The following is a 115,343-nucleotide window of genomic DNA, read 5'->3' as shown; positions in this document are numbered from 1 at the left end:
GCCGGGACGGGCTCGTCCAGCCGCCCACGGATCAATTCCAGAGCGGGCCGTAGCTCCGACTCCGGCAACTGGTCCACGAGATAGTGCAGTTCCTCGCGCATGACACTCATGCCGCCAGTTTAGGTCAGGGGCCTGACGAGGGCACAGGGCTTCGGAGACAGCCCAGTCCCGTGCAACGTGGATGTCGGCAACCTCGGGATTGGGGATCGCGCGACCCCTTGAGCGGGGCGAAGAATCAAGGGAAGAAGGAAATTCGCAGGTGGGCGGTACTGGGTTCGAACCAGTGACCCCTCGCTTGTAAGGCGAGTGCTCTACCGCTGAGCTAACCGCCCCTGATCGGCACTACACCTTACGACACCAACGGCGCCGCTCGCACATCCACGTCCCAGCTCGCCCCCAGGTCGGGCCGACCGGCCGCGCGCCAGCCCAGGAGGGCCGCGCCCAGCATGCCCGCGTCCACCCCCAGGGCGGCCGGCAGCAGCGGCGGGGCCTCCCTGAAGGACAGCCGCTTGACGAGGCGGGTCCGTACGGGGTCGAAGAGCGCGGGCCCGGCCTGGGAGAGACCGCCGCCCAGCACGATCATGGCCGGGTCCAGCAGCAGCGTGTAGGTGGCCAGCGCCAGCGACAGCGCTTCCACGGCCTCGTCCCACACCTCGATGGCGATCGGGTCGTCGGAGACGACGACCTGTTCGGCCTTGGCGCTCTCCAAGCCGGCCCGCTGGGCGTAGCGCCTGCCGACGGAGGCGGCGGAGGCGTACGTCTCCAGGCAGCCGTACTGGCCGCAGGCGCACTGCTCGCCGTCGGGGAAGACGGGGATGTGCCCGATCTCGCCGCTCCAGCCCGCCGCTCCCCCGTACGGGGCGCCGTCGACGATCATGGCGCCGGCGATGCCGGTGCCGATGGGCAGGAACAGGAAGTCGGCGGCACCGCGCCCGGCGCCGAGCACGCTCTCGGCGAGGCCCCCGGTGCGGACGTCGTGGCCCAGGATGACGGGCACGCCGAGGTCGGTGAAGTCCTGGGCGGGGATGTCGCGCCAGCCGAGGTTGGCGGCGTAGAGGGCGGTGTCGTCCGACACCAGCCCGGGAACGGCCAGGCCGACCCCTGCCGGGCTGCCGTCGCCGGTCTCGGCCAGGTGGCCGATGAAGTCGCGGATCGCGGTCACGACCGCCTCCGGGCCGTCGGCGCGCGGGGTGGGGCGCCGCTCGGAGAGCAGGACGACGCCGTTCTCGCTGACCAGGCCGCCCTTCATGGACGTGCCGCCGACGTCGAGCGCGACGACGTACGCAGGGGTGTGGGACACGGAAGGAGACGATAGCGCAGCTCAGCGTTTGTCTGGAAAAGTCCCCTGCGTTTCAGGTACGGCCGAGCACGCGGTCGAGCGCGGCCTCCACCTCGGCCGAGAGGCCCGGCGGCGAGCCCGAGGCGAGCAGCGCGCCCGAGTCGACCGGGGTGGTGGTCCTGGCGACCCGCACGGCGCCGCAGGAGCGGCATTCCACCTCTCCGAGCCGGCAGATCAGCGCCGCCGACCCGCATCCCGCACACGTGTCGAGGTCGAGGTCGTGCGACCGTTGACAGTCCGGGCAGACCAGCACCTGGGTCTCGCGGTGGACCCCGCGTCTCCACGGGCTGACGCCCCGGACCGGGTCGGTCTGCCGGGCCCCGCAGCGGTAGCAGGGCATGGTTTCCTCCGTTTAGGCGATGTCGGCGAGTGCCTTGAGGTAGTCGGCGACGTCACGCGCCTCACCGATCGGCTTGACCACCGACCAGCGGATCACGCCCTCGCCGTCGATGATGAAGGTCCCCCGGCGCGCGAAGCCCTTCCCCTCATCGAACACACCGTACGCCCGCGCGACCTGTCCATGTGGCCAGAAATCGGAGAGAAGCGGGAAAGCGTAACCCTCCTGGTCCGCCCAGGCGCGGTGGGCGAAGACGGAGTCGACGGAGACGGTGAGCAGGTGCGCGTCGGCCGGGAAAGCGCGCAGCGCCGAGAGCTCACCGTGACACACCCCGCTGAAGGCCAGCGGGTAGAAGACCAGCACGACACGCGTGCCCCTGAACTCGGACAGCCGCACCGGGCTGCCGTGCTGGTCCTGGAGCTCGAAATCCGGAGCGGTGGCGCCGACCTCGACAGGATGTCCGTTCACACGCCTCATCCTGCCGTACGGGCTGGCGCTCTCGCTCTCCTACCGCCTGCCTTTGGGCGTGACGAGCCGGGTCCCCGACCAGTCGGGTGCGGCGGAGATGCTGCTGGTCTGCGAGAGACCCGCGGTAACGGCGTCCTCACCTATGTCGCTCGGCTCCACGTGGCCGTCGCGCCCGGCCTTGGGCGTGAGAAGCCAGATCTGACCGCCTTCGGCGAGAGATCGCATGGCGTTGGTCAGGGCGTCGAACAGATCCCCGTCACCGTCGCGCCACCACAGCAGCGCCACGTCGACGACGTCGTCGGTGTCCTCGTCGAGCAGTTCGTTGCCGGTCAGGTCCTCGATGGACTCGCGAAGCTTCTCGTCGACGTCCTCGTCCCAGCCGATCTCCTGCACCACCTGACCCGGCTTGAGGCCGAGTCGTTCGGCCAGGCCGCGCTCGCCCTGCGCCTGACCCGCGGTCGCGCTCACGTTTATCCCTCCTGCTTGAGTGGCCCCGCATATGCGGTTTATCGCTTCGGGACAGTCCACACGCTGTGACCCTCAGTCGTCAACGGTCGCCACGGGTACGGCCGTACTCGGCCAGGTTCAACCGGGCAGAAACGACAGCCGAACCTGACGTTGCGTATTGTCGACATTCAGGTCGACCAGGGCGACGGACTGCCAGGTGCCGAGCGCCATCCTGCCGCCCAGCACGGGGATCGTGGCGTACGGCGGCACGATCGCCGGCATGACATGTGACCTGCCGTGACCCGGCGAACCGTGCCGATGGCGCCAGCGGTCGTCGGCCGGCAGCAGATCTCCCAGCGCCGCCAGCAGGTCGTCGTCGCTGCCCGAGCCCAGCTCCAGCAGGGCGACGCCCGCCGTCGCGTGCGGGACGAAGACGTGCAGCAGCCCGTCTTCACCCTGCTCGCGGACGAAAACGGCGCATTCGGCGGTGATGTCGTGCACCGTCTCTCGTGATCCCGTGGCCACGGAGATGAGTTCGGATCTCACCCGTGAATCCTACTGAGGCACGATGACGGAATCGGGGCCCGGAAACACCAGCGCCGTGTGGCCGTCATCGAACCGCACGATGTACGGAGGCCCCCCATTGGGCCCCCGGACCTCGATGATGACGCCGGTTCGGTCCCTTTCGCCGACCGTGCTGCCGTGCACGAGAAGCCGGTCGCCTGCCGTCGCATTCATAGGTCCAGATTCGTACGGGGAAGGCCTGGCGAAAAGAGGGGAATCGTCCACGCTTCCCCAAGTGTGGGTAAGAGAGGCCCGAAACACCCTCCCGCGGGCGGGCGCAACGGAGGCCCGCCGGGGGCATGATCGACGCGAAGCTGAGACTTTCCTGGCAATCTTCCCGGGGACCGCGCGGGGGCGAGCCAGTTCGGGCGGACCGCCGGACGGGTAGGGGGCGTTGGGGCGACCCGGGAGGTGACGCCACCCCCCGGCGGGGGGATACTCGACCATGTGAGGCAAAATTTCGTAGGTTTTCCGGTCTTGTTAAATTGAACTGCCGTTGTAACCTTGGCCGGTAATTCGTCCTACCATCGGTGGTCTAGGCCACCGATGGCGGCCCTGCCAGCAGGGATGTCCTGGTTACTCATCGGTAGAGATGCACTTTCGACCGTGAGCGACCAGGATGGAAAGCGACCCCAGACCAGACATCAGTCAACCTCGGAAGGCGAGACCCAGTGGCTTCCGGACGCCAGCGTTTCTCGATCATCAGCGACGGCCTACCCAGCCAGTTGCCTGATGTCGATCCCAGTGAGACCAACGAGTGGCTCGAGTCCCTCGACAACGTCGTCAAGACGGAGGGCCGCACGAGAGCCCGCTATCTGATGCTCCGCATTCTGGAGCGGGCGCGCGAGCACCAGGTCGGCGTGCCGGGCCTGCGCAGCACCGACTACATCAACACCATCCCGCCGGAGCGCGAGCCCTGGTTCCCCGGCGACGAGCACGTCGAGCGGCGGATCCGCGCCTACATCCGCTGGAACGCCGCGGTCATGGTGTCGCGGGCCAACGCCCGCACCAACGTGGGCGGCCACATCGCCACCTACGCCTCCGCCGCGTCGCTCTACGAGGTGGGCTTCAACCACTTCTTCCGCGGCAAGGACCACGGCGAGTCGGGCGACCAGGTGTTCTTCCAGGGCCACGCGGCGCCCGGCATCTACGCCCGCGCCTTCCTGGAGGGGCGGCTCAACGAGAGCCAGCTCGACGCGTTCCGTCAGGAGCTGTCGCACGGCTTCCACGGCCTGCCCTCCTACCCGCACCCGCGGCTCATGCCCGACTTCTGGGAGTTCCCGACCGTCTCCATGGGTCTGGGCCCGATCAACGCGATCTACCAGGCGCGGTTCAACCGCTACCTGCTCAACCGCGAGATCAAGGACACCAGCCGCAGCCACGTGTGGGCGTTCCTGGGCGACGGCGAGATGGACGAGCCCGAGTCGCTGGGCGCGATCGGCGTCGCCGCCCGCGAGGAGCTCGACAACCTCACGTTCGTGATCAACTGCAACCTGCAGCGGCTCGACGGTCCGGTACGCGGCAACGGCAAGATCATCCAGGAGCTGGAGGCCTACTTCCGCGGCGCCGGCTGGAACGTCATCAAGGTCGTCTGGGGCCGCGACTGGGACCCGCTGCTGGCAGCCGACGTCGACGGCGTGCTCGTCAACCAGATGAACACGACTCCCGACGGCCAGTTCCAGACCTACTCGGTCGAGTCGGGCGCCTACATCCGCGACCACTTCTTCGGCACCGACCCCCGGCTGCGCAAGATGGCCGAGCACCTCAGCGACGACGACATCCGCAAGCTGTCGCGCGGCGGCCACGACTACCGCAAGGTCTACGCGGCCTTCAAGGCGGCCCGCGAGCACGTCGGCCAGCCGACGGTCATCCTGGCCCAGACCATCAAGGGCTGGACGCTCGGCAAGGACTTCGAGGCGCGCAACGCCACCCACCAGATGAAGAAGCTCACCAAGGCCGAGCTGAAGGAGTTCCGCGACCGGCTCTACCTGCCGATCCCGGACTCCGCCCTGGAGGGTGAGCTCCCGCCGTACTTCCACCCGGGCGAGAACGACCCGGAGATCGAGTACATGAAGGAGCGCCGCGCGGCGCTCGGCGGCGTGCTGCCCAAGCGGGTCAACCGCGCCAAGCCGGTCAAGCTGCCCGGCGACGAGGTCTACAAGGGCTTCACCAAGGGCTCGGGCAAGCAGCAGGTCGCCACCACGATGGCGTTCGTGCGGCTGCTCAAGGACCTCATGCGCGACAAGGAGATCGGCCACCGGTTCGTGCCGGTCATCCCCGACGAGGCGCGCACGTTCGGCCTGGACGCGATGTTCCCGACGGCGAAGATCTACTCGCCGCACGGCCAGATGTACGAGGCCGTCGACCGCGAGCTGCTGCTGTCGTACAAGGAGGCCGTGCAGGGGCAGATCCTGCACGAGGGCATCAGCGAGTCGGGGTCGATGGCGTCGGCGATCGCGGCCGGCACGTCCTACTCCACGCACGGCGAGCCCATGATCCCGATCTACATCTTCTACTCGATGTTCGGGTTCCAGCGCACCGGCGACCAGATGTGGGCCATGGGCGACCAGATGGGCCGGGGCTTCCTGCTCGGCGCCACGGCCGGCCGCACCACGCTCAACGGCGAGGGCCTGCAGCACGAAGACGGGCACTCGCCGCTCATCGCCTCCACCAACCCGGCGGCGATCGTCTACGACCCGTCGTGGGCGTTCGAGGTGGCCCACATCGTCAAGGACGGCCTGCGCCGCATGTACGGCGACAAGCCCGAGGACGTGTTCTACTACCTGACCGTCTACAACGAGCCCTACCTGCAGCCGGCCCAGCCCGACGGCGTCGACGTCGACGGCCTGCTGAAGGGCCTCTACAAGTACGCCGACGGGCCGGAGACGCAGGGGCCGAAGGCCAACATCCTGTCCTCCGGCGTGGCCGGGCCGTGGGCGATGGAGGCCCAGCGGATGCTGGCCGACGACTGGGGCGTGTCGGCCTCCGTCTGGTCGGCCACCTCCTGGACCGAGCTCCGCCGCGAGGCGCTGACCTGCGACGAGCACAACCTGCTCAACCCCGACGCCGAGCAGCGCGTGCCGTACGTGACCCGCGCGCTGTCGCAGGCGGAGGGCCCGTTCGTGGGCGTCAGCGACTACATGAAGGCCGTGCAGGACCAGATCGCGCAGTGGGTCCCGGGCGACTGGTCCTCGCTGGGCACCGACGGGTTCGGCCTGTCCGACACCCGCTCGGCGCTGCGCCGCCACTTCCACGTCGACGCCGCCTCCATCACGCTGGCGGTGCTCACGTCCCTCGTACGCAGGGGCGAGCTCGACGGCGAGGTGCTGCGCGAGGCGATCGCCCGCTACCACCTGAAGAACGGCGTCACCGAGGCCGGCGGCCCGGAGACCAACGACACCCAGTCGATGGGCGTCTGACACATCCGTGAGGCGCGCCCCCGCGAAGAACATGCGCGGGGGCGCCTTCCGTTCCGGGGGCGCCCGTCCCGGGAAGGCGGCGCGCGTGCGGAGGGGTGGCGCGCCGCCCGATCCCGCGCGCGGTCCCGTATTGTGGGCAGGGCTTCCCCCGGAGTCGACAAGGGGGAGACTGTTCGTGATGCGCCGCGTCCTTGCCGCCGCACTCGTGGCCGCCACAGCCGCCATGACGGCCGGCTGTGTCGACACCGCCGAGCCCGCCAGCGACGGATCGCCCGTGGAGCCGACCGGGGGGCAGATCGCGTGGGGCCCGTGCACCGACATCAAGCGTGCCGACGGGGAGCCACCCGCCCGCCAGGACAAGAACGTACGCTGCGGGAAGCTGGCGGTGCCGCTCGACTACTCCGACCCTGAGGGCGAGAAGATCGAGCTGGCCATGATCAAGATCCCGGCGGTCGACCAGGGCAACCGGATCGGCTCGTTGCTGTTCAACTTCGGCGGTCCCGGCGCGTCCGGCGTCGACACGCTCGACCAGGCGGCCAAGGCCCTGTCGTCGCTGCGCGCCCGCTACGACCTGATCAGCTTCGACCCGCGGGGCGTCGAGCGCAGCTCGGGGGTGCGCTGCGGCACGGGGGCCGACCTGGACGAGTTCACCGCGTTGAACACCCTGCCGCCCGGCGAGGAGACCCGCCGCAGGATCAACGAGGCCAACCGGAAGTTCGCCGACTTGTGCGGCCAGGACTCGGGCAAGATCCTGCCGTACGTCGGCACGGTCAACGCCGCCCGCGACATGGACCGGATGCGGACCGCGCTGGGCGACGAGAAGCTCCACTACGTCGGCATGTCGTACGGCACCCAGCTCGGCGCCGTCTACGCGACCCTGTTCCCCGGCAACGTCGGCCGCATGGTGCTGGACGCGCCGCTGGACCCGACGGTCAGCTTCGAGGAGCGCACGCTGGCCCAGACCCGCGGCTTCCAGCACGTCTACCGGAACTTCCTGAAGGCGTGCGTCAAGGAGCGGTGCGAGGTCGGCGCGAGCGTGGAGGCCGCCAACGCGAACGTGGAGAAGCTGCTCAACGACCTGGCGGCGCGGCCGCTCAAGGTCGGCACCCGCGAGCTGACCCAGGGGCTGGCGGCCACCGGGGTGGCGTCGGCGCTCTATTCGGAGCTGAGCTGGCCGTTCCTGGAGACCGCGCTCGGGCAGGCGCTCAAGGGCCAGGGCGGCGCGCTGCTGTATCTGGCCGACACCTACACCGGCCGCAACGAGGACGGCACCTACTCCACCCAGATGACCAGCTTCCCGGCCATCACCTGCGTCGACACGGCCGAGCGGCCCGACGCGCGGACGCTGCGCCGCACGGAAGAGGCCGCGCTGAAGATTTCGCCGCTGTTCGGCAGCGAGGGCTCGGGCGGGATCTGCAGCGTCTGGCCGGCCGCGGGCGGCGACGAGGCCAAGCGGGTGGACGCCACCGGCTCGGCCCCCATCATGGTGATCGGGGGCAAGAACGACCCGGCGACCCCGTACGAGTGGGCGCCCAAGCTGACCGCCCAGCTCAAGACCGCCACGCTGGTCACGTACGAGGGCGAGGGGCACGGCGCCTACCTGTCGGGCAGCCAGTGCGTCGCCAAGCTGGTCGACTCCTATCTGCTCGACGGCAAGCTGCCCCGGCGCGGCGCGACCTGCCCGGCGGCCTAGGCTCTGACATGTGACGGACTACTGCTCCCTGGTGGCGGACGAGACGGCGCGGGTGGCCCGGCTGGCCTCCGCGCCGGCTGACACGCCGGTGCCCGCGTGCCCGGGCTGGGCTCTCGGCGACCTCATCACGCATCTGGGCACCATGCACCGGTGGGTCACCCACATGGTGTCGACCCGCAACCAGGACCGGCTCTGGTCCCGCGAGGTGCCCAACGGCCTGGACGAGGGCGCGCACGGCGACGCCGCGTGGCTGGCGGAGGGGTCCGCCGAGATGGTGCGGACGCTGCGCGCCACCGACCCGGCGACGCCGCTGTGGACGTGGGGGCCCGGCGGCACCGCGGGCTGGTGGGCCAGGCGGATGGCGTTCGAGCTGGTCGTGCACCGGGTGGACGCCGAGCAGGCGCTCGGCGTGGAGCCCGAGGTGGCCGCAGAGGTGGCGGCCGACGGCGTCGAGGAACTGCTCGGCAACCTGCCTGGCGCCCGGTGGGTGAGCAGGCGGCTGGCGGAGCTGGGCCTGGAGGGCTCGACGTTCCACCTGCACGCGACCGACCTGCCCGGCGAGTGGACGTTCACGCAGGGGCCCGAAGGCGCGGTGACGTGGGAGCGCGGGCACGCCAAGGGCGACGCTGCGGTGCGGGCGCCGGCCCGCGACCTGCTGCTGCTGATGTACGGCAGGCGCTCGTGCGACGGGCTGGAGGTGTTCGGCGACCGGGCGCTGCTGGAGAGGTGGCTCTCGGCCGGCGGGCTGTGAGCCCCGGACGCGCCGCCACTCGGCGGTCGGCGGCGTGTCCGGGGCGGGGGCGCCGCCACTGAGGGCGGCCGGACGCGGGCCCGGGCTTCGCGGGGAAGGCGTACGCCGGGCCCACGACGATCAGTTTCGCCGGTGGAAGACGCCGAACAGGTTGCCCGAGGTGTTGTCGCTCATCCCATCTCCTCATGTCGCTTTCCGGACGAGAACAAGAATGTGGCGCTCGGGCGACAACCCTATGTCGGTGTTTTCGAACTCCTAATCGAGAAGAGTGCCGTGGACGATCATCTCCGGCACGTCGGCGGCGAAGCCCTCCAGCGGCCGGTCGGGGCAGCGCTCGGCCGAGACGGCGGCGCCGACGATGCGGTCGAGGCGGAAGACGCGCACGTCGTCGCGGAGCCGGCACCACGCCACGAGATACCAGAACCCGCCGCGACCGCCGAGGAAGACGCCCGGCTCCACGTCGCGGGAGGTCAGCGCGCCCTTGGCGTCGGCGTAGTCGAGGCGCAGCACCCTGCGGCGCAGCAGGGCCTCCTCGATGGCGCGGGAGACGCCCTCGGCGCCGAGAGGGCGGGCCGGGCCGCCGGGCTCCGGCGGCTCGGCGACGTGCATGACGCGGCGGGCCAGCTCCCGGGCCAGCTCGCCCTCGCGGCCCGGCATGGCGGCCACGACCTTGCGTAACGCGCTGCGGGCCTGGCGGCCGAACGGCTGGTCACCGGCCCGGCTGAGGGCCACCGCGATGGCCACCGCCTCTGCGGGGGTGAAGTTGAGCGGGGGCAGGGACATCTTCTTGTCGATCGCGTAGCCGCCCCTGCGGCCCGCCTCGGCGTAGATGGGCACCCCGGACTGCTGCAGCGCGGTGATGTCGCGCTCGATGGTGCGCACGCTCACCTCGAACCGCGCGGCGAGCTCGCGGGCCGAACGCGAGCGCGGCGAGATGGCGCGCAGGTCCTCGACGAGCGCGTAGAGCCGGTCGGTGCGGTTCACCCTTGTGACGGTACGCTCCGGCACCGACAATCCCTTGCCCGCCGGGGTTTCCGCGTCAGCGGGCCCACTCCAGGAGCTCGTCGGCGGGCCAGGTGTTGACGATCCGGTCCGGCCCGACACCGCACTGCGCGGCCCGCTCGCAGCCGAACCGCTGCCAGTCGAGCTGGCCGGGCGCGTGCGCGTCGGAGTCGATCGCGAACACGCAGCCCTGCTCGTACGCCTGGCGCAGCAGCCGCTTGGGCGGGTCGAGCCGGTCGGGCCTGGAGTTGATCTCGACGGCCACGCCGAACCGGCGGCACGCCTCGAAGACCAGCTCGGCGTCGAACTCCGACTCGGGCCTGCGCGCGCCGCGCTCCCCGCCCGCGCGCACGACCCGGCCGGTGCAGTGGCCGAGCACGTCGACGTGCGGGTTCGCGATCGCGCTGACCATCCTGCGGGTCATCTCCTCACGATCCATGCGGAGCTTGGAGTGGACGCTCGCGACCACCACGTCGAGCCGGCCGAGCAGCTCGGGCTCCTGGTCGAGGCTGCCGTCGAGGTTGATGTCGACCTCGATGCCGGTGAGGATCCTGAACGGGGAGAGCCGGCGGTTGAGCTCGGCGACCACGTCGAGCTGCTCGCGCAGCCGGGCCGGCGGCAGGCCTCGGGCGATGGTCAGGCGCGGCGAGTGGTCGGTCAGCGCCAGATAGTCGTGGCCGAGCGCGCGGGCCGCCTCGGCTATCTCCTCGATGGGCGAGCCGCCGTCGGACCAGTCGGAATGGCTGTGCAGGTCGCCCTTGAGCGCGGCGCGCAGCCCGGCGGCCTCCTCCCCCAGGTCGGCGCCCTCCGTCGCGCGCAGCCTGCGCAGGTAGGTCGGGACCTGCCCGTCGAGCGCCTCACTGATGACCAGGGCGGTCACCTTGCCGATGCCGGGCAGCTCGGCCAGGCCGCCGGACCGCGCGCGCCGTACCAGCTCCTCGCGCGGCAGCTCCGTGACGACGGAGGCGGCGCGGCGGAAGGCGCGCACCCGGTAGGCGGGCTCACCAGCGCGTTCCAGGAGAAAGGCGATCTCCCGGAACGCCTCGACCGGTTCCATACGTTCATCCCTACCAGAAGCGGCCCGACGGGGAATTGTACGGCCGGGCGCGGCCCCGCTAGGCTTTCCGACCGCAAGAGAGCAGGAGCTAGATGGCCCAGACGCCGCACCACGCCGCCACCCCCGGCAAGCCGCCCCCCAAGAAGAAGTCGTCCAACGTCGTGACACTCACCGTCATCGGGGTCGTGTCGGTGATGGTGGTCGGCTACTGCGCGGCCACCTCCAACGCCGAGGACGTCACCGCCGACTGCGTCGACACCAGCCAGCGGGCCGACGACGGCTCCTACATGGTGGTCGAGGACTACTACTGCGACGACGACGACAACGGCGGCACCCACTACTACGGCGGCTCCCGCGCGGCCTATCACTGGTACTACGGCGGCACCAGGGTGGGGCAGCGAGTGCGCAGCGGCACGACGCTCCGCCCCGCCGACGCCACCATCACCAGCCGCGACGGGCGCTCGATCCAGCGGGGCGGCTTCGGCAGCTCCCGCACCGGCGGGGGCTGAGTGGTGCGGCGCGAGCACGGCGCCCCCCGCGAGGGCTGGGAGAAGACCATCGAGGGCCAGGGCCTGGCCTACCACCGGGCGGCCCACCCCGAGGGCCTCAGCAGGCCCTACTGGGACGAGTCGGTCCACTACGTCTTCTCCATGGCGGAGGTGGAGTCGCTGGAGGAGCAGGTCGAGGAGCTGCACGAGATGTGCCTGCGTGCCGCCGGGCACGTGGTCGAGACCGGGCGCTTCGCCGACTTCGCCATCCCCGAGTGGGCCGCCGACGACGTGGCCCGGTCGTGGGAGCGGCGCGATGCCCACCTGTACGCCCGGTTCGACCTGCGCTACGACGGCGCCGGCCCGGCCAAGCTGCTGGAGTACAACGCCGACACGCCGACCTCGCTGCTGGAGTCGTCGGTGATCCAGTGGTTCTGGCTGAAGGACGCCCACCCCGGCGACGACCAGTGGAACTCCATCCACGAGCGGCTCATCGACCGGTGGCGCGAGATGCCGCTGCCGGCCGGCGCCACCCACTTCGCCTGGACCAACATGGACGAGACGGGAGAGGAGGCCATGACCCTGGCCTACCTCCAGGAGACCGCCGAACAGGCGGGCCTGCGCACGGTCGCCGTCGCCATGGAGGACATCGGCTGGGACGCGCTCAACCGGCGCTTCGTCGACATGGACGAGGAGATGATCCGCTCCGTCTTCAAGCTCTACCCGTGGGAGTGGATGCTGTCGGAGCCGTTCGGCCGCCACGCGGTGCGCCACTCGACCTGGATCGAGCCGCTGTGGAAGGCGCTGCTGTCCAACAAGGCGCTGCTGGCCGTGCTGTGGGAGCTGTACCCCGGTCACCCCAGCCTGCTGCCCGCCTACCTCGACGGCCCGCGCGAGCTGGAGTCCTACATCGCCAAGCCGCTGCTCGGCCGTGAGGGCGCATCGATGCGGATAGTCACCCCGGCCCACACCCAGGAGACAGCGGGCTCCTACGGCCGGGAGGGATACGTCTTCCAGGGCTTCGAGGCCCTGCCCGACTTCGGCGGCCAGCGTCCGGTGCTCGGCGCCTGGGTGATCGGCGACGAGGCGGCCGGGCTGGGCATCCGGGAGACCACCGGCCTGATCACCGACGACACCTCGTCCTTCGTACCTCACCGAATCGAGCTCACATGACTCTGCTGGAGACCCTTCTGCGTGGCGCGGGCGCCATCGCCTCCTACGCTGCCGTCGGCGTCATCCTGATGATCGTCGGCTTCTACGTGATCGACCTGGCGACCCCGGGCCGGCTGAGCGAGGTCATCCGCAGCCAGCGCAACCCGAACGCCACGCTGCTGGCCTCCTCGGCGATGGCCGCCGTGGGGCTCATCGTCGCGGCCTCGATCTGGTCGTCCGGCGGGCGGCTGGCCGAGGGGCTGGCGGGCACCGCCGTGTTCGGCCTGGTCGGCATCGTGGTGCAGACGCTGGCGATGCTGCTGTTCGACCGGGTGGCGGGCATCTCGGTGCGCGATCTGGTCAAGGAGCCGGAGCTGCAGCCGGGCGCCAGGCTGCTGGCGGTCACGCACGTCGCGATCGGCCTGATCACCGCCGTCGCGGTCATCTGACGGGACCTGGCACTCTAGGAGCGTGACAGACCGGACCCGGGAGGACACCACTCGCAGGCTTGAGCGGGCCATGGGCGCGCTCGGCACGGCCGCCATGGCCCGCATGGACGAGCAGCTGCCCTGGTTCCGGGCGCTCAGCGCCGAGGACCGCTCGTGGGTGGGGCTGGTGGCCCAGGCGGGCATCGCCGCGTTCGTGGAGTGGTTCCAGTACGCCGGCGAGGACCGCCCGACACCCAGCATCGAGTTCTTCGGCACCGCTCCGCGCGAGCTGAAGCGCTCGATCTCGCTGCAGCAGACCGTCGACATCGTCCGGGTCGTGGTGGAGGTGGTGGAGGCACAGGTCGACCAGCTGGCCGCGCCCGGCGGCGAGGAGCAGCTGGAGCAGGCCATGCTCCGCTACACCCGCGACGTGGCGTTCGCGGCGGCGCACGTCTACGCCCGCGAGGCCGAGGCCAGGGGGGCGTGGGACGCCCGGCTGGAAGCGCTGATCGTGGACGCCCTGGTGCGCGGCGAGGTCGACGACGGACTCCACTCGTGGGCCGCCGCGCTCGGCTGGACGTCCTCCCCCGTGGTCGTGATCGCCGGTCACGCGCCCGACGGCGACCCGCGCGAGGTGATCGACGGACTGCGCGAGCGGGGCCGCCGCATCGGCATGGAGCTGCTCGCCGGGGTTCAGGCCGACCGGCTGATCGTGATCGTGGGCGGCGCGGGCAGCGTCAACGACGCGGCCCGCCAGGTCGTGGCCCGCTTCGGCCAGGGCCCGATCGTCATCGGGCCCGAGGTGACCGACCTGCACGCCGCCGCCAACTCGGCCAGGGCCGCGCTGGCCGGGCTGAAGGCGAGCTCCGGCTGGCCCGACGCGCCCCGCCCGGTGCACGCCGAGGACCTGCTCGCCGAGCGGGCGCTCGACGGCGACGAGGCCGCCAGGGAGCAGCTCGTGGAGAACGTCTACCTGCCGCTGGCCGGCACCCCGCTGCTCGACACGCTCGCGACGTACCTGGAGCAGGGCACCTCGCTGGAGGCGACCGCGCGGCTGCTGTTCGTGCACCCGAACACGGTGCGCTACCGGCTCAAGAAGATCACCGAACTGACCGGATACCAGCCGACCGAGGGCCGTTCGGCCTTCACGCTGCAGGTCGGGCTCATCCTCGGCCGGCTCGCGGAAAGCGCCGTAACCTGGCGGCCTTAACGTAACCGGAGCGAAACCCGAACTGTGGGGTTCCTACAAAGCACCCCGGACAAAGTGTGTGCAGATCTTCATCAGCGTGTCGGACTTCTACAGGGCATGGTTGACTTCGTGCTTGTACTCGTCGCGCCGGGCCAAGGCGCCCAAACACCAGGTTTCCTCACTCCGTGGCTCGAGCTTCCCGGCGTGGCGGACCGGCTGGCCGCCTGGTCCGACGTGGCCGGCATCGACCTGATCGCCTGCGGCACCGTCGCGGGAGCCGACGAGATCCGCGACACCGCCATCGCCCAGCCGCTGCTCGTGGCCGCGGCCCTGGCCTCCGCCGAGGTGCTCGGCGCGGCGCCCGACGTGCTGGCCGGCCACAGCGTCGGCGAGTTCGCCACCGCGGCGCTGGCCGGCGTGCTGACCCCGGAGCAGGCGCTCGCCCTGGTCAGCGAGCGCGGGCAGGCCATGGCGAAGGCGGCGGCGACCGCCGAGACCGGCATGACCGCGGTGCTCGGCGGCGCCGAGGACGACGTGCTGGCCGCGCTCGACAAGCACGGCCTGACGCCCGCCAACATCAACGGCGCCGGTCAGATCGTCGCCGGCGGCACCGTCGAGCAGCTCGCCGCGCTGAAGGCCGAGCCTCCGGCGCGCGCCCGGCTGATCCCGCTGTCGGTCGCGGGCGCCTTCCACACCGTCCACATGGCCCCCGCCGTCGAGCAGCTGCGCGAGGCCGCCGCCCAGATCGAGCCCGGCGACCCCGAGGTCACGCTGCTGTCCAACGCCGACGGCGCCGCCGTCGCGAGCGGCGGCGAGCTCATGCGCCGCCTCGTCGACCAGGTGAGCAACCCCGTGCGCTGGGACGCCTGCATGGCCACGATGGCCGAGCTGGGCGTCACCCGGATGATCGAGCTGCTGCCCGGCGGCACGCTGACCGGCCTGGCCAGGCGCGGGCTGCGCGGCGTCGAGACCGTGGCGCTCAAGACCCCCGACGACCTCGACGCAGCCAGGGAGCTGATGAAGTGAGGATCCTCGAAACCGCGCCGGGGGCGAAGCTGCTGGCGCTCGGCCACTACCAGCCTTCCACCATCGTCTCCAACGAGCAGCTGGCCAAGACCATGGACACCAGCGACGAGTGGATCCAGTCCCGCGTCGGCATCAAGGAGCGCCGGGTCGCCGGCGACGCGGAGAGCCTGGAAGACATGGCCGCCCAGGCGGGCGGCAAGGCTCTGGCGGCGAGCGGCCTGGCCGCCTCCGACGTCGACCTGGTGATCGTGGCCACCTGCACGCTGGAGAGCCAGATCCCCAACGCCGCCGCCGTGGTGGCGCACCGCCTGGGCATCGACGCGCCCGGCGCGTTCGACGTCAACGCCGCGTGCGCGGGCTTCTGCTACGCGCTCGCCACCGCCGACAACGCCATCCGCGCGGGCTCGGCCAGGCACGTGCTGGTCATCGGCGCGGAGAAGCTGTCGCAGTGGATCGACTGGACCGACCGGTCCACCGCGGTGATCTTCGCCGACGGGGCGGGCGCGGCCGTGGTCGGCCCGTCCGACGCCCCGGGCATCGGCCCGGTGGTCTGGGGCAGCTCGGGCGACAGGTCCGACGCCATCATGATCCCCGACCGCCACGGCTCCCTCCGCCAGGAGGGTCAGACCGTGTTCCGGTGGGCGACCACCGCCCTCCACCCGGTCGCCAAGCAGGCGTGCGAGCGCGCGGGCGTCGACCCGTCCGAGCTGTCCGCCTTCATCCCCCATCAGGCCAACCTGCGCATCATCGAGGCCATCGCCCGCAAGCTGGGCGCCGACAAGGCCGTCGTCGCCCGTGACATCGTGCACGCTGGCAACACCTCGGCCGCTTCGATCCCGCTGGCGCTCTCGCGCATGCTGGAGCGCGGCGAGGTCCGCTCGGGCGAGCTCGCGCTCGTCCTCGGCTTCGGCGCCGGCCTCACGTACGCGGGCCAGGTCATCGAGATCCCCTAGTCCCCCGTACGATCTCTCAGAGCTTGCACGGCCAGTCCGTGCAGAACCCAGGAAACCAAAGGAGAACCAACGACATGGCTGCCACCGAGCAGGAGATCCTCGAGGGCCTCGGCAAGATCATCAACGAGATCACCGGGATCCCGGCCTCTGAGGTGACCCCCGAGAAGAGCTTCGTGGACGACCTCGACATCGACTCCCTGTCCATGGTCGAGATCGCCGTGGCCGCCCAGGACGAGTTCGGCGTCGAGATTCCCGACGACCAGCTCAAGAACCTGAAGACGGTCAAGGACGTCCTCACCTTCATCCAGAACTGAAGTCCGGCAATACCAGCTGATCGACAAGGAGTGCGGAACGTGAGTGCAAACCGGGTACGTGTCGTCGTCACCGGGCTCGGCGCGACGACGCCCGTCGGTGGAGACGCCACTTCCTCCTGGTCGGCGCTCCTCGCCGGTCAGTCGGGCGTCGCGACGCTCACCGAAGACTGGGTCGACACCGTCCCCGTGACGTTCGCGGGGACGGCCGCCGTCGACCCGGCCGAGGTCCTGCCCCGGCCCGAGGCCCGCAGGCTCGACCGCAGCGAGCAGTTCGCCATGGTCGCCGCCCGCGAGGCCTGGCAGGACGCCGGCGCCCCCGAGGTGGCGCCGGAGCGGCTCGGCGTGGTCGTGTCCAGCGGCATCGGCGGCATCAACACCACCCTGTCCGCCTACGACACCTACAAGGAGCGCGGCTGGAACCGGCTGTCGCCCTTCACGGTGCCGATGCTCATGCCCAACGGGCCGGCCGCCTGGATCGGCCTCGACCGGGGCGCCCAGGCCGGGGTGCACGCCACCGTGTCCGCCTGCGCCTCCGGCGCCGAGGCCATCGGCTACGCGATGGACATGATCAGGGCCGGCCGGGCCGACGTGGTGATCGCCGGCGGCACCGAAGCCGCCATCCACGGCCTCAACATCGCGGCGTTCGCCGCCGCCAGGGCCATGTCCACGCGCAACGACGACCCGCAGGGGGCGTCGCGGCCGTGGGACCGCGAGCGCGACGGGTTCGTGCTCGGCGAGGGCGCGGGCATCCTGGTGCTGGAGAGCGAGGAGTTCGCCAGGGCGCGGGGCGCGCGCATCTACGCCTACGCGGCCGGTGTCGGCTACTCGGCCGACTCCCACCACATCACCCAGCCCGAGCCCGAGGGCCGCGGCATCATCATGGCGATGACCCAGGCTCTCACCGACGGCGACCTGACGGGCCAGGACGTCAAGCACGTCAACGCGCACGCCACCGCCACCCCCGCCGGGGACGTCATCGAGGTGCAGGCCGTCGCCAAGGCCATCGGCACCCACCCGCTGGTCACCTCGACCAAGTCCATGACGGGTCACCTCCTGGGCGGCGCGGGCGGCATCGAGTCCGTCTTCACCGTCAAGGCGCTCCACGAGCGGATCGTCCCCGCCACCATCAACCTCAACGACATCGACGACGGCATCGAGGTGGATCTCGTCCACGGCGAGAACCGCACCCTGCCGGAAGGCGACATCGCCGCGGTCAACAACTCGTTCGGTTTCGGCGGCCACAACGTGACCGTCGTGTTCAAGGGGGCTTAAATGACCGTGCTCGACAACCGTGTGCCCACCGAAGGCGCCGACCAGGAGCCTGCTGATCCCCGAGACCCCGTCGTACGCCTCGCCGCGCTCCTCGACGAGGGTTCGCTGCGGCTGATCACTCCCCAGGACAAGAGCGGCGTGCTCGCCGCCATGGGCCGCGTCGAGGGTGTTCCCGTCGTCGCCTTCTGCAGTGACGCCCGCTTCCAGGGCGGCGCGATGGGCAGCGAGGGCTGCGAGCACATCGTGCACGCCTACGACGTGGCCGTCCGTGAGCGGGTGCCGATCCTCGGGATCTGGCATTCCGGCGGTGCGCGACTCGCCGAAGGCGCCGAGTCGCTGCACGCCGTCGGCCGCGTGTTCGCGGCCATGACGAAGGCGTCCGGCATCGTGCCGCAGATCTCGGTCGTGGTCGGCGCGGCCGCCGGCGGCGCCGCCTACGGGCCGGCACTCACCGACCTGGTGATCCTCGCCGACTCGGGCCGCATCTTCGTCACCGGCCCCGACGTCGTACGCAGCGTCACCGGCGAGAACGTCGACAGCGCCGCGCTGGGCGGTGTCGAGCCCCACAGCAAGCGCAGCGGCGTCGTCCACGTCATCACCAAGACCGAGACCGAGGCGCTGCTCAAGGCGCGCCAGCTGGCCATGCTCCTCGGCCACCAGGGCCGGGTCCGGCCCGCCGGCATCGAGGAGGTCGACTTCTCCAGCCTGCTGCCGGAGTCGGCGCGCCGCGCCTACGACGTCAAGCCGCTGGTCAACGGCCTGCTGGACGAGCCGGGCATCGAGCTCCACCCGAAGTGGGCGCCCAACGTCGTCACGTCGCTGGGCCGGCTCGGCGGCCGCACCGTCGGCGTGATCGCCAACAACCCGATGCGGCTGGGCGGCTGCCTCGACGCCACCTCCGCCGAGAAGGCGGCGCGGTTCGTCCGCATGTGCGACGCCTTCGGGGTGCCGCTGGTCGTGGTCGTGGACGTGCCCGGCTACCTGCCCGGCGTCGGCCAGGAGCATGACGGCGTGGTGCGCCGCGGCGCCAAGCTGCTGCACGCGTTCGCCGAGGCGTCGGTGCCGCGGGTCACGCTGGTCACGCGCAAGGCCTACGGCGGCGCGTACATCGCGATGAACTCCCGCTCGCTGGGCGCCACCAAGGTGTTCGCCTGGCCGACGGCCGAGATCGCGGTCATGGGCCCGGTGGCGGCGGTGCGGATCCTCAAGCGGCGCGAGCTGGCGGCGGCGCCGGAGGAGGAGCGGGCCGACCTGGAGCACCGGCTGGCCGCGGAGCACGAGAAGCTCGCGGGCGGGCTCACCCGCGCGCAGGAGCTGGGCGTCATCGACGAGGTGATCAAGCCGGAGGAGACCCGCGGCGCGATCGCCAAGGTCCTCGCCCAGGCCACTCCCGCCAGGGGCGCGCACGGGAACATCCCGCTGTAGTCCAAGCACGAAAAAGGGCCCCGCACCGTGACCGGTGCGGGGCCCTTTCGCGTCGCAGGCGCGGGGACGGGTCACACGGCGGCGTGCAGCCAGCGGACGGGCGCGCCGTCGCCGGCGTAGCGGAACGGCTCCAGCTCCTCGTCCCAGGGCTTGCCGAGCAGCCTGTCGAGCTCCTCCTCCAGCACGCACCGCCCCTGGGAGGCCATGAGCATGGCGGCGCGCAGCCGGTCTTCGGGGATCATGATGTCGCCGGAGGCGCCGATGACCGCGCTGAACGGGCCGAGTGTCGGCGTGTAGGCGTGACGGGTCCCGTCGACGCCCTGCGAGGCGTCCTCGGTGATCTCGAACCGCAGGCGCTGCCACCCCATGAGAGAGGAGGCGATGGCGGCCGCTATGCCGGAGCGGCCCTCCCATTCCGCCTGCGCCCGCACGACGTTGGGCGCGGCAGGTTGCGGTGTCCACGTCAAGTCCACGGGCACGCCAAGGACACCCGCGACTGCCCATTCGATATGCGGGCACAGCGCGGGCTGAGCCGAGTGGACGTACAGCACGCCACGAGCAGACACCGGACCTCCCGATTCGGTACGAGGTGCGCCTTCCCCAACGGCCTCGTCCAACGGGATGATCACATGTGACTAGGGAGAGACTACCGTCGGTCGCAATCGGACACCAGAGGGGGGCCATACCAAGTTGGTGCGCGTGTGGCACGTGACAGTCGCTCCATCGGGGATAGATACCCGCTCATGGACATCGAATCGGCAGGCCACGCGCTCATCCGACCGGGTCAGCTGCTGACCGACCGCGGCGCGCTGTCGACGGCCGCCCGCTGGACGCAGGCCGTGTCCGAGGGCGACGGCGTCTGCATGGTGCATCTCTCGCAGGGCGTCGACCCGTGCGAGCTGACCGCCGAGTTGCGCGAGCACGGGTTCCGCGCCTCGCCCAACCACGTTCTCACCGGGCAGCCGCTGTTCTTCGGCGGCCCCGCGTCGCGCCCGTTCCCGGCCGAACCGGTCCATTACCGGCCGGGGCGGTCCCGGTCGGAGGTGACTGTGGGCCTGCTCGACACCGGCGTGGCCGGTCACCGCTGGTGGGCCGACGCCGACTGGTACGAGCAGGCCGCCGAGGACGCGCCGGACGCCGTCGAGGGCGCCCAGGCGGGTCACGGCACGTTCATCGCCGGGGTGCTGGCCCGCCAGGCGCCCGGCGCGTCGCTCCAGGTGGCCCGGGTGCTCGACGGCGAGGGGGTGGGCGACGAGGCGGCCGTGATCAGGGCGCTGCACCGCATGCGCGGGCGTCCGCCGCAGGTGCTCAACCTCTCCTTCGGCGGCCACACCTTCGACGACCGGCCGCCGCCCCTGCTGGCCGACGCGCTGGCCGAGCTGTCCGACACCGTGGTGGTGGCGTGCGCCGGCAACACCGCGTCCGACCGCCCGTTCTACCCCGCCGCGCTGGGCAGCGTGATCGCCGTCGGCGCCGTCGACTCCAGCGAGCGCCGGCGCGCTCCCTACTCGGCCCACGGGAGCTGGGTCGACGCGTGCGCCCGCGGCGACTGGGTGACCAGCAGTTTCCTGGAGCAGGGCGAGTTCGCCGGTTACGCGACCTGGAGCGGCACGTCCTTCGCCACCGCCGTGGTGGCGGGCACGATCGCCGCGGCCGCCCAATACCGGCCGGTCAGGCAGGCGGCCGATGAGCTCCTCAGTCTCAGGGAGACCCGGCAAATTCCCGATCTGGGAGTTCTCGTTCCGTCGAGTCTGTAGAGTTTACGCTCAGTCCACAGGCGATCACGTGGAGGCAGAACAGCCCCCTCCGCCGGTCTGGAAGGAGGCCGTATGCCCGATCCACGCCAGCCCGCGGAGCTGCTCCCGGCGGCCGCCTCCGGCGACCAGAGCGCCTGGAACGAGCTCGAGGCCAGATTCGGCCCCCGCATGTGGGCGGTCGCACGCGCCTGCGGGCTCAACGAGCCCGACGCGGCCGACGCCGTCCAGGGAGCCTGGCTCCGCCTGCTCGAACACCTGCACGACATCAGCAACCCGGCAGGCGTGGGCGCGTGGCTGGCGACGACCACCCGCCGCGAAGCGCTCCTGCTGATCCGGAAGGCGAAGCCGGGGCCCGCCCCGTTCGACGTCACGCACGACCCCGACCCGGAGTCAGCCGTCCTGGAGGCCGACGGCAACCGCATGCTCTGGAAGACGGTCTCCACCCTCAAAGAGCCATGCCGCAGCCTGCTCACGCTCGTCGCGAGCGATCTCGGGAGCCGGCAGGTCGCCGTGCGGCTGGGCCTGCCCATCGGCAGCGTCGGCCCGACCAGGGCCCGCTGCCTGGAGAAACTGCGCACCCTGATCTCACTACAGGAGACGGTGCAATGATCGACGACGAGTACTTCCTGGCGGCTCTCCGGCTGGCCTCCGGACACGACCCGGTTCCCGCGTACGTGTCCACCGCGGCCCGGCAGGCCTTCGCCTTACGGGTCCCGCACGCGGTGACCGCCCTTCCCACCGGCTACACGGCCGCGCGGGGGGTGCGGGGCGCCGAAGGCCCGCAGCTGGTCCGGTTCGTCACGGAGGGCCTCACCTTCGACCTGGAGGTGACCATCGGCGACGGTCTGATCGACGTGGCCGGGCAGGTGTCCCCGCCCCCCGGGGAGGGGTGCCACGTCGACGTCCGCACTCCCCACCTGACGCTGACCAGGCCCGTCGCCGGCACGGGCCAGTTCGCGGCCACGGGCCTGCCTCCGGGCTGGCTCAGCGTGGTCTGCCACCGGCCCGGCCACGCACCCGTCCAGACCAGGTGGGTGCGCGTCCGACCGTGACCCCTCGGCCGGGGTCGAGGGGTCCGCATCCCCCCGGTCCCGGCCGCTTCTCCCCCGAGGCGGCGCATGGCGAAACCGGAGATCATCCGTACGCTCGATCGTTCCTCCGGCGGCGGCCTGCTGGTGCGCGCGGCCGAGATGGCCGTGCTGCGCTCGGTGATCGATCCGGGCCAGGCGCTGCGCGCGGGGCACAAGGTGCTGGAGGCGGCCGAGAAGGCCGGCGACGGCGAGGCCGCGTCCGTGGCGCTGCGCGCGATGGCGCTGGCCTCGCGCGAGCTGGGCGATCTGCAGGCCGCCGAGCAGCGGCTGCGGCAGGCCGTCCAGACGCGGGGCGCGCCCGCCGAGCGGATGGCGCAGGCGAGGCTGTCCCTCGTCACCGTACGGACCGAGCGGGGTCACCCGCTGCAGGCTCTCAGGCTGGCCGCGCTGGCGTGGGCCTACCTGTCGCCGCTCGACCGGGCCAAGCTCGACACGCAGCGCGCCGTGGCCCTCGCCCACCTGGGGCGCTACCAGGAGGCGGTCGCCTCCTGCGACCGGGCGCTGCGGGCGCTCGTGGCGGCTCCCGGCACCATCGACGACCGCCGGTTCCTGGCGGGCGGGCTGCTCAACCGAGGGCTGGTGCACGCCTACCGCGGCGACTGGGACCAGGCGATGCGCGACATCAGCGCCTGCCTGCAGATCGCCGGGCACGCCCGGCTGTCCCACCTCGAGCGGCTGGCCGCCGCAAACCTGCCGTTCCTGGCCGTACGACGGGGCGACATCGGCGGGGCGTTCACCCACTACCGCGAGGCCGAGGACACCCTGTTCGGGTATCCAGAGCGGCTGGCGACGATGCGGGCGGACTTCGCGGGCGCGCTGCTGGCCGCCCACCTGCCCGGTGAGGCGCGGGCGCTGCTCAGCCTGGCCGTACCCGATCTGGAGGAGTCCGGGGCGCAGGTGGCGCTGGCCGAGGCGCGGCTCAAGCTCGCCCAGGTCGAGCTGCTGACGGGCGACGCGCGCGAGGCCATGACCGTGGCCGAGCGGGCCATGCGCGAGCTGTCGGAGCAGGACCGGCAGGCCTGGCTGCCGCTGGCCAGGGAGGTGGTGCTGCGCTCCCGCCTGGCTCTGGAGCCGCCGACGCCCGGGCTGCTGGCGGAGCTGGCCGGGTGCGCGGACGACCTCGAACGCGACGCCGCCCACCTGGCCGAGGGCGCCTCGCTGCGGCTGACGGCGGCGGAGACCGCGCTCGCGCTCGGCGACCGCGCCGCGGCCTCGGCGCAGCTGTCACGGCTGACGGAGCAGCCCGGTCGCGAGCGGTGGCTCCCGCCGGGCGGCCGCCGCACCCCCCTGGCCTCGCCTGCGCAGGCGGGTTACGCCGCCGCGGGGCAGGTGCCGCCCCTGGTGCGCCAGCACGCCCTGGCCTTGGAGGCGGCGCTGCGGGAGGACGTCCCGGCCGCGTTCCGTGCCGTGGAGGAGGGGCTGGCCGGGATGGGCGGCCAGATCGACAGCCTGGACGACCCGTCGCTGCGGGCGCACGCGGCCCGGGCCGGCGGGCGGCTGGCGGCCTTCGGGCTGCGGCTGGCGGTGCGTGACGGGTGCGCCGAGGAGGTGTTCGAGTGGGCGGAGCGCTGGCGGGCCGTCACGGCGCCGGCCCACGCCCGCTCGCCGCACGGCGCGGGCCTTCCCGAGGTGCGGGCGGCGCTGGGGCGGGCCGCGCTGGTGGAGTACGTCACGGACGACAGCTCTCTGTTCGCCGTGGTGGTGACGGGGCAGCGGCTGGCGCTGCGGCCTCTGGGCGCGCTGCGGCCGGTCAAGGAGGCGCTGATCCGGCTGCGCTACTCGCTGCGCCGGTCGGCCCTGCACGACGGGGCGGCGGGGGCCGAGCCGGTCGCGGCTGCCGGGTCGGAGCTGGAGCTGCTCCTGCTGGCCCCGCTCGCCGCCGAGCTGGGCGAGCGTCCCCTGGTGGTGGTGCCCACGGGCATCCTGCACACCCTGCCCTGGGCGGCGCTCCCCTGCCTGCGCGAGCGCCCGGTGACGGTGGCGGCCAGCGCCCGCTCCTGGCTCGCCGCCACCCGCGACCCCGCCCCGCTCCGAACTTGTCGCCCACCCGGGCCCCTGGTCATGACCCGCCCCACCGGCCCACCGAGGACCACCTCTCCGGAAACGGCAGCGACACCACCCGCCGGTCTGGCAGGAACTCCGGCTCCGGGAACCACCCCACCCACCGCCCCTCCCGAAGCCGGGACCACCCCACCCACCGCCCTTCCCGAAGCCAGGACCACGCCGCCCGCCGGTATTCCTGGGGCGGGGCACTCTGATGGCGTCGTGCTTTCGGGGGCCGCGCATCCGGTCGGCTCTTCAGTCGATTCCTGGGCGGGGCCTTCTGGCGACTCCTGGCCGGGGTCGCTCAAGGTGATTGCGGCGGCGGGGCCGGGGCTGGCGCACGCGTACGAGGAGAGGGACCGGGTGGTGGCCTGTCATCCGGGGGCGCGACCGGTGGCCGCCCGGCGCGACGCGGTGCTGGCCGCGCTGGCCTCCTGTGACGTGGTGCACCTGGCGGCGCACGGGGTGTTCCACGCCCGCAGCCCGCTGCTGTCGAGCATCACGCTGGAAGACGGCCCGCTCATGGCCTACGACCTGCTCGGCAGCTCGCGTACGGCCAGGCTGGTGGTGCTGTCGGCGTGCGACTCCGGCATGGCCAGGACGCCCACGGACGGCGCGCCGCTGGGCCTCGCGGGCGCGTTCCTGGCGCAGGGGACGGCGTGCGTGGTGGCCGGGATGGTGCCGGTGTGCGACGAGGACGCGCTGGCCGTGATGAGCCGCTTCCACGAGTTGCTCGCCGCGGGTCACACCCCGGCGTCGGCGCTCGCGTACGCCTCGGCGCGGACCGGCATCACCGCCTTCACCTGCTTCGGCGCCGGCGACCAGCCTCTCATCCACCGCGAGCCGGACGCCGGGTGCCCTGCCGACATCGGCCGGGCACCAGTCCCGGTCCACGGCGAGGACGACCGGGAACGCGGCAGGCGGCCCATCGTGCCGACCGGCTGACCTGACGAGCCGGCGTCGACACCCGAGCCCCGGCCCCGCCACCAGGCGGTCAGCCCGTGGCGACCGGTCTCGACGGGTCGGTCACCCAGTGGGACCAGGAGCCGACGTAGAGGGCCGCGGGCAGGCCGGCCACCTCCATGGCCAGCACCTGGTGGGCGGCCGTCACGCCGGAGCCGCAGTAGGCGCCCGCGGCGACCCCCTCGCGGGCGCCCAGCGCGGCGAAGCGCTCCCGCAGCTCGCCGGGGGCCAGGAAGGTGCCGCCGGGAGTGACGTTCTCCGTGGTCGGGGCGCTGACCGCGCCGGGGATGTGGCCGGCCACCGGGTCGATCGGCTCGACCTCGCCGCGGTAGCGTTCGGCGGCCCTCGCGTCGAGCAGCACTCCCGAGGAGGCGAGGGCCGCCGCCCGGTCGGCGTCGAGCACGGGCATCCCGCCCGGCCTGGCCGTGAAGTCGCCGGGCGCGGGCACGGGCTCCTCCTTGACGACCGGCAGACCGGCCGCCTCCCAGGCGGGCAACCCGCCGTCGAGGACCCGTACGTCCTGATGCCCGAAGTAGCGCAGCGTCCACCAGGCGCGGGCCGCCGCGGTCGAGGCGGTGTCGTCGTACACCACGACCGGCCGCGCGCCGGAGACGCCGAGCCGCCGCATCGCGCGCTCGAACGCGTCGACGGCGGGCAGCGGGTGGCGCCCGCCCTCGCCCGGCGGGCCGGCCAGAGCTCTGTCGAGGTCGCAGAAGACGGCGCCCGGCAGGTGGCCCTCGCGGTAGAGGTCCATGCCGGACGGGCCGCCGAGCCGCCAGCGAACGTCGAGCAGGGTGACGTCGCCGAGCGCGGCGAGGGCGGACGGAGTGATCAGCGGACCGGTCACCGGGTGCTCACCTCCAGGAGCGGGATGTTCTGCTCGGCCGTGGTCATCGAGCCGTGGTAGCCGGTGAAGAGGGCCTCGATGCGGTGTGTGGACGGGGCGGTGATGGCCAGGTCGGTGTAGGGGACGGCGACCACGTCGCCGATGCGGCCCAGCCATTCGGTCAGGACCCGCGGGCCGAACCAGCCGGACTCGACGGCCTCCTCACGCGACACCACCCAGGCCCGGCCGCGCAGCGCCTCGCGCCAGGCGTCGAGCACCTCGGCCGCGGCGCCCTCCAGCGCGTACACGTGTCGCGCCCTGGCCTCGCCGCCGAGCATCGCCACCCCGTGGGCCAGCTCGGGGGTGGCCTCGGCGTCGAGCTTCTCCGAGGCGTTGACCATGCCGTGGTCGGCCGTCACGTAGAGGGCGGAGCCGGGAGGCAGGCCCGCGGCGATGCGCTCGGCCATGGCGTCGACGATGGCCAGCTGCGCCAGCCACTCCTCGGTGCCCCAGCCGGTCATGTGGCCGACCGCGTCGAGGTCGCCGTAGTAGACGGTGACGTGCGCGCGCGGCTGCCGCAGCTCGGCCAGCACCCGGGCGACCCGGTCGTCGACGGTCTCGGCCGCGGCGTAGCGGACGCCGCGGAAGACGGCGCCGGTCAGCCCGGAGCCTTCGAACTCGCCGGGCGCCACGTAGACGACGTCGAGGCCGGCGGCCGCGGCACGCTGGTAGACGGTCTCGGCGGGCTGCCAGTCGAGAGGGTCCATGGGCATCCCGGACCAGCGCAGGCAGTTGAACAGGCGGCCGGTGCCGGGGACGGCCAGGGTCAGGCCGAGCATCCCGTGCTCGCCGGGCGAGACGCCGGTGCCGAGCGAGCACAGGCTGGTCACGGTGGTGGCGGGGAATCCGGCGGTGAGCGTACGTGACCTGCCGAGCAGGCTCGCCAGGAACGGCGCCGAGGCGGCGTGCGCGGCCAGCAGCTCGGCGCCGAGGCCGTCGACCAGGAACAGGCAGGTGCGCTCGGCGGGCGGGAGGCCCAGGGGATTGGGCCCGTCGATGCCCAGCGACGCCAGCAGCGACCGGGACAGATCGGGCAGTGACCCGGCTCCGTACGCCGGCACGAGGGGGCCGATGGTCATGCTCCGATCCTATCCGTCCCGTTCGCCGGCGGCCCAGGTGAAGATCCCGCAAGGCTTCGGAGCCGGGCCTCGCGGTGGCTGTGCCTCCGTGTACGACATCGGCCGCCGTTGCGGCCGGTACGGCGTCGACGGCGTCTCGGGTGGCGGAGCGCGGTCAGGCGGCGGCGCGGGCGGTGGCTTCGGAGAGGGCCTTGGCGAAGGCCAGGACGTGGCTGACCGCCTCGGGGCCGTCGGCCGCCTCGCTGACCCGGAGGGAGAGGTCGTCGGCGGTGATGGCGCCGGTGTAGCCGTGGTCGGCCTCGCAGTTCTCGTCGCCGCAGGTGGCGGGCTCGAGGTCGACGTGGGAGATGGCGCCCCACCCGATCGTGAGCGTCACCTCCGTCGGGGGGACGCCGGGGACGTACGACGCCGGCTCGGGGACCACCCGGGTGACCGCCACCGACTGGATGCGGCCGAGCTGGACGGCCTCGGTGGTCGTGGAGGCGTGCGCGGTCGAGACGCCCTCCACGGCGGGGTGCTCGTCGGTGTGGCACACCAGGAGCCTCGTGCCCGTCAGCACCAGGACGGTGACGTGCCTGCGCACCTCCATCGCGGGATCGAAGGTGGCCTCGTGGTGCACCACGAAGGCCGTGACGGCCTCCTTGCCCAGCGCGGATTCGACCGCATCGGTGACGAGGTCGGGATAGTAGCCGCTGCGCTCGATCGCTTCACGCAGGCCCGCGGCTGAGACTCGGGTTTCCCTCATGGATCCAGTTTGCCAGGGTCGCACAGTGCAACCACCCGCCGGATGTAACGCTCTATAACGTCTGCGCGACCGCGTACGGGAGCGCCGGAGCGGCCGGGAGCTAGCTGAGCCTGCGGGGGCCGCCGTCGAGGCGGGGGCCCGCGGGGGTGCGCAGGACGGCCCTGGCGTCGAGGATCGTCACGCCCTCCTCACCCACGAGCACCTGGTCCAGGTCCAGCCTGGCCAGCTCCGGCAGGTCGTGGGCCAGGCGGCTCACCCTGACGAGCAGGTCCTCCAGGGCGTCCACCGCCACCGGCGGGTAACCGTACTCGCCGAACAGCAGCGGCGCGGCCCGCACCGAGCGCACCAGCCCCGCCGCGTCCTCCCGGGTGAGCGGCGCCAGCCGGAAGCCCCGGTCGCGCAGCAGCCTGGCGGCCACCTCGCCCAGCCCGAACGACACGACAGGGCCGAACGCCGGGTCGTCGACGACGCTCACCACGGTCGGCACGGCGGGCTGTGGCGCCATCCGCTGGACGGCCAGCTCCACTCCGTCGCCGAGTTGCCGGGTGAACTCGTCGTACGCGTGCCGCACGGCGTCGGCGGTCGGCAGCCCGAGGCGTACCGTCCCCGCCCGGCGGGACGCTTCGGGGTCGGCCACCTTGAGCACGACCGGCCAGCCGAGTCGTTCGGCGGCCCGCGCGGCCTCGTCGGCCGAGCCGACCGCCTCGGCGGGCCAGACGGTCAGCCCGTAACAGGCGAGCAGCTCCGCGGCGTCGGCCTCCACGGGCGGCCCGGCCGCCGCGAAGTACGGAGCCCTCCCGCCTCCCGGCACGTCCTCCGTAGCACCCGTCCGATAAGGGCTTCCGGACGGGCGGGGATGCGGTGTCCCTTCCGTATCACCGGACCGCACGACGGAACCGTCCTCCGGGGACACCCCGCCGGCCGCTTCTCCCTCCGCACTGGACCCACCCCCCGCCGAAGATGGACGCGGGGCGGAGGAGTCCTCCAGAGGACCGTCCGCAGCGGAAGCGTCCGGCGAGCGCTTCCCACCTTCGGGAGACGCCTCGGCGGAGTCGGCTGTCTCGGGGGTGCCGGTGGTCTCAGGGGGTTCCGGTGGGAGGGCGCCCGCGAGTGTCTCGGTGGCGAGGGCGCGGACGCGGGCGGTGTCGACGTCCTCCAGTTCCGGGGGCGGCGCGGCCGGCTCGGCGCGCCAGCGGGCGTAGCGGACCGCCTGGGCGAGGGCGCGCACGGCTTCCTCGGGGGCCGCGTACGAGGGGATGGACCCGCGTTCCGGCGCGGGCCCGGCCCGCAGATGCGGATGCATGCCGAGATATCCCTCGAACGTGGCCAGCACCGGCTTCGACGCGCCCTTCGACACCCGCAGCAGCTCGGCCGCCACCCCGGCCGCGTCACCGGGGATGGGCGGCATGTAGATGACGACGGCCGCGTCCACCTCGGGTGAGGCCAGCTCGCCGGCGAGCCCCGTACCGAACTCGGACGGCCCCGCGGCCGCACCCAGGTTGACCGGCGGGCGCGGCGACAGGCCGGCGGCGACGCAGGCGTCGGCGGCGAGCAGGCCGAGCGCGTCGGAGTTGGTGATCACGGCGACCCGCGGACCGGCGGGGAGCGGCTGGTAGGCCAGCAGCTGGCCGACGTCGAAGAGCTGGATCAGGTCGTCGACCCGGATCAGCCCCGCCTGCTCGAACAGCGAGCTGATCGCCGAGTCGGGCAGCCCCAGCTCCTGGGCGGAGTGACCGGAGGGGGTGCCGCCGCTCTTGACCACCACGATCGGCTTGCTGCGGGAGATCCGCCTGGCCAGGCGGGTGAACTTGCGCGGGTTGCCCAGCGACTCGAGGTAGAGCAGGATCACCTCGGTCGCGTCGTTCTCCTCCCAGTACTGCAACAGGTCGTTGCCCGACACGTCGGCCCGGTTGCCCGCGGAGACGAACGACGAGATGCCCATGCCCCGCTGCGCCACCCGCTGCAGCAGCGCGGTGCCGAGCGCGCCCGACTGGCTGAAGAAGCCGACCGTGCCGCGGCCGGGGACGGTGGCGGCGAGGGTGGCGTTGAGCTTGACGGCGGGGTCGGTGTTGGCGATGCCGAGACAGTTGGGGCCGACGACGCGCAGGCCGTGGGCGCGGGCGATGCGGGCCAGCTCGTCCTGTCTGGCGCGGCCCTCCTCGCCCAGCTCGCCGAAACCGGAGGAGACCACGACCAGCCCGTGCACGCCCTTGGCGGCGCACTCCTCGACGACGTCCAGCACGCTGCCGGCCGGCACCGCCACCACGGCCAGGTCGACCTCGTCGTCGATGGCGCCGATGCTCGGGTACGCGCGCACGCCCGCCACGGCGCGCGCCTCGCGGTGCACGGGATAGACGGGGCCGGTGAAGTCGGCGGCGAGCAGGTTGCGCAGCACGGTCTGGCCGACGCCGCCCGGCTCGCGTGAGACGCCGATGACCGCGACCGAGCCGGGGGCCAGCAGCCGGGCGATGGACCGGGCCTCGGCGCGGTGCTCGCGGGCCATGGTGACCTCGGTCGAGGTCTCGGTGGGCGTCAGGTCGAGGGTCATGCGGACCACGCCGTCGGCGAACCGGCTCTCGGCGGTGTAGCCGGCCTGGCGGAGCACGCCCATCATCTTCATGTTGGCGGGCAGCACGTCGGCGACGAAGCGCTCGATGCCGCGCTCGCGGGCGGTCGCCGCCAGGTGTTCGAGCAGCACCGAGGCCACTCCCCTGCCCTGGTGGGCGTCCTCGACCAGGAACGCCACCTCCGCCTCGCCCGGCCCGGTGCGGTCGTAGCGGATGACGGCCACCATGTCGGCCCCGATCGTGGCGATCAGGGCGACCCGGCCGACGTAGTCGACGTTGGTGAACCACCGCACCTCGCGGTCGGACAGCCGCGGCCTCGGCCCGAAGAACCGGAAGTAGATGGACTCGTCGGACAGCCGCGAGTAGAAAGCGCGCAGCCGGTCGGCGTCGGCGGGCCTGATGGGGCGCAGGTGAGCAGTGCCGCCGTCGGCCAGGACGACATCCGCTTCCCAGTGAGCGGGATATTGTGCCTCCACAGTCCCGAGACTAAACCCCCATCCCACATGCCAAGAATCCCCGGCCCGATTGGGCAACGGATGTGCATCGACTCAGGCCGGGTGTCGGGGGTCCGCCCCACGAGCAGCCCCGAAGCTGTTAGTTTTGCCGTGGCCAGGCTCGATCTGTAGCAGCAAGCAAGGTGGTGGCATCATGACGCGGGTCGTCGTGGTGGGCGATCTCATGACCGACGCGGTGGCGCGCGCCCGTTATGCGCTCGCCAGAGCGAGCGACACACCCGCGGTCGTGACCATGCACGGAGGCGGTTCGGGCGCCAACATCGCCTCGTGGCTGGCGGTCGAGGGCGCGGAGGTGGCCTACATCGGCCGCCGCGGCGCCGACATCACCGGCCGTAACCGCGACATGGAGCTGATGGGCTACGGCGTCGACGCCCGGCTCGTCATGGACCCGGAGCGTCCCACCGGCACCTGCGTGGTGCTCGTGACGCACAAGGGCGAGCGCACCATGCTCTCCGACCCCGGCGCCAACGCGGCGCTGGCCCCCGAGGACCTGCCGCGCGACCTGTTCGGCGGCGGCCACCTCCACCTGTCCGGCTACACGCTGATCAACGAGGGCTCGCGCGAGGCCGGTCTCGCCGCGCTCGACATGGCGCGCCGCGCGGGGATGTCGATCTCCGTCGACTGCGCCTCCGCGGCGCCGCTGGAGCGTACGGGCGCGGAGCCGTTCCTGGAGTGGACGGGCGGCGCCAAGCTGCTGTTCGCCAACGCCGACCAGGCCAAGGTGCTGACCGGCCGCGACGATCCCGAGGCTGCGGCCAAGGTGCTGACCGCGTGGTTCCCACAGGTCGTGATCAAGATGAACGCCGAGGGCGCGTTGTGGTACGGCAACGGCCGCCCCGAGCCGGTGCGGGCGCCGGCCGAGCCGGTCGACCGCATCGTCGACGGCACGGGCGCGGGCGACGCGTTCTGCGCCGGGTTCCTGCCGGCGTGGCTGGCGGGCAAGCCCGCGGCGGAGTCGCTGAGCGCCGGCTGCAGCCTGGCCTCCAAGGCCATCGTGCACCTCGGCGCCCGCCCGCGCCTCTAGCGGGTCCTGCCTCTAACGGGTCCCGCCTCAGACGGGCCGCGCCTTCAGCAGGCCACGCCTTCAGTTGGCCTTGCCCGCGTCCGTGACTGCCCGGCGATCCCCGGTCCGTCGCCGTACGAGACCCCCGGCTTCTCGGCAAGAGCGGCGTCTACCTGCGCGTTCAACGTCAGGCGAGCAGGTGACAGGCAAACTGCCGCACGCCGGCATCACCAACGACGCCCGGGGCGGCGCGGCGCTTCCCGCGAGAGGCCCAGGGCGGCGTGGGCGCTTCCCGCAAAGGGCTGTGGCGGCGTCGCGCTTCCACAAGAGGCTGAAGCAGCACCCGCTTCACGCGCGAGGCCTACGGCACGGCGCTTCACACGGGAGGCTGAGGCGGCGCTCGCCGGGCTGGGCTGATCGGCAAGGCCTGGGCCGCCGACCGGCGCGGACGCGCATCAGCCCCGCGTACGGGACAAGCCGGGCGCGCGCTGATCAGGATGTGACGGCCAGGGTCAGGGGGAGGACGGCCGGGGCGCCCGCGTGGCGGACCAGGGCGGCGCCGAGGGTCATGGTCCAGCCGGTGTCGACGCGGTCGTCGACCAGCAGCACCGGGCCGCCGCACGCCGCCACCGCGGCGCCCAGTTCCTTGGGCATGGCGAGCGTCGCCCGTACGGCCTGGACCCGCTTGGCGCTGTTGAACTGCCGGCCGGGTGGCCCCGACCGGTAGCCCAGCTCGCCGAGGTAGGTCAGGCGGCCGACCTGCGCGAGCCGTTCACCGAAGGCGCGCACCAGCTGCGGCCTGGCCGAGGAGGGCACGCCGACCACGGCCACCGGCCGCTGCTCCCACTCCCAGGCGGACAGCACCTTGATCACGGCCGCGAACATGTCGTCGGGCATCGGCCCGTCGGGGCCCTGGAACAGGTCGCGCAGGCGGTTGCCCCAGCCGATGTCGGTCAGCCGGCCGAGGGCGCGTCCGGGCTCGGCGCGGAGCTCGGGCTTGATCTTGCCGGACAGGTCGGCCAGCCCCGTCGGCCACTGCTTGCGGGGGTCGATCTCCACGCCGGGCCGGGCCAGCCGCTCGCGGGCGCGCTCGACGGCCGGGGCGGCGATGCCGGGCGAGCGGTGGTGGCCGGTGCAGTTGTCGCAGCGGCCGCACGGCTCGGCGGCCTCGTCGTCGAGCAGCTCGCGCAGGTAGTGCTCGCGGCAGCGGTCGGTGGTGAGGTAGCCCAGCATGGCCTCCTGCTCGGCCCTGCGCTCGGCGGCGATGCGGGAGTAGCGCTCGGCGTCGTAGGCCCACGGCTCGCCGGTGGCCTCCCAGCCGCCCTTGACCCGGCGCACCGCGCCGTCGACGTCGAGCACCTTGAGCATCATCTCCAGGCGGCTGCGGCTCAGGTCGACGGCGGTCTCCAGGGCGGGGGTGGACATGACGCCCCGCTCCTCCAGCGTCTGGAGCACGGTGCGGACGACCGGCTCGGGCGGGAACGCGAGGGAGGCGAAATAGGCCCAGATGTCGCGGTCTTCGGTGCCGGGCAGCAGGATCACCTCGGCCCGCTCGACGCCGCGCCCGGCCCGGCCGACCTGCTGGTAGTAGGCGACCGGCGACTGGGGGGCGCCCACGTGGACGACGAACCCGAGGTCGGGCTTGTCGAAGCCCATGCCGAGCGCGCTCGTCGCCACCAGCGCCTTGATCTTGTTGGCGAGCAGCGCCTCCTCGGCCGCCAGCCGCTCGGCCGGCTCGGTCTGGCCGGAGTAGGCGGCCACCTCGTGGCCCTGGTCGCGCAGGTGGCCGGCGATCTCGTGGGCGGCGGCGACGGTGAGGGTGTAGACGATGCCGGAGCCGGGCAGCTCGTGCAGGGTCTGGGACAGCCAGGCCAGCCGCTGCTCGGCGCTCGGGAGCCTGACGACGCTCAGGTGGAGGCTCTCGCGCTCCAGCGGCCCGCGCAGGACCAGGGTGTCCTCGCCCATCTGCTCGGCGACGTCGCGGGTGACGCGGGCGTTGGCCGTGGCGGTGGTGGCGAGCACCGGGATGCCGGGCGGCAGCTCCTCGAACAGCGTGGCCAGGCGGCGGTAGTCGGGGCGGAAGTCGTGGCCCCAGTCGGAGATGCAGTGGGCCTCGTCGACCACGACCAGGCCGGCGCTCTCGGCCAGCTCGGGCAGGACGTTGTCGCGGAAGTCGGGGTTGTTGAGCCGCTCGGGGCTGACCAGGAGCACGTCGACCTGGCCGGCGGCGACCTCGCCGTAGACCTCCTCCCACGCCTCGGGGTTGGCCGAGTTGATCGTCACGGCGCGGATGCCGGCGCGTTCGGCGGCGGCGATCTGGTTGCGCATGAGGGCGAGCAGCGGCGAGACGATGACCGTGGGCCCCTCGCCCAGCTCGCGCAGCAGGGCGGTGGCCACGAAGTAGACCGCGGACTTGCCCCAGCCGGTGCGCTGCACGACGAGCACCCGGCGCCGGTCGACGACGAGCGCCTCGATGGCGGTCCACTGGTCGTCGCGCAGCCGGGCGTGCTCGCCCGCCAGCGCCCGCAGCTTCTCCTCGGCCTCTTCGCGCAGCATCGCCGCGTCGGGGGCGTCAATCATGGGTTCCTTGTTACCAGGTCCGGCCGACGATTCCGAGCCGGGGCGATGGAGTCGCACGCACCCTCTTTTCTTCGGCACAATGTTCGACATGGCCCGACGCAGCACCGCACCCCCTCCCGAGGACTTCGAGGAGCGCATCGTCGACATCGACGTGTCGTCCGAGATGCGCACGAGCTTCCTCGAGTACGCCTATTCCGTCATCTACCAGCGGGCGCTGCCCGACGCCCGCGACGGCCTCAAGCCGGTGCAGCGGCGCATCCTCTACTCGATGAGCGAGATGGGCCTGCGGCCCGACCGGGGGCACGTCAAGTCGTCCCGCGTGGTCGGCGACGTCATGGGCAAGCTCCACCCGCACGGCGACAGCGCCATCTACGACGCGCTGGTGCGGCTGGCGCAGCCGTTCTCGATGCGGCTGCCGCTGGTCGACGGCCACGGCAACTTCGGCTCGCCCGACGACCTGCCCGCGGCCATGCGTTACACGGAGGCCAGGCTGGCCCCGGCGGCGATGCTGATGGTGGAGTCGATCGACGAGGACACCGTCGACTTCAAGCCCAACTACGACGGGCAGGAGACGGAGCCGACGGTCATGCCGTCGGCGTTCCCCAACCTGCTGGTCAACGGCACCACCGGCATCGCGGTCGGCATGGCGACCAACATGGCGCCGCACAACCTGACCGAGGTCGTCGCCGCCGCCCGCCACTTGATCAAGAAGCCGGCGGCGACGCTCGACGAGCTGATGAAGTTCGTGCCCGGGCCCGACCTGCCGACCGGCGGCACCATCATCGGCCTGCAGGGCGTCCGCGACGCCTACGAGACCGGGCGCGGCACCTTCCGCATGCGGGCCACCTGCACGGTCGAGCAGATCACCCCGCGCCGCAAGGGCATCGTCGTCACCGAGCTGCCCTACAACGTCGGCCCCGAGCGCGTGGTCACCAAGATCAAAGAGCTGGTGACCAGCAAGAAGCTGCAGGGCATCGCCGATCTCAAGGACCTCACCGACCGGCACAAGGGCCTGCGCCTGGTCATCGAGATCAAGAACGGCTTCATCCCCGAGGCGGTGCTGGAGGAGCTCTACCGGCTGACGCCGATGGAGGAGACCTTCGGCATCAACAACGTCGCGCTGGTCGACGGCGAGCCGCGCACGCTCGGCCTGCGCGAGCTGCTCCAGGTGTACGTGAACCACCGGCTGGAGGTCGTCCGGCGGCGCTCGGAGTTCCGGCGCCGCAAGCGCGAGGACCGGCTCCACCTGGTCGACGGCCTGATCGTCGCGCTGCTCAACATCGACGAGGTCATCCAGGTGATCCGCGCGTCCGACGACTCGGCGCAGGCGCGCGAGCGGCTGATGAGCGTGTTCGACCTGACCGAGGTGCAGGCCTCCTACATCCTCGACACGCCGCTGCGCCGCCTGACCCGCTACGACAAGCTGGAGCTCGACCGCGAGAAGGAGACGCTCACCGAGGAGATCGCCGAGCTGACCGCGATCCTCTCGTCCGAGACGCGGCTGCGCCAGGTGGTCTCCGGCGAGCTGGCCGAGGTGTCGAAGAAGTACGGCACGCCGCGCCGCACCGAGCTGCGGGAGGCCTCCGGGCAGACCCGCACCCCGGTGGTGTCGCTGCAGGTGGCCGACGACCCGTGCCTGGCGCTGCTGTCGTCCACGGGCCTGCTGGCGCGCACCGCCGACGCCGAGCCGCTGGCGGCCGAGGGCGGCCGTTCGCCGCACGACGTGCTGGTCTCCGCCGTCCGCACGAGCGTGCGGGGCGAGGTGGGCGTGGTGACGTCGCAGGGCCGGCTCATCCGCGTCCAGGTGGTCGACCTGCCGACGCTGCCTGCCTCGGCCGCCCCGCCGACCCTGTCGGGCGGGCATCCGGTCTCCGAGTTCGTGTCGCTGGAGCCGGGCGAGACCGTGGTGGGGCTGGGTTCGCTCGACCCGTCGGGGCCGGGAATGGCGCTCGGCACGGCGCAGGGCGTGATCAAGCGGGTGGTGCCCGAATACCCCGCCAACCGCGACGACTTCGAGGTGATCACGCTCAAGGACGGCGACACGGTGGTGGGCGCCGTCGAGCTGGAGTCCGAGGAGCACGACGTGGTGTTCATCACGTCCGAGGCCCAGTTGCTGCGTTTCCCGGCGTCGCTGGTCAGGCCGCAGGGGCGGCCGGCGGGCGGCATGGCGGGCGTCCGCCTCGACGGCGCCGCGCGGGTGATCTGGTTCGGTGTGGTCGACCCGTCCAGGCCCGCCCGGGTGGTGACGGTGGCGGGCTCGTCCACCGCGCTCCCCGGCACGCAGATCGGCGGCGGCAAGGTGTCCGACTACGCCGACTTCCCGGCCAAGGGCCGGGCCACGGGCGGGGTGCGCGCCCAGCGGTTCCTGAAGGGCGAGGACGTGCTGCTGCTGGCCTGGGCGGGCCCGGCGCCGGCCAGGGCGGTCTCCCCGGTGGGCAAGCCGGTGCCACTGCCTGAGGAGCTCGGCCGCCGCGACGGCTCCGGGGTCCGTCTCACCCACACCATCGGCGCCGTCGGCGGCGCCCTGGCCTCCGCTCCCGCGCCCGCCTCCGCGACGCCGGAAGGCTGAGCCGGGTCCCATGTCACCCGTCCCGGTCTCCGGGGCGGGTCTCACGGGCGCGTGCCAGGAGGCCCAGGGTCAGGTCCGGCTCCAGGTCCTCGAAGTTCCACACTCCCCGCCGGTAGGCGTGGTTGCTGACCCAGAAGGCCATCGTGCCGTCGCCCGGGGACAGCGCGTAGTTCGCCGGCGACCATCCGTTGCCGCCGTCGTGCCAGGCGATCCGGCCGTCGCCGGTGCCGCGGATGTTCCAGCCGTACGCGTACGACTCGTCCGGGTCCGGCACCGGCGCGTACGCGGTGAAGAGCTTCTTCCTGGCGCCCGCCGGCAGGACGGCGTCGCCGGTCAGCGCGCGGTGCCAGCGGAACAGGTCACGTGCGGTCGACAGCATGCCGCCGTTGCCCCGCAGGTTCCAGTGCGGGCAGTCGTCCGCCCACGGATGCTCGTACGGCCGGCCCCGGTCGCTCCCCCGGGCGTCGTACTCGACGGCGACCCGGTGGCGGTCCCAGCGGGGGAGCACGTAACCGGTCGCCGTCATACCGGCGGGCCCGAACAGGTGCTCGGCCAGGAAGCCCTCGTGGCTCAGGCCGGAGACCCTCTCCACGATCGCGGCCAGCACGCTGTAGCCGGTGTTGGAGTAGCGGACCTCCGCTCCCGCCGGCTCGGCGGCCGCCCCCCCGGCCAGCAGGTCGTCGCGCGACACCGGGTCGTGGTCGTCACCGAGCGCTTCCGGCAGGCCCGCGGTGTGTCAGCAGGTGGTGCAGGGTGATGCCGCGTTCGCCGCCGGGGAGCGGCCCGAGATGCGCGCTGATGGGGTCGGTCACCCGGAGCTCCCCCATCGCCTCCAGCTTCAGGATCGCGGCCGCGGTGAACTGCTTGGTGATCGACATGACGTCGTACACGGTGTCGCAGGTGGCGGCAATCCGCGCGGCGCGGTCGGCCAGGCCGAAGCCCTCGCAGTAGGTGATCCGGTCGCCGTGTGCGGTGATGACGGTGCCGCCTGACCCGTCGGGCAGTGTGCGCGCCAGGAAGCCGGCGACGTCCTGCCCTACTCCACCGCCTCCACCATGCTCGGCAGGGACCGGCTGCCGCGCGAGGAGCTCCTCGTGACGTTTGTCAGGGCCTGCGGTCTCGACGGGGACGACGCGCGATCGTGGGTGACCGCCCGTGCGGAGATCGCCGCCGGCACGGCGGCCCCAGCGGCGGTCCGGGGACGCCTGTGCCCGGTCGTCGTGGTGGCAGCCGCGCTGATCATGTCCTTCGCCGGCGGCGCCGCGTTCACGGCGCATGCCGGGGGCGAGACGACAGCGACCGAGGAGACGGTGATCCTCGGTCCGTGAGCCCATGCCTGCTCACGTACCCGTCGAGGTCTTCTCGGGCAGGCGGCGAGCGAAGGCGGGGGCGCGTTCGGGGCGCGGGCCGACGCCGATGAGGTACGCCGGGACGTACGAGAGCGCCGGGAAGCGGCGCATGAGCCACACCAGCGACCTGGGCGGCCCCGACCAGGTGCCCTGGATGACCCGCAGGGTGAACGCCCGGTGCAGCAGCCGCTGGAGGGTCTGCACGGCCACCGTCGGCATGAGGCGGCGGGCGCGGACGCGGGCGAGCGCCGCGGGCGTGGGCCGCCCCTTGCGCAGGGGTCCGGCCAGGAGCGTCGCGGCGGCGACCGCGTCCTGGACCGCCAGGTTGATGCCGACGCCGCCGACCGGCGACATGGCGTGGGCCGCGTCGCCGATGCACAGCAGCCCGTCGGCGTGCCAGCGGGTCAGCCGGTTGAGCCGGACGTCCAGGTGCTTGACGTCGTCCATCGAGGTCAGCTCGTCCACCTCGCCGGCCAGCGCGGGCACCGCCGCGGCGATCTCGCGGCGGAGGGGTCCGAGCCCGCGGGCGCGGAACTCGCGGTCGTGGCCCTTGGGGCCGAGGTAGCCGACCTGGAAGTGGGTCTCGCGGGGCAGGACGATGAGCAGGCGGTCGCCGACGACGCGCGGGACGAGCGCCCCTATGCCGTTCTCCCGGTCGCGCGGCAGCCGGAACCACCACACGTCGAACGGCACCCCGTACTCCTTGACGCGCAGACCGGCCCCGCGGCGGGCGAGGGACCAGCGGCCGTCGCAGGCCAGGGTCAGGTCGGCGCGGATCTCCCCGTCCTGTCCGCCGGCGGTGCGGTAGCGCACACCGGCGATCCGCCCGCCCTCGTGGATGAGACCGGTGACCTCGGTGCGCATCCGCAGGGTGAAGCCGGGCTCCTCGCGGGCGGCCCCGGCCAGCAGGTTCAGCAGGTCCCACTGCGGGACCATGGCGATGTACGGGCGGCGTACCTTGAGCCGCGACAGGTCTCCGATGACCACCGGCCCGTCGGCGGCCGGGAACGCGATCTCGGTGATGTGATATTGGGGCAGCCGGTCGAACCGGTCGCCCAGGCCCAGGTCGTCGAGCAGGGCGAGCGTCGACGGGTGGACGGTGTCGCCCCTGAAGTCCCGCAGGAAGTCGGCGTGCTTCTCCAGCACCGTCACCCGCACGCCCGCCCGGGCGAGCAGCAGCCCGGCGACCATGCCGGCGGGGCCGCCCCCGATGATGACGCAGTGTCCGGTCATCGCTCTCACCAGATTTCATCAATCGTTGAATAAGGCCATCTTGCGCCTCTGGTTCACTCTCGTCAAGAAACGTCTGTTATGAACCACGGCCCGTGTCCGATCTCTTGGCGAGAGCGCTCTCTGGGAGGTTCAGTGATCCGATTAAGAACTCCGCTGTGGGCCGCGGCGGCCGTGCTCGCCTCGCTCCTGGTGGCACCACCCGTGCAGGCGTCCGCCGAGCCGCACACCGTCACCGACTTCGAGTCCGCCACCCTGCCGCCCGGCGTGACCGGCTGGGGCAACGACGCGGCCTCCACCCCCACGCTCACCGTGACCCCCGCCGACGACCGTCCGGGCGCGGCAGCGGGCAACCGGGCGTTGAGCACCGTCTACACGGTCAGCCAGTGGGGCGGCTGGTCACACGACCTGACCGCCGCCCAGGACTGGTCACCGTACGAGGGATTCTCGTTCTGGGTGAAGGGCGCGGGCACCGGCCAGCGCGTCTTCTTCGAGGTCAAGGACGGAGGAGGCGGCGCGGGCAGCGCTGAGCTGTTCGAGTCGTCGTTCACCGACGACACCGCCGGCTGGCGGCAGGTCAGCGTGCCGTTCGCGGACTTCACCCGCCGCGCCGACTACCAGCCTGGCGGCTCGCCCACCGACGGCGAGCTGGACCTGATCGCCATGTGGGGCTACTCGATGCGGCTCCCCGCCGCCTCCTCGGGCACGCTGCTCTGGGACGACGTCCAGGTGTACGGGACGGCGCCGCCCCGGCCGGTCCGGCTCGCCACCGACGAGCCGGTCTACCCGGTCAAGGAGCGCGGCTCGGCCGAGGTGCGGGTGTCCGTCAGCACGGCCACCGGCGGGCCGCTCCCCTCGGACCTGACCGTGCACTACACCACCGGCGCCGGCACCGCCACGCCCGGCGAGGACTACACCCCCGCCGCGGGCACGCTCACCTTCCCAGCGGGCACCCCCTCGGGCACGGCCAGGTCGTTCCTGGTCAGGACCAAGGGCGACCGCGACGCCGAGGTGGCCGAGACGATCCCGATCCTGCTGTCCGGCGAGGGCGTCAGGCCGCCGGCCGAGAACCCGGTCGTCGTCATCGACGCGCACGGCCTGCCGTACCTGGACGAACGCAGGCCCGTCAGACAGCGGGTGGCCGACCTGCTCGGCCGGATGACGCTGGAGGAGAAGGCCGGGCAGATGACGCAGGCCGAGCGCGGCGCGCTCGGCAGCCAGAACGACATCGCCGCATACCTGCTCGGCTCGCTCCTGTCGGGCGGCGGGTCCACGCCGGCCACCAACACGCCCGAGGCGTGGGCGGACATGATCGACGGCTTCCAGCTCCGCGCCCGGCAGACCCGGCTGCAGATCCCGCTCATCTACGGCGTGGACGCGGTGCACGGCCACAACAACGTGGTCGGGGCGACGATCTTCCCGCACAACGTCGGGCTGGGCGCCGCCCGTGACCCCGCCCTCACCGAGCGGACGGGGAAGATCACGGCACGCGAGGTGAAGGCGACCGGCGTCCCGTGGAACTTCTCGCCGTGCCTGTGCGTGTCCCGCGACGACCGGTGGGGTCGCGCGTACGAGTCCTTCGGCGAGGACCCTGCGCTGGTGAAGCGGATGGCGACGATCATCGACGGGATGCAGGAGAACGGCGTCCTGGCCACCGCCAAGCACTACGTCGGCGACGGCGGCACCACGTACGGCTCGTCCACGACCGGGAACTACACCATCGACCAGGGCGTCACCGAGGTGAGCCGGGCCGAGCTGGAGGCGATCCACCTGTCGCCGTTCGCCGAGGCGGTCGAGCGTGAGGTGGCGACGGTCATGCCGTCGTTCTCCAGCGTGGACTCCGGCGACGGGCCGCTGAAGATGCACGCGCACCGGGAGCTGATCACGGACGTGCTGAAGGGCCGGCTCCGGTTCAAGGGGTTCGTGGTCAGCGACTGGCAGGCGATCGACCAGATCCCCGGCGACTACGCGAGCGACGTGCGGACCTCGGTCAACGCCGGGCTGGACATGATCATGGTGCCGTACGCGTACCAGGAGTTCGTCGGCGCGCTGAAGGCCGAGGTGCGGGCCGGGCGGATCCCGATGTCGCGGATCGACGACGCGGTCGCCAGGATCCTCACCCAGAAGTTCGAGGCGGGCCTGTTCGAGCGCCCGTACGCGGACCGGTCACGGCTGGCCGAGGTGGGCTCGCCCGCGCACCGCGAGGTGGCCCGCGAGGCCGCCGCCCGCTCGCAGGTGCTGCTGAAGAACGACGGCGGCCTGCTGCCGCTGGACCGGGACGCCCGCGTGTACGTGGCGGGCTCGAACGCCGACGACATCGGCAACCAGTCCGGCGGCTGGACCATCACCTGGCAGGGCTCGTCCGGGCCGATCACGCCCGGCACCACGATCCTGTCGGCGATCCGGAAGCGCGCCCCGTCCGTCACCTACTCGCGCGACGCCTCGGCGCCGCTCGACGGGCACGACGTGGGCGTGGTGGTCGTCGGCGAGACCCCGTACGCGGAAGGCCAGGGCGACGTGGGCGTCAACGGGCGCACCCTGAACCTGACCGGCGCGGACCGAACCGCGATCGACCGGGTGTGCGGGGCGATGGACTGCGTGGTGCTGGTCGTCTCCGGCCGGCCGCTGCTGCTCGGCGACCTGTCGCGGGTGGAGGCCGTGGTGGCGGCCTGGTTGCCGGGCACCGAGGGCGACGGCGTGGCCGACCCGTTGTTCGGCGCGGTCCCGTACACCGGGCGGCTCCCGTTCACCTGGTTCCGCGGCGAGGAGCAGGTGCCGATCAACGTCGGCGACGCCTCCTACGACCCGCTCTACCCGTACGGGTGGGGGCTGCGCACGGACTCCGGCCGCGACCGGCTCAAGAAGGTACGCGACCGGCTGCTCAAGGGCGACGGACCGGCGAAGGCAGCGGCGGCGGCGCTGACCCCGGCGCTCCGGCCCGGCAACTGGCACCCCGGCGGCACCATCCGGAGCACCGCGGCCGTCCAGACCGCGGCGGCGCTGCTCGAACGGTCGCGCAGCGCCACCTTCCAGCAGGGTGACACGGTCGTCTCGGTGGCCAGGGACGCCGCCCAGGCGGCCGGCAAGCGGTTCGACCTGCAGGCGCAGGCGGACCACGAGCTGGCCTCCGGCGACCTGAGCGAGGCGGTCGAACTGCTGGCGCGGTCGGCCCGCTAGACCGTCAGGCAGAACGGGTGTCCGGCCGGGTCGAGGAAGACCCTGAAAGCGTCGTCCTCGCTCGGCTGGACCTCCGCCTTGGTCGCGCCGATCTCCAGCACTCGCTTCTCCGCGTCGTCGAGATCGTCCACCCGAAGGTCGAGGTGGAGCTGCTGCGGCCGCTCCCCCTCCGGCCACATCGGCGGCCGGTAGTCCTCCACCAGCTGGAACGCCAGCCGGTCCGGCGATCCGCCGTCGCTCACCACCACCCAGCCGTCGTCCTCGTCCGTGATCGGCCAGCCGAGCAGGCGCGAGTAGAACCGGGCCAGAGCCGACGGGTCCGGGCAGTCGAACACCGTCGACCGGAACCGGGCGATGCCTTCCATGGATTCACCTCCGACAGGGACGACCGGCGACAATGGGAGACATGGCTGCGCATTCGTTCATGGTTCCGCTCGGCACACCCGCACCGCACTTCGACCTGACGGCCGTCGACGGCGGCAGTGTGTCCCTCGCCGACCTCGAAGGCTCCCCCGCCACCCTCGTGATCTTCCTGTCGAACCACTGTCCCTACGTCCGCCACATCGAGCACGGGCTCGGGCAGCTGGCCGCCGAATACGGCTCCCGCCTTTCGGTCGTCGCGATCTGCAGCAACGACAGCGTGAACTACCCCGACGACGATCCCACACACCTGGCCGAGCAGGCGGCCAGGGCCGGCTTCACCTTCCCCTACCTGCTCGACGACACGCAGGAGGTGGCCAAGGCCTACCGCGCGGCCTGCACGCCCGACTTCTTCCTGTACGACGCCGCTCTGAAGCTGGCCTACCGGGGCGAGTTCGACGGCGCCAGGCCGGGCAACAAGGTCCCGGTGACGGGCGCCTCGCTCCGGGCCGCCGTCGACGCGCTGCTGGCCGGCAAACCCGTCGAGGACGACCAGACGCCGTCGCTGGGCTGCGGCATCAAGTGGAAGCCGGGCAACGAACCGGCCTGAGGAGCATCAGCAGGGTCTGGTGCCGTGCTCCTGGTCGCGCCGTCCGGCGGCGGCGGTGATCGCCGCCGGGAGCGACAGGAGGAGCTCGTGCGGCTCGGCTCCCTCCCACGTGCGCACGAGCCGGGTGCCGGCCTCGCCGGGGTCGAACGCCTCGCAGCCGAGCGGCCCGTAGCAGCCGGCCTGGTCGAGCATGAGGATCAGCGGGTCGTCGTCGGCCAGCCCGCCGGCGTAGGCGGCGGCGTCGAGCAGGGCCAGCGTGCGCCTGGCGTTGCGTCCGCCGTCGTCGGACTCGACTCGATCCAGACAGCGCCGGGCCTGGGCACGGAGATACGCGGCAAGCGATTCGGACCTGCTCAAGACGACCTTCTTCGATCATGCGCACAATGGGCTACGGAATCATCACGCAAAGTTAGCAGTGATCGCGTGAGCTTGCTCACCTCCGGCGAATTCGTGGCCCCCGGACGCATCGACGAAACGGTCATGGGGGATCATCTTTGGCATGGATGCGTTCGACGACCTCTTTGCCGCCAACGCCGAGTTCGCCCGCACCTTCCGCGGGTCCGACCTGACCGGGCGCGCGGCACGTGGGCTGGCAGTCGTCACCTGCATGGACTCGCGTATCGACCCGCTCGGCCTGCTGGGGCTGGAGCCGGGCGACGCGAAGATCCTCAGGAACGCCGGCGCGCGGGTCACCGACGACGTCCTGCGTACGCTCGTGCTGGCGGTCTACCTGCTGGGGGTGGAGCGGGTGCTGGTCATGCCGCACACCGACTGCGGCATGACCAAGGCCACCGACGCGGACGTGCACCAGCTGACCCGTGACCAGGGCGTGGACACCCGGAGCCTGGAGTTCCACATGGTGCCGGACCAGACCGAGGCTCTCGTGCACGACCTGACCCGCATCACGTCGTCACCGTTCCTGCCGGCGGGCATGCCGGTCGTGGGCGCCGTCTACGACGTGAAGACGGGCCGCCTGATCCCGCTCGGCTGACCCCCGGGCGCGGGGTCAGGCGTCGATGTGGTCGCGGTCGACCTCGGCGGCGCTCTTGACGATGAACTCGCGGCGCGGGGCCACGTCGCTGCCCATCAGCAGGCTGAAGATCTGCTCCGCCTCCTCGGCGGCCTCGATGCGGACGCGGCGCAGGATGCGGTGGCGCGGGTCCATGGTGGTCTCGGCCAGCTGGTCGGCGTCCATCTCGCCGAGGCCCTTGTAGCGCTGGACCGGGTCCTTCCAGCGCTTGCCGCGCCGCTCCAGGTCGCGCAGCACCTTGTGCAGCTCGGCGTCGGAGTAGCAGTAGATGTACTTGTCCTTGCCGCGCCCGGGGTTGGTCAGCTCGATGCGGTGGAGCGGGGGGACCGCGGCGAAGACCCTGCCCGCCTCCACCATGGGCCGCATGTAGCGGTGGAAGAGCGTGAGCAGCAGGCAGCGGATGTGGGCGCCGTCGACGTCGGCGTCGGCCATGAGGATGATCTTGCCGTAGCGGGCGGCGTCGATGTCGAAGGAGCGGCCGGAGCCGGCGCCGACGACCTGGATGATGGCGGCGCACTCGGCGTTCTTCAGCATGTCGCTGACGGACGCCTTCTGCACGTTGAGGATCTTGCCGCGGATCGGCAGCAGGGCCTGGAACTCGGAGTCGCGGGCCAGCTTGGCGGTGCCTAGGGCGGAGTCGCCCTCGACGATGAACAGCTCGCTGCGGTCGACGTCGTCGCTGCGGCAGTCGACGAGCTTGGCGGGCAGCGCGGAGTTCTCCAGTGCGCTCTTGCGGCGCTGGTTCTCGCGGTGCTCGCGGGCGGCGATGCGGGCCTTGGCGGCGGCGACGATCTTCTCCAGCACCGCGCGCAGCGGCTGCTTGTAGCCGCGCGGCGGATTGTCGAACAGCTCCTTGAGATCGCGGCTGACGACGTGGGAGACGATGCGGGCGGCGGCGGAGGTGCCGAGGACCTCCTTGGTCTGGCCCTCGAACTGCGGCTCCGGCACGCGGACGGTGACGACCGCGGTGAGCCCTTCGAGGATGTCCTCCTTGGTGACGGGGTCGTCGCCGTTCTTGAGCAGGCGGGTCTCGCGGAGCTGCTCGTTGATCGTGCGGACGAGGCCGCGCTCGAAGCCGTTGACGTGGGTGCCGCCCTTGGGGGTGGCGATCACGTTGACGAAGGAGCGGACCGTGGACTCGTACCCCTTGCCCCAGCGCACGGCCACGTCGACGCTGAGCTCGCGCTGGACCTCGGTGGAGGTCATGTGGCCCTGGTCGTCGAGGACGGGCACGGTCTCGCGGAAGTGGCCCACGCCCTGCAGCCGCAGCACGTCGCAGACGGCCTCGTCGCGGGCGAGGAACTCGGTGAACTCGGAGATGCCGCCCTCGAAGCGGAACTCGTCGCGGACCTGCTCCTCGTGGCGGCTGTCGACGACGGCGAGGGTGAGGCCGGGCACCAGGAAGGCGGTCTGGCGGAGCCGGACGTGGATCTCGTCGAGCGACACCTCGGCGTCGGGCAGGAAGATCTGCTTGTCGGCCCAGAAGCGCACGCGGGTGCCGGTGACCTTCTCGGGCAGCTTGCCGCCGTCGCGCAGGCCGGACTTCTTCTTGAACTTGGCGGTCGGCTCCGGCCCGTCGAACACGCCGGGCACGCCGCGCCGGAAGCTCATCTCGTGGACCTTGCCGTCGCGGTCGACCTGGATGTCGAGCCGCGCCGACAGGGCGTTGACCACGGAGGCGCCGACGCCGTGGAGGCCTCCCGAGGCGGTGTAGGAGCCGCCGCCGAACTTGCCGCCCGCGTGGAGCTTGGTGTAGACCAGCTCGACGCCCGCCAGGCCGCTCTTGGGCTCGACGTCGACGGGGATGCCGCGGCCGTTGTCGCGCACCTCGATGGAGCCGTCGGCGTGGAGCTCGACCTCGATGCGGTCGCAGTGGCCGCCCAGCGCCTCGTCGACGCCGTTGTCGACGATCTCCCAGAGGCAGTGCATGAGCCCGCGGCTGTCGGTGGATCCGATGTACATCCCCGGGCGCTTGCGGACGGCCTCGAGGCCCTCGAGCACCGAGAGGTGCCGAGCCGTGTAACCCGCCTCCACTACCGTCACTCCAGCCCTCCGGGTCTATAGTTCGAACACGTGTGCGTAGCTTACCGTTCTTCCCTTACGCACGCGTACAAGCTTGCCATGGCGCCATGTTTGCCGTTACCAGCAGGGTGATCCCCATTACTTTCGGACACATTCCGCTCTGGGCGTAGAGACCTGTGGGTTGGGAACGTCCACGTCCGGTTAGATGTTGTTCCAAGTGACTGACGCCAGATCCTCGCTTCGGCGGGGGTGACCCGAAAGGCGATACGTGACTGGAGCTCTTGCCCCCGTTAAGCCGCTGACGGCCCTCGACCGCTGCGACCGTTGCGGTGCCCAGGCGTACATTCGCGCGACCCTGCCGGTAGGTGGGGAGCTGCTGTTCTGCGCCCACCATGGGCGTAAGCACATCGCGGCGCTGCGCGAGAAGGGCGCTGACATCCTGGACGAGTCGGCACGTCTCAGCGAAACACCGAAGATAAGCCCCAACGACGAGCGCTGACGTGCTCGCCGTGATGACATAACCACATATATCTCGACAAGACGGCGATCCCGGCTCAACCGGGATCGCCGTCTTGCCTCCACGACCCAGCCCGCCCTCCGCCCAGACAGCAGCACGCCCACAGGGCCCACCGGCGGCCACACGCGGCGCACACCCCCGGCACCCGCGCACGAACACGAGCAGCTCACGCTCCGGGCTCCCCAAGCCGAGCACGTACGTATGCGCTCCCGCCGCACGAGCACGTACATGTGACACTCCCGCTGCACAAGGCCGGGCATATGACGCTCCCGCCGCACGAGGGCCGGGCGCGCACGCATTCGCCCCACATCCCACCTCTGGGCGCGGACACGTGCGGCACGCCGGATGCCCGAAACACCCGCACGAGTCACGCACCCTCCGTTCGAAAGCGGACACGCGAGGCGCGTGCGCCGGACGCCCCAGACCGAACCCGTACGAGTCACGCACCTGCCGTCCGCGACCGGGCGGGCGAGGCGTGTGCGCCGGATCCCCGAAACTGCACCCGTACGAGCCCCCCACCCACCCGGGACCGGACACGAACGCCGCAGACAACGGACGCCCCAGACTGAACCCGCACAAACTACGCACCCGCCGTCCGCGACCGGGCACGCGAGACATGCGCGCCGGATACCCGAAACTGCACTCGTACGAGCCCCCCACCCGCCCAGGACCGGACACGAACGCCGCAGACAACGGACGCCCCAGACTGAACCCGCACAAATCACGCACCCGCCGTCCGGGACCGGATACACGCGCCGCACACGCCGGACGTTTGAGGCCGATCCCGTACCCAATCACGCACCCACCGTCCGCGACCGGACACGCGCGGCGCCAGCTTCCGGGGCCGGAGGGCGCGGGTCCGTGGTTGAGCGGACACGGTAGTGGTAGCCGCCCTTCTGTTCCAGGCCCTCGCTCCGGTAGAGGTTCCGCGCGGCCGTGTTGCGCTCCGTGACGACCAGGTACGCGCTCCGCACCCCGCTCTCAACGGCCAGGGCGCGCAGCACGGCACGGGCCAGGCCGCGACGGCGGGCCGACGGCAGCGTGGCCATGCAGTAGACGCCGAGCGTGTCGCCCTGCGGCACGCCCCGTCCGACGGCCACCGGAGCCCCGTCCTCCTCGACGGCCGCGTAGAGCGCCGGCACGCCGGTCACGATCCGCTCGGCCGCCTCCAGCCCGGTGCCGTAGCGGCCGTCGACCTCCCACCACGCCTCCAGCCAGCCCCGCCAGGGCCGCGGCTCGACCCGTACCGGCACCGTGGGCTCACCGGAGATCGTGCCGGACATGACGACGGTGGGATCCACCAGCGCGTACCCACGCGCGTCCAGCGCGCGGTCCAGTCCCGGCGGCGCGCCGGCGCCGATCGAGAAGGCGCACGCAGCCCCGCGCTCCGCGTAGAACTCCTCGGCGACCCGGATGGCGGCAAGAAGATCGTCCGGCACGAGCGACTCCCCCACGGCGAGCACCGAGTTGGCCCGCTTCGTCACACCTCCCGCGTAGCGCAAAACCCAGCCGCCGAGCACCCGCCGCTCCCAGGCCGGCCACGCCCCGTCCACCAGAAGATCGACATCCACCCGCGCAGCCTAGCTGACCTGCACCTCCCGCCACCTCCCCCAGCCGGGCGCGGGTAACGAAAATCGGCCCAGCGGACCCGCACCTCCCGACACCACCCCGCCCGGACCCCGGTAACGAAAACCGGCCCAGCAGACCCGCACCTCCCGGCACCACTCCCGCCCGGACGCGGGTGACGGAAACCGGCCCAGCAGACCTGCACCTCCCGGCACCACCCCCAGCCGGACCCCGGTGACGGAAACCGGCCGAACGGATCCGCACCTCCCCGGCACCGCCCCCCGGACGTGAGTGGCGGAAATCGGCCCAGCGGATCGCCACAACCCCCCTGACCAGGCACAGCGGCGATTCACCGCCAGTAAGCTGCGGGACGTGCTCATTCTGCTGCCCCCGTCGGAGGGCAAGGCTTCGGCAGGCGACGGGCCGCCCGTCGGCGACCTGTCGTTCCCCAAGCTCGACCGCCCCCGCAAGCGGGTGCTGAACGCCCTCGTCCGCGCGTCCCGTCGGCGGAACGCCCTGGAGGTGCTCGGGCTGTCCCCCGGCCTGGCACCGGAACTCACGAAAAATCTGGAACTCCAGACGGCGCCGACGCTACCCGCCGGCGAGCTCTACACCGGGGTGCTGTACGACAACCTGGCCCTGGGCGAGCTCTCCCCCGAGGCCCGGGCCAGGGCCGAGGAGCACGTGCTGATCTTCTCGGGCCTGTGGGGCGTGCTACGGCTCGCTGACCGCATCCCGCCCTACCGGCTGGCCATGGGGGTCAGTCTGCCGCCGATCGGCCCTCTGGCGGCCTTCTGGAGGCCCCTGATCACACCGGAGCTGGAGCGGCTGCCGGGGCTGGTGGTGGACCTGCGCTCCTCCGCGTACGCGGCCGCCTGGCGGCCGGGCTCGCGCGGCGTGTCCGTACGGGTGCTCAAGGGCGGCAAGGTCGTCAGCCACATGGCCAAGGCCACCCGCGGCGAGGTCGCCAGGCGGCTCCTGGAGAGCGGCCTCGCACCGGAGACCCCGGACGAGCTGGTCAAGACCCTGGAGGACCTCGGCTACCAGGTGACGCTCACGGGCGGCAGACTCGACGTCCTTCTCCCCTGAACGCCGGGCAGCGGAAAGGGCACGGCCCGCGAGTGGCCGTGCCCTTTCCCGCGCGTCGACCTAATCGAGGTAGTCGCGCAGAACCTGCGAACGGGACGGGTGGCGGAGCTTGGACATCGTCTTCGACTCGATCTGCCGGATGCGCTCACGCGTCACCCCGTAGACCTTGCCGATCTCGTCCAGCGTCTTGGGCTGCCCGTCGGTGAGGCCGAAGCGCATCGACACCACACCGGCCTCGCGCTCCGACAGGGTGTCGAGCACCGAGTGGAGCTGCTCCTGCAGCAGCGTGAAGCTGACCGCGTCGGCCGGGACGATGGCCTCGGAGTCCTCGATGAGGTCACCGAACTCGCTGTCGCCCTCCTCGCCCAGGGGCGTGTGGAGGGAGATCGGCTCGCGGCCGTACTTCTGGACCTCGACGACCTTCTCGGGGGTCATGTCGAGCTCGCGCGCCAGCTCCTCCGGGGTCGGCTCGCGGCCGAGGTCCTGGAGCATCTGCCGCTGGACGCGGGCCAGCTTGTTGATCACTTCGACCATGTGGACCGGGATGCGGATGGTCCGCGCCTGGTCGGCCATGGCCCGGGTGATCGCCTGCCGGATCCACCAGGTGGCGTAGGTGGAGAACTTGTAGCCCTTGGTGTAGTCGAACTTCTCGACCGCGCGGATCAGGCCCAGGTTGCCCTCCTGGATCAGGTCCAGGAAGAGCATGCCGCGGCCGGTGTAGCGCTTGGCCAGCGAGACCACGAGGCGGAGGTTGGCCTCCAGCAGGTGGTTCTTGGCCCGGCGGCCGTCTTCGGCGATCCACTCCAGCTCGGCGCGGACGTCGACCGGGAGGCCGTCGCCGTCGCTGGCGAGCTGCTCCTCGGCGAACAGGCCCGCCTCGATGCGCTTGGCGAGCTCGACCTCCTGCTCGGCGTTGAGCAGGGGGACCTTGCCGATCTGCTTCAGATAGTCCTTGACCGGGTCGGCGGTCGCTCCGGCGGCGGCGACCTGCGCCACGGGCGCGTCGTCGTCGTCATCGGAGAGGATGAGGACCTCGTCCTCGCTCTTCTCCTTGACCACCGGGGCGGTCTCGGCCTTCGGCTCGTCCTCGGTGTCGTCGTCGGAGTCGCCCTCGGACTCGGAGTCGCCCTCGGCGACGATCTCCTCGTCGTCGACCTCGATGTCTTCGAGGTCCTCCAGCTCCACGTCGCCGTCGAGCTCGATGTCGTCGTCGTCGACCTCGGACTTGACGCCGTCGGAGGTCTTCTGCTTGGTCTCGGCAGGCCCAGCGCTCTCCGGCTTGGCCTTCTTGGCGGGGGCGCCCTTGACCGGGGCCGCCTTCTTGGCCGCGGGAGCGGCCTTCTTGGCGGGGGCCGGCTTCTTCGGCGCGGGCTCGGCTTCGGCGGTGCCGACGACCGCGGTCACGGTCTCCGGCTGCTGCTCTTTGGCGGCCGCCGCCGTCTTGCTCTTGACGGGCGCGGCGGTCTGGCGCTTTGCTGAACCTCGAGACTTCTTCTTCGGCGCAGCCGAATCCGCGGCGGTCACCACCACGGTCACGCCCTCTTTGCTGAGGTTCCGCAAGAACGCGGCGGCGTGCGACATGGGGATGTCCGCCTCCTCGAAGGCCTGACGGACATCCTCAGACTCGAGGAAACCCTGCGAGCGCCCACGCTCGAGCAGTCGCTGAATGACGGGCTCGTTCAGCTCTTGTGGCTTCGAGCGAGTCGAACTTGCAGGCGACACGAACACCTCTCGAACGAACGCGTGGCGACAATGGACCCAGATGCCCGCTAGGGGGCTGTTGCCTCTCTCGGAGATCGGTGAGGCCGTGCGGACCGCTACGGACCTTCCAGCATTCTGGCACGCCCACGCACTCCATACGGCCACCTCCCGGCGGTTGTCCTCCACCCTAGGCCGACGGAGAGAGTAGTGCGTACGCAAGGGCGGCACTGATACCCGAAAGCAACCCTTATGACTGTTTCATTCAGTCACTCTTCGTGATGGCCGGGACGTGGATGGCCAGCGCAGTAACGTCATCATCCTGTTCATATCCCGACAACATCCCGTCAACCAGGAAATCCAGCAGCATGTGCGGATTTGCCACCACCTCAGGCGGCGCTTCGGTCACAACACTGCAAATCTCTGTCAGGCCGGCGTCCAAGCCACGCTTGCGGTTCTCCACGAGACCGTCGGAGTAGAGCACAGCGGTGTGTCCCGGCGGCACCACGAACCGGAACTGCCGGCGGCTGGTCGGCCAGCCCAGCGGCGTGCCGGGCTCGGCGTCGCAGAGGATCGCCGTGCCCTGCGGTGAGACCAGCACGGGCGGCGGGTGGCCCGCCAGGGCGAGCGTGCCCTCGCCGGTGGCCGGCTCGACGACCATGTAGGCCAGGGTGGTGACCTGGTCTTCCTCCTCGGTCGCGTCGAAGACCCGGTCGAGCCCGGCCAGCACCGCGGCGGGCGGCGGGTTGGTCAGCGCCAGCGCCCGCATCGCGTTGCGGATGCGGCCCATCCCGGCCGCCGCCTTGACGCCTTTGCCCATGACGTCGCCCACGACGGCCGCGACCCGCCCGTCCTGCAGCACGAACGCGTCGTACCAGTCGCCGCCGACCTGCACGTGGCGGCTGCCGGAACGGAACCGCTGGGCCAGCTCCAGGCCCTTGACCACCGGCAGGTGGTCGGGCAGCAGGCTGCGCTGGAGCGTCTCGGCGGTGCGGTGCTCGCGCTCGAACAGCGTCGCCCGCTCCACCGCCAGCGCGCACTGACCGGCCAGCGCCTCCAGGAAGACGCCGTCCTCCTGGGAGATCTTCTGCGGCCTGGTGAACGAGAACCGCAGCGCGCCCAGGGCGCGGCCGGCGGCCAGCAGCGGCAGGCCCACCCAGGCCTGCTCGTCGCTGCTGGCGAGGTAGTGGGCGAGCACCTGCTCGTCGCCGCCGGCCTCCAGGAGCTGCATCTTCAGGCTCACCGGCGACTCGGCGAAGACCGGCCTGCGGCTGTTGACGGCCATGGTCATCACGCTGGAGTGGGACAGCGGGATCTCCTCGCCGGAGGAGCCGGACGCCTCCGGGATGCCCTCGCCGTTGATCAGCTTGAGCGCGGCGCGGTCGGTGTCGAGCAGCGCGACGGCGGACCGGTCGGCGGCCAGGGCCGTGCGGCCGACATCGATGATGACCTGCACCACCTGCTCGACCGTCAGCGCCTCGGCGAGCTGGGCGGTGGCGCCCTGGAGCCTGGCGGTGCGCAGGGCGGCGGCGCCGAGCTGGTCGGTCAGCCTGCCGCGCATCTCCTCGGCCTCGCGCTGCGGGGTCACGTCGGTGTTGGCGCCGACCCACTCGACCACCCGGCCGTGGCGGATGATGGGCACCGCGCGCACCTCGAAGTGGCGGTAGCCGCTGGCGCGGGTGCGCACCCGGTAGTTCCACTCGAACATGGTGCGGCCGCGCAGCGCCTCCTTCCACGCCTCCTCGGTGGCCGGGCGCTCGTCGGGGTGGACGACGTCCAGCCAGCCGTAGGCGAGGTACTCCTCCAGCCCCTGGCCGGTGATGGCGCGCCACTGCGGCGCGTCCTCGGCGACCGTGCCGGTGGGCGTGGTGATCCACACGAGCTGGGACTGCGCCTCGACCAGCGAGCGGTAGCGCTCCTCGCTGCGGCGCAGGTCCTCCTCGATCTGGCGGCTCTCGGTCACGTCGAGCCCGACCAGGGTGACGGCCCGCAGCTCGCCGCCCTCGTCGTGGATCGGCGAGAACGACATCGACCAGTGACGGTCGGAGCCCTCGGTCGAGCGGACCCGCAGCCGCCGCTCGGCGACCGGCCCCTCGCTCTCGATGACGGCCTGGACGCCCTGCGTCACGGCCTGGCTGAGGTCGGCGGCGAGCGCCTCCACGGGGGCGCGGCCGGCCAGCCGGTCGGCGGGCACGCCGACAAGATCGCTGAACACGTCGTTGACCCGCTGGATGCGGCCCTCGACGTCGAAGAAGGCGAAGGCGAACTCTGCTTCGGACAGCAGGCCCTTCAGGAGGGCGGAGTCTGAGATGTCCACATCCGACTCCCGGGGACGGGGAACGGAGGTCTCGGCGCTCATGGTCCGTACCTCCGTCGCGTGCCAGGGTCTCCCACGCGGCACATCTCCATAATCGTGTATCGGCGTAGCGCAGCTCCGGGCGACCGGATTCTGCAGTACATCATCGGCGATGGGCATGCGCGGACGGAAGCCCCGGCCGCCATACGGTCAACGCATCCTGTCAAAATCGCTCCACGTTGCGCAGCAAGATCAGGCTACTCGGCCTTCGCCGCCTGCTTGGCAGCCTGCTTGTAAGCACGCACCCGCGCCAGGCTGTCGGCGTCGACCACATCCGCCACCGATCGGTAGGACTCCTCCTCGCCGTACGCGCCGGCCGCCTCGCGCCATCCTGGCGGCCGGACCCCCAGTTGCTTGCCGAGCAATGCCAAAAAGATCTGGGCCTTCTGCTTGCCGTAACCCGGCAGAGCCAGCAGGCGCTTCAGCAACTCTTGGCCATCGGCGGCGTCGGCCCAGATGAACTCGGCCTTGCCGTCGTACCGCGCCACGAGGTAGGCCGCGAGCTGCTGGACCCGGGCCGCCATCGACTTGGGGTAGCGGTGGACGGCCGGCTTCTGGGCGAGCAGCGCGGCGAACGCCTCGGGGTCATAGGAGGCTATCTCCTCTGCGGTCAGGTCGTGCCCCAGCCGCTCCGAGATGGTCTGCGGACCCGTGAACGCCCACTCCATCGGCACCTGCTGGTCGAGCAGCATGCCGACGAGCAGGGCGAGCGGGCTGCGGCCGAGGAGCTCGTCGGCATCGGCGCGCTGCGTGAGCTGGATGCGCATGGAGACAGCTTCGCACGAAAGCCGCCGCGGAGAAGCGAACACAGTCGCCTCGGAGCCTTGACACTGCCTCGATAAAAGATGAAATGGGAGCGCAAGTCGCCTGCGTCCACTCCTGGGGGTTTGCCCCCCGGTCTCCAGAGGAATTTGACACCTATGCTCGCTCTGGCCACTCGCCTCCTGCGGGAGCCGGTCAGTCTACGGCTGGCCGAAGAGTTCCTCACCGTGCCGGTGGACACCATCGACCGGTGTGTAGCCGACGTGTGCGCGTGCGCGCAGCACCTCGGCATCACGGCGACGCCCGAGATCGTGGAACGCGTCGCGCGTGAGCATCTGCTCGCCATCGTCAACTCCGCACCACCGCCCCGAAGCCATCGATAACATCGAAGTCATCAGGCCGCGTTCTACGCACCGTTTGCGCCTGGAATGCGAGAGAGTGAGGGCGTGCGCCGACACCGACGAGACCCCCGGGAGAGCGTTCCGCCTGACGACGTCTTCAAGGAGATGGTCCAAGCCGCACGCGAGCTGCTCGCCGTGCGGAGCCCGCTCGACGCGGAGCTGATGGTCTCCGACATGATCGGCGCCTGGTGGGGCAGCCGGGTCCGGGGTGGCGACGTCGAACAGGTGCTCGGTGAAGGGCTGGTCGACTACGCCGCCAAGACCGGCACTCCCGCCTCGCTGACGCTGCTGATCTGCCTGGCCTACCTCGGCACCGCCCGCCAGGGCGCGAAGGCGGAGGGCGCGGCGCTGGCGATGATGGAGTCCGGCGTGGCCAGGCCCGGCTGGGCCGACCGGGTGGGCGCGGTCAAGCCGACCGGCTGTTACGTCTCGCGCGACGCCTACGGCGACCAGGACACGGTGATCTGCACGTTCGGCTACCGGTGGAACGGCGACGAGGCCCGCAACCGGCAGGACCGCCACGCGCTGGTGATGGTCGTCGACTACAACATGTCCGGCATGGCCCGCGACGCCTGGGTGTCCTCCCAGGTCGACAAGCTGCTCGACCAGGCCAGGGCCGAGGCGGCGGGCAACGCGATGCTGCTGTTCGAGGAGATCGAGCCGCAGCAGGCCAGGGCGCTGCTTGAGTCGGCCATGAAGGCCACCGGCGAGCCGAAGACGCCGCCGCCCGTCAGCGACAGCTACAGCGCCTACCACGCCTTCGCGCGGGCGCGGCTCAAGGCGCTGCCGCCGGGGCGCAAGCGGCCGGCGCCGCTCCACATCGAGGCCCCGTACAACAGGGAACGGCGGGCGATGCTGGCGGCCGAGTTCCTCGCCTCCGACGACGCCGAGCACCTGTCGGACCCGTCGGCCGCCTCCCGGTGCGCCGACCACATCATCGACTACGGGTGCGACCAGGACTTCAGCAGGCCGCTGCGGGTGAGCCCGACCAAGTGCGAGACGTTCCTGCTCGACTGGCTGCCGCGCAAGGTGATGCTGTCGGAGGCCGAGCAGGAGGCGATGCCGCACGTGCTGGCGGCGTGGGCGCGCTTCGCCGCGCACCGCACGGGCCTGCCCGACGAGGGACTGAAGGCCACCCTGGACGCGGTGTGGGAGGCGACGGGCAAGTTCCCCGAGGCCTACCGCGACCCCGCCTCGTTCGGGCTGGACCGGTCGCTGCTGGTGCGGCTGCTGCCCGACGGCGACCTGTCGGCGCTGGCCAGGCGGGCCTTCGCGTTCCCGTTCCTGCAGGGCACCCACAACGGCGTCGACCTCGACCGGCTCAACCCCGCCGACGAGGCCGACCGGCGGGTGCTGCTGGAGATCGACCACGTGGGCGGCATCGACCAGGAACACCTCGCCTGGCACGAGGAGATCGCCACCCGGCTGTGGGAGGGCGACCCGCCGCAGCTGTGGGAGGCCGCCCAGCGCCTGCTCGACCTGGGCCACGACCGCCACGACGTGCTGCACGTGCTGATCGAGATCGCCGAGCGGATCGGCGGCGACCCCGACGAGCTCGCCGCCGCCCTCGACGACATCGCCGACATACCCGACGGGATCTAGGCTGCCCCGTATGGCGATGTACGTCCCCCTGAGCGAAGGTCGCTACCGCGCGACGGAGCACACCCAGGGCCCCTGGGACCCGCGTACCCAGCACCTCGGCCCCGTCACGGCCCTGATCGCGCACGAGCTGGCGCGGACCGCGCCGCGGCCCGGCCTCGATCTGGCCAGGCTCGCGGTGGACGTGTTCGGGCCGGTGCCGGTGGGCGAGCTGGAGGTGCGCACCGAGGTCGTGCGCGACGGCAAGCGGGTGCAGTGCCTGGCCGCGTCCGTCTCCTCCGGCGGCCGCGAGCACGTCAGGGCCACCGCCTGGCGCATCCGCGAGGCCGGGACGCCGGGCACGTCCAGCCCGCCGCCGCCCCTGCCGCCGTCCGAGAGCGAGCCGTCGTGGCTGACGACGGGCTTCGGGTACGGGCGCGCGACCGAATGGCGTTTCACCCGCGGCAGCGCGGCGGAGACCGGTCCCGCCACCGCCTGGGGCCGGTCGCGGGTGCCGCTGGTGAGCGACGAGGAGACCACCCCGCTGGAGCGGCTGGCGATGTTCGCCGACAGCGGCAACGGCATCAGCTACGCGCTCGACTTCGACACCCATCTGTTCGTCAACGTCGACCTGGTGATCTCGCTGTTCCGGGCGCCCGAGGGCGAGTGGATCTGCATGGACGCGGAGACCGTCGTCGGCCCGTCCGGGCGCGGCCTGGTCCGTTCCACGCTGTACGACTCGGCCGGCGAGGTCGGCGCGGCTTCTCAGACCCTGTTCGTCGCCCCGCGAGAGGCGTCCTGATAGCGTTTCCGCATGCCCGTGAGGGCGGAATCCGCTCCCTCGGGGGCGCGGAGGAGCCACGATGGACCCCATGGTGATCGACCTCAACGCGGATCTCGGCGAAGGCTTCGGCATCTGGCGCCTCGGTGACGACCTCGCCCTGCTCGACATCGTCACGAGCGCCAACGTCGCCTGCGGCTTCCACGCCGGCGACCCGGTGACGATCAGGCGCACCTGCGCGGCGGCGGTCGACCGGGGGGTGGCGATCGGGGCGCAGGTGTCCTACCGCGACCTGGCCGGCTTCGGGCGCCGGGAGATGGACGTGGAGCCGGAGGAGCTCTGCGCCGAGGTGCTCTACCAGCTCGCCGCCGTCGACGGCATCGCCAGGGCGATGGGCGGGCGGGTCTCGTACGTCAAGCCGCACGGCGCGCTCTACAACCGGGTCTGCCGCGACCGGGAGCAGGCCGCGGCGGTGGTCGACGCGGTGGCCGACTACAACCCCTCGCTGCCGGTGCTGACGCTGCCGGGGTCGGTGGTGCACGAGGTGGCGGCGGCGGCCGGGGTGCCGACGGTCAGCGAGGCGTTCGCCGACCGCGCCTACACCGCCGCGGGCACGCTGGTGTCACGGCGGGCGGCGGGGGCGGTCGTCCACGACGTGGAGACGGTGTCCGCACGCGCGGTGCGGATGGCGAAGGAAGGGCTGGTGACCTCCGCCGACGGCACCGAGGTTCCGGTGGCCGCCCGGTCGATCTGCGTCCACGGCGACACGCCCGACGCGGTCGCCCTGGCCCGCGCCGTCCGCGACCGGCTCCTGGAGGCCGGTGTGGTCCTGCAGGCGTTCGCATGACACCTCCCGCCCTCGGCCGCGCGTCCGGCGAGACCTCCCGTCGTGGCGGGCGGTTCGCGGGCACCACCCGTACGACGGACGCGCCGCGTCCCGCCGTTCGTCCGGTCGCGGGACTGCCGTCCCGGGTGGCCGCCGCGCGCGGGCCTGGCTTCGCCGGGAGTCGTGACGCGGGTGTCGTGGAGTACGCATGATCCGGCGCGCCGGGGAGCACGGGCTGCTCGTGGAGACGGGCGCGCTGGAGGTCTCTCACCGGCTCGACGCGGCCCTGCGCGCCGAGCGGCCTCCGGAGGTGCTGGAAGTGGTGCCGGGACCCGAGACGGTCCTCGTCGTGGCCCCCGGCGCCGACCAGTCCAGATTGCGCGGCCTGCTGGAGACGCTGCTGTCCCACTGCCACGACGTCCCGTCAGACGACCAGCCCGTGCGAGACGACACGACCACAACAGCACCCCGCACAGCCCTCGACGGTACGACCGAGCGAACCACCCCCACAGGGCACGACACCGCGACTCCACAGACGACCCCCACCGGGCGCGAGGGTACGACCGAGCGAACCACGGGGCGCGGTACGGCTGAGGGGACCACTCCCGCGCCGCTCGACGTTGTGGGCGCGGGTGGGGAGCCGACGGTGAGGTCGGGGGCGGCTCTTGGGGGTGCGGAGGTGGTGACGATTCCTGTGGTGTACGACGGTGCGGATCTGGAGTCGGTGGCGGAGGCGGCCGGGATCTCGGTGGACGAGGTGGTGTCCCGGCACGCCGGCCGGGAGCTGGTGGTCGGCTGGCTGGGGTTCGCACCCGGTTTCGCCTACCTGATCGGCCTGGATCCGGTGCTGCACGTGCCCAGGCTGGCGACGCCGCGCACCTCGGTGCCGGCCGGGTCGGTCGCGATCGCCGGCCCGTACTCGGCGGTCTACCCGACCGCGTCGCCCGGCGGGTGGCGGCTGCTCGGGCGTACGGACGCGCGGGTGTGGGACGTGTCGGCCGAGCCGCCGACACCGTTCCGGCCCGGCACGCGGGTGCGGTTCGAGGTCGCATGATCGAGGTTCTGGCGCCCGGCCCGTACGCGACCGTGCAGGATCTGGGCCGGCACGGGTACGCGCACCTCGGCGTGCCGTCCTCGGGCGCGGCCGACGCGGCGAGCCTGCGGCTGGCGAACCGGCTGGTCGGCAACCCGGAGCGGCTGGCGGGCGTGGAGGTCACGTTCGGGCTGGCCAGGCTGCGCTTCCTGACAGGGGCGTGGGCGGCGCTCGCGGGCGCGCCGTGCCCGGTGTCCGGCGCGGCGGGGGCGGGCATGGGGGTGCCGTTCTGGGTGCCGAAGGGGGCCGAGGTGCGGCTGGGCACGCCGGAGTGGGGGCTGCGCACCTACCTCGCGGTGCGCGGCGGCATCGCGGTGGAGCCGGTGCTGGGCAGCCGTTCGACCGACTCGCTGTCAGGGCTGGGCCCGCCGCCGCTGCGGGCGGGCACGGTGCTGCCGGTCGGCCCGGCCGCGGGGCTGGGGGAGATCACGGTGGATCTGGCGCCGCCCGCCGGTCCCCGGCCGCCGGTGCTGCGGGTGCTGCCCGGGCCGCGCGACGACTGGTTCGCCCCCGGGGCGCTGGAGACCCTGTGCGCGTCCCCGTACACGGTGAGCCAGGACAGCAACCGCGTGGGGGTGCGGCTGCGCGGCGCGGAGCCGGCGCGGGCCCGGGCGGGCGAGCTGCCGAGCGAGGGCATGGTGACGGGCGCGGTGCAGGTGCCGCCGAGCGGCCAGCCGATCGTGTTCCTCAGCGACCATCCGCCGACCGGCGGCTATCCGGTGATCGCGGTCGTGTCGAGCGCGGACCTGCCTGTCGCGGCCCAGCTGTGTCCCGGCGACGCGGTGCGGTTCAAGGTCGTGCCGCACCGCTGACGTCAGGTGCGAACCGTGACCTCACAACGTGACCACGCCGGTCACGCAGGTGACCGCGGAGCCGCCCACCCAGACGCCGGTGTCGTCGGCGGAGATCCGGACGCGGCCGACGCGGCCGAGCGCGGTGCCCTGGCTCGCCGCGTACGGCGCGGTGACGCGGCCGGTGCGCAGCAGCCACTGGGCGAGGGAGGCGTTGAGGCTGCCGGTCACCGGGTCCTCGACGATGCCGCCCTCGTACGGGCAGAACGCGCGCACCTCGTACGCGTAAGGAGAGCCCTCGGGGTAGAGCCCGGCGACACCGGTGTCGACGGGAAGGCGGCCGGGCCGCAGGGCGAGCACGGCGTCGGCGTCGCGGAGCAGGAGCGCGACCCAGCCGGGCCCGTTGTCGGCCCACTCGGCGTCGGCGATCTCGCCCCGGCCGATGCCCAGCCCGTCGGCGAGCCGCCCGAGCAGGTCTTCGTCGACGGGCCCTGAGCGCAGCAGCGGCGGCGCGGCGAAGGCCAGCCCGGAACCGTCGCGCCGGACGCGCACCAGGCCCGCCGCGCACTCCTGAACGATCATGCCGGGGTCACGGGGCGCGCCGCCGGTCTCCAGCCAGGCGTGGCAGCTGCCGATCGTGGGATGCCCGGCGAACGGCAGCTCGCCCGACGGCGTGAAGATCCGCACGCGGTAGTCGGCCTCGCCGGTGGAGGGCGGCAGCAGGAAGGTGGTCTCGGACAGGTTGGTCCAGTTGGCGAAGCGCCCCATCTCCTCGTCGGTCAGCCCGGCGCCGTCGACCACGACGGCCAGCGGGTTGCCGTGATAGGCGGTGTCGGTGAACACGTCGACCTGGCGGAAGGCTCGTCCCATGCACGCGAGTGTCGCACGGCGGACCGGTCACTCCGCGGTGCGGACGGTCGCGAGCAGGGCCTCGACGCGGGCCGCCGCGGCGGCGAGCGGCGGCTCGGGGACGTCCTCGAACAGCTCGGCCTCCACCCGGCCCGCCTCGGCCTTCCAGACGCCGGCCACCCGGCCCCGGTGGACCACGACCGGGGAGATCCAGCCGGCCTGGCGGCTCACCTTGGGCTTGGCGGCGGCCGGGACGAGCGGCTCCAGGGCGCGCGGGGCGCCCAGGATGTACGGGTCGAAGCCGGGCAGCAGGTGGACCTCTTCGGAGGGCCGGGTGGTGGCCAGGTCGTCGAGGTGCTCGGCGAGGGCCAGGAGGGTGCGGCCGTCGCCGGTCTCCACCTCGGCCAGCTCGGGGGCCAGGTCGCGGAACCAGCCCTTGAGCACGGCCTTCCTGGCGACGCCGCCGAACAGCCAGCCGTCGAGCATCTCCGGCGTCGCCGGGCCGTGGGCGCCCAGGAAGGCGCGGACCACCCGGACCCCGGCCTCCTCGGGCGGCGGGAGGGCCCCGGGCCAGCCCGGCAGCCAGGCTCTCGGGGCGACGAAGGTGACGCGGCCCTCGCGGGGCGGGCCGTAGCACAGCTCGCCCAGGCGGCTGAGCGGCTTGAGCAGGGCGCCCCAGCCGGAGCCGAGCGCCTCGCGCAGATGCCGGTCGCCGGTGGCCGCCACGACCGCGTCGACCACTTCCTCCCTGGTCATCGGGCGCTCGCCGAGAATCTTCGGGACGGTGTCGACGATGGCCTCGATCTCGCCCGCGGTGACGCCGTGGCCGCGCTGCCAGGAACCCTTCTCCCAGAAGCGCAGCGTGCTCAGGGCCGCGCAGTGGTCGGCCAGGGTGTCGGCGGGCACCAGGTGGAGGGTGCCGCGCATGATCCACGTCTTGGCGAGCGTGCGATCGGCCCACAGCGCGCGGTCGATCGCGCCGGGGTCGGGCCGGTCGCTCCGCACCGCGACGGCGAGCTGGGCGGAGGACGCCACCTGCGCCTGCACCCCGCAGAGCCGCCGGGCCACCTCCACCGGCCCGCCGTCGCAGGGCTCGCTCACGAACTGACGGCGCAGCCGCCACGCCAGGATCTGCGGCCAGGTCACGGAAGTGGTCACCCGGACACTTCTACCAGCCGCCCCCGACAACGACGTCAGCGCGTGAAGCCGATGTCCTGGTAGCGGAGGTCGTGGAAGCCGCGGGCGCCCACGTTGGCCAGGGTGTCCTTGACCGCCACCACCTGCGGCCGCTGGTAGAGGGGCAGCACGTTGGCCTGCGCCCAGATGAGCCGGTCGGCGGCGTTGACCGCGGCGCGGGCCCTGGCGGGGTCCAGCGCGGCCACCGCGCGGTCCAGCGCGGCGTCGATGTCGTCCGAGCCGGACCGCCCCAGGTTGGCGTTCCAGGTCTTGCCGTCGGGGCTGTTCACGTAAGCGCCGTAGCTGCTCGACACGGGGAACGGGGTGCCGATGTACGCGAACGGCGCGATGTCGAAGTCGCCGGGGATCACGTACTTGGTGAAGAAGTCGTCGCCGGGGACCGCCTGGATGGTCAGCTTGACCCCGATCTTGGCGAGCATGCTCTGCGCCAGCTCGCCTTCCGACTTGCTGAGCTGCGACCCGGCCGGCACCACGAACCGCAGGTCCAGAGGGTCTCCGGCCTTCTTCCGTACGGTCCCGTCCAGCTTCCACCCGGCCTCGTCCAGCAGCCGCTTGGCCCGCTCCGGGTCGTAGGCGCCGAAGCTGCCCGCGTTGTCGCGGTAGCCCTCCTGGGTCGGCATGAAGAAGTGGTTGCCGAGCGGCGTGGCGGGCCAGTCGAGACCCTGGAGATCCGATCGGGCGATGGACATCCGGTCGACTCCGAGCTGGATCGCCTGCCGCACGCGCACGTCGCGGAGCTTCTCGCTGGAACCGTTGAGGGTGAAGTGGCGGAAGTCGGGCCCCGCGGCGAGCCGCACCTGGGCGCCGGTGGCGCTCCTGGCCCTGGCGTAGTCGGGGGCGGACGGCCCGATGTCGGCCACGTCCAGCTCGCCGTTGCCGAACATGCCGGTGAGGGAGTCCTGCTCGGCGGCGCGGTAGACGATCCGGTCCAGCTTGGCGCGGTCCCCCCACCAGGCGGGGTCGCGGACGAGCGTGACGGTCTTGGCGGTCTGGTCGAGCGCGCCGACCTTGAACGGCCCGGCGGTCAGCGGGATCGCGTTCACCCAGGAGGAGTTGAACGCCTCGGCGTTCTCGTTCACGGAGGCGGGCAGCAGCGGGCCGAACAGCGCCTGCCAGTCGCCGAACGGCCGGGTGAACGTCACCACCACCTCGTGCTCGCCCGCGCCCCGCTCGACCTTCGCGATGTCCTGGTAGCCGGTGGCGGAGACGATCCGGAAGGCCGGGTCGGCGCCGCGCATGACCTCCCACTGGGCGCGGTAGTCGGCCCAGGTGATGGGCTTGCCGTCGGACCAGCGGGCCTTGGGATTGAGGGTGTAGGTGACGACCTGGTGCGGGCTGCGGTCGGTGATGCGGGCCTCCAGCACGTAGTCGCGGTTGACCGAGAGCCTGGCGTTGCCGTCGGAGGTGAACGCCGACGGCAGCAGCGCGTTGCTGACCACCGCGGCCACGGCGAGGTTGCCGTCGATGTGGTTGCGGTTCCACTGGGTGGGGAACTCGTTGATGCCCCAGCGCAGCGTGCCGCCCTCCTTGACCTTGTCGCGCGGCTGGAGGTTGATGTCGGACGCCTTGATCGTGTCGTCGCCCTGCCCCGCGCCGCCGGAGGGGCCGCGCGTGCCGCAGCCGGCCTGGGTCAGCGCGAGTACGGCGGCGACGACGAGCCGCACGCCTGTCAACGGGGCTTTCATGGGTGGTTCTCCTCCAATGGGTACGAGCCGGGTCAGACGACGGCGAGCCTCTCCGCGTAGTGACAGGCGGCCGACTGGTCCTCGCCCAGCGGCCGCATCTCGGGCTCGGTGTCGGCGCACAGGCCGCGCTCCGTCTCCGTCAGCACCGACCGGAACGTCGGGCACCGCGTGCGGAACCGGCAACCGGACGGCGGGGAGGCCGGGTCGGGCCGCTCGCCGGTGAGCAGGATCCGCTCGCGGGCGCGCTCGCGGGCCGGGTCGGGCAGCGGGATCGCCGACAGCAGCGCCTGCGTGTACGGGTGAGCGGGCGCGGTGTAGACGGCGTCGGCGCGGCCGATCTCGGCGATCCTGCCCAGGTACATGACGGCCACCCGGTCGGCGATGTGCCGCACCACGGCCAGGTCGTGCGCCACCAGCAGGTAGGACAGCCCGAGCTCGGTCTTGAGCGCGCCGAGCAGCCCGAGCACCCCGGCCTGGACCGACACGTCGAGCGCGGAGACCGGCTCGTCGAGCACCAGCAGGCGCGGCTCCAGCGCGAGCGCGCGGGCGATGGCGATGCGCTGCCGCTGGCCGCCGGAGAAGTCCTTCGGGTAGCGGGCGGCGTGCGCCGGGTCGAGCCCGACCAGGGCGAGCAGCTCGCCGACCCGCCGCCGGGGATCGCCCCGCCGATGCGTGCGCAGCGGCTCGGCCAGGATGTCGTGGACCGTCATCCGAGGGTCGAGCGAGGCCAGCGGGTCCTGGAAGACGACCTGCACGTCACGCCTGATCTCCATCCGCTGGGCGGCGGTGAGCGCGGCGGTGTCGCGGCCGAGCACCACGACGCGGCCCTGCTGCGGGCGGGTCAGCTCCAGGATCTCGGTCAGCGCGGTGGTCTTGCCCGAGCCGGACTCGCCGACGAGGCCGAGCGTCTCGCCCTCGCGGATGTCGAAGCTGATGCCGGCGACCGCGTGGACGGTGCCGACGCGTCTCCTGAACACGGCGCCCTTGACCAGCGGGTAGTGCCTGACCAGCCCGTCGACGGCCAGGACCGTGCGCGGCCCGCGGGCGCCCGGCCCCGTCCTGCCCGGGGGCGCGGGGAGCGGCGGGCTCACCTCGTCCCAGCGGATGCACGCGGCGCGGTGTCCCGGGCCCACCTCGAACAGCGGCGGCTCGCGTTCGTCGCACGCCTCCACCCGCAGCGGGCAGCGCGGCGCGAACGGGCAGCCGGGCGGCAGGTCGCCGGGCGCGGGCGGGGCGCCGTCGATCGGCGCGGGCGCGGCCCTGCCGGCCGCGTCGATCCGCGGCACCGCGCCGAGCAGCCCGGCGGTGTACGGCATGCGGGCGTGGTAGAAGACGTCGTCCACGTCGCCGGACTCGACCGGGCGGCCCGCGTACATGACGAGCACCCGGTCGGCGAAGCCGGCCACGACCCCGAGATCGTGCGTGATCATGACGATGGCGGCGCCGGTCTGGCGCTGCGCGGTCTTGAGCACCTCCAGCACCTGGGCCTGGACGGTGACGTCGAGCGCGGTCGTCGGCTCGTCGCAGATGATCACGTCGGGGTCGTTGGCCATGGCCATGGCGATCAGCACCCGCTGGCGCATGCCGCCGGAGAACTCGTGCGGGAAGGCCAGCGCCCGCCGGGCCGGGTCGGGGATGCCGACCAGGTCGAGCAGGTCGACGGCGCGGACCGCGGCCTGCTCCTTGGTCACCTTCTGGTGGGTGCGGACGGCCTCGGCGATCTGGTCGCCGACGCGGTAGACCGGGGTGAGCGCGGAGAGCGGGTCCTGGAACACCATCGAGACGGCGCTGCCGCGGACGGCGGCGAGTTCCCGCTCGCGCAGGCCGACGAGCTCCCTGCCTCCCAGCCGGATCGAGCCGGTCACCCGGGCGCCGGGCGGCAGCAGGCCCATCACCGCGGCCGCCGACACCGACTTGCCGCAGCCCGACTCGCCGACGAGGCCGAGCACCTCGCCCTTGCGCACGGCGTAGCCGAGGCCGCGCACGACGGGCGCCCCGCCGAGCGTGACCCGCAGGTCGGTCACCTCCAGCGCGGGGGTCATCGCGGCTCCCTCGCTGTCGGGTCGAAGGCGTCGCGCAGCGCGTCGCCGATGAGGTTGACCGCGAGCACGGTGACCACGAGCAGCCCGGCGGCGAACCAGAACGTCCACGGCGCGTACACGGCGGTCCTGGAGCCGTCGGCGATGAGCGTGCCGAGCGACACGTCGGGCGGCTGGATGCCGAACCCGAAGTACGACAGCGAGGTCTCGGTCAGGATGGCGGCGCTGACGTTCAGCGTGGCGTCGACGATCAGCAGCGACGACAGGTTGGGCAGCACGTGCGAGAGCACGATCCTGACGGGCGGCACGCCCAGGTAGCGGGCGGCCCGCACGAACTCGCGCTCGCGCAGCGAGATCGTCATCCCGCGGGCCATCTTGGCGGTCACCATCCACAGGAACAGCGCCAGCATGAGCACGAACAGCGGCCACTGCCCGGACCCGAACAGCGGCGACATGACGGCCAGGATGAGGAACGCGGGCAGCACCAGCAGCAGGTCGGTCACCCAGGTGATGACCCGGTCGGTCCAGCCGAGGAAGTAGCCGGCGAACGCCCCGGCGAGCGCGGCCAGCGCCGTGCACACCACGGCCGCGAGCAGCCCGACGACCAGCGACCGCTGCAGGCCGCGCAGCGTGACGGCGAACACGTCGGCGCCGGTCTGCAGCGTGCCGAACCAGTGGGCGGCCGACGGCGGCGCCAGGAACGCGGCGAAGTCCTTGTCGGTGTGGGACCACGGGCTGACCAGCGGGCCCGCGAACGCGAACAGGAACACCAGCGCCAGCACCAGCGCGCCTGCCCTGCCCTGCCACGAGGAGAGGAAGCGGCCGGTCACCGCCCTGGCCCTGGACGGCGGGGGCAGCCGGCCGGCGTCGTCGCCGGCGGACTCCTCGGCGACCTCCTCCGACAGCGTCATCCGGCCCGCACCCTGGGGTCGAGCACGGCCTGCAGCAGTCCGGCGGCCATGGACGCGACCAGCACGGCGACCGCGGCCAGGCAAGAGATGGCGGCCACGGTGTTGACGTCGTTGGTGAAGATCGAGCTGACCAGCCGCTCCCCGAGCCCGTGCCAGCCGAAGATCTTCTCGGTGAACGTGGCCCCGGTGAGCAGGGCGCCGAAGGTGAAGGCGAAGTAGGTCGCGACCGGAATGAGCGCGGTGCGCAGCCCGTGGCGGATCAGCGCCCGCCGCCTGGTCAGGCCCTTGGCCATGGCGGTGCGCAGGTAGTCGGCGCCGAGCACGTCGAGCATCGTGTTGCGCTGGTAGCGGCTGAACACGGCGGCGAGCCCGAGCGTGATCGTGACGGTCGGCAGGACGAGGTGCTGGGCCCGGTCGAGGATCGTCTCCCAGAGCCCGGCCTCCAGCCCCGCACTCGCCTCCCCCGCCACGAGCAGCACCCGGGCGCCGAACAGGTGGTCGTTGGCCCACGTGCCGGCGAGGATCAGCACGTTGGCGAGCACGACCACGGGCACCGCGAGCAGCAGGAAGGACACGGCCGCCGAAAGCCGGTCGAACCAGCCGTACTGCCGGGCGGCGGCGAGCGCCCCCGCCATGACGCCCAGCGCGCTCCCGCACACCAGCCCGAGCAGGACCAGCCGGAGGGTGACACCGGCCCGCCGCTTGAGGTCGTCGCCGACCGGCGCGCCGCTGACGCTCTTGCCGAAGTCGCCGCGCAGGACTCCGCCCGCCCAGGTGAGGTAGCGCTCGGTCAGGGGGGTGCGGTCGTTCAGGTTGAGCGCGGTGAGCTGCGCGTCGACGACGGCGGGCGGCGGGGCGGGAGTGCGGCCCGCGTAGTTGGCGCGCGGGTCGAGCGCGGCGGCGGCGAGCAGGTAGGCGAGGGAGGCCGCGACGGCGACCAGCACCACCGAGCTGACCAGCCTGCGCGCCAGGAACCCGGCCATCTCCCCTCCTCCGCGACACCGCTCCTACCGCAACACTGCGTAGCCATATTGCTACAGGATGCGACGGGCGCCGCGCAGGCGAGTGCCAAAGAGGGGTCTGGTTAACGTCCGGAAAGCTCGTCGACGGCGGTGCGGACGTCGTCGCTGGTGATCGTCGTCAGCTCGGCGGCGCTGGCCGGCTCCTCCGCCGAGGCGCCCGCGGCCAGCCGCACGTCGCGGCGCATCGCGGCGCGCTCGAACAGCGACCTGGCGAACCGGCCGTTGCCCAGCCCGTCGATCAGCCGTTCCTCGCACACCCAGGTGAAGACCTCGTCGAGGTCGTTGAGCGCGTCGTCGTCGAAGCGGTCGCCGGCCTGCTCAGCGAGCAGCACGGCGATCTCGGTCAGCTCGCGCGGCGCGTAGCTGGGGAAGGCGACCCGCTGGTTGAAGCGGCTGGACAGCCCGGGGTTGGTGGCGAGGAAGGCGTCCATCTCGCGCTCGTAGCCGGCCAGCACGATGACCAGCCGGTCGCGGTCGTCCTCGGCGCGCTTGAGCAGCGTCTGCACGGCCTCGGCGCCGAACGCGTCGCCGCCGGAGTAGCCGGGGTTGACCAGGCTGTAGGCCTCGTCGATGAAGAGCACGCCGCCCAGCGCCCGGTCGACCAGCTCGTTGGTCTTGATCGCGGTCGCGCCGAGGTGCTGGCCGACCAGGTCGGCGCGGTGCGCCTCGACCACGTCGGGCCGGGCGAGCAGGCCGAGCGCCGCGAAGACGCGGCCCAGCACCCTCGCGACGCTGGTCTTGCCGGTCCCGGGCGGGCCGGCGAACACGAAGTGGCGCATCTGGGGCGGGGTGGGCAGCCCGCGCTCCTGCCGCATGCGGGCCACCTGGAGCTGCGCGGCGATGGCGTGGACCTGCCGTTTGACGGGGGCGAGCCCGGCCATCCGGTCGAGGTCGGCGAGCGCCTCCTCCAGGGTGGGGGTGGCGACGTAGCCGCGGAAGCGGGCGGTGAGCTCGTCGAACGCCTTGGTCACGTCGGCGGTGGTGGTGGTCACCAGGTCCTGGGTGGTCGGTGTGCCGCCCGCGCCCACCACCCGCACGTCGCGGGCCTGGGCCGCGGCCTCGACCAGGCTGCGGGCGAACCTGGCGTTGCCCAGCTCGTCGACCAGCCCGCGGCGGTGGACGTCCTCGTACAGGCCGAGCAGCGCGGCCTTGGCGTCGTCGCCCATGGTGTCGCCGCGCCTGCGCTGCAGGAGCTCGGTGATCTGGGCCAGCTCGGCTGCGGAGTAGGCGGGGAAGCGCACGCGGGTGGCGAACCGGCTGGCCAGCCCGGGGTTGCTGGACAGGAACGAGGTCATCTCCTGCTCGTAGCCCGCCAGGATGATGATCAGCCGGTCGCGGTCGTCCTCGGCGCGCTTGAGCAGGGTCTGCACGGCCTCGGCGCCGAACCGGTCGGGCTGGCCGTCGGAGGAGTTGATCAGACCGTACGCCTCGTCGATGAAGAGCACGCCGCCCAGCGCCCGGTCGACCAGCTCGTTGGTCTTGATCGCGGTCGCGCCGAGGTACTCGCCGACCAGGTCGGCGCGCTGCCCTTCGACGACGTAAGGGGTCTCCAGCAGGCCGAAGGCGTAGAAGATCTTGGCGAGGGTGCGGGCGACGCTGGTCTTGCCGGTGCCCGGCGGGCCGACGAACACGAAGTGGCGCACCGGACGGCCCGCGGTGTAGCCGGCCTCGGCGCGCAGCCGGGAGGCCTCGATGGAGGCGGCGATCGAGCGGACCTGCTCTTTGACGGGGGCGAGGCCGATCATGGCGTCGAGCTCGGCGAGCGCCTCCTCGACCGAGATCTGCGGCAGGCCCTGGGCCTTCTCCGGCTGCGCCTCGGGCCTGCCCTCGCGGGCGCGCACCCGTACCCGCTCCTCCGCGCCCAGCTCGGCCCTGGCCCGGCGGGCGAGCAGGAAACGGTAGCCGAGCACGACCGCGGCGGCGCCGTAGGCGACCCAGACGGCGAGGTTCTCCGAGACGAGCGAGAGGGCGGCGGCCAGCGCGCCGGCGGGCACGAGCGCGAGCAGCGCGGACATCCACGGGGTGACCCAGCGGATCAGGTGGGCGGCGACGGCGACCGGCACGGCGAGCAGCATGAGCAGGGTCGGCGCCATCGGCTGCGCGGGGAAGAGCGGGGAGAAGAGCGGCAGCAGCGCGATCCAGCCCGCCAGGACGAGCACGGTCGCCGCGGCCTGCGGGAAGCGGAGGGTGAGCGCGACGAAGCAGAGGATGAGCGCGGTGGTGAGGAACGTGTCGAGCAGGTCCCAGCCGAGCGCCGCGCCGGTGCCGACCGCCCCGATGAGGATGGCCGCGTACAGCACTCTGCGCACGGCGGGGGGAAGCCGGAAATAGCGCAGCCGCACCTGCTCGAACAGATCTCGCACCGCGGCTCGGCCCGCGGGACGGGCCCTGCCGGACTCCTGCATCACGCCTCCCCGGTGTCCGCCCCCGGTTATACCGTACGGAACCCCGGTGTGGGCGGACCTGACACGCTAGGTGGAGGTCACGAAAGCGGCTATGTGCCGGCCGAGTTCGGTGCCCGCGTCCTCCTGGAGGAAGTGACCGGCGCCCTTGATGACGGGATGGTCCAGGCCCGCGGCGCCGGCCATGGACGAGCGCAGGATCGGCGCCATGCCGCCGGTGATCGGGTCGCCGTCGGAGAACGCGACGAGGAACGGCCGGTCGAGGGTGGTGAGCACCTGCCAGGCGGCGCGGTTGGCCGGCCCGGCCGGGTCGCCGGGGGTGTGCGGGACGAGTCCCGGCATGGCGCGCGGGCCCGCCTTGTACGACTCGTCCGGGAAGGGGGCGTCGTAGGCGGCGCGCACCTCCGGGGAGAGCCGGGTGGCGCAGCCGGACTGCACGAACCGGGCGACGTCCAGGGCGGGGGCGCTCGCCACCGCGTCCTTGAAGCGGTGCCACACCTCGGGCATGGGAATGTCACCGGTCGGCAAGCCGGTGTTGGCGGCGACGATCCTGGCCACCCGGCCGGGGTGCTCGGCCGCCAGGCGCAGGCCGATGAGCCCGCCCCAGTCCTGGCCGACGAGGGTGACGCCGGTCAGGCCGAGCGCGTCGTACAGCAGGGCGCGGGTCCACTCGACGTGGCGGGCGTAGGTGTGGTCGGACGGCTCGGCGGGTTTGTCGGAGCGGCCGAACCCGACGAGGTCGGGGGCGATGGCGCGCAGTCCGGCCGCGGCCAGCTCGGGCATGACGTGGCGGTAGAGGAACGACCAGGACGGCTCGCCGTGCAGGAGCACGACGGGTTCCCCGGTCGCGGGCCCGGTCTCGACGTAGGCCATCCGCAGCCCGTCGCCGACCTCGGCGTAGCGGGGCTCGTACGGGAAGCCGGGCAGGTCGGTGAAGCGGTCGTCGGGTGTACGCAGGATCCGCATAGAACATGATTCTAGTCCGCGGGCGGCCCGGCGCGTGGAGTCCGGATACCATGAATGCCGATCCCGATAAATGGTGGCATTTCGGTCAATAGACGGACAGCCATTCCTGGATCATTCGATACCGCTGCACCCATCCCGCGGCATGCCATAAGCTGCCACGCAAGTTTCGTGCGGGCCCGCTGTGAAGGGATCGGCCCGCAAGGAGGTCCATGACCGTCACCCAGGCCGTGCCCTTCGCACGCCGCGCCGGCCGCGAGCATCAGGAAAACCGCTGGAAGATCCTGGTGCTGCTCTGCGTGAGCCTCCTGCTCATCACGGTCGACGCGACGGTCCTGCACATCGCGGTCCCCGCACTCACCGCCGCCCTGGAGCCGTCAGCGGTCCAGCTGCTGTGGATCATCGACGTCTACTCGCTGATCGTGGCCCCGCTGCTCATCCTCTTCGGCACGCTCGGCGACCGCTACGGGCGCAAACGCCTGGTCATCGCGGGATTCGTGCTGTTCGGCGTGGCCTCGGCCGGGGCGGCCTTCGCCCCCACGCCGCTGGCGCTCGTCCTGGCCAGGGCACTGCTCGGCGTCGGCGGCGCGATGATCATGCCGGCCACGCTGTCGCTGATCCGCCAGGTGTTCACCGACCGCCGCGAGCGCGCCATCGCGCTCGGCGTGTGGAGCGCGGTCGCCGCCGCCGGGGCCGCCGTGGGGCCGCTCATCGGCGGCCTGCTGGTCGGCTGGTGGTGGGGCGCGGTCTTCCTGATCAACGTGCCGATCCTGCTCGTGCTGCTGCCCGCCGCCCTGCGCATGCTCCCCGAGTACCGCGACCCCGAGCCGCGCCCGTGGGACGTGACCAGCGCCGTGCTGTCCGTGTTCGGCATCCTGGCGCTGGCCTTCGGGCTGAAGGAGGCCGGGTCGGGCAGCCTGATGCCGTTCCCGGCCGCCGTCGCGGTCTTCCTGACGGGCGCGGGGCTGCTGGTGTGGTTCGCCCGGCGGCAGACCCGGCTGGAGACGCCGCTGCTCGACGTCTCGCTGTTCCGGCGGCGGGAGTTCACCACCGGCGTGCTGGGCGTGCTGCTCGGCGTGTTCGCGCTGGTCGGGCTGCAGCTGATGCTCGCCCAGTACCTGCAGCTCGTGCTCGGCGACACCCCGGTGCGCGCCGCGTTCCGGATGCTCCCGCTGGTGCTGTCGGCTGTCGCGGGCGGGCTGGTCGCCGCGCACATCCTGCCGAGGCTCGGCATGCGCGCCACCATGAGCGGCGGCCTCGCGCTCGTCGCGCTCGCCCTCACCCCCACGCTGACCTGGGGCGTCGAGGGCCATCCCGTGATGCTGGCGTGCTGCTTCGTGGGCATCGGCTTCGGTGTGCAGGTGGCGCTGCTGGCCGCCTCCGACACGATCATGTCCGCCGCGCCCGCCTCCCACGCGGGTGGCGCCGCCGCCATCGAGGGCACCGCCTACGAGCTCGGCGCCGGACTCGGCGTCGCGGTGCTCGGCACGATCACCACCATCGCGTACGCGCCCGCGGTGCCCGACGTGCGGGGCATCCCCGGCGGGGGCATGGACCAGGCCAGGCAGTCACTCGCGGGAGCCGCCCACGTCGCCGAGGAGATCGGCGGCAGCGCCGGTGGCGCCCTGCTGAACGCGGCCCGCTGGGCCTTCGTCAACGCCCTGCACACGACCGTGGTCGTGAGCGTCGTCCTGCTCAGCCTGACCGCCGTCGCGGTGGCCATGCTGCTCCGCCGTGATTGAGGTGTGCGATGTCCCCCTTAGGGCAGTCAACAACCGTGAGACAGTCCCTCCGTGATCTCGCCGCGCTGGTGGCCCGCCTGGGTGTGGGCGGCATCTTCTTCGCCAACGGCTGGCGCAAGCTGGAAATCGGGCTGATGGAGACCGGCGTCCAGTTCCAGTCCCAGGGAGCCCCCGCCCCGCGCGCCTGGGCCACGGTCACCATGCTGATCGAGCTGGTGGGCGGCGCGCTGCTGATCGCCGGGCTGATGGTGTCGGTGATGGGGCTGGTCCTGTTCGCGGAGGCGGTCGCGGTGCTGTGGGTGGCCCCGCCGCTGAACCCGATCACGCTGAACGAGCTGATCCTGCTCGGCGCGGCCTCGCTGCTGCTCGCCGTGGTGGGCGCGGGCCGCGTCTCGGTCGACCACATGGTGGTGATCAGGCGGCGGGAGTCCGCGGCGGCCGACGAGTTCGCCGCCGACAAGGAGGCGGACGCGGTCATCGCCTCGCTGCGCGACCCCGACAAGCCCGCCGGCCCGCCCGCCCCGGCCAAGCCCGAGGCCACCGGGAAGAAGGAGCCGCCCGCCGAGAAGCCGGCGCGCCCCCGTACCTCCAAGGAAGCGGAGCCCGCCCTCGAAGACACCGCGCCGCACCCGAGGCCGCGCGCGGCGACCACCGAGGAGCCCTCCCCCTCCCCCGGCGACACGCTGGTGGCGGGCCGCAAGAAGCCGGCGCCCCGGTCGCGGCGCGCCACGGAGGGTTAGAGCGGACTAGAGCTCGAAGCGGGCGACGCGGCGCAGCTTGTTCATCGCGTCCAGGGCCGCGACCTTGTACGACTCCGCCAGCGTCGGGTAGTTGAAGACCGCGTCCACCAGATAGTCGATGGCGCCGCCGCAGCCCATCACCGCCTGGCCGATGTGCAGCAGCTCCGTCGCCCCGGTGCCGAACACGTGCACGCCCAGCAGCGAGCGGTCCTCGGGTGAGACGAGCAGCTTGAGCATCCCGTACGTGTCGCCGATGATCTGGCCGCGGGCCAGCTCGCGGTAGCGGGAGACGCCGACCTCGAACGGCACCTGTGACTTGGTCAGCTCGTCCTCGGTGCGGCCGATGAAGGAGATCTCGGGGATGGTGTAGATGCCGATCGGCTGCAGCGGGGTCATGCCGGCCAGCGGCTCGTCGCAGGCGTGCTGGGCGGCGATCCTGCCCTGTTCCATGGAGGTGGCGGCGAGCGACGGGAAGCCGATCACGTCGCCGACCGCGTAGATGTGCTCCACCGCGGTGCGGTAGTGCGCGTCCACCGCGATCCGCCCCCGGTCGTCGGCGGCCAGCCCGGCCTGCTCCAGCCCGAGGTGGTCGGTCATGCCCTGGCGCCCGGCCGAGTACATGACGGTCTCGGCGGGGATCTTCTTGCCGCTCTCCAGCAGCGTGATGGCGCCTCTCGGCCGGCGTTCCACGGCGGCGACCGTCTCCCCGAACCGGAAGGTGACGGCCAGGTCGCGCAGGTGGTACTTGAGCGCCTCCACGATCTCCAGGTCGCAGAAGTCGAGCATCCGCTCCCGCCGCTCCACCACCGTCACCTTGGTGCCGAGGGCGGCGAACATCGAGGCGTACTCGATCCCGATCACCCCGGCGCCGACGACCACCAGCGACTCCGGGACCCGCTGGAGGTTGAGTATGCCGTCGGAGTCGATGATCGTCTGCTCGTCGAACTCCACCGACTCCGGCCTGGCCGGGCGGGTGCCGGTGGCGATGATGATCTTCCGTCCGCTGATCTTGACGGCCCGTCCCTGCTCGTCGGTGACGTCCAGGGTGTGCGGGTCGGTGAAACTGGCGGTGCCGGTGAAGACGGCCACGTGGTTGCGCGAGAGCTGGCTGCGGATCACGTCGACCTCGCGGCCGATCACGTGCTGGGTCCTGATGCCCAGGTCGCCGACGGTGATGTCGTCCTTGACCCGGTAGCTCTGCCCGTACATCTCCCGCTGGTTGAGCCCGGTCAGGTAGAGCACGGCCTCGCGCAGGGTCTTGGACGGGATCGTGCCGGTGTTGATGCAGACCCCGCCGATCATGTTGCGCCGCTCGACCACGGCGACCCGCTTCTCCAGCTTGGCGGCGGCGATGGCCGCCTTCTGCCCACCGGGCCCGGAACCTATGACAACCACATCGAAGTCGGCCACACCGCCAGTGTGCGTGCCGGTGACGGTCTGGAGAAGCCCGAATCCCGGCTGTCAGGCGGTGGCGCCGGCCGGGACGCGGTCGACGATGCCGCTGGAGCCTTCCTGCCGGGCGCAGTGGGCGCAGCAGTACCAGTGGTCGCCCGACTGGACGCCGTGGCCGATGACCTTGGTGCCGCAGTGCTCGCATACCGGCGCCATCTTGTCGATCGCGCACTGGAAGGAGTCGAAGGTGTGGGTTCTGCCCTGGGCGCGGACCTCGAACGCCATGTCGTAGTCGTTGCCGCATGACTCGCAGACAGCCATGATGATCCCCCCTGATCATTAGTGATGTCCGTGCAGAGGTCTCATATCCGCAGAAGGCCGCCCTATTCAGATTTTTCCGGACTGTCACATCCAGCGGGGCTGCCCCGTCCATGTCGCGTCGGCTACGACTCACCATGGAGGTATCGATGACTCAGCGGCTCAACGTCGCGGCCCTCGCCCCCGAGCCCTACCGGGCGTTCCTCTCCGTCGAGGGGTTCCTGGGCAACTGCGGGATCCCCCACGCCACGATCGGGCTCATGAAGCTGCGCGCCAGCCAGATCAACGGGTGCGCGTTCTGCGTGGACATGCACAGCCGTGATCTGAAGAAGGACGGCGAGAGCGACGAGCGGGTCTGGTCGGCGGCCGCCTGGCGGGAGACCACGGTCTACACGCCCGCCGAGCGGGCGGCGCTGGCCCTGACGGAGGAGGCTACCAGGCTCGCCGACCACGGCAAGGGCGTCTCCGACGAGGTCTGGCAGGAGGCGGCCGAGCACTACGACGACAAGCAGCTCGCGTCGCTGGTGGTGGCCGTCGCGATGATCAATGCGTGGAACCGGCTCGCCGTCACGACCCGGGCCGTCCCCGGCGGCGGCGTCTGACACTCACCGGGCGGGCGTCACGGCGCCCGCCCGGTGCGGACAAATGCGTTGAGCGTACGACGCGCGCCCGGTTAGGTTGGCGCCAGGCGAGAGGGGGCACACCATGAAGCGCGTGCGCATCGTCAGGACGACGACCAGGCGGCGTCCGGTCCGCGGCGCGGACCTTGACCTGCGATCCCCGTCGGGCCGCCGCCTGCCCTACTGAATTTCTGTCTTACACCGCCCTTACCCGGGTTTCTGTTAATAACATAGGTAACAGGAACATCACGGGGGGAGGACGATGAGAAGGCTGGTGACGGTCCCGCCGCGCATCGCCACGCACAAGATCCGCGACATCCGGTCAGTGGCCGTGCACCGCAAGCAGGCGGCCGTCGATCCGAAGGTCGTCGACCTGCGGGCCTACACGGGCCGCAACGTGATCCGCTTCCCCGACGGCCCCACCCCCGCGGCCTAGACCTCGTAGAGCTTCTTGCGGTAGGCGGCGTCCGAGTAATACGTCTCCAGCTCCTCAAGGGTCTCCGGTGTGGTCTGCAGCTCCTTGACCAGGGTGGCGTGCGACGGCAGCGGGTCGGGGCCCCACTTCTCCGGCCGCCAGAGCGCGCTGCGCATGAACGCCTTGGCACAGTGGAACATGATCTGCTCGATCTCCACGACCAGGGCGAGCTTGGGCCGATGACCCTTGACGATCATCTCGTCGAAGAACGGCGCCTCCCGCACGAGCCGGGCACGGCCGTTCACACGCAACGTCTCGTTGCGGCCGGGGATCAGGAAGATCAGGCCGACGTGCGGGTTGGACAGGATGTTGCGGAACCCGTCGGCCCTGCGGTTGCCGGGGCGCTCGGGGATGGCGATCGTGGTGTCGTCGATCACGTGGGCGAACCCGGCCGGGTCGCCCTTGGGCGAGACGTCGCAGTTGCCATCGGCGTCGGCCGTGGCGATCAGGCAGAACGGCGAGGTCGCCAGCCACTGGCGGTCACGGTCGTGCAGGCGGGTGCGCTCCTTCGTCGCCGCCCGCGGCATCACTTCACCCAGCAGCTCGCGCAGCTCGGCCTCGGACTCGATCTCCACCCAGCTCATCCGCTCTCCTTTCACGCCCATCCCGGACATTGTGTCAGGAAAGCGCTTCCGGGCCAGAGAGGGTCACCAGCGGCGGGCCCGGGCCATCGCGCCCAGCAGCAGATCGCGCTCGACCGCGAACCGGGCCGGATCCGTCCTCTCCCGCTCCGCGCGCAGGTGGAGCATCGTCAGCTCGGTGGCCGCCTGCTGGTAGTCGCTCATCTCACGGCCCAGCCCGGCGCCCCTGGCCCACTTGCGGGCCGCGCGACGGGCCGCGATCGTCGTCAGCATCCCCACGTCCTGCTCGGTGACCAGGCCGGTGTGACCGTACAAGGGGAGATAGGCGCCCATCCGTGAGACGAGCTGCCTGCGCTCCACCACCGTGATGACGATCAGCCCGATGAGCACCAGCATGATCACCAGGTACGCGCCGGCGACCGCCGCCAGCGACCCGCTGGAGGCCGCGCCGTTCCACAGGGCGTGCAGGAAGACCGCGCCCAGATAGCCGAGCGGGATCGCGGCGAACCGGGCGGCGTTGCGGCGCGTCAGCGCGTACGCCACCCCCACCCCGATCATCGACGTGTACACCGGGTGGCCGAGCGGGTCGATCAGCCCGCGGATGACGAACAACTGGAAGGCCGCGCCCGCCCCTTCCTCACCGAAAGCCGTCAGGTAGTAGCCGACGTTCTCCACGGTCGCGAAGCCCAGCCCGGCCATGGACGCGTACACGATGCCGTCCGTCAGCCCGTCGATCTCCCGCCGCCGCCGCAGGAGCAGCAGCAGCGCGGCGCCCTTCAGCGCCTCCTCGATGACCGGCGCGAGCACCACCGCGCTGATGAGGTTCACGGCCTGCTGACCGTAACCGGCGCGGGCGAACAGCTCGATGCCCACGACGCTCAGCAGGATGGCCAGCCCCACCGCCACCCCCGCGCCCCAGCTGAACGAGAACGCCAGATGCAGCTTCGGCTCCGGCTCCAGCCGGTCGAGCGAGAGCACCGCCGCCAGCAACACCGGCAGCGGCGCGATGGCCAGCAGCGCCGACAGACCGAAGCCGACGGGCCCGCCGCTCAGCAGCAGCACCGCGAGCACGCCCAGCGCCAGCAGGCCGGACAGCACCAGGGCGATGATCAGCGCCTTGCTGGGCCGCTGGTCGAGCATCGGGGTTTGCGGCGGAACCGTCATGGCAGGCCCTCCCTTTCCATGGACACCCAGCATGTCGCGTCCTGATCGACGCCCGGTTTCAGAACGGTTGACGAAACCATGGCGAACACGCGCCGAGCAATCTATCGAAGCCCCGTACCCGGGTAGAGGTCACCGGCATGATGGCGAAACTGTACGAGCGATGGCTGCTCCACCTGTGGCAGGGCGAATTCTCCCTAGCCCACGAACTCGTCACCCCCGGCTTCGTCGGCCACTGGCCGGGCATGGACGTGCACGGCCCCGACCAGCTGATCGAGACGCTCCGCCAGGGACACGAGCCGTTCGACGACGTCACGATCACCCTCGACGTCGGCCCCGTCGTCGACGGCGACCACGTGGCCGCCCGCTGGACCTTCGCCGGCGCCTACCGGGGCGGCATGCCCGGCGCCACCGCGGCCCCCGGCACCCGGATCGCCTTCAGCGGCCACGACATCCTGCGCGCCGAGGACGGCAGGTTCGCCGAGTACTGGGTCATCTCCGACATCCAGTCGCTCTCCCGCCAGCTCGGGACGGGCTGACACGCCCCGACCCTGGTGACGGCGCCGCGGCCGGAAGCGCGAACGAGGTGCCGGATCGGCACCGGCACCTCGTTAGCGGACGATCTACCCCTCGCTCAGCTGCAGCCGCTGGTCGAGCCGCAGCCCTCGCAGACGTAGCAGCTGCCCGCCGGGCGCATCTTGGTGCCGCACGTCATGCAGAGCGGCGCGTCGGCGGTGAAGCGCTGGTGGCTCTCCAGCGTCAGCTCCTTGCTGGGCTCCTGCTTCGGCTTCTCCTCGATCGGCGCCGACTGGGCCAGCGACTCCACCGTCTCCTGCAGCGCCGCCGGGTCCTCGCCGCGCTGCTGCGCCGCCCGCTCGGCCGCCGAGAAGATGCCGAGCGCCGCCCGCTCCTCGTAGGGCAGGTGGTCGAGCGCCAGCCGCCGGAAGATGTAGTCCATCACCGACGTCGCCATCCGGACATCCGGGTCGTCCGTCATGCCCGCCGGCTCGAAGCGCATGTTGACGAACTTGCTCATGTACGTCTCCAGCGGCACCCCGTACTGGAGCCCGATCGAGATCGCCACCGAGAAGGCGTCCATGACGCCCGCCAGCGTCGAGCCCTGCTTGGACATCTTCAGGAAGACCTCGCCCAGCCCGTCATCGGGGTAGGAGGAGGCGGTCATGTAGCCCTTGGCGCCGCCGACCGTGAACCGCGTCGTGGTGCTCGGCCGCTGGTTGGGCATGCGCCGCCTGGTCGGCCGCGCCACCTCCACGACCTTGACCTCCGGCTCGGCGGCCTTCGGCTCCTCCTTCTTGCTGCCGCCTGCCGACAGCGGCTGGCCCACCTTGCAGTTGTCGCGGTAGACCGCCAGCGCCTTCAGGCCGAGCTCCCAGCCCTCACGGTAGACCTGCTCGATGTCGTCGATCGTGGCCGACTCGGGCAGGTTGACCGTCTTGGAGATCGCGCCCGACAGGAAGGGCTGCGTCGCCGCCATCATCCGCACGTGACCCATCGGCGCGATCGCCCGCTCGCCCATCGCGCAGTCGAACACCTCGTAGTGCTCCTGCCGCAGGCCGGGGGCGTCGACCACGTGGCCGTGCTCGGCGATGTACTCGACGATCGCCTCGATCTGCTCCTGCTGGTAGCCGAGCTTCACCAGCGCCCGGGGCACCGTCTGGTTGACGATCTGCATCGACCCGCCGCCGACGAGCTTCTTGAACTTGACCAGCGCCAGGTCGGGCTCGATGCCGGTCGTGTCGCAGTCCATCATCAGGCCGATGGTGCCCGTGGGCGCGAGCAGGCTGGCCTGGGCGTTGCGGTAGCCGTTCCGCTCGCCCAGCTTGAGGCACTCGGCCCACTGCCGCGACGCCTCGGCGTGGATCTTGGAATCCATCGCGCCGATCGCGCGCAGGTTGTCGTTGGCCGCCGCGTGCTTGCGCATCACCCGCTTGTGCGGCTCGGCGTTGCGCGCGTAGCCGTCGTACGGGCCGACCACCCCGGCCAGCTCCGCGCTGCGGCGGTAGGACACGCCGGTCATCAGCGACGTGATCGCCCCGGCCACCGCCCGGCCACCGTCGGAGTCGTAGGCGTGACCCGTCGCCATCAGCAGGGCGCCCAGGTTGGCGTAGCCGATGCCGAGCTGCCGGTAGGCGCGCGTCGTCTCACCGATCTTCTCCGTCGGGAAGTCGGCGAACGTGATCGAGACGTCCATCGCCGTGATGATCAGCTCGGTCAGCTTGACGAAGTTGGACACGTCGAACGAGCCGTCGTCCTTGAGGAACTTCAGCAGGTTGATGCTGGCCAGGTTGCAGGACGAGTTGTCCAGGTGCACGTACTCGGAGCAGGGGTTGCTGGCCGTGATCCGCCCGGTCTCCGGGGTGGTGTGCCAGTCGTTGATCGTGTCGTCGTACTGCACGCCGGGGTCCGCGCACTCCCACGCGGCCTTCGCCATCTTGCGGAACAGGTCGCGGGCGTCGACGGTCTCGATCACCTCGCCGGTGAGCCGGGCGCGCAGGCCGAACTTCTCGCCCTTCTCCACCGCGCGCATGAACTCGTCGGAGACCCGCACCGAGTTGTTGGCGTTCTGGTACTGCACCGAGACGATGTCCTTGCCGCCGAGGTCCATGTCGAACCCGGCGTCACGCAGCGCGCGGACCTTGTCCTCCTCGCGCGCCTTGGTCTCGATGAACTCCTCGATGTCGGGGTGGTCGACGTCGAGCACGACCATCTTGGCGGCCCTGCGGGTCGCGCCACCGGACTTGATCGTGCCGGCGCTGGCGTCGGCGCCGCGCATGAACGACACGGGACCGCTGGCGGTGCCGCCGCTGGAGAGCAGCTCCTTGGACGAGCGGATGCGGGACAGGTTGACGCCCGACCCGGAGCCGCCCTTGAAGATCACACCCTCTTCCTTGTACCACTCCAGGATCGACTCCATCGTGTCGTCCACGGCGAGGATGAAGCAGTTGTGCACCCGGAGGTTGCCCGAGAGGTATTCGCCGCTCTCGGTCTGAATGTCGTAGACCTCCATCGGCCCGAGGTCCTCGACCCGGTCGATCTCCAGCCGCTTGGTCGCCTTCGACGGGTGTCCCGGCTTGTCGAAGCTCGCCTCGAGCTTGCCGGACTTGGTCTCGTCGACGAAGCCGATCTCGTCGGCGAAGGTGCGCCGGTCGCCGGCGGACTGGATGCGCAGCGTCCAGCAGCCCTTGCGGTCGTCGCGGGCGTCCTTCTTGAAGCCGACGCGGGCGTAGATGCCGAAGCGCAGCAGCAGGCGCTGCATGCCGCGGATCAGCTCCTCGGAGATCATGTCGACCTCGACGACGGTGGAGCTCTCCCTCGCGGAGACGAAGCCCTCGGCCTGGAAGACGCTGCGGAGATAGGCGGCCACCACCGGCAGCGGAGCGGTGAAGAGGCCGGCGGGGACGGACATGTCGACGCCGCGCCGACGCAGGTCCCACTTGTCCACGAAGCCTTCCAGCGACTTGCCGTAGAGGCGGGTGCGCCGGCAGTCGAGCGAGGTGTCCTGCGTCTCCACCGTGCACTCCTTGCGGTGCACGTCGGGGAACGCGACGTCGAGGGCTCGGGTCACCCAGGCGAGCTCGGCGTCGTTGACGGTCATCGCCTCGATGGTGAGGGACTTGTTGGTCCCTTCGTACTGTCCGACGAAGCCGTCGGACTGCAGCCAGCCGGCGAGGGCCGCCTCCGCCACCTCGGTGAAGTCGATCTCGCCTTCGCCGAACGCTTCGCGCCGGTGCCACTCGAGCTGGTCTCCGGGATTGAGGGTGGCGGCCTCCACGAAGTGGCCGGTGCCGTCGCCGGTGGCCTTCCACACCAGGTGGTCGCCGGTGACGTCAAGCGTGTAGCCCGCCTTGGTGTGCAGGCGCAGCACGTTCTTCACGCCGTTGGCCTTGGTGGCGATGACGCGGGTGAGGCCGTGGGCGTCGTAGACCTTGGCGCCGATCGCGTTGTCCTGGACGAGCTTGCCGATCGGGACGAGCCCGTCGGGCGTGCTCACCAGCGCGTCGTACGGCTGGCAGGCGCTCACCTGCTGGGGCGACTGGGTGCCGACGTTGAACCAGACCGGGGAGTTGAAGGCGAAGATCTGGTGGACCAGGGCGTACTTCAGCTCGTGGTCGAAGATCTCGGCGTCCTCGTCACTGGCGAAGTAGCCGTGGTCCAGGCCGGTCCGCGTGTAGACGCCGACGACCCGGTCGACGAGCTGCTTCAGGCTGTGCTCGCGCTGGGGTGTGCCGACCGCGCCGCGGAAGTATTTGGTGGTCACGATGTTGGTCGCGTTGATCGACCAGAAGTCGGGGAACTCGACGCCCCGCTGCTCGAAGTTGACCGAGCCGTCGCGCCAGTTGGTCATGACGACGTCGCGGCGCTCCCACGCGATCTCGTCGTACGGGTGCACGCCGGGCGTGGTGAAGATCCGCTTCATCTTCAGACCCTTGCGGGGACGCTTGCCTCCGCGCGCCACTGATCCGCTGGACGTCTCCGTCATGACTCCCCCTTCTCCGCCTTCAACTGTTTGATCTCGGCCTCGAAGTCCGCCAGGCTCTCGAAACCGCGGTAAACCGATGCGAACCGCAGGTAGGCCACCTCGTCGAGCTCGCGCAGCGGCCCGAGGATCGCCAGCCCCACTTCGTTGGAGGCGATCTCGGCCGCGCCCTTGGCCCTGATGGCCTCCTCCACCCTCTGCCCCAGCTGCGCCAGTGAGTCCTCGCTGACCGGTCTGCCCTGGCAGGCTCGCCGCACGCCCGCGACGACCTTGTCACGCGAGAACGGCTCGGTGACTCCGCTGCGCTTGCTGACCATGAGGAGCACGGTCTCCTGGGTGGTGAATCGCCGCCCGCATTCGGGGCAGGTGCGCCTGCGCCTGATCGCCGCGCCGTCCTCTGTGGAGCGGCTGTCGATGACCCTGGTGTCGGGGTGGCGGCAGAACGGACAATGCACGCTTACGCCTCCTCGTTTCAGGGGTCACCACAGGCACGGCATCCGCCTCTGGGGACGCTCGCGCACGCACCGGAGCTTCTGTCTGGTGCGGTCGCCGAAACACAAGGTGTGGTGAACTACATCGGTGTAACTACTAGATGTTGTGGTCCAACCGTAGAAGCGCGCGACCATGAACGCAAGTTGGCCGGGCCCGCCCGGCCGAAGTCGCTGATCAGCCCCCGCGTCCCCGCCCCGCCTCGGCGTGTCGTCCGGGACGTGTCACTTTTGTTGGTACGTGTCACGTACGTGATGTTTGTTCACAGGAGGCTCGCGGGCATCGCACGGTCACCTATTGTCCCTGGTGTAAAGGGGTGCCGACGCCATCGGCGCCGTGGAGGCGGGTGCCCGTCCGTCTGGTCGGACTCGTCAGCCTGTCGAACCGCTTTGCCTCGTCCGCGACGGAGCCTAGGTCCTCGCCGGGGTGGACGCCGGCGCCGCTCAGGTTGTCGCCTTCACGCACCTGCGCCCACGACAGGCCGACGGCGCTTCTCGGGGCTGGCGCCTTCACGCACCTGTACCCACGGCGGGCCGACGGCGCTCCACAGGTCGTCACCTTCACGCACCTGCGCCCACGACAGGCCGACGGCGCCCGGCGAGCGCTCGACCCCTGCGTGGCCGGCCGTCCTGGTGCCGAGCCAGAACCCGCCCAGCGACAGCAGCGCCATGACCAGCACCAGCGCCGCGCGGCCCCGCCGCGTCAACCGCACCGGCGCGGTCTCGGCCGCGCCACCCCGCAGCCTCTTCCCTGCCCGCGCACGCCGCCCACGGTCCGCCCCCGCGGAGCGGCCCACCCTGTCGGCCTGCGTGGTGCCGCCGGTCCTGCCGACCTGCGTGGCGCGGCCGGTCCTGTCAACCTGTGCGGCGCGACCGGCCCTATCGATCTGCGTAACGCGACCGGCCCTGTCGATCTGTGCGGCGCGACCGGCCCTGTCGATCCGCGCGAACCTCGGGAACCAGCCCATCCTTGGCCGGCCGAGCTGCGCTGGAGTCCCGGGCACGACGACGCGGCGACGCGACCGCACCGCGTCCCCTTCAATCGCGCCGTCCCCCTTACGCGTCCGGCGCCTCGGCGCCTGGTCCACCGGGATCCGCTCCCCTTGCACTACGCGCGCAATCCCCTTGGGCACCATCGACGCCCCGTCCCGCCTGAGCCCCCGCACCCGGGCCGGGGAAACCGGCGACCGCTCAGCGCGACCGCCGCCGGGCCCGTCTTCGCCGGTGAGGCCGGAACGCCGCAAAGGGCCGTCGTCCGTCAGGCGCCTTTCCGGCGCACCCTGCCTCCGGCGCCGCTCCACGACCCGCCGCTCGCCCCCCGCCTGGCGCCCACCGTTGACAACCTGACCGACTCCCGGCGCGCGCCCTCCCGTACGGACAGGCCCACCGTTGACGACCTGGCCGGCTCCGGGCACGCGCTCACCCGCCGCCCGGCGCCTGCCATTGACGGCCTGGCCAACTCCCGGCCCACGCTCTCCCCCTCGAACGGACCCGCCGTTCACGACCTGACCGGGTCCAGGCGCACACTCTTCCGTACGGACGGACCCGCCATTGACGACGCCTCCCGGCGCACGCTCGCCCGCCGCCTGGCGCCCGCCGTTGACGATCTGACCGGCTCCGGGCGCTCGTTCTCCCTCTCGGACGGACCCGCCGTTGACGGCCTGGCCGGCTCCGGGGGCGCGCTCTCCCCCTCGGACGGGTCCACCGTCGCTTCGCCCCCACCTGCCAGGGCCGGCGTCCGAGTCGGGGCGGGCTGGGGGGACGAGGTACAGGTGGGGGCGCTTGCCGTCGGCGGCCCATCGCGATCGAGGGCCCGCTCCGCCGTCGTTATTCCGCCTGGGCGCTTCGGGGCGAGGGTGGCGTCCCTGAGGGCTCCCCTCCTGGGTGGCGTCGACGATGAGGGTGAGGCGCTTGCCGTGGTCGCCGGTCGGATCCGCCATCAGAGCATCCCGTGGATGCGCGCTGCGCGGTGGCTCCGTCTGGTCGTTCGCATGATGGACCTCCCGCCGTCGTGGCCCCCGGAAACGGCCGTAGAAAGATCGGCAAATCGAACACGGTGTCGATCGAACTCCCGTACGATGTTCTACACCACACTGCCGACATTTTCGAGGAAGACTCGAACAACTGTTTGAAGATGATCTTCAACAGAGATACGGTCGCTGTGTGCGACATCAGGACCACGGACCGGGAGCCTCGCCCGCGGGGCGGGTTGCCGGGCGAGGAGGAGAGGCATGAGCGAGCGGGATGACGCCAATGGGGTCAGTGACCTCGCGGTGCGAAGGCGTGACTCACTGGGGCTGACCCCCAGGCAACGCAAGATCCTCGAGGTGATCCGCGACTCGGTGCAGCAGCGCGGCTATCCGCCGTCCATGCGCGAGATCGGCGAGGCCGTCCAGTTGACCAGCACGTCCAGCGTGTCGCACCAGTTGACGGCTTTGCAGCGCAAGGGCTATCTGCGGCGAGACCCCCACCGCCCGCGCGCGCTGGAGGTGCGGCTGCCGGGTGAGCCGGTGCTGTGGGTCGACCCCGACACCGCCACCGACGACGCCCCCGTCAACAGGCCCACCGCCGCCTACGTCCCGCTGGTCGGCCGCATCGCCGCCGGTGGCCCGATTCTGGCCGAGGAGAGCGTCGAGGACGTCTTCGCGCTTCCCAAGCAGCTGGTCGGCGAGGGCACGCTCTTCCTCCTGCAGGTCACCGGTGACTCGATGATCGACGCCGCGATCGCCGACGGCGACTGGGTCGTGGTCCGGCAGCAGCCGGTCGCCGAGAGCGGCGACATCGTGGCCGCGATGATCGAGGGCGAGGCGACGGTCAAGACCTTCAAGCGCAAGGACGGCCACGTCTGGCTGGTGCCGCACAACGACAACTACGAGCCCATCCCCGGCGACGAGGCCAGCGTCCTGGGCAAGGTCGTGGCGGTCCTGCGCCGCCTCTGACCCCTCGCCGTGTGAGACGCGGTGCGGCCGTCCCGCACCGCGCTCCTCACCGGCTCTCGCCCACCAGCCCGCCGATGGCCGCCGTCCTCCTCTCCACGCGCGTCCTGTCCGGCGGGCGCCTCTCCGGCTGCCCGGGTTCCATGGTTCCGTCGCACACGGCGCGTCTCCGGGCAAGTGCACCTACCTCCACCCTTGTCCGGTAACCAGCCGCATTCCGGCGGTTGATCGCAGTCCATAATCTCGGCGGCATGGAGAAGATCGAGACGAGGCCGAGTGCCGGGCGGCGGCTGGCCGGGGCCGGCCTGTGGGTGCTCCAGGTGGTCATGGCGGGCATGCTGCTGATGGCGGCGATGGGCAAGTTCACCGGGGCTGAGCCGTCGGTGTCCACGTTCGAGGCGATCGGATGGGGCGACTGGTTCCGCTACCTGGTCGCGGTGCTGGAGGTCGCGATGGCGGTGTGCCTGCTGGCGCCCCCGGTGGCCGGAGCGGCCGCGCTGGCGGGCGCCGGGCTGATGGCCGGTGCGGTGCTGACCGAGGCGTTCGTGAGCGGCGGGCCTGTGGCGCTGCCGCTGGTCCTGCTCGTGGTGAGCGGGCTGATCGCGTGGGGGCGGCGTGATCGTACGGACCGGCTGTGGCGGTCGCTGGCCGGCGGCTGATCCGTACGAAGGCCGACATTCCTAGAATGTCTGGGTGAGCGACACATTCGTGGGCGAAGCGTTCAAAGCACGCAACGACGGGCTCAAGTGGGCGAAGGCCGACCCGGGGGTCATCCCCGCGTGGGTGGCCGACATGGACCTGCCGTCCGCTCCCGAGGTGGTCGAGGCGCTGCGCCGCCGGGCGGAAGGCGACCTCGGCTATCCCTCGTGGCTCGACAGCCCCCAGAGCGGGCCGCTCGCCGAGGCGTTCGCGGAGCGGATGGCCGCCCGATACGGGTGGGAGCCCGATCCGGGCCTGGTCCGCTCCTACTCCGACATCAACCAGGCCCTGCAGGTGCTGCTGCACGTGTGGACGGCCCCGGGAGACGGGGTGGCGCTGCACACCCCGGCCTATCACCCGTTCCTCGGCACGCTGGAGACCATGGACCGGCCGCTGCGCCCCATCCGGCTCGTGCCGGACGGCGACTCGTGGCGCGCCGAGATCCCCGACCTGTCCGGGTGCAAGGTGCTGCTGCTGGTCAACCCGCAGAACCCGACCGGCCGCGTCTTCACCAGGGCCGAGCTGGAGGAGCTCGCCGAGCTGGCCGAACGGCACGATCTGCTGGTCATCTCCGACGAGATCCACGCGGACCTGGTGTACGAGCCGAACCGGCACATCCCGTTCGGCACGATCCTGCCTCACCGGACGGTCACCCTGACCTCGGCCACCAAGGCGTTCAACCTGGGCGGGATCCGCTGCTCGGTGGCGCACCTCGGCTCCCCCGGGCTGCGCGGGGCGCTGGACGCCCAGCCGCCGTTCCTCTTCGGCTCGGCGAACGTGTTCGGCGTGGAGGCGACCGTGGCCGCCTGGCGGCACGGTGACGCCTGGCTGGCGGACACGGTCGCGCTGCTCGACCGGAACCGGCGCGCCATCGCCGAACACCTGCCCGAGGGCGTCACGTACCGTGTGCCGGAGGCCACCTACCTGGCGTGGCTCGACTACGGCCGTCCCGGGGTGGCGGAGCAGCTGGAGCGGGAGGCGAAGGTCCTCCTCAGCGACGGCGCCGTGTTCGGGCCGGGCGGCGAGACGTTCGTCCGGCTGAACTTCGCCACCTCCGAGCCCGTTCTCGCCGAGATCCTGCGGAGGATAGCCACCGTGACGCCCTGATCGGGCGGGGACGGCTCTCCGGACGAGGAGCCGTCCCCCGGGGTCGTTACGGCAGGGGCGGGAGGTCGGGCGGGGTGGCGGCGGGGCGCTCCTCCAGGGCGGAGAGTGCCAGCTCCACGGCCTTCTCCAGCTGGGGGTCGCGGCCGGCCGCGCGGTCCTGGGGTGTCATGACGACCTCGACGTCCGGGTCGACGCCGTGGTTCTCCACTCCCCAACCGTGCCCTTCCAGCCAGAACGAGTACCGCGGCTGGGTGACGACGGTGCCGTCGACCAGCGAGTAGCGCGAGTCGATGCCGATCACGCCGCCCCAGGTGCGGACGCCGACGAGGGGGCCGATGCCGCGGTTCTTGATGCCGGCGCTCACGATGTCGCCGTCGGAGCCGGCGAACTCGTCGGTCACGGTGACGACGGGCCCGCGCGGGGAGTCCTCGGGGTAGCGCATCGGCTGGTGGCCGCGGACCCGGATCCAGCCGGTGACCTTGCGCGACAGCTTCTCCAGGATGAGCTCGGACACGTGCCCGCCGCCGTTCTCGCGCACGTCCACGACGAGTCCCTCGTACGCCATCTCGGTACGCAGGTCGCGGTGGAACTGCGCCCACCCGGACGCCACCATGTCGGGCACGTGCAGGTAGCCGAGCCGCCCGCCGGACGCCTCCCGGACGAACGCGCGCCGGCCCTCGACCCAGTCGTGGTAGCGCAGCCGGGTCTCGTCGGCGATCGGGGTGACCACGACCTTGCGGGTCTCGCCGCCCGCGGCCGGGCGGACGGTCAGCTGGATCGGCTGGTTCGCGGTGCCCGCCAGGAGCGGGAGCGGCCCGCGTACCGGATCGACGGGGCGGCCGTTGACGGCGACGAGGGCGTCGCCCTGGCGGACCGCGACGCCGGGCGCGAGCAGCGGCGAGCGCGCGTCGTGGTCGGACGACTCGCCCGCGATGACACGCTCGACCCGCCAGGTGCCGTCCTCGTCGCGGGCCAGGTCGGCGCCGAGCAGGCCCTGGCGGCGGCGCGGGTCGACCGTGGGGCCGTTGCCGATGGCGTACGCGTGGGAGGTGCCGAGCTCGCCCTGCACCTCCCAGAGCAGGTCGATCAGCTCCGAGTAGGCGCCGATGCGCTCGGCGAAGGGCGCGTAGCGGTCGAGGACGCCCTGCCAGTCGACGCCGTTCATGTCGGCGCGCCAGAAGTGGTCGCGCATGAGCCGGCCGGCCTCGCGGTAGCCCTGCCGCCATTCGGCGACGGGGTCGAGCTGGACGGCGACCCGGTCGAGCTCGATGGTGACGACCTCGTCGCCCTCGCTCGCGGAGCGGGTCTGCAGGCCGTTCTTGCCGTTGAGCACGAGCCGGGTGCCGTCGCCGCTCACCTCGAAGGCGCGGAACTCCTTGCCCAGCTCGCTCTTGGCGCGCTTCTTCAGGTCGTAGCGTTCCAGCGTGATCTCGCCGGCGGGTTCGGTGCCGTCGCCGAGCCGGCCGGCGAGCGGGTGTCGCAGCCACAGCAGCGCGTCCTTGGCGGTGCGCAGGTTCACGTAACGGCCGGCGGGCACCGGGACCGGCACCACGCGGGAGGCGAGCCCTTCGGGGTCGACCTCGGTGCGCGGCGGCGCGTCGTCCTTCTTCTTCTCCTCCGCCTGCGGGTGGTCGTCCTCGCCGTTGAAGCCCCGTCCCTGCAGGCTGGGGTCGAACGGGGAGGGGGTGGTGGCGCGCAGCGGCACGAGGTACGGGCGGCAGCCGACGGGGAACGACAGGTCGAACACGTGCGCGTCGTACACCGGGTCGAACGTGCGCACCGACAGGAACGCCAGGTGCTTGCCGTCGCGGGTGAAGACCGGGTCGTAGTCGGCGAAGCGCAGCGGCGTCACCTCGATGGTGGAGGTGCCGTCGACGCGGCCCATCTTGATCTGCGACAGCGGCTCCTGGTGCGGGTGCACCCAGGCCAGCCAGGCGGAGTCGGGAGAGAACGTGAGCCCGCTGATGTCGCCGTGGCCGGTGCGGTCGAGCTCGCGGTGCGCGCCGGTCTCGACGTCGACGACCAGGAGCCGGCCGTCGTGGGTGGCGACGGCGGCGTGCTTGCCGTCGGGCGAGGCGGCCAGGTCGAGCACGCGGCCCAGCTCGCCGGCGGCGAGGGTGCGGATCTCACCGCCGGGGGTGCCGATCTCCAGGCCGTCCTCGCCGGTGGCGTCGGACACCCAGAGGGCGCGGCCGTCCGAGTCGAGCACGCGCGGCAGCCGTACCCGGACGCCCGGCTCGGCGCGGAGCGTGCCGGCGGGGCCGTCGCGGTGGGTCACCCAGTGGGCGGTGCCGCGGATCTCGACCGCGCTGGCACGGCCGGTCGCGTCCGGGGAGAACCCGCCGGCGCGGGCGGGCGCGGGCCGCTTCGCGCGGGCCGGGCGCGGCCCGCCGAGCTTGATGTCGAGCCGGTACGGTTCGGCGTCGAGGCTCTCCAGCAGCCACAGGTCACCGGCGTGGCTGTAGACGATCCGCTCGCCGTCGGTGGTGGCGTGGCGGGCGTAGAACTCCTCGTGGCCGGTGTGCCTGCGCGGGTCGGAGCCGTCGGGCAGGGTCGAGTAGAGGTTGCCGATGCCGTCGGTGTCGGCGAGGAAGGCGATCCTGTCGCCGATCCACATGGCGGCCCAGTGCTGGGCGGGGTTGTCGGCGAACAGGCGGGTGAACTCTCCGGAGCCTTCGGCGTCGATCCAGATCTTGCCGGCGGTGCCGCCGCGGTAGCGCTTCCACTGGGACGGCTCGCGCCACATGGGCGAGACGGTCACCACCCGGTCGCCGCTGACGGCGACTTCGCTCACCCACCCGTACGGCAGGCGGGTGGCCGGGCCGCCGTCGAGCGGGACGGCGTGGGCCCACGTCCTGGTGCGGCCGCCCTGCCCGGCGGCGCTGACGACGTGCACCTGCCCGTCGGCGCTCCATCCGCGCACCTGGGTCGACGGGCTCCCCCAGTGGGTGAGCCGCTCGCCTTCCGGCCCGTCGAGCTCGGCGGCGAACGCCTCGGGGGCGCCCTCGCGGGTGCTGGTCCAGGCGATGCGGGCGCCATCGGGTGAGAGACGGGGGTTCGACACGGGGGTGCGGTCGGCGGTGAACCGCCATGCGCGCCCGCCGGCGATCGGGGCGAGCCAGACGTCGTCGTCGGCGACGAAGGTGACCAGGTCACCGCACAGGTGGGGGAATCTCAGGTATGCGCCAGTTGTCACAGGTAGACACTAGTGCGCGCTCCGCCGAGGGGATGACACGATTTCGCGCCGAGGGCTGCGAGGAATGAAGACACGGTCAAAACCGGACAGACTCCCGGATGTCGTGAAAAATCACGGGAAGGGGGTGTTGCGACGCATAGTCGGGAGGCATACATGCGTATCTTCGCCCGTCCTCACCAGATCCCGCCCCGCGTGGCGGCGGGGGCGTTCATCCTGAACTCCGGCCTGAGCAAGGCCGGCGCCGACGAGGGGACCGCCGCCGGCACCCATGGGATGGCCGTCGGCGTCTACCCCTTCCTGGAGAAGCACGAGCCGCAGGAGTTCACCAGGCTGCTGGCCAAGAGCGAGATCGCGCTCGGCGCCGCGCTGCTGCTGCCGATGGTGCCCTCGCTGCTGGCCGGGGCGGCATTGACCGCCTTCGCCGGAGGGCTGCTCGGCCTCTATCTCAAGACCCCCGGCATGCGTCAGGAAGGCAGCCTCAAGCCCACGCCCGAGGGCATCGGTCTGGCCAAGGACGTCTGGATGCTCGGCATCGGACTCGGGCTGGTGCTGGAGGAGCTGGGCGACCGGATGGCGTCCCCGTACGCCGGAAAGTAGGGCCACCATGGCAGAGTTCGGCTACACCCTGATGTGCGAGCAGACGCCCGCACGGCAGCTCGTGGACTTCGCCGCCAGGTCCGAGCAGGCCGGCTTCGACTACGCGGTCATCTCCGACCACTACTTCCCGTGGCTGGAGGAGATGGGTCACTCACCGTACGCCTGGTCCGTGCTCGGCGCCGCCGCGCAGGCGACCGAACGCCTGCCTCTGATGACGTACGTGACCTGCCCGCTGATGCGTTACCACCCGGCGGTGGTGGCGCAGAAGGCCGCCACGATGGCGGTGCTGAGCGAGGGCCGGTTCTCGCTCGGGCTCGGCGCGGGCGAGAACCTGAACGAGCACGTCGTCGGCGAGGGCTGGCCGTCCGCCGACGTCCGCCACCGCATGCTCCGCGAGGCGGTGCGGATCATCAGGGAGCTGCTCGGCGGCGGTTACGTCACCTTCCAGGGCGAGTTCTACGACGTCGACTCGGCCAAGCTCTACGACCTGCCGGACGATCCGGTGCCCATCGGCATCGCCGCCTCCGGCGACGCCTCGGCGCGGCTCGCGGCCGAGTACGGGGACGTCCTGGTCGTCAACGAGCCGATGCCGGACGTGGTGCGGAGTTTCCAGAACGACGGCGGCTCCGGCAAGCCGGTGTACGGGCAGCTCGCGATCGCCTACGACACCGACGCGGAGGCGGCGAAGGAGCGGGCCCACCGGCTGTGGCGCTGGTCGGCGGTCGGCGGCTGGAAGGTGATGGCCGAGCTGCCCGGCCCGGTGAACTTCCGCGCCGCGGCCGGCACGGTCAGGCCCGACGACGTGGCGGGGAGCGTCCCGTGCGGCGCCGACGTGGACGCGGTCGTCGAGGCCGTCCGCGCCTACCTAGAGGCCGGCCACACGCACGTCGCCCTGGTCCAGATCGGCGCCGACCAGCAGGAACCGTTCTTCCAGTGGGCGGAGAAGGAGCTCCTGCCCGCTCTGCGCCGCCTCTGAGCTCACTCCGCGTCGCGGGGTTCGTCCGTGGGCTCGGGCTCCGGCCGGCAGTCCTGGAAGCACCCGCCGAACCGGGCGGAGTCGATCGGGGTGAACCGCTGCGGCGGCGAGCCGGCCAGCGCGCCGATCATCGTCTCCTTCCAGATGGGGCCCGGCAGGGCGGCCCCGTCGACGGCGCCGTAGTACCTCCCGCCGATCGTCACCCCGGCCAGCTTGTGGGCCTGGGAGCCGCGCGGGTCGCCGATGCTCACCGCCGCCGCCAGGTCGGGGGTGAAGCCGGCGAACCAGGCGGTCGCGTAGCCGTCGGTGGTGCCGGTCTTGCCCGCCGCGTCGCGGCCGATGCCGCCGACGCCGCGCATCGTGCCGTCGGTGAACACACCGGACAGCACGTCGGCGGTCGCGTCGGCGACGGCGGGCTCCAGCGCCTGACGGCACTTCGGCCGGTAGGCGGTGGCCTCGCCGTCGCGGCCGGTGATCCGGGTGATCGCCATCGGCGCGCAGTAGCGGCCGCGTGCCGCGATGCCCGCGTACGCGCCGGCCACCGTCACCGGGTCCATCTCGTCGATGCCGAGCGTGAACGTCTCGTACTCGCTCAGCGGGCGGCCGTCGGCCCGGCGGATGCCCAGCTCCTCGGCCGTGGTGACCGTCTCGCACAGGCCCACGCGCCGCTCCAGCTCCATGAAGAACGTGTTGACCGAGCTCCAGGTGCCGGTGCGCAGCGTCTTCCATCCCGGCGAGCCCTCGTCGTTGGTGACCGTGTGGCCGGGGTCGCCGACGTTCTCGCCCGCGCAGTTCCTGAACGCCGCGGGACCCGGCGCCCGGTAGCCCGCCCCCGCGCTCAGGCCGTCGCCGGTCTTCATGCCCTGCTTCAGCGCGGTGATCAGGGTGAAGGTCTTGAACGTGGAGCCCGCCTGGAAGCCGGCGCCGCCGCCGTGCCCGGCGTCCGCGACGACGTTGTACGAGATCTCGTTCCTGGCCTTGCTCCGCCCGTACGGCCTGCTCGCCGCCATGGCCCTGATCGCTCCGGTGCCGGGCTCGACGAGGGCTTCGGCGGCGACGGGGTGGTCCGAGGCGTGCACGTACCTCTTGACGGCCCGGTCGGCGGCGGCCTGCATGGCCGGGTCGAGCGTGGTCCTGATGGTCAGGCCGCCGCCGTTGAGCATGCGCAGGCGCGCCCTGGCGGTCTTGCCGAAGGCGGGGTTGTTGGCGATCTCCTGGCGGACATATATGCAGAAGTACGGATATTTGCTGGCTTCGCAGCCACCGGGGAGCTTCTTGCCTTTGTAACCCAGTTTGGTGGCCTTCGCCTTGGCCGCCTCCGCCGGGGTGATCGCGCCCAGTTCGGCCATCCGGTTCAGCACGACGTCGCGGCGCTTCAGCAGTCGCGCGCGGTGCTTCTCGCCGAGGTTCGGGTCCGTGGCGTTGGGGTCCTGCACGGCGCCGGCCAGGGTGGCCGCCTGCGGCAGCGTGAGCCGGCTCGCCCGGACGCCGAAGAACCGCTTGGCCGCCGCCTCGACGCCGTAGGCGCCGGCACCGAAGTACGCGATGTTCAGATATTTCTCGAGGATCTGGTCCTTGGTGTACTTCTCCTCCACGCCCATGGCGTACCTGAGCTCTCTCAGCTTGCGCGCGTAGCTGGACTCCAGGGCGGCGTTCCGCTCCTCCTCGGTGCCGGCGGCGTTGAGCAGCACCTGCTTGACGTACTGCTGGGTGATGCTCGACCCGCCCTGGCTCACCCGGCCCGCCTGCAGGTTCTTGGCCAGCGCCCGGATCGTGCCTTCGAGGTCGATCGCGCCGTGCTCGTAGAAGCGGTAGTCCTCGATGGCGACGATCGCCGTCCGCATGACCTCCGCGACCCGGTCGAGGCCGACGACCTCGCGGTACTCCTCGTAGAAGCGGGCGATCTCCTTGCCCCGTACGTCCAGCACGACCGAGACCTCGGGCAGCGGCGGCTCGGCCAGTTCGACCGGCCGCAGGTCGGCCACCGCCGCGGCCGACATGAACCCGAGACCCGCGCCGCCCACGGTCGGCGCCGCGAGCCCCGCCACGAGCACGCCCGCCGCCACCCCTGCGGCGGTGAGCCGTACGATCTTCGTCCCCCGACGTGCCATCAGTGCCCTTTGTCCTTCTGTCGCCCGGCAGTGGGCAGGAGCAAAGCAGACCTGATCGGATGGCGTCCAATAGCGATATGGGGAAGCAGGTGATATCGGTGTGCATATCACCGCTGGTCAGCCCGTACACGACGAAGGCCGCCGCGCCCCCCGGGGGTGCGGCGGCCTCGCGATTCGCGTCAGGGGACGATGTTGACCAGCTTCGGCGCGCGCACGATCACCCGCCGGGGCTCGCCCCGCAGGTGGGCCCGGACCTTCTCCGAAGCCAGCGCGATCGACCGCAGCTCGTCCTCGGCGATCTCCGGCGAGACCTCCAGCCGGTCGCGCACCTTGCCCGCCACCTGGACCACGCAGGTCACCAGGTCGCGCACCAGCAGCGCGGGCTCGGCGCTCGGCCAGCCCGCCTTGGAGACGGTGCCGCCCTGGTGGCCGAGGCGCTCCCAGCCCTCCTCGGCGGTGTAGGGAGCCACCAGCGACAGCATGACGGCCAGCGTCTCGGCCGCCTCGCGGACGGCCGGGTCGGCGGCGCCGGGCCCGGAGTCGATCGCCCGCCGGGCGGCGGTGGTCAGCTCCATCATGCGGGCCACCGCGACGTTGAAGCGGTGGGAGTCGACCAGCTTGGTGACCTCGTCGATCGTGCGGTGGGTGACCTTGCGCAGCTCGACGTCGCCGCCCTCGAACGGGACGCCGGGCTCGCTGGTCACCTCCGACATCACGCGCAGCGCGCGGGCCAGGAACTTCTGCGACGCGGCGGGCGAGACGTCGGCCCAGTCGATGTCGTCCTCGGGCGGGCCGGCGAAGACCATGGTCAGGCGCACCGCGTCGACGCCGAAGTCGTCGATCTGCTTGCCCAGGTCGACGCCGTTGCCCAGCGACTTGGACATCGCCTTGCCGCCGTTGATGACCTGGCCCTGGTTGAGCAGGCGCAGGAACGGCTCGGTGAAGCCGACCATGCCCATGTCGTACAGGACCTTGGTGAAGAACCGCGAGTAGAGCAGGTGGAGCACGGCGTGCTCGACCCCGCCGACGTACTGGTCGATCGGGCCCCACCTGCGCACCTGCTCGACGTCGAACGGGCCGTCGGTGCAGCCCGGCGAGCAGTAACGCAGGAAGTACCACGACGAGTCGACGAAGGTGTCCATCGTGTCGGTGTCGCGCTGGGCGCGGCCGCCGCACTTGGGGCAGTCGACGTTGACCCAGTCGGTCGCGCTGGCCAGCGGGCTGACGCCCTTCGGCGCCAGCGCCTCGCCGCGCAGGTCGGGCAGGGTGACGGGGAGCTGCTCGTCGGGGACGGGCACCTCGCCGCAGTCGGGGCAGTGGATGATCGGGATCGGCGTGCCCCAGTAGCGCTGGCGGGACAGCAGCCAGTCGCGCAGCCGGAAGTTGACCGCGCCGCGGCCCCTGCCCTCGGCCTCCAGGACCTGGATGATCTCGGCGATGGCCTCGGCCTTGCCCAGCCCGTCGAGCGGCCCGGAGTTGACCATCTCGCCCTCGCCCGAGGTGGCGACGCCGGTCTCGCCGGGGTCGGCCAGCCCGGTGTGGACCACCACCCGCACCGGCAGGCCGAACTTCCTGGCGAAGTCGAGGTCGCGCTGGTCGTGGGCGGGCACCGCCATGATGGCGCCGTGGCCGTAGTCGGACAGCACGTAGTCGGCCGCCCAGACGGGGATGCGCTCGCCGTTGACCGGGTTGATCGCGTGGCGGCCCAGGAAGACGCCCGTCTTCTCCTTCTCGGTGGACAGCCGCTCGATGTCGCTCAGCTTGGCGACCTCGGCGCGGTAGGCCTCGAAGGCCGGGCGGTGCTCGTCGGTGACGATCTCGTCGGCCAGCGCCGCGTCGACGGCGACCACGAAGAACGTGGCGCCGAACAGGGTGTCGGGCCGGGTGGTGAAGACGTGCACCGGCTCGTCGCGGCCCTCGATCTCGAAGACCACGTCGGCGCCCTCGGACCGGCCGATCCAGTTGCGCTGCATGGTCATCACGCGCTCGGGCCAGCCGCCCTCCAGCTGGTCCATGTCGTCGAGCAGGCGCTGCGCGTAGTCGGTGATCTTGAAGTACCACTGCGTGAGCTCGCGCCTGATGACGTCGGCGCCGCACCGCTCGCACTTGCCGGCCACGACCTGCTCGTTGGCCAGCACGGTCTGGTCGTTGGGGCACCAGTTGACCAGGCCGCCCTTGCGGTAGGCGAGGCCGCGCTCGAAGAAGCGGTTGAACAGCCACTGGTTCCAGTGGAAGTAGTCGGGGTCGCTCGTGTGCAGGCGGCGCGACCAGTCGAAGGAGATGCCGTAGCGCTTGAACGAGTTGGCCTGCGTCTCGATGTTGCGGTAGGTCCACTCCGCGGGGTGGGCGTCGCGCTTGATCGCGGCGTTCTCGGCGGGCAGGCCGAAGGAGTCCCAGCCGATGGGGTGCAGGACGTTGTAGCCGCGCTGGAACCAGTAGCGCGCGATGACGTCCGCCAGGGCGAAGACCTCGCCGTGGCCCATGTGGAGGTCACCCGACGGGTAGGGGAACATGTCGAGCAGGTAGCGCCGCTCACGGGGATCGGCGGCGTCCTCGCTCGCCCGGAACGGGTCCATCTCCTCCCAGCGCGGCTGCCACTTGGCCTGCAGCGCCTGCGGGTCGTACTCACTCACGGCGGTTGTCCTTCTGATTGACTCGGACTCGGACCCATAAGAAAACCCCCCGTGACCAGGACGAGGGGCAGCCGCGACGGCGAGGAACTCAGAACCGTCGCGGCCCGGTAAGGAGCAGGGTCGCGGAACGCATACGTCAAGCCTAGCGCACGTCTTCGGCTGAATGCGGGCGGCCGATCGAGGTACGAGGGCACAATGGGCCCTTCAGGCTCGCGAGACCTGATGGTGATCTATCCGTTGTGACCTCATATGTCCCATTAGAATACGCTCGTCACCGTGGTGCACTCAGCTGGACCGGAACGTTCGGAGGCCGACCTGCCGATGCAGGATCCGCCGACCGATCCGCATGGCTTCGCCCGTTTCGCTGCGGAGTCGGCTGACTCTCTTGGAAAATCCCATGAGATCATGCACGGTACGTCGAGTCCGGACAAGCGCTCAGGAGGGCCGGAACCCATGGCATCGGAGAATTCCGGAGCGTCGCACCGGCCACCCTCCTGGCCCGAAGTTCCGCGGCAGGACGTGCCCACCGCGTGGCCCGAGGCGCCAGGCTCTCAGCCCTCGTGGCCGGAGCCGCCCCGCGACGACATTCCCACCGCGTGGCCGGACGCCCGGCAGGGCGGCGCTCCCACGTCCCGGCCGCCCGGCCCGTCCTGGCCCGAGACGCCGCCGTCCGCCCCCGCCTGGCCCGACGCGGGCTCGCAGGGCCCGTCGTCCCCGCCCGCGTCGTGGCCGGACGCCCCGTCCGCCTCGCGGGGCGCCTCCTGGCCCGAGGCGCCGCCCGCCGCCCAGCCCTCGTGGCCGGAGCCGCCGCCGGTCAAGGACCCGGTGCCCGCCTGGTCCGAGCCGCCGGCCTCGTCCTACTCCGACGCCTGGTCCAACCTGAACTCCCCCGCCCCCTGGCCGCAGCAGGCCGACGCCTCCCGCCCCGGCGACCCGCTGGACGGGACGATGACCATGAACCGGGTGCCCGACCTGCAGCCCGCCCCGGTGGACCCGGACGCCGCGATCCTCGGCTCGTACGGTCCTGGCGGGCTCGACGACCACCCGGGACGCGCGCGCAGCTCCGCCGCCGCCGCCGACGAGCACACGATGATGTACGGACGAGCGAGCCTCACCGGTTCCGGCGCCAACCCCGTACCCAGCCACCCGGACACCTACGGCGGTCCCGGACGCTCCGACAGGTACGGCGGCGCGGACGGCCACGCCGGTTCCGGTGGCATGGACGGATACAGCAGCCCCGGTGGCGGCGGTTCCGGGCGCACGGACGCTTACGGCTCCGGCGGCATGGACGGATACGGCGCCAACCGGTACGGCAACCCCGGGGGTTCCGACGGGTACGGCGGGCAGGGTGTCGCCGACCCCGGCGCGCGGAACGGCTACCCCGGCGCGAGCGGCCCGGAGGGCTACGCCGGCCCCGGCGCACGAGCCGCGCACGCCGGAGCGGGCGTGGAAGCCCCGGCCGGTCCGGGTGGCGGCAGTCCCGGCGGCCCAGGCGGCTCCGGCGGCCCGGGTGGTTCCGGTAGTCACGGTGGTTCCGGTAGTTCCGGGGGGCCTGGCGGCGTGCCCGGTGGACCGTACGGTCCCGGCGGGTCCGGCGGCTCCCATGGGCCGGGTGGCGGCCCCGGAGGGCCGGGCCACGGCGGACGAGGCGGAGCCGACGGTCCGTACGGCGGGCCCGGCGGAGCCGACGGTCCGTACGGACCTGGCGGGCCCGGCGGTCACGGTGGTCACGGCGGAGCCGACGGCCCCTACGGACCTGGCGGGCCTGCAGGGCATGGTCATGGTAGGCCCGGGACCGAGCAGGGCAGGCCCGGGGCGAACCTCAGCCGGGACCCCTCCGACCCTGACCGCCCGTTCGTGACGGCCGGTCAGATCAGCGGCTCCCGCACCCCTCCCCCCGAGCGCCAGCAGGAGCTCTGGAACACCGTCTTCGGCGACAACTACCAGGCGATGGGCGAGCCGGAGTCGCTGGACGAGCCCGGCAAGCCGCTGTGGATCTACGCCCTGGCCAGCTCGGCGGCCGTAGCCCTGGTGATCGCGCTGCTGTGGGCGTTCATCGCCGGCCCGCTGGCGAGCGAGGACCCGGGCAAGTCCGCGGCGCAGGCCACCCCGTCCCAGTCGGCCCCCGCCACCCCGAGGAAGACGTCCGTCACGATCGGCAGGCTGCCCGCGTACAAGGGCAACGCGTCGCCGGTGACCGGCACGGTCCAGGACCCGCAGGCGGGCATCCAGGTCCCCCGGCTCGGCGGCACCTGGCGGCTCGACGAGCGGCCGACGGTCAAGGGCACCTACGGGTACGACACGCGCCAGTACGCCATGGTCGGCGACGACCTGGCCGCCCAGGTGCTGACCGGCCCGCTGCCCGCCAAACTGGCGGGCAGGTACACCTCTCCGGACGACCTGGAGCCGGTGATCAAGGCGGTCGTGGTCGACGCGCGCAAGCGGCTCTACGCGGACGGCAACAAGGTGCGCAAGATCGCCCAGCAGTCGCTGAAGGTGGGCGACAGCACGGGCAGGCTGATCGCCTACTCGCTCACCTCGCCCACCGAGAAGGCCACGGTCGTCGCCGCCGCGATCAACACGGGCGGCGACGTGCCGGCGATCGTCTTCATGTCGGTGCCCGCGGAGGGCAAGGCGCTGCTGCCGGACGTCAACACCGTCGTCAAGCGGCTGCGCCTGATCTCCCAGGGCTGACCGTCAGAACCTGCACTCCATGTGCTTGATCCCGTTGATGAAGCTGGAGTGCAGCCGGTCCGGGTTGTGACCCTCGATGCCGGGGACGCGCCGCAGCAGCTCGCGGAACATCACCGTGATCTCGCGGCGCGCCAGGTGGGCGCCGAGGCAGAAGTGCGGCCCCGGCCCGCCGAAGCCGACGTGCGGGTTGGGGTGGCGGGTGATGTCGAAGCGCTCGGGGTCGTCGAACACCTCGGGGTCGCGGTTGGCGGCCCAGTAGTAGAGCACGACCTTCTCGCCCGCGCGGTACGGGTTGCCGTTCATGACGTGGTCGCGGGTGACCTTGCGGCGCATGAAGTTGACCGGTGACGCGAGGCGGACGATCTCCTCGACCGCGGTCGGCGCGTGCTTGTCGAAGTCCTGACTCCAGAGCTCGCGCTGCTCGGGGTTCTTGGTGAGCAGGCGCAGTCCGTACGAGATGGCGTTGCGGGTGGTCTCGTTGCCCGCCACGACGAGCAGGATGAAGAACGAGCCGAGTTCCTGCATGGTCAGCCGCTCGCCGTCGATGTTGGCGTTGACCAGCGAGGAGGTGAGGTCGCTCGTCGGGTTGTCGGCGCGGTGGGCGGCCAGGTCCTGGACGAGCTGCTGGAGCTCCATGCCGGCGGTGAGCAGGCGCTCGGCGATGCCTTCGACGTCGGTGCCGACGTACTCGGGGTCGAAGCCGCCGAGGATCATGTTGGAGCGCTCGAAGACGAACTGGTAGTCGCGCTCCGGGATGCCCATCATGTCGCAGATGATCTTCAGGGGCAGGCGGGCGGCGACCTCGGTGACGAAGTCGCAGCCGGGGCCGTTGGCGAGGAGGTCGTCGACGATCTTCGCGGCGGCGGTGTCGACGTCCGACTCGAACTGCTTGATCATCTTGGGCGTGAAGGCCCGGGAGACGATGCGGCGCAGGCGGGCGTGGCGCGGGTCGTCCATGTTGATCATGGAGCCGAAGTACTCGGTGAACTCCGCCGGCATGTCGGGGATGTTCGTCGCGCCGCCGTCGCCGGAGCAGAAGACCTCCGGGTTGCGGCTGGCTTCGAGGATGTCGGCATGCTTGACCAGGGCGTGGTAGCCGGGACCCCTGGGCGCGAAGGAGATCTCCGGCTCCGCGAAGAACGCCGGCGCCGCACGCCGGCGCAGCAGGTCGAAGGCCTGCCTCCGCTCCGACATGGGCCTGGCCCAGAAGTGGGTGTCCGACAGGTCGAAGTCGAGGACGCTCATGGTGCCCATCATTCGAGCATGGGCGGTTCCGCGTCAACACTTTGCACGTACACCGTACGTACCTTTCATCCGGAGGCACGTATACACCGGGTATATACCTCCGGTGTATAGTCGTCCGCCATGACAGTCCCCCTGGCCCTCCTGGGCCTGCTGGATCGCGAGCCCAGCTACGGATACGACCTGAAGCGCGCCTACGACACCTACTTCGGCCGGGGCAAGCCGCTCCCCTTCGGGCAGGTCTACTCCACGCTCGGCCGCCTGGCCAGGGACGGCAAGGTCACGGCCGGCCAGAGCGAGCCCGGCGAGGGCCCCGACCGCAAGCGCTACGCCATCACCCCGGTCGGCAGGCAGGAGGTGGAGGCGTGGCTTGCCGAGCCGGTGGCCGCGGAGCCGCTGCTGCAGACGGTCCTGTTCACGAAGGTCGTGCTGGCGCTGATGCTGGGCCACGACGCGCACGGCTATCTCGACGCGCAGCGCGCCACCCACATGCGGCGCATGCGTGAGCTGTCGGAGATCAAACGCTCCGGCGCCCTGGTCGACGCCCTGCTCGCCGACCACGCCCTGTTCCACCTGGAGGCCGACCTGCGCTGGATCGACGTGACCACGGCCCGCCTGGGCGCGCTGGCGGAGACGGTGCGGCAGTCATGACCGTCGACGGCCTTCCTGTGCCCGGACCGTTGCTGGAGGCCCGCTCCGTCGACCGCTCCCACGGCCGTACGCGGGCGCTGCGCGAGGCGAACCTCTCCGTGACCGCGGGGGAGATCCTGGCGATCATGGGCCCGAGCGGCTCCGGCAAGTCCACGCTGCTCCACTGCCTGGCCGGCGTCTTCACCCCCGACGCGGGCGAGGTCTGGTTCGGCGGGCGGCGGCTGGACACCCTGAGCGACGCCAGGCGGTCCGAGCTGCGCCGCACCGCGTTCGGCTTCGTCTTCCAGTTCGGCCAGCTGGTGCCGGAGCTCACGGTGGCCGACAACGTCGCCCTGCCGCTGCTGCTCGGCAGGGCCGGGCGCAAGCAGGCCTACCATCGGGCGCGCGGCTGGCTGCGGCGGCTGGAGCTGGACGACCTGGGCGAGCGGCGCACCGGCGAGCTGTCCGGAGGGCAGGCGCAGCGGGTGGCGATCGCCAGGGCGCTGGTGACGCGGCCCCAGGTGATCTTCGCGGACGAGCCCACCGGCGCGCTCGACTCGCTCGCCGGCGAGAAGGTCATGGAACTGCTCGTCGGCCTGGCCCGCCAGGAGGGCGTGACCGTGATCGTGGTGACCCACGACGCGCGCGTCGCCGCCTGCGCCGACCGGGAGGTCATGGTGCGTGACGGCAAGGTCACCGACCCCTACGCCGGCGGGGCCGTCCGATGACGCTCTGGCTGGGCCTGCGGCTGTCGCTGCGCGGCGGCCGGGAGGCGGCCGTCCGGCTGGCGCTCGTCACCGCCTCCGTCGCGATGGGGGCGACGGTGCTGCTGTCCACGGTGGCGCTGTTCAACGCCTTCCAGGTGACCGCTGACCGCCCGTGCTGGGAGTGCACGACCGGCTCCGCGCCGGGCGGCTGGGCGCTGGGCGCCACCCCGGGCGCCGTGCTGTGGAACCACCGCCAGGACTCCTACGCGGGCCGCCCGATCAAGCGGCTCGACGTCGCCGTCCTCGACGGAACGCCCACAGCGGCCGTGCCCGGCGTCCCCGAGCTGCCCGGCGCGGGGCGCCACTACGTCTCGCCCGCGCTCGCCGAGCTGATGGACGCCGTGCCGCGCGAACAGCTCGCCGGCCGCTTCCCCGGCGACCGCGCCGGCCTGATCGGGCGGGCGGCGCTGTCCGGCCCTGACGACCTGGTCGTCGTCGTCGGCCGGACCCCCGGCGAGCTGGCCGCCATGGCCGGCACCGCGGCCGTCGACGCCGTCGCCACCACCCCGCGCGCGGACGACACCGCGGCCCTCTACGAGCACGGCTTCGGCATCGCCGCCGTCGGCCTGATCTTCCCGCTGCTCGTCCTCGTCGGCACGGCCACCCGGCTGGCCTCCGCCCGCCGCGAGGCGCGCTTCGCGGCGATCAGGCTGGCGGGCGCCACCGCGCGGCAGATCAACGTGATCGCCTCGGTGGACGCGGCGCTCGGCGCGCTGCTGGGCGCGCTCGCCGGCGTCGCGGTCTTCCAGGCGGTGCGGCCCGCCCTGGCCGGCGTCGCCGTCACCGGCTCCCGCTTCTTCCCCGACGTGGTCGCGCCGACCGCTCTCCAGTACGGCACCGTGGTCGCGGGCGTGCCTCTCGCCGCCGCCGGCGCCGCGCTGTGGTCGCTGCGCCGGGTGCGGATCACACCGCTCGGCGCGGCGCGTAAGGTGCGGGCCGCCGCCCCGGGATGGTGGCGGGTGCTCCCGCTGCTGGCGGGGCTGGGGCTGTTCGCGGGCCCGGTGTTCGCGGGCGGCGAGGACCCGGACGCGCTGCTCGTCGACGCCGGCCTGGCGCTGATCATGGTCGGTCTCGTGGTGGCCGGGCCGTGGCTGACGATGCTGGCCGCGCGGCTGGCCGCCCGCGTCACGCGCGGCGCGGCGACGTTGCTGGCCGCGCGGCGGCTGGCGGCCGACCCGAAGGGGGCCTTCCGGTCGGTGAACGGGATCGTGCTGGCGGTCTTCATCGGCACGGCCGTCGCCGGGATCGTCCCCGCCGTCGTCTCGGGCCAGGAGGCGGCGGGCGGCGGCACGCTGAACGAGGTCATGCGGGCGCCGTTCGGGTACGCCGACGCCGCCGAGGGTCAGCCTCTGCCGCCCGCCACGGCGGCCGAGCTGCTCGCCAAGTTACGCGCCCATCCCGGCGTCACCGTGCTGCCGATCTACCGCAGGGCCGATACGCCTGCCTTGCCCGACGGCCCTCCGCCGTGCGACCCGGGCCCCGGCTGCAGGCTCGACTTCCTGCTCGGGCACGTGGTCGAATGCGACGCCCTGGCCTCCTTCCCGGCGCTCGGCCGGTGCGCCCCGGGCGTCCACGCGGTGACGGCCGACTTCAACCGGCTGCTGACCAGCGACAACATGCTCTCCGTCGACCGCAACCTGCCGGTCGTGGACGCGGGCAGCAAGGCCGACACGGCCACAGCCGACCGGCCCCTGGCCGCGGTGCTGATCCACGCGGCCGACCCGGTCGTCCGTGAGCGGATCCGTACGCTGCTCAATCCGTACGTCGCCCTCTCCGGCAGCGCCGAGACACCGCAGACGTTCGCCGAGGTCGCCCGGGCCCGCGCGGTGCTGCTGGACCAGGTGGAACGCGTCGCGCTGGCCATCGTCGCGCTGACCCTGCTGGTGGCGGGCTGCGGCCTGCTGGTGGCGGTCGCCGGCGGCGTGGTGGAGCGCAGGCAGCCGTTCACGCTGCTGCGGCTGTGCGGCACGCCGACACGGACGCTTACCAGGGTGATGCTGCTGGAGACGGCCGTCCCGGTGGTGCTGGCCGCCCTGGTGGCGGCGGGCGCGGGCTTCGGCGTGGCCGGGCCGGTGATCGACCAGCTGGCGATCAAGAGCGCCCCGGCGACGATGCCTGGCCCCGCCTACTTCCTGACCGTCGGCGGCGGGCTGCTGGCCGCCCTGCTGATCGCCCTCGCCGGTCTGCCGCTGCTCAAGCGCGTGACCACCCCCGACAACGCCCGCTTCGAATAGGACCGCCGATGATCAAGACATGTGTCCGGCGGCTGGCCGCGCCGCTCGCGGCCGCACTGACCGCCTCCCTCCTCGTGGCGGCGCCCGCGCCGGCGCGGGCCGCAGAAGGCCGCTACACCGCCGACATCAGGCGCACCGAGTACGGCATCCCGCACATCTCCGCGAAGGACCACGGCGGCCTCGGCTACGGCTACGGTTACGCCTTCGCGGAGGACAACCTGTGCGTCATGGCCTCGTGGGCGCTCACCCTGCGCGGGGAGCGGTCGCGCCACTTCGGCGCGGAGGCGATGTCGGACGACGCCGTCGACCCGGTCTCCAACCTGGCCAGCGACGTGTACTACAAGAGCGTCCACGCGTCGGGCGTGCTGCGCCGGGTGCTCGCCCGCCCGGCGCCCCACGGCCCCGGTGCCGAGGTGCGGGCGCTCGTGGACGGCTACGTGGCCGGGTTCAACCGTTACCTGAGCGAGACGGGCGTGGCCGGGTTGCCCGACCCGGCCTGCCGGGGCAAGGACTGGGTCGGCCCCATCACCGCCACGGACGTCTGGATGAACCTGCTCGACCTCGGCCGCCTGGCCGGAAGCTCCTCGTTCAAGGAGGCCATCGCCGCCTCCGGGCAGGAGGAAGAGGAGATGAAGCAGCCGGACAGGAAGAAGAAGGTGAGCGCCCCCGGCAGCAACGCCTACGCCCTCGGGCGCGAGGCCACCCGCAGCGGCCACGGCATGCTGCTGGCCGACCCCCACTTCCCGTGGAACGGGAGCCGCCGCTTCTACCAGGTCCACCTGACCATCCCGGGCGTGCTCGACGTGTCGGGCGGCAGCCTGTACGGCACCCCCATGGTCCAGATCGGGCACAACGCGAGCGTGGCCTGGACGCACACCGTCTCCCACGCCCAGCGCTTCACCCTGTACCGGCTCAAGCTGGTGCCGGGCCGGCGCACCACGTACCTGGTGGACGGCCGGCCCGAGCCGATGGGCCGGCAGGAGGTGTCAGTCACCGTCCGGGACGCCAAGGGCGCGACCAACACCGTCACCACCACCCTGTACACCTCCCGGTACGGCCCGGTGCTGGCCACCGGCTGGACGGAGGGGACGGCGATCGCCCTGGCCGACGTCAACGCCGCCAATCTGCGCTTCGCCGACGAGTGGCTGGCCATGGGAACCGCCCGCGACTTGGCCGGGCTGCGCCGCGCGCAGGACACCTACCAGGGGATGCCCTTCGTCTACACGCTCGCCGCGGACGCCGGCGGCGAGACGCACTTCGCCGACGCCTCGGTGGTCCCGCACGTCACCGACGAGCAGGCGGATCGCTGCCGCGCCGGGGACGACCCGGAGATGCTCATCCTGGACGGGTCCACGTCGGCCTGCCTGTGGGGCGAGGACGCGGACGCGATCGAGCCGGGCGTCTTCGGCCCCGCCGCCCAGCCCCGGCTGGCCCGCAACGCCAACGCCGACCCCTGGCTGACCAACCCGGAGGCCCCGCTCACCGACTATCCGCGCATCTTCGGCGACACCCGCACGCAACGGGACCTGCGCACCCGGGTCGGCCTCGACATGATCGCCCAGCGGCTGTCGGGCGGCGACGGGCTCGGCGCCCCCGGCTTCACGCTGGACACTCTCCAGCGGACGGCGACGGGCAAGCGCAACCTGAGTGCCGAGCTGCTCCGCCCGGATCTGCGCGCGCTGTGCCGGGCCAAGCCCGTGATGACGGCGAGCGACGGCGAGAAGGTCGACGTCCGCCGGGCCTGCGCCACGCTGACGGCCTGGGACGGGCGGGCCCGCCTGGACAGCCGTGGCGCGATTCTGTGGCGCGAGTTCTTCCTGGGCCTGCACCGCCCGCAGAGACGGCCCGACGGCGGGGTCATCCCGCCGAGGAGCTGGTGGAAGGTGCCGTTCGACCCCGAGCACCCGCTCACCACACCGCGCGGGCTCGACCTCGCCAACCCGGCGGTGCCGGCCGCGCTGGCCGACGCCGTGCGGTTCTTCAGGGCCAACGACCTCCCGCTGACGCTGACGCCGGGGCAGGCCCAGTGGTACGGCGCCGTCCCGGTGCCGGGCTGCACCGAGGCGGAGGGGTGCTTCGACCGGATCCGCGCCCGCGGCGCGCTCGGCGAGGAAGGCCGCTATGCGGACGTCGACACCGGCTCCAGCTTCCTGATGGCCGTGGAGCTGACGCCGTCCGGGCCGCGCGCCCGCACCGTGCTGACGTACTCGCTGTCGGCCGACTCGACCTCGCCGCACCACGCCGACCAGACCGAGCTGTTCTCGCGCGGCCGGTGGGTGACCGGGCGGTTCACCGAGGCCGAGATCAGGGCGTATCCGGGGCTCACGACGGTGTCACTGCGTTGACGCGGCCTGGTGGAAAACCCGTGGTGATCGCCGGCGGGTGATCGCTAAGGTGGCCGCGTGACGTTCTTCTACCTGCGTTAGCGACCCGCCGGCGGGTCGCGGACGACCCACCGCCGGCGATGCGGGACGGCCTGCCGCCGTCCCGGGTCGCGACGTGGGAGAAGACAGGTGCGAGATTCGCAACCTGCGGAGGGACGCCGGGCGCGTTCTTCCGCGCACACTCTTGCCGTGGCACGGTCGGTTCGTGGCATCGAACCGCTGGTCGCCGCGGAGATCCGGAATTCACGGCTGGGCCGGGTGAGCGGGCTGCGCCATCGTGAGGTGTGGTTCGAGCCCTCGGGCTCCTGGGCCGGGCTGACAGGGCTGCGGACGGCCGACGACGTGCTGCTGGTGGCGGCCGTCGTGGACGGTGTCGGGCCCGCCCGCGCGGCCCTGCGCCGCCTGGCCGCCGCCGCCCGTACGATCACGTACCCCGGCGTCCCCGCGCAGCCGGGGATCGAGGTCTCCGCGTCGTTCGTGGGGCGGCGCAACTACACGCGGTTCGAGATCGAGGACGCCGTCGGGGCGGAGCTGGCGCGGCGGCTGGGTTCGCCGTACCACTCGCGCTCGGGCGGCGCGGCGCCGCCCGGCGGGTGCGTCGCGTGGCGGGTCACGATCGAGGGCGACCGGGCGGTGATCGCGGTACGGATCGCGGGCCGGCCGCTGCACCGCAGGCCGTACAAGACGGCCTCGATCCGGGGCACCCTGCACCCGCCGCTGGCCGCCGCCATGGCCGGTCTGGCCCGGCTCGCCGGGGCGCGCACGGTCCTGGACCCGTGCTGCGGCGCGGGCACCACCCTCATCGAGGCCGCCGCGCTCGCGCCGCAGGCCCTCCTCCTGGGCCTCGACCACGACCCGGCCGCCATCGCCGCCGCCCGCGAGAACGCCCGCCACGCCGAGAACGGCGCGGACGGCGCACCCCGCCGCACGGCTGACCTCCGCGTCCTGGCCGGCGCGAGCCGCACGGGCAGGGGCACGAGGTTCCGGTGGGGGGTGGCTGACGCCGGGCGGGTGCCGGTGGCCGGGGGCAGTGTCGATCGGGTGCTGGTGAATCCGCCGTGGGGGCGTCAGGTGCCGCCCGCCGGGGAGCTCGCCCGGGAGCCGGACCGGCTGTGGCGGGAGATCCGCCGCGTGCTGGCCCGCGACGGGCTGGTGGTGGCGTTGTCGTACGACGAAGGCGGCGACCCGCCGGGGTTCGAGACCGTGGAGCGGGTGGAGGTCAGCCTGTCGGGGCGGCATCCCGTACTGGCAGTGCTGCGGCTCAGGGAACGGCGGCGAGCCAGTCGAGGACGAGCCGGTTGACCACGTCCGGCCGCTCCAGGTGCAGGAAGTGGCCCGCGCCGGGCACCAGCTCGGCGCGGGAGCCCGGCGGCAGGTGCGGCAGTGCCTGCTTGACCACGTCGGGCGTGAGGCAGCCGTCGCGGTCGCCGTGCAGGTAGAGGATGGGCGTCGACTCCGCCCTGCCCGGATCCGGGTAGCGCCCGGAGGCCGGGGTGGTGCCCATCATGGCCCGGTAGTAGCCGATGGCCGCCGCCAGGTTGGCCGGCTCCCCGATGCTGCGGCGCACGAAGGCGAGGTCGTCGGAGGCGTCGTAGCCGGGCGACCAGTCCTGCCAGAGCCGGTCCAGGAACCCCGGGGTCGCGGCGGCCGACTCGGCCAGCGGCGTCTGGAAGAGGAACACGTAGAACGACCGCTTGAGCTGGTCGTAGTCCATCAGCCCGGCGAGCAGCGCGGCGGGCGGCGGGACCGCCATGGTCACGGCCGCCCGGAACCGGTCGGCGACCGCGTACGCGGGGAACGCCCCCCAGTCGTGCCCGACGAGCACCGCGCGCTCGTCGCCGCCGAGCTCCTCGTGCAGGGCGAGCACGTCGGCGGCGAGCGCGGCGCCCTCGTAGGCGGCGTCGGCGGGGATCTCGGTCGGCGCGTAGCCGCGCGTGAAGGGCGCGACCGCGCGGTAGCCGCGCCCGGCGAGCTCGGGCAGCAGGTGACGCCAGGTGTGCGCGGTGTCGGGGAAGCCGTGCAGGCACAGCGCCAGCGGCCCGTCCCCCACGGTCAGATACGAGAACTCCACCCCGTTGGCGTGGACGGTTCTGATCTCCATGACTGCGCAACCTAACATTCCGGACGCCCGCGCGGGGGCGTCCGGGGCCGATCAGCTTCCGGCGATCAGGTCGGCCGCCTTCTCACCGATCATCACCGCCGGGGCGTGGGTGTGGCCCCGGTTGAGGGTCGGCATGACGGAGGCGTCCGCCACCCGCAGGCCCGCCACGCCGCGGACGCGCAGCGACGGGTCCACGACCGACGCCTCGTCCACGCCCATCCGGCAGGTGCCGACGGGGTGGTAGAGGGTCTCGCCGCGTTCCCTGATCCACTGGGCGATCTCCTCGTCGCTCTCCGGCATGGTGTACGGGGGCATCGGCCCGCCCGCGTACGGCTTCATCGCGTTGGTGGCGAACACCTGCTTGGCCGTCTTGAGCCCGGCCGTCAGCCGTTCGACGTCGACGCCGGCGCTCAGGTAGGCGGGGTCGACCACCACCTCGCGGCCGTTCAAGCCGATCCTGCCCCGGCTCTCGGGCTGCAGCAGCACGACGCCGACGGTCAGCCCGTGGCCGGTGGGCGGGGTGAGGCCGTGGTCCTTGAACGGCACCGGGGCGTAGATCAGCTCGATGTCGGGGGCCGGCTCCTCCGGGGAGGTCCTGATGAAGGCGACCGCCTCGCCCACGTTCGAGGTGAGCATGCCGGAGCGGAACACCAGGTAGCGCAGCAGGTTGGCGACGGACTCCGCCCTGGTGAGCGTGACGGGCTTGGTGCAGGAGACGAAGGCACCGGTGGACAGGTGGTCCTGGAGGTTCTTGCCAACCTCGGGGAGGTCGCGCACGACCGGCACGCCGGCGTCGCGCAGTTCGTCGCCGGCCCCGACGCCGGAGCGCATGAGCAGGTAGGGGGAGCCGATGGCGCCCGCCGACAGGATGACCTCGCGCCTGGCCCTGATCTGGGCGCCGCCGCTGTGCTCGATGCCGGTGGCGCGCCCGTCCTCGATCGTGATCCGGTCCACGGGGGCCTCGGTGATCACGGTGAGGTTCGGCCGGGGCAGCGCGGGGCGCAGGTACGCGTCCGCGGCGCTCCAGCGGCGGCCCCGGTCCTGGGTGACGGGGGTGGGGCTGTAGCCCTCGTTGGACGGGCCGTTGAGCTCGTCCAGGCGGCGTAACCCGAGCTCCTCGCAGGCTTTGAGGAACGCGGCGGTGGTGACGTTGGGGCTGCGCAGCTCGGAGATGAGCAGCGGGCCGGTGGTCCCGTAGACGCCGCCGTGGTTGCTGCCGACGCGGCGCTCGGCCCGGTGGAAGTACGGCAGCACGTCCTCGTACCCCCAGCCGGGGATCCGCCACTGGTCGTAGTCCAGGGCGCAACCGCGCACCCACATCTGGGCGTTGAGCGAGGAGGAGCCGCCGAGGACCCGCCCGCGCGGCCAGTAGAGCTCGCGCCCGGCCATCTCGCCCTGCTTCGCGGTGGTGAAGTCCCAGTCGTACGGGGTCTTGAAGAGTTTGGGGAACCCGAGGGGCATGCGGATCTCAAGCTTGTCGTCCTGGCCGCCGGCCTCGACGAGCGCCACGGACACCGCGGGGTCGGCCGAGAGCCTCGCCGCCAGCACGCACCCCGCCGAACCGGCTCCGACGATCACGTAGTCGTACTCCATGGACCCCTCCCAGGGGCGAGTAACTTGTTACTTGCTTACTCCAGCGGCGGCATCGCGTCCATACGCATCTGTAACCTGAGTTACCTACCGGTTGGTATGCCCCCGCTGCGAAGATGTGGCCGAAGGCCCAACAAGGAGGGAAGGCGTCATGCTCAACCTGTCGATCGTCCTGGAAGACAGTGCCAGGAACACTCCGGAGAACACGGCCGTCGTCTTCGGCGACATGCGGCTGCCGTACTCCATGATCGACACCGTGGCCAACCAGGTCGCGAACCTGCTGGTCTCGCGGGGCATCGGCAAGGGCGACAAGGTCGCGATCGCCTGTCCCAACCTGCCGTACTTCCCGTTCGTCTACTTCGGCATCCTCAAGGCCGGGGCGACCGTGGTGCCGCTCAACGTGCTGCTGCAGTCCAGGGAGATCACCTACCACCTGGACGACAGCGACGCCAAGGCGCTGTTCTGCTTCGAGGGCACGCCCGAGCTGCCGCTGGGCGAGCGCGGCCGGGCGGGCTTCGAGGGGGCCGAGGGCTGCGACCACTTCTTCGTGCTGCCGGCCACGCCGCTGGCGACCGAGTCGGAGTACGGTGAGTCGGTCTGGGCGGCGCTGAACGGCATGTCCGGCGAGTTCGAGACCGTGCAGACCTCGGCCGACGACACCGCCGTCATCCTCTACACCTCGGGCACCACCGGCCAGCCCAAGGGCGCCGAGCTGAGCCACCAGAACATGCTGATGAACGTCATGGTCAACGACAAGATGTTCCCGCGCTCGGAGAACGGCGACACCTACATGGGCGTGCTGCCGCTGTTCCACTCCTTCGGGCAGACGGTGGTCATGAACACCGGGTTCATGCGCGGCGCCAAGCTGGTGCTCATGCCGCGCTTCGAGCCGGGCGAGGCGCTGGAGCTGATGCGCCGCGAGGAGGCGACGTTCTTCGCGGGCGTGCCGACCATGTACTGGGCCATGCTCACCAAGATCCACGCCGAGGGCGCGGAGCCCCCGGCCACGCTGCAGGTCGCGGTGGCGGGCGGCTCCGCCTCCCCCGTCGAGGTGCTCAAGGACTTCGAGCAGACCTTCGGCATCGGCATCCTGGAGGGCTACGGCCTGTCCGAGACCGCCCCGGTGGCCAGCTTCAACCAGCCGGGCCGCCCGGCCAAGCCCGGCACGATCGGCACCCCGATCTGGGGCGTGGAGATGAAGCTGATCGACAACGACTGGAAGACGGTCGAGGGCGAGGGCCCCGGCGAGATCGCGATCCGCGGCCACAACATCATGAAGGGCTACTACGGCCGGCCCGAGGCGAGCGCCGAGGTGATGCGCGACGGCTGGTTCCGCACCGGCGACATCGCCACCCGCGACGCCGACGGCTACTACTCGATCATCGACAGGGCCAAGGACATGATCATCCGCGGCGGGTTCAACGTCTACCCGCGCGAGGTGGAAGAGATCCTCATGACGCACGAGGCGGTCTCGCTCGCGGCGGTGGTGGGCGTGCCGCACGACTCCCACGGCGAGGAGGTCAAGGCGTACGTCATCCTCGACGCGGGCGCGAGCCTCACCGAGGACGAGCTCGTCGCCTGGGCCAGGGACAACATGGCGGCCTACAAGTACCCGAGGATCGTGGAGTTCCGCGACGCGCTGCCGATGACGGCCACCGGCAAGATCCTCAAGCGCGAGCTGCGCTGAGCCCCGCAGGCCCCCTTCCGTAGGGAGGGGGCCCAGGAGCGAAACGCTTTCCCCCGCGTCCGCGATCTGTTCGTGTACGGCTCACGAACATCGGAGGATCGCATGGAAGCTGGCACGCTCGCCGTTCCCGGCGCCGAGCTGTACTACGAGCTGCGCGGGTCCGGCCCGGTCCTGCTGCTGGTGAACGGCGGCGAGGGGGACGCGGGCGCGTTCGCGCCGCTGGCCGCACTGCTCGCCGACCACTACACCGTGATCACCTACGATCCGCGCGGCAACTCGCGGAGCCGGCTGACCTCCCCGATCGGCGAGCAGCGCATCCCCCAGCACGCCCGCGACGCGCACCTGCTGCTACGCGCGCTCTGCCGGGAGCCCGCCTACCTCTTCGGCACGAGCTACGGCGGCATGGTCGTGATGGACCTGCTGGCGGCCCGTCCCGAGCAGGTGCGCGCGGCGGTCGCGCACGAGCCGCTCCTCATCGAGCTGCTGCCCGACGCCGACCGCTGGCACGCCGCCTTCCAGGAGGTGTACGAGACGTACGAGCGGGAGGGCGCGCCGGCGGCGGTCCGGGCGCTGAGCGCCCTGCTCGGCGTCGCCGCGCCGCCGGAGGCGTCGGCGGGGCTGCCGCCTCCGGTCGCCGACATGCTGGCGCGGGTCCAGGCCAACATGTCCTTCTGCGTGGCGTACGAGCTGCGGTCGTTCGTCCGTTATGTGCCCGACCTGGAGGCGTTGCGGGGCGGCAAGTTCACGCTGGCCACCGGCGGCGAGACGGGGTCCACCGTGGGCCACCGCACCGCCCTCGCCCTCGCCGAGGAGCTCGGGCTGGACATCGCCGGCTTCCCCGGCGGGCACGTGGGTTTCCTCACGCACCCGGCCGAGTTCGCCAAGACGTTGTACGAGGTGCTGGAGAGCTGATCAGGGCCAGTCGCGGGACGGGCGCAGCGGCATGCCGGAGCGCCCCTGGCCGTCCAGCTTGACGCCGAGCACCTGGTGGAGCTGGATCTTGTTGCGCTCGAAGCCGACGATGCAGCCCGCCATGTAGAGGGCCCAGACGCGGGCGGTGCCCATGCCGACCTCCTGGACCGCGTCCTCCCAGTTGGCGTCCAGGTTGTCGCACCAGTGGCTCAGCGTCTTGGCGTAGTGCTCGCGCAGGTTCTCCTCGTGGCGGATCTCGAAGCCGTTGTCCTCCATCTGCCTGACCAGGTAGCCGACCGACTCCAGCTCGCCGTCGGGGAAGACGTAGCGGTTGATGAAGCCGCCCTTGTTGAACGTCCTCTCCTTGCCGGTGGGCCGGGTGATGCAGTGGTTGAGCAGCCGGCCGCCGGGCTTGAGCTTGCCGTTGAGGAAACCGAAGTAGGCGGGCAGGTTGTCCTTGCCGATGTGCTCGGTCAGGCCGATGGAGCTGACGGCGTCGAAGTCGCTCTCGGTCACGTCGCGGTAGTCCATGTGGCGGACCTCGGCGAGGTCCTGCAGCCCGGCCTCGGCGATGGCCTTCTGCGCGTACTCGGCCTGCTGGCGGCTGAGCGTCACGCCGAGCGCCTTGACGCCGTAGTGCTGGGCGGCGTGGATGACCATGCCGCCCCAGCCGCAGCCGACGTCGAGCAGCCGCATGCCCTCCCGGAGCCCGAGCTTGCGGGCCACCAGGTCGAACTTGGCGAACTGGGCCTCCTCCAGCGTGGCGTCCTCGGAGGGGAAGGTGGCGCAGGTGTAGGCCATGGAGGGGCCGAGCACCCACGAGTAGAACCGGTTGGACACGTCGTAGTGGTGGTGGATGGCCTCGGCGTCGCGCTGCTTGGCGTGGCGGGAGCCCAGCCTGGCCAGCGCGCTGGTGCGCACCTCCTGCGGCGGCACAGGGACGCGCATGAGCAGCGGCTTGAGCCCCAGCGAGCGGACCGCGGCGACCTTCTCGGCCGGGGTCAGGTCGTTGGTCGTGATGTTCCACATCCGGTCGAGCAGGGTGTAGAGGTCGCCGTGCACGTCGATGTGGCCCGACACGTACGCCCGGGCCAGCCCCAGCTCCCCGGGAGCCTGCGCCAGGTAGGCCACCGCGATGGGCGACTTCACCTCAAGGGTGACGTCGGCGCCGTCGGGGCCCGCCTTGCTGCCGTCATACGCCATGAACGCGATGCCGGCGTCCGTGCCGACGATCTTCTCGAAGATGGACGCGAGAGCCATCACATCACCTTCCCCGCACACACTTGTCGTACAGATCAAGCAGGCGGCCGCTCGGATCGTATTCCCGCTTGACCGGCCAGTAGGCGTCGCCGTTGTACAGCCGCCAGAACTCGTCGCGGCCGTAGAAGGACGTCGAGTAGAGCGAC

General features: G+C 72.1%; 94 protein-coding genes, 1 tRNA gene and 1 pseudogene (2 of these 96 cut by a window edge). 48 read left to right on the top strand and 48 right to left on the bottom strand.

Features of this window, described 5'->3' with window-relative positions:
• The 8 genes from FR742_RS07120 to FR742_RS07085 form a co-directional block, all read right to left on the bottom strand.
• Window positions 1-110 carry the 5' portion of a hypothetical protein gene (locus tag FR742_RS07120; RefSeq protein WP_148030203.1) on the bottom strand. The gene continues 94 nt to the left of window position 1, outside the view, so 110 of the gene's 204 nt are visible here — the first part of the coding sequence; the start codon lies at window positions 108-110; its stop codon lies beyond the left edge, outside the window.
• Between the two features lie 150 nt (window positions 111-260).
• Window positions 261-332 (bottom strand) — tRNA-Val (locus tag FR742_RS07115).
• Between the two features lie 17 nt (window positions 333-349).
• Window positions 350-1,300 (bottom strand): ROK family protein, encoded by a 951-nt coding sequence (locus FR742_RS07110; RefSeq protein ID WP_148030202.1) that lies wholly within the window; start codon window positions 1,298-1,300, stop codon window positions 350-352.
• A gap of 52 nt (window positions 1,301-1,352) precedes the next feature.
• Entirely contained in the window at window positions 1,353-1,679 is a 327-nt protein-coding gene (locus tag FR742_RS07105; protein WP_148030201.1) for a hypothetical protein, read from the bottom strand.
• A 12-nt stretch (window positions 1,680-1,691) separates the two neighbouring features.
• Entirely contained in the window at window positions 1,692-2,144 is a 453-nt protein-coding gene (locus FR742_RS07100; RefSeq protein ID WP_261808390.1) for a peroxiredoxin, read from the bottom strand.
• Window positions 2,145-2,183: 39 nt separating this feature from the next.
• Window positions 2,184-2,612, bottom strand: coding sequence for a DUF3052 domain-containing protein (locus FR742_RS07095; protein ID WP_148030199.1), 429 nt, complete (start codon window positions 2,610-2,612; stop codon window positions 2,184-2,186).
• Between the two features lie 117 nt (window positions 2,613-2,729).
• Complete coding sequence (locus FR742_RS07090) at window positions 2,730-3,137, bottom strand: secondary thiamine-phosphate synthase enzyme YjbQ (RefSeq protein ID WP_148030198.1); 408 nt, start codon at window positions 3,135-3,137, stop codon at window positions 2,730-2,732.
• A 9-nt stretch (window positions 3,138-3,146) separates the two neighbouring features.
• On the bottom strand, window positions 3,147-3,329 hold the full coding sequence (locus FR742_RS07085; protein WP_148030197.1) for a DUF1918 domain-containing protein: 183 nt from the start codon (window positions 3,327-3,329) through the stop codon (window positions 3,147-3,149).
• 497 nt (window positions 3,330-3,826) lie between these two features.
• On the opposite strand from FR742_RS07085, the gene aceE reads away from it, so the two are divergent.
• The 3 genes from aceE (at window position 3,827) to FR742_RS07070 (ending at window position 9,018) form a co-directional block, all read left to right on the top strand.
• Window positions 3,827-6,574 carry a pyruvate dehydrogenase (acetyl-transferring), homodimeric type gene (aceE, locus tag FR742_RS07080; RefSeq protein WP_148030196.1) on the top strand — a complete coding sequence of 916 codons (2,748 nt, stop codon included), beginning with the start codon at window positions 3,827-3,829 and terminating at the stop codon, window positions 6,572-6,574.
• 178 nt (window positions 6,575-6,752) lie between these two features.
• Entirely contained in the window at window positions 6,753-8,267 is a 1,515-nt protein-coding gene (locus FR742_RS07075) for an alpha/beta hydrolase (protein WP_148030195.1), read from the top strand.
• Between the two features lie 10 nt (window positions 8,268-8,277).
• Window positions 8,278-9,018: a maleylpyruvate isomerase family mycothiol-dependent enzyme gene (locus FR742_RS07070; protein WP_148030194.1), complete on the top strand. Its 741-nt coding sequence runs from the start codon at window positions 8,278-8,280 to the stop codon at window positions 9,016-9,018.
• A gap of 255 nt (window positions 9,019-9,273) precedes the next feature.
• Here the strand turns inward: FR742_RS07070 and FR742_RS07065 are convergent, their stop codons facing one another.
• The gene (locus FR742_RS07065; RefSeq protein WP_148030193.1) at window positions 9,274-10,002 is read right to left on the bottom strand and encodes a YafY family protein; all 729 of its coding nucleotides are present in this window, start codon (window positions 10,000-10,002) and stop codon (window positions 9,274-9,276) included.
• A gap of 55 nt (window positions 10,003-10,057) precedes the next feature.
• The gene (locus tag FR742_RS07060; RefSeq protein WP_148030192.1) at window positions 10,058-11,077 is read right to left on the bottom strand and encodes a PHP domain-containing protein; all 1,020 of its coding nucleotides are present in this window, start codon (window positions 11,075-11,077) and stop codon (window positions 10,058-10,060) included.
• Between the two features lie 92 nt (window positions 11,078-11,169).
• Between FR742_RS07060 and FR742_RS07055 the strand changes: the two genes are divergently transcribed.
• From FR742_RS07055 to FR742_RS07015, 9 genes are all read left to right on the top strand, one after another.
• Window positions 11,170-11,586, top strand: coding sequence for a hypothetical protein (locus tag FR742_RS07055; RefSeq protein WP_148030191.1), 417 nt, complete (start codon window positions 11,170-11,172; stop codon window positions 11,584-11,586).
• A 3-nt stretch (window positions 11,587-11,589) separates the two neighbouring features.
• Window positions 11,590-12,738 (top strand): glutathionylspermidine synthase family protein, encoded by a 1,149-nt coding sequence (locus tag FR742_RS07050; RefSeq protein WP_148030190.1) that lies wholly within the window; start codon window positions 11,590-11,592, stop codon window positions 12,736-12,738.
• A complete protein-coding gene (locus FR742_RS07045) occupies window positions 12,735-13,166 on the top strand; it encodes a DUF350 domain-containing protein (RefSeq protein WP_148030189.1) in 432 nt (143 codons plus the stop codon). Before FR742_RS07050 ends, FR742_RS07045 begins: the two co-directional genes overlap by 4 nt.
• Window positions 13,167-13,236: 70 nt before the next feature.
• Complete coding sequence (locus FR742_RS07040; RefSeq protein WP_148034387.1) at window positions 13,237-14,355, top strand: CdaR family transcriptional regulator; 1,119 nt, start codon at window positions 13,237-13,239, stop codon at window positions 14,353-14,355.
• A gap of 108 nt (window positions 14,356-14,463) precedes the next feature.
• Complete coding sequence (locus FR742_RS07035) at window positions 14,464-15,360, top strand: ACP S-malonyltransferase (RefSeq protein ID WP_148034386.1); 897 nt, start codon at window positions 14,464-14,466, stop codon at window positions 15,358-15,360.
• On the top strand, window positions 15,357-16,313 hold the full coding sequence (locus FR742_RS07030; protein WP_148030188.1) for a beta-ketoacyl-ACP synthase III: 957 nt from the start codon (window positions 15,357-15,359) through the stop codon (window positions 16,311-16,313). The genes FR742_RS07035 and FR742_RS07030 overlap by 4 nt, the downstream gene beginning before the upstream one ends.
• Window positions 16,314-16,387: 74 nt before the next feature.
• Window positions 16,388-16,627 carry an acyl carrier protein gene (locus FR742_RS07025; protein WP_148030187.1) on the top strand — a complete coding sequence of 80 codons (240 nt, stop codon included), beginning with the start codon at window positions 16,388-16,390 and terminating at the stop codon, window positions 16,625-16,627.
• A gap of 39 nt (window positions 16,628-16,666) precedes the next feature.
• Window positions 16,667-17,899, top strand: a complete 1,233-nt coding sequence (locus FR742_RS07020; protein ID WP_148030186.1) for a beta-ketoacyl synthase — start codon at window positions 16,667-16,669, stop codon at window positions 17,897-17,899.
• Window positions 17,900-19,324 carry an acyl-CoA carboxylase subunit beta gene (locus FR742_RS07015; RefSeq protein ID WP_148030185.1) on the top strand — a complete coding sequence of 475 codons (1,425 nt, stop codon included), beginning with the start codon at window positions 17,900-17,902 and terminating at the stop codon, window positions 19,322-19,324.
• A gap of 71 nt (window positions 19,325-19,395) precedes the next feature.
• Here FR742_RS07015 and FR742_RS07010 read toward each other — a convergent pair whose 3' ends face one another.
• Entirely contained in the window at window positions 19,396-19,890 is a 495-nt protein-coding gene (locus tag FR742_RS07010) for a DUF3145 domain-containing protein (RefSeq protein WP_148030184.1), read from the bottom strand.
• Between the two features lie 177 nt (window positions 19,891-20,067).
• Between FR742_RS07010 and FR742_RS07005 the strand changes: the two genes are divergently transcribed.
• The 4 genes from FR742_RS07005 to FR742_RS06990 all read left to right on the top strand — a co-directional run bounded on the left by FR742_RS07005 (window position 20,068) and on the right by FR742_RS06990 (window position 25,160).
• On the top strand, window positions 20,068-21,081 hold the full coding sequence (locus FR742_RS07005) for a S8/S53 family peptidase (protein WP_148030183.1): 1,014 nt from the start codon (window positions 20,068-20,070) through the stop codon (window positions 21,079-21,081).
• Between the two features lie 72 nt (window positions 21,082-21,153).
• Window positions 21,154-21,690: an RNA polymerase sigma factor gene (locus tag FR742_RS07000; RefSeq protein WP_148030182.1), complete on the top strand. Its 537-nt coding sequence runs from the start codon at window positions 21,154-21,156 to the stop codon at window positions 21,688-21,690.
• Window positions 21,687-22,133: a hypothetical protein gene (locus tag FR742_RS06995; RefSeq protein WP_148030181.1), complete on the top strand. Its 447-nt coding sequence runs from the start codon at window positions 21,687-21,689 to the stop codon at window positions 22,131-22,133. Before FR742_RS07000 ends, FR742_RS06995 begins: the two co-directional genes overlap by 4 nt.
• A 66-nt stretch (window positions 22,134-22,199) precedes the next feature.
• A complete protein-coding gene (locus FR742_RS06990) occupies window positions 22,200-25,160 on the top strand; it encodes a CHAT domain-containing protein (protein ID WP_148030180.1) in 2,961 nt (986 codons plus the stop codon).
• 49 nt (window positions 25,161-25,209) lie between these two features.
• Here FR742_RS06990 and FR742_RS06985 read toward each other — a convergent pair whose 3' ends face one another.
• From FR742_RS06985 to FR742_RS45630, 4 genes are all read right to left on the bottom strand, one after another.
• Complete coding sequence (locus tag FR742_RS06985) at window positions 25,210-26,025, bottom strand: sulfurtransferase (protein ID WP_148030179.1); 816 nt, start codon at window positions 26,023-26,025, stop codon at window positions 25,210-25,212.
• Window positions 26,022-27,143 carry an alkaline phosphatase family protein gene (locus tag FR742_RS45635; RefSeq protein ID WP_148030178.1) on the bottom strand — a complete coding sequence of 374 codons (1,122 nt, stop codon included), beginning with the start codon at window positions 27,141-27,143 and terminating at the stop codon, window positions 26,022-26,024. The genes FR742_RS06985 and FR742_RS45635 overlap by 4 nt, the downstream gene beginning before the upstream one ends.
• Window positions 27,144-27,297: 154 nt before the next feature.
• A complete protein-coding gene (locus tag FR742_RS06975) occupies window positions 27,298-27,888 on the bottom strand; it encodes a DUF5998 family protein (protein ID WP_148030177.1) in 591 nt (196 codons plus the stop codon).
• Between the two features lie 100 nt (window positions 27,889-27,988).
• The gene (locus FR742_RS45630; protein WP_261808389.1) at window positions 27,989-30,931 is read right to left on the bottom strand and encodes a GNAT family N-acetyltransferase; all 2,943 of its coding nucleotides are present in this window, start codon (window positions 30,929-30,931) and stop codon (window positions 27,989-27,991) included.
• A 172-nt stretch (window positions 30,932-31,103) separates the two neighbouring features.
• Here FR742_RS45630 and FR742_RS06965 point away from each other — a divergent pair, with 172 nt between their 5' ends.
• On the top strand, window positions 31,104-31,994 hold the full coding sequence (locus tag FR742_RS06965) for a carbohydrate kinase family protein (RefSeq protein ID WP_148030175.1): 891 nt from the start codon (window positions 31,104-31,106) through the stop codon (window positions 31,992-31,994).
• A gap of 471 nt (window positions 31,995-32,465) precedes the next feature.
• Here the strand turns inward: FR742_RS06965 and FR742_RS06960 are convergent, their stop codons facing one another.
• Window positions 32,466-34,553 carry an ATP-dependent DNA helicase RecQ gene (locus tag FR742_RS06960; protein ID WP_261808388.1) on the bottom strand — a complete coding sequence of 696 codons (2,088 nt, stop codon included), beginning with the start codon at window positions 34,551-34,553 and terminating at the stop codon, window positions 32,466-32,468.
• Window positions 34,554-34,632: 79 nt separating this feature from the next.
• On the opposite strand from FR742_RS06960, the gene FR742_RS06955 reads away from it, so the two are divergent.
• On the top strand, window positions 34,633-37,122 hold the full coding sequence (locus tag FR742_RS06955) for a DNA topoisomerase (ATP-hydrolyzing) subunit A (protein WP_222708864.1): 2,490 nt from the start codon (window positions 34,633-34,635) through the stop codon (window positions 37,120-37,122).
• A gap of 13 nt (window positions 37,123-37,135) precedes the next feature.
• Here the strand turns inward: FR742_RS06955 and FR742_RS45625 are convergent.
• A pseudogene (locus FR742_RS45625) lies at window positions 37,136-38,399 on the bottom strand (serine hydrolase domain-containing protein).
• A gap of 63 nt (window positions 38,400-38,462) precedes the next feature.
• Window positions 38,463-39,704, bottom strand: coding sequence for an FAD-dependent oxidoreductase (locus FR742_RS06945; RefSeq protein WP_148030173.1), 1,242 nt, complete (start codon window positions 39,702-39,704; stop codon window positions 38,463-38,465).
• Window positions 39,705-39,836: 132 nt separating this feature from the next.
• On the opposite strand from FR742_RS06945, the gene FR742_RS06940 reads away from it, so the two are divergent.
• Window positions 39,837-42,878 (top strand): glycoside hydrolase family 3 N-terminal domain-containing protein, encoded by a 3,042-nt coding sequence (locus tag FR742_RS06940; RefSeq protein ID WP_261808387.1) that lies wholly within the window; start codon window positions 39,837-39,839, stop codon window positions 42,876-42,878.
• Here FR742_RS06940 and FR742_RS06935 read toward each other — a convergent pair.
• Entirely contained in the window at window positions 42,875-43,243 is a 369-nt protein-coding gene (locus FR742_RS06935; protein ID WP_148030171.1) for a VOC family protein, read from the bottom strand. The genes FR742_RS06940 and FR742_RS06935 overlap by 4 nt on opposite strands.
• Before the next feature lie 41 nt (window positions 43,244-43,284).
• Between FR742_RS06935 and FR742_RS06930 the strand changes: the two genes are divergently transcribed.
• Entirely contained in the window at window positions 43,285-43,848 is a 564-nt protein-coding gene (locus FR742_RS06930; RefSeq protein WP_148030170.1) for a thioredoxin family protein, read from the top strand.
• Window positions 43,849-43,854: 6 nt separating this feature from the next.
• Here the strand turns inward: FR742_RS06930 and FR742_RS06925 are convergent, their stop codons facing one another.
• Window positions 43,855-44,205, bottom strand: a complete 351-nt coding sequence (locus tag FR742_RS06925) for a hypothetical protein (protein ID WP_148030169.1) — start codon at window positions 44,203-44,205, stop codon at window positions 43,855-43,857.
• Between the two features lie 142 nt (window positions 44,206-44,347).
• On the opposite strand from FR742_RS06925, the gene FR742_RS06920 reads away from it, so the two are divergent.
• Complete coding sequence (locus FR742_RS06920; RefSeq protein ID WP_148030168.1) at window positions 44,348-44,839, top strand: carbonic anhydrase; 492 nt, start codon at window positions 44,348-44,350, stop codon at window positions 44,837-44,839.
• Window positions 44,840-44,854: 15 nt separating this feature from the next.
• Here the strand turns inward: FR742_RS06920 and FR742_RS06915 are convergent, their stop codons facing one another.
• Window positions 44,855-46,921, bottom strand: coding sequence for a type IIA DNA topoisomerase subunit B (locus tag FR742_RS06915; protein ID WP_148030167.1), 2,067 nt, complete (start codon window positions 46,919-46,921; stop codon window positions 44,855-44,857).
• 247 nt (window positions 46,922-47,168) lie between these two features.
• On the opposite strand from FR742_RS06915, the gene FR742_RS45620 reads away from it, so the two are divergent.
• The gene (locus FR742_RS45620) at window positions 47,169-47,399 is read left to right on the top strand and encodes a hypothetical protein (RefSeq protein WP_148030166.1); all 231 of its coding nucleotides are present in this window, start codon (window positions 47,169-47,171) and stop codon (window positions 47,397-47,399) included.
• Window positions 47,400-48,211: 812 nt separating this feature from the next.
• Here FR742_RS45620 and FR742_RS06905 read toward each other — a convergent pair.
• Window positions 48,212-48,988, bottom strand: a complete 777-nt coding sequence (locus FR742_RS06905) for an N-acetyltransferase (RefSeq protein WP_148030165.1) — start codon at window positions 48,986-48,988, stop codon at window positions 48,212-48,214.
• A gap of 367 nt (window positions 48,989-49,355) precedes the next feature.
• Between FR742_RS06905 and FR742_RS06900 the strand changes: the two genes are divergently transcribed.
• Entirely contained in the window at window positions 49,356-50,072 is a 717-nt protein-coding gene (locus FR742_RS06900; RefSeq protein ID WP_148030164.1) for a YaaA family protein, read from the top strand.
• 60 nt (window positions 50,073-50,132) lie between these two features.
• On the opposite strand, the gene FR742_RS06895 is transcribed toward FR742_RS06900, so the two are convergent.
• From FR742_RS06895 to FR742_RS06885, 3 genes are all read right to left on the bottom strand, one after another.
• A complete protein-coding gene (locus FR742_RS06895) occupies window positions 50,133-51,794 on the bottom strand; it encodes an RNA polymerase sigma factor (RefSeq protein ID WP_148030163.1) in 1,662 nt (553 codons plus the stop codon).
• Window positions 51,795-52,035: 241 nt separating this feature from the next.
• The gene (locus tag FR742_RS06890; RefSeq protein ID WP_148030162.1) at window positions 52,036-54,129 is read right to left on the bottom strand and encodes a SpoIIE family protein phosphatase; all 2,094 of its coding nucleotides are present in this window, start codon (window positions 54,127-54,129) and stop codon (window positions 52,036-52,038) included.
• Between the two features lie 194 nt (window positions 54,130-54,323).
• On the bottom strand, window positions 54,324-54,893 hold the full coding sequence (locus FR742_RS06885) for an HhH-GPD-type base excision DNA repair protein (RefSeq protein WP_148030161.1): 570 nt from the start codon (window positions 54,891-54,893) through the stop codon (window positions 54,324-54,326).
• A 153-nt stretch (window positions 54,894-55,046) separates the two neighbouring features.
• Here FR742_RS06885 and FR742_RS06880 point away from each other — a divergent pair, with 153 nt between their 5' ends.
• From FR742_RS06880 to FR742_RS06845, 7 genes are all read left to right on the top strand, one after another.
• Window positions 55,047-55,271 carry a hypothetical protein gene (locus FR742_RS06880; RefSeq protein WP_148030160.1) on the top strand — a complete coding sequence of 75 codons (225 nt, stop codon included), beginning with the start codon at window positions 55,047-55,049 and terminating at the stop codon, window positions 55,269-55,271.
• Window positions 55,272-55,394: 123 nt separating this feature from the next.
• On the top strand, window positions 55,395-56,891 hold the full coding sequence (locus FR742_RS06875; RefSeq protein WP_148030159.1) for a hypothetical protein: 1,497 nt from the start codon (window positions 55,395-55,397) through the stop codon (window positions 56,889-56,891).
• Between the two features lie 10 nt (window positions 56,892-56,901).
• Window positions 56,902-57,669 (top strand): thioesterase family protein, encoded by a 768-nt coding sequence (locus FR742_RS06870; protein ID WP_219551323.1) that lies wholly within the window; start codon window positions 56,902-56,904, stop codon window positions 57,667-57,669.
• 70 nt (window positions 57,670-57,739) lie between these two features.
• Entirely contained in the window at window positions 57,740-58,495 is a 756-nt protein-coding gene (locus tag FR742_RS06865; protein WP_148034384.1) for a LamB/YcsF family protein, read from the top strand.
• The gene (locus FR742_RS06860; protein ID WP_148030157.1) at window positions 58,492-58,686 is read left to right on the top strand and encodes a hypothetical protein; all 195 of its coding nucleotides are present in this window, start codon (window positions 58,492-58,494) and stop codon (window positions 58,684-58,686) included. Before FR742_RS06865 ends, FR742_RS06860 begins: the two co-directional genes overlap by 4 nt.
• The gene (locus FR742_RS45615; RefSeq protein WP_261808386.1) at window positions 58,683-59,528 is read left to right on the top strand and encodes an allophanate hydrolase subunit 1; all 846 of its coding nucleotides are present in this window, start codon (window positions 58,683-58,685) and stop codon (window positions 59,526-59,528) included. The genes FR742_RS06860 and FR742_RS45615 overlap by 4 nt, the downstream gene beginning before the upstream one ends.
• Complete coding sequence (locus tag FR742_RS06845; protein WP_148030156.1) at window positions 59,525-60,379, top strand: biotin-dependent carboxyltransferase family protein; 855 nt, start codon at window positions 59,525-59,527, stop codon at window positions 60,377-60,379. Before FR742_RS45615 ends, FR742_RS06845 begins: the two co-directional genes overlap by 4 nt.
• A gap of 21 nt (window positions 60,380-60,400) precedes the next feature.
• Here FR742_RS06845 and FR742_RS06840 read toward each other — a convergent pair whose 3' ends face one another.
• From FR742_RS06840 to FR742_RS06805, 8 genes are all read right to left on the bottom strand, one after another.
• Entirely contained in the window at window positions 60,401-61,228 is an 828-nt protein-coding gene (locus FR742_RS06840; RefSeq protein ID WP_148030155.1) for a PhzF family phenazine biosynthesis protein, read from the bottom strand.
• Window positions 61,229-61,255: 27 nt separating this feature from the next.
• A complete protein-coding gene (locus FR742_RS06835) occupies window positions 61,256-62,365 on the bottom strand; it encodes a winged helix DNA-binding domain-containing protein (RefSeq protein WP_261808385.1) in 1,110 nt (369 codons plus the stop codon).
• 35 nt (window positions 62,366-62,400) lie between these two features.
• Complete coding sequence (locus FR742_RS06830) at window positions 62,401-64,089, bottom strand: ABC transporter family substrate-binding protein (protein ID WP_148030154.1); 1,689 nt, start codon at window positions 64,087-64,089, stop codon at window positions 62,401-62,403.
• A 32-nt stretch (window positions 64,090-64,121) separates the two neighbouring features.
• Window positions 64,122-66,131: an ABC transporter ATP-binding protein gene (locus tag FR742_RS06825; RefSeq protein WP_148030153.1), complete on the bottom strand. Its 2,010-nt coding sequence runs from the start codon at window positions 66,129-66,131 to the stop codon at window positions 64,122-64,124.
• On the bottom strand, window positions 66,128-67,039 hold the full coding sequence (locus FR742_RS06820) for an ABC transporter permease (protein WP_148030152.1): 912 nt from the start codon (window positions 67,037-67,039) through the stop codon (window positions 66,128-66,130). Before FR742_RS06820 ends, FR742_RS06825 begins: the two co-directional genes overlap by 4 nt.
• Window positions 67,036-68,022 carry an ABC transporter permease gene (locus FR742_RS06815; RefSeq protein ID WP_148030151.1) on the bottom strand — a complete coding sequence of 329 codons (987 nt, stop codon included), beginning with the start codon at window positions 68,020-68,022 and terminating at the stop codon, window positions 67,036-67,038. The genes FR742_RS06820 and FR742_RS06815 overlap by 4 nt, the downstream gene beginning before the upstream one ends.
• Before the next feature lie 101 nt (window positions 68,023-68,123).
• On the bottom strand, window positions 68,124-70,466 hold the full coding sequence (locus tag FR742_RS06810) for an AAA family ATPase (protein ID WP_148030150.1): 2,343 nt from the start codon (window positions 70,464-70,466) through the stop codon (window positions 68,124-68,126).
• A gap of 66 nt (window positions 70,467-70,532) precedes the next feature.
• Window positions 70,533-71,429 (bottom strand): haloalkane dehalogenase, encoded by an 897-nt coding sequence (locus tag FR742_RS06805; RefSeq protein WP_148030149.1) that lies wholly within the window; start codon window positions 71,427-71,429, stop codon window positions 70,533-70,535.
• A 209-nt stretch (window positions 71,430-71,638) separates the two neighbouring features.
• Between FR742_RS06805 and FR742_RS06800 the strand changes: the two genes are divergently transcribed.
• Both FR742_RS06800 and FR742_RS06795 read left to right on the top strand, forming a co-directional pair.
• Entirely contained in the window at window positions 71,639-73,168 is a 1,530-nt protein-coding gene (locus FR742_RS06800) for an MFS transporter (protein WP_148030148.1), read from the top strand.
• A 35-nt stretch (window positions 73,169-73,203) separates the two neighbouring features.
• A complete protein-coding gene (locus FR742_RS06795; RefSeq protein WP_187281030.1) occupies window positions 73,204-73,908 on the top strand; it encodes a DoxX family protein in 705 nt (234 codons plus the stop codon).
• A gap of 6 nt (window positions 73,909-73,914) precedes the next feature.
• Here FR742_RS06795 and sthA read toward each other — a convergent pair whose 3' ends face one another.
• Complete coding sequence (sthA, locus tag FR742_RS06790; protein ID WP_148030146.1) at window positions 73,915-75,318, bottom strand: Si-specific NAD(P)(+) transhydrogenase; 1,404 nt, start codon at window positions 75,316-75,318, stop codon at window positions 73,915-73,917.
• Window positions 75,319-75,369: 51 nt separating this feature from the next.
• Window positions 75,370-75,621 carry a hypothetical protein gene (locus FR742_RS06785; RefSeq protein WP_148030145.1) on the bottom strand — a complete coding sequence of 84 codons (252 nt, stop codon included), beginning with the start codon at window positions 75,619-75,621 and terminating at the stop codon, window positions 75,370-75,372.
• Between the two features lie 146 nt (window positions 75,622-75,767).
• Here FR742_RS06785 and FR742_RS06780 point away from each other — a divergent pair, with 146 nt between their 5' ends.
• Window positions 75,768-76,220 carry a carboxymuconolactone decarboxylase family protein gene (locus FR742_RS06780; RefSeq protein ID WP_148030144.1) on the top strand — a complete coding sequence of 151 codons (453 nt, stop codon included), beginning with the start codon at window positions 75,768-75,770 and terminating at the stop codon, window positions 76,218-76,220.
• 280 nt (window positions 76,221-76,500) lie between these two features.
• On the top strand, window positions 76,501-76,674 hold the full coding sequence (locus FR742_RS44380) for a hypothetical protein (protein WP_187281029.1): 174 nt from the start codon (window positions 76,501-76,503) through the stop codon (window positions 76,672-76,674).
• Here the strand turns inward: FR742_RS44380 and FR742_RS06775 are convergent.
• Window positions 76,671-77,318: a pyridoxamine 5'-phosphate oxidase family protein gene (locus tag FR742_RS06775; protein WP_261808384.1), complete on the bottom strand. Its 648-nt coding sequence runs from the start codon at window positions 77,316-77,318 to the stop codon at window positions 76,671-76,673. The genes FR742_RS44380 and FR742_RS06775 overlap by 4 nt on opposite strands.
• A gap of 42 nt (window positions 77,319-77,360) precedes the next feature.
• On the bottom strand, window positions 77,361-78,458 hold the full coding sequence (locus tag FR742_RS06770) for a PrsW family intramembrane metalloprotease (protein ID WP_187281028.1): 1,098 nt from the start codon (window positions 78,456-78,458) through the stop codon (window positions 77,361-77,363).
• 137 nt (window positions 78,459-78,595) lie between these two features.
• Here FR742_RS06770 and FR742_RS06765 point away from each other — a divergent pair, with 137 nt between their 5' ends.
• Window positions 78,596-78,994: an ester cyclase gene (locus tag FR742_RS06765; protein ID WP_148030142.1), complete on the top strand. Its 399-nt coding sequence runs from the start codon at window positions 78,596-78,598 to the stop codon at window positions 78,992-78,994.
• 95 nt (window positions 78,995-79,089) lie between these two features.
• Here the strand turns inward: FR742_RS06765 and FR742_RS06760 are convergent, their stop codons facing one another.
• From FR742_RS06760 to FR742_RS06750, 3 genes are all read right to left on the bottom strand, one after another.
• On the bottom strand, window positions 79,090-82,956 hold the full coding sequence (locus tag FR742_RS06760) for a vitamin B12-dependent ribonucleotide reductase (RefSeq protein ID WP_148030141.1): 3,867 nt from the start codon (window positions 82,954-82,956) through the stop codon (window positions 79,090-79,092).
• A complete protein-coding gene (gene nrdR, locus FR742_RS06755; RefSeq protein WP_148030140.1) occupies window positions 82,953-83,408 on the bottom strand; it encodes a transcriptional regulator NrdR in 456 nt (151 codons plus the stop codon). Before nrdR ends, FR742_RS06760 begins: the two co-directional genes overlap by 4 nt.
• A 491-nt stretch (window positions 83,409-83,899) precedes the next feature.
• The gene (locus FR742_RS06750) at window positions 83,900-84,469 is read right to left on the bottom strand and encodes a hypothetical protein (RefSeq protein ID WP_148030139.1); all 570 of its coding nucleotides are present in this window, start codon (window positions 84,467-84,469) and stop codon (window positions 83,900-83,902) included.
• 1,203 nt (window positions 84,470-85,672) lie between these two features.
• Here FR742_RS06750 and lexA point away from each other — a divergent pair.
• The 3 genes from lexA (at window position 85,673) to FR742_RS06735 (ending at window position 88,183) form a co-directional block, all read left to right on the top strand.
• Window positions 85,673-86,380 (top strand): transcriptional repressor LexA, encoded by a 708-nt coding sequence (gene lexA / locus FR742_RS06745; protein ID WP_148030138.1) that lies wholly within the window; start codon window positions 85,673-85,675, stop codon window positions 86,378-86,380.
• 248 nt (window positions 86,381-86,628) lie between these two features.
• Entirely contained in the window at window positions 86,629-87,036 is a 408-nt protein-coding gene (locus FR742_RS06740; RefSeq protein ID WP_148030137.1) for a DoxX family protein, read from the top strand.
• 34 nt (window positions 87,037-87,070) lie between these two features.
• Window positions 87,071-88,183: a MalY/PatB family protein gene (locus FR742_RS06735; RefSeq protein ID WP_261808383.1), complete on the top strand. Its 1,113-nt coding sequence runs from the start codon at window positions 87,071-87,073 to the stop codon at window positions 88,181-88,183.
• A 46-nt stretch (window positions 88,184-88,229) separates the two neighbouring features.
• Here the strand turns inward: FR742_RS06735 and FR742_RS06730 are convergent, their stop codons facing one another.
• Complete coding sequence (locus tag FR742_RS06730; RefSeq protein WP_148030136.1) at window positions 88,230-91,379, bottom strand: S41 family peptidase; 3,150 nt, start codon at window positions 91,377-91,379, stop codon at window positions 88,230-88,232.
• A gap of 153 nt (window positions 91,380-91,532) precedes the next feature.
• On the opposite strand from FR742_RS06730, the gene FR742_RS06725 reads away from it, so the two are divergent.
• Together FR742_RS06725 and FR742_RS06720 are read left to right on the top strand one after the other, a co-directional pair.
• Window positions 91,533-91,976, top strand: coding sequence for a hypothetical protein (locus FR742_RS06725; RefSeq protein ID WP_148030135.1), 444 nt, complete (start codon window positions 91,533-91,535; stop codon window positions 91,974-91,976).
• 7 nt (window positions 91,977-91,983) lie between these two features.
• Window positions 91,984-92,952, top strand: a complete 969-nt coding sequence (locus FR742_RS06720) for a TIGR03557 family F420-dependent LLM class oxidoreductase (RefSeq protein WP_148030134.1) — start codon at window positions 91,984-91,986, stop codon at window positions 92,950-92,952.
• A 2-nt stretch (window positions 92,953-92,954) separates the two neighbouring features.
• Here the strand turns inward: FR742_RS06720 and FR742_RS06715 are convergent, their stop codons facing one another.
• Complete coding sequence (locus FR742_RS06715) at window positions 92,955-95,063, bottom strand: transglycosylase domain-containing protein (protein ID WP_148030133.1); 2,109 nt, start codon at window positions 95,061-95,063, stop codon at window positions 92,955-92,957.
• 179 nt (window positions 95,064-95,242) lie between these two features.
• Window positions 95,243-97,696 carry a leucine--tRNA ligase gene (gene leuS, locus FR742_RS06710; protein WP_148030132.1) on the bottom strand — a complete coding sequence of 818 codons (2,454 nt, stop codon included), beginning with the start codon at window positions 97,694-97,696 and terminating at the stop codon, window positions 95,243-95,245.
• 519 nt (window positions 97,697-98,215) lie between these two features.
• Here leuS and FR742_RS44375 point away from each other — a divergent pair.
• On the top strand, window positions 98,216-100,390 hold the full coding sequence (locus tag FR742_RS44375) for a hypothetical protein (RefSeq protein ID WP_187281027.1): 2,175 nt from the start codon (window positions 98,216-98,218) through the stop codon (window positions 100,388-100,390).
• A gap of 3 nt (window positions 100,391-100,393) precedes the next feature.
• Here FR742_RS44375 and FR742_RS06700 read toward each other — a convergent pair whose 3' ends face one another.
• Entirely contained in the window at window positions 100,394-101,635 is a 1,242-nt protein-coding gene (locus FR742_RS06700; protein ID WP_148030131.1) for a cytochrome P450, read from the bottom strand.
• 120 nt (window positions 101,636-101,755) lie between these two features.
• On the opposite strand from FR742_RS06700, the gene FR742_RS06695 reads away from it, so the two are divergent.
• The 5 genes from FR742_RS06695 to FR742_RS06675 all read left to right on the top strand — a co-directional run bounded on the left by FR742_RS06695 (window position 101,756) and on the right by FR742_RS06675 (window position 108,949).
• Entirely contained in the window at window positions 101,756-102,283 is a 528-nt protein-coding gene (locus tag FR742_RS06695) for a PadR family transcriptional regulator (RefSeq protein WP_148030130.1), read from the top strand.
• Window positions 102,280-102,990, top strand: a complete 711-nt coding sequence (locus FR742_RS06690) for an ABC transporter ATP-binding protein (protein ID WP_148030129.1) — start codon at window positions 102,280-102,282, stop codon at window positions 102,988-102,990. The genes FR742_RS06695 and FR742_RS06690 overlap by 4 nt, the downstream gene beginning before the upstream one ends.
• Window positions 102,987-105,263 carry an FtsX-like permease family protein gene (locus tag FR742_RS06685; RefSeq protein WP_148030128.1) on the top strand — a complete coding sequence of 759 codons (2,277 nt, stop codon included), beginning with the start codon at window positions 102,987-102,989 and terminating at the stop codon, window positions 105,261-105,263. Before FR742_RS06690 ends, FR742_RS06685 begins: the two co-directional genes overlap by 4 nt.
• 8 nt (window positions 105,264-105,271) lie before the next feature.
• Complete coding sequence (locus FR742_RS06680; protein WP_148030127.1) at window positions 105,272-107,608, top strand: penicillin acylase family protein; 2,337 nt, start codon at window positions 105,272-105,274, stop codon at window positions 107,606-107,608.
• A gap of 228 nt (window positions 107,609-107,836) precedes the next feature.
• On the top strand, window positions 107,837-108,949 hold the full coding sequence (locus FR742_RS06675) for a methyltransferase domain-containing protein (protein WP_148030126.1): 1,113 nt from the start codon (window positions 107,837-107,839) through the stop codon (window positions 108,947-108,949).
• Here the strand turns inward: FR742_RS06675 and FR742_RS06670 are convergent.
• Together FR742_RS06670 and FR742_RS06665 are read right to left on the bottom strand one after the other, a co-directional pair.
• Window positions 108,909-109,748 (bottom strand): alpha/beta fold hydrolase, encoded by an 840-nt coding sequence (locus FR742_RS06670; protein WP_148030125.1) that lies wholly within the window; start codon window positions 109,746-109,748, stop codon window positions 108,909-108,911. The genes FR742_RS06675 and FR742_RS06670 overlap by 41 nt on opposite strands.
• 51 nt (window positions 109,749-109,799) lie before the next feature.
• Window positions 109,800-111,341: a GMC family oxidoreductase gene (locus tag FR742_RS06665; RefSeq protein ID WP_148030124.1), complete on the bottom strand. Its 1,542-nt coding sequence runs from the start codon at window positions 111,339-111,341 to the stop codon at window positions 109,800-109,802.
• Window positions 111,342-111,489: 148 nt separating this feature from the next.
• Here FR742_RS06665 and FR742_RS06660 point away from each other — a divergent pair, with 148 nt between their 5' ends.
• Both FR742_RS06660 and FR742_RS06655 read left to right on the top strand, forming a co-directional pair.
• Window positions 111,490-113,025: a long-chain fatty acid--CoA ligase gene (locus FR742_RS06660; RefSeq protein WP_148030123.1), complete on the top strand. Its 1,536-nt coding sequence runs from the start codon at window positions 111,490-111,492 to the stop codon at window positions 113,023-113,025.
• 102 nt (window positions 113,026-113,127) lie between these two features.
• A complete protein-coding gene (locus FR742_RS06655; RefSeq protein ID WP_148030122.1) occupies window positions 113,128-113,937 on the top strand; it encodes an alpha/beta fold hydrolase in 810 nt (269 codons plus the stop codon).
• Here FR742_RS06655 and FR742_RS06650 read toward each other — a convergent pair whose 3' ends face one another.
• A complete protein-coding gene (locus FR742_RS06650; protein WP_148030121.1) occupies window positions 113,938-115,197 on the bottom strand; it encodes a cyclopropane-fatty-acyl-phospholipid synthase family protein in 1,260 nt (419 codons plus the stop codon).
• A 4-nt stretch (window positions 115,198-115,201) separates the two neighbouring features.
• Window positions 115,202-115,343: the final stretch of an FAD-binding oxidoreductase gene (locus FR742_RS06645; protein ID WP_148030120.1), read on the bottom strand. Its footprint extends 1,208 nt past the window's final position; the window shows 142 of its 1,350 coding nt (coding positions 1,209-1,350); its start codon lies off the right edge, out of view — the gene reads right to left on this strand; it ends in the stop codon at window positions 115,202-115,204.

This window comes from Nonomuraea sp. C10 (genome assembly GCF_008017515.1).
GTDB classification, from domain to species: domain Bacteria; phylum Actinomycetota; class Actinomycetes; order Streptosporangiales; family Streptosporangiaceae; genus Nonomuraea; species Nonomuraea ferruginea.
Note: the sequence above shows the minus strand (reverse complement) of the source record. Positions and strands in the feature narration are given on the sequence as shown.

What these genes read in the sequence shown, in the direction of transcription:
- FR742_RS06880 (WP_148030160.1), top strand. Translation starts at nt 55,047, where the DNA reads ATGCTCGCTCTGGCCACTCGCCTCCTGCGGGAGCCGGTCAGTCTACGG.
- FR742_RS07000 (WP_148030182.1), top strand. Translation starts at nt 21,154, where the DNA reads ATGCCCGATCCACGCCAGCCCGCGGAGCTGCTCCCGGCGGCCGCCTCC.
- FR742_RS06655 (WP_148030122.1), top strand. Translation starts at nt 113,128, where the DNA reads ATGGAAGCTGGCACGCTCGCCGTTCCCGGCGCCGAGCTGTACTACGAG.
- FR742_RS06680 (WP_148030127.1), top strand. Translation starts at nt 105,272, where the DNA reads ATGATCAAGACATGTGTCCGGCGGCTGGCCGCGCCGCTCGCGGCCGCA.
- FR742_RS06810 (WP_148030150.1), bottom strand. Translation starts at nt 70,466, where the DNA reads ATGCAGGAGTCCGGCAGGGCCCGTCCCGCGGGCCGAGCCGCGGTGCGA.
- lexA (WP_148030138.1), top strand. Translation starts at nt 85,673, where the DNA reads ATGAGCGAGCGGGATGACGCCAATGGGGTCAGTGACCTCGCGGTGCGA.
- FR742_RS06865 (WP_148034384.1), top strand. Translation starts at nt 57,740, where the DNA reads ATGGTGATCGACCTCAACGCGGATCTCGGCGAAGGCTTCGGCATCTGG.
- FR742_RS06760 (WP_148030141.1), bottom strand. Translation starts at nt 82,956, where the DNA reads ATGACGGAGACGTCCAGCGGATCAGTGGCGCGCGGAGGCAAGCGTCCC.
- FR742_RS06830 (WP_148030154.1), bottom strand. Translation starts at nt 64,089, where the DNA reads ATGAAAGCCCCGTTGACAGGCGTGCGGCTCGTCGTCGCCGCCGTACTC.
- FR742_RS06955 (WP_222708864.1), top strand. Translation starts at nt 34,633, where the DNA reads ATGTTCGACATGGCCCGACGCAGCACCGCACCCCCTCCCGAGGACTTC.
- FR742_RS07015 (WP_148030185.1), top strand. Translation starts at nt 17,900, where the DNA reads ATGACCGTGCTCGACAACCGTGTGCCCACCGAAGGCGCCGACCAGGAG.
- FR742_RS06805 (WP_148030149.1), bottom strand. Translation starts at nt 71,429, where the DNA reads ATGCGGATCCTGCGTACACCCGACGACCGCTTCACCGACCTGCCCGGC.
- FR742_RS06990 (WP_148030180.1), top strand. Translation starts at nt 22,200, where the DNA reads ATGGCGAAACCGGAGATCATCCGTACGCTCGATCGTTCCTCCGGCGGC.
- FR742_RS06840 (WP_148030155.1), bottom strand. Translation starts at nt 61,228, where the DNA reads ATGGGACGAGCCTTCCGCCAGGTCGACGTGTTCACCGACACCGCCTAT.
- FR742_RS07045 (WP_148030189.1), top strand. Translation starts at nt 12,735, where the DNA reads ATGACTCTGCTGGAGACCCTTCTGCGTGGCGCGGGCGCCATCGCCTCC.
- FR742_RS45615 (WP_261808386.1), top strand. Translation starts at nt 58,683, where the DNA reads ATGATCCGGCGCGCCGGGGAGCACGGGCTGCTCGTGGAGACGGGCGCG.
- FR742_RS06780 (WP_148030144.1), top strand. Translation starts at nt 75,768, where the DNA reads ATGACTCAGCGGCTCAACGTCGCGGCCCTCGCCCCCGAGCCCTACCGG.
- FR742_RS06870 (WP_219551323.1), top strand. Translation starts at nt 56,902, where the DNA reads ATGGCGATGTACGTCCCCCTGAGCGAAGGTCGCTACCGCGCGACGGAG.
- FR742_RS44380 (WP_187281029.1), top strand. Translation starts at nt 76,501, where the DNA reads ATGAGAAGGCTGGTGACGGTCCCGCCGCGCATCGCCACGCACAAGATC.
- FR742_RS06685 (WP_148030128.1), top strand. Translation starts at nt 102,987, where the DNA reads ATGACGCTCTGGCTGGGCCTGCGGCTGTCGCTGCGCGGCGGCCGGGAG.
- FR742_RS07105 (WP_148030201.1), bottom strand. Translation starts at nt 1,679, where the DNA reads ATGCCCTGCTACCGCTGCGGGGCCCGGCAGACCGACCCGGTCCGGGGC.
- FR742_RS07085 (WP_148030197.1), bottom strand. Translation starts at nt 3,329, where the DNA reads ATGAATGCGACGGCAGGCGACCGGCTTCTCGTGCACGGCAGCACGGTC.
- FR742_RS06770 (WP_187281028.1), bottom strand. Translation starts at nt 78,458, where the DNA reads ATGACGGTTCCGCCGCAAACCCCGATGCTCGACCAGCGGCCCAGCAAG.
- FR742_RS06995 (WP_148030181.1), top strand. Translation starts at nt 21,687, where the DNA reads ATGATCGACGACGAGTACTTCCTGGCGGCTCTCCGGCTGGCCTCCGGA.
- FR742_RS06875 (WP_148030159.1), top strand. Translation starts at nt 55,395, where the DNA reads ATGGTCCAAGCCGCACGCGAGCTGCTCGCCGTGCGGAGCCCGCTCGAC.
- FR742_RS06845 (WP_148030156.1), top strand. Translation starts at nt 59,525, where the DNA reads ATGATCGAGGTTCTGGCGCCCGGCCCGTACGCGACCGTGCAGGATCTG.
- FR742_RS06725 (WP_148030135.1), top strand. Translation starts at nt 91,533, where the DNA reads ATGCGTATCTTCGCCCGTCCTCACCAGATCCCGCCCCGCGTGGCGGCG.
- FR742_RS06765 (WP_148030142.1), top strand. Translation starts at nt 78,596, where the DNA reads ATGATGGCGAAACTGTACGAGCGATGGCTGCTCCACCTGTGGCAGGGC.
- FR742_RS06665 (WP_148030124.1), bottom strand. Translation starts at nt 111,341, where the DNA reads ATGGAGTACGACTACGTGATCGTCGGAGCCGGTTCGGCGGGGTGCGTG.
- FR742_RS07055 (WP_148030191.1), top strand. Translation starts at nt 11,170, where the DNA reads ATGGCCCAGACGCCGCACCACGCCGCCACCCCCGGCAAGCCGCCCCCC.
- FR742_RS07075 (WP_148030195.1), top strand. Translation starts at nt 6,753, where the DNA reads ATGCGCCGCGTCCTTGCCGCCGCACTCGTGGCCGCCACAGCCGCCATG.
- FR742_RS06695 (WP_148030130.1), top strand. Translation starts at nt 101,756, where the DNA reads ATGACAGTCCCCCTGGCCCTCCTGGGCCTGCTGGATCGCGAGCCCAGC.
- FR742_RS07005 (WP_148030183.1), top strand. Translation starts at nt 20,068, where the DNA reads ATGGACATCGAATCGGCAGGCCACGCGCTCATCCGACCGGGTCAGCTG.
- FR742_RS06700 (WP_148030131.1), bottom strand. Translation starts at nt 101,635, where the DNA reads ATGAGCGTCCTCGACTTCGACCTGTCGGACACCCACTTCTGGGCCAGG.
- FR742_RS06965 (WP_148030175.1), top strand. Translation starts at nt 31,104, where the DNA reads ATGACGCGGGTCGTCGTGGTGGGCGATCTCATGACCGACGCGGTGGCG.
- FR742_RS06860 (WP_148030157.1), top strand. Translation starts at nt 58,492, where the DNA reads ATGACACCTCCCGCCCTCGGCCGCGCGTCCGGCGAGACCTCCCGTCGT.
- FR742_RS06820 (WP_148030152.1), bottom strand. Translation starts at nt 67,039, where the DNA reads ATGACGCTGTCGGAGGAGGTCGCCGAGGAGTCCGCCGGCGACGACGCC.
- FR742_RS06800 (WP_148030148.1), top strand. Translation starts at nt 71,639, where the DNA reads ATGACCGTCACCCAGGCCGTGCCCTTCGCACGCCGCGCCGGCCGCGAG.
- FR742_RS07060 (WP_148030192.1), bottom strand. Translation starts at nt 11,077, where the DNA reads ATGGAACCGGTCGAGGCGTTCCGGGAGATCGCCTTTCTCCTGGAACGC.
- FR742_RS06660 (WP_148030123.1), top strand. Translation starts at nt 111,490, where the DNA reads ATGCTCAACCTGTCGATCGTCCTGGAAGACAGTGCCAGGAACACTCCG.
- FR742_RS07025 (WP_148030187.1), top strand. Translation starts at nt 16,388, where the DNA reads ATGGCTGCCACCGAGCAGGAGATCCTCGAGGGCCTCGGCAAGATCATC.
- FR742_RS06650 (WP_148030121.1), bottom strand. Translation starts at nt 115,197, where the DNA reads ATGGCTCTCGCGTCCATCTTCGAGAAGATCGTCGGCACGGACGCCGGC.
- FR742_RS06945 (WP_148030173.1), bottom strand. Translation starts at nt 39,704, where the DNA reads ATGACCGGACACTGCGTCATCATCGGGGGCGGCCCCGCCGGCATGGTC.
- FR742_RS06670 (WP_148030125.1), bottom strand. Translation starts at nt 109,748, where the DNA reads ATGGAGATCAGAACCGTCCACGCCAACGGGGTGGAGTTCTCGTATCTG.
- FR742_RS06930 (WP_148030170.1), top strand. Translation starts at nt 43,285, where the DNA reads ATGGCTGCGCATTCGTTCATGGTTCCGCTCGGCACACCCGCACCGCAC.
- FR742_RS07040 (WP_148034387.1), top strand. Translation starts at nt 13,237, where the DNA reads ATGGGCGCGCTCGGCACGGCCGCCATGGCCCGCATGGACGAGCAGCTG.
- FR742_RS06720 (WP_148030134.1), top strand. Translation starts at nt 91,984, where the DNA reads ATGGCAGAGTTCGGCTACACCCTGATGTGCGAGCAGACGCCCGCACGG.
- FR742_RS06975 (WP_148030177.1), bottom strand. Translation starts at nt 27,888, where the DNA reads ATGAGGGAAACCCGAGTCTCAGCCGCGGGCCTGCGTGAAGCGATCGAG.
- FR742_RS06785 (WP_148030145.1), bottom strand. Translation starts at nt 75,621, where the DNA reads ATGGCTGTCTGCGAGTCATGCGGCAACGACTACGACATGGCGTTCGAG.
- FR742_RS06935 (WP_148030171.1), bottom strand. Translation starts at nt 43,243, where the DNA reads ATGGAAGGCATCGCCCGGTTCCGGTCGACGGTGTTCGACTGCCCGGAC.
- FR742_RS06815 (WP_148030151.1), bottom strand. Translation starts at nt 68,022, where the DNA reads ATGGCCGGGTTCCTGGCGCGCAGGCTGGTCAGCTCGGTGGTGCTGGTC.
- FR742_RS06775 (WP_261808384.1), bottom strand. Translation starts at nt 77,318, where the DNA reads ATGGGCGTGAAAGGAGAGCGGATGAGCTGGGTGGAGATCGAGTCCGAG.
- FR742_RS06825 (WP_148030153.1), bottom strand. Translation starts at nt 66,131, where the DNA reads ATGACCCCCGCGCTGGAGGTGACCGACCTGCGGGTCACGCTCGGCGGG.
- FR742_RS06890 (WP_148030162.1), bottom strand. Translation starts at nt 54,129, where the DNA reads ATGAGCGCCGAGACCTCCGTTCCCCGTCCCCGGGAGTCGGATGTGGAC.
- FR742_RS06960 (WP_261808388.1), bottom strand. Translation starts at nt 34,553, where the DNA reads ATGATTGACGCCCCCGACGCGGCGATGCTGCGCGAAGAGGCCGAGGAG.
- FR742_RS06690 (WP_148030129.1), top strand. Translation starts at nt 102,280, where the DNA reads ATGACCGTCGACGGCCTTCCTGTGCCCGGACCGTTGCTGGAGGCCCGC.
- FR742_RS06740 (WP_148030137.1), top strand. Translation starts at nt 86,629, where the DNA reads ATGGAGAAGATCGAGACGAGGCCGAGTGCCGGGCGGCGGCTGGCCGGG.
- FR742_RS06885 (WP_148030161.1), bottom strand. Translation starts at nt 54,893, where the DNA reads ATGCGCATCCAGCTCACGCAGCGCGCCGATGCCGACGAGCTCCTCGGC.
- FR742_RS06920 (WP_148030168.1), top strand. Translation starts at nt 44,348, where the DNA reads ATGGATGCGTTCGACGACCTCTTTGCCGCCAACGCCGAGTTCGCCCGC.
- FR742_RS06715 (WP_148030133.1), bottom strand. Translation starts at nt 95,063, where the DNA reads ATGGCACGTCGGGGGACGAAGATCGTACGGCTCACCGCCGCAGGGGTG.
- FR742_RS45635 (WP_148030178.1), bottom strand. Translation starts at nt 27,143, where the DNA reads ATGACCATCGGCCCCCTCGTGCCGGCGTACGGAGCCGGGTCACTGCCC.